The 115343-nt window shown below is 65.4% G+C and carries 103 protein-coding genes, 4 tRNA genes and 2 pseudogenes (1 of these 109 running past the window's edge); 48 read left to right on the top strand and 61 right to left on the bottom strand.

The annotated features are described in order from the left end of the window. Positions 1-168: 168 nt before the first annotated feature. From NQ038_RS15655 to NQ038_RS09950, 3 genes are all read left to right on the top strand, one after another. On the top strand, positions 169-429 hold the full coding sequence (locus NQ038_RS15655; protein WP_257062519.1) for a hypothetical protein: 261 nt from the start codon (positions 169-171) through the stop codon (positions 427-429). Between the two features lie 196 nt (positions 430-625). Then, a complete protein-coding gene (locus NQ038_RS09945) occupies positions 626-1216 on the top strand; it encodes a hypothetical protein (RefSeq protein ID WP_257062520.1) in 591 nt (196 codons plus the stop codon). Between the two features lie 100 nt (positions 1217-1316). Next, complete coding sequence (locus tag NQ038_RS09950) at positions 1317-3056, top strand: hypothetical protein (RefSeq protein WP_257062521.1); 1740 nt, start codon at positions 1317-1319, stop codon at positions 3054-3056. A gap of 4 nt (positions 3057-3060) precedes the next feature. Here the strand turns inward: NQ038_RS09950 and NQ038_RS09955 are convergent, their stop codons facing one another. The 7 genes from NQ038_RS09955 to NQ038_RS09985 form a co-directional block, all read right to left on the bottom strand. Beyond that, a complete protein-coding gene (locus NQ038_RS09955; RefSeq protein ID WP_257062522.1) occupies positions 3061-3798 on the bottom strand; it encodes an ABC transporter permease in 738 nt (245 codons plus the stop codon). A gap of 49 nt (positions 3799-3847) precedes the next feature. Next, positions 3848-5359: an ATP-binding cassette domain-containing protein gene (locus NQ038_RS09960; protein ID WP_257062523.1), complete on the bottom strand. Its 1512-nt coding sequence runs from the start codon at positions 5357-5359 to the stop codon at positions 3848-3850. Continuing rightward, positions 5352-6173, bottom strand: a complete 822-nt coding sequence (locus NQ038_RS09965; RefSeq protein WP_257062524.1) for an energy-coupling factor transporter transmembrane component T — start codon at positions 6171-6173, stop codon at positions 5352-5354. Before NQ038_RS09965 ends, NQ038_RS09960 begins: the two co-directional genes overlap by 8 nt. Beyond that, complete coding sequence (locus NQ038_RS09970; RefSeq protein ID WP_257062525.1) at positions 6170-6949, bottom strand: histidine kinase; 780 nt, start codon at positions 6947-6949, stop codon at positions 6170-6172. The genes NQ038_RS09965 and NQ038_RS09970 overlap by 4 nt, the downstream gene beginning before the upstream one ends. Before the next feature lie 98 nt (positions 6950-7047). Beyond that, a complete protein-coding gene (locus NQ038_RS09975; protein WP_257062526.1) occupies positions 7048-8085 on the bottom strand; it encodes a nucleoside hydrolase in 1038 nt (345 codons plus the stop codon). Positions 8086-8191: 106 nt separating this feature from the next. Then, positions 8192-8434 (bottom strand): YbdD/YjiX family protein, encoded by a 243-nt coding sequence (locus tag NQ038_RS09980; RefSeq protein ID WP_257062527.1) that lies wholly within the window; start codon positions 8432-8434, stop codon positions 8192-8194. Continuing rightward, complete coding sequence (locus NQ038_RS09985) at positions 8431-10680, bottom strand: carbon starvation CstA family protein (protein ID WP_257048610.1); 2250 nt, start codon at positions 10678-10680, stop codon at positions 8431-8433. Before NQ038_RS09985 ends, NQ038_RS09980 begins: the two co-directional genes overlap by 4 nt. 254 nt (positions 10681-10934) lie before the next feature. On the opposite strand from NQ038_RS09985, the gene trpS reads away from it, so the two are divergent. Next, entirely contained in the window at positions 10935-11942 is a 1008-nt protein-coding gene (gene trpS / locus NQ038_RS09990; protein WP_257048611.1) for a tryptophan--tRNA ligase, read from the top strand. A 46-nt stretch (positions 11943-11988) separates the two neighbouring features. Then, positions 11989-13140: an App1 family protein gene (locus NQ038_RS09995; protein ID WP_257048612.1), complete on the top strand. Its 1152-nt coding sequence runs from the start codon at positions 11989-11991 to the stop codon at positions 13138-13140. A 61-nt stretch (positions 13141-13201) separates the two neighbouring features. Here the strand turns inward: NQ038_RS09995 and NQ038_RS10000 are convergent, their stop codons facing one another. The 6 genes from NQ038_RS10000 to sdhC all read right to left on the bottom strand — a co-directional run bounded on the left by NQ038_RS10000 (position 13202) and on the right by sdhC (position 19326). Further along, on the bottom strand, positions 13202-14497 hold the full coding sequence (locus NQ038_RS10000) for a serine hydrolase (protein ID WP_257048613.1): 1296 nt from the start codon (positions 14495-14497) through the stop codon (positions 13202-13204). A 25-nt stretch (positions 14498-14522) separates the two neighbouring features. Beyond that, positions 14523-15701, bottom strand: a complete 1179-nt coding sequence (locus NQ038_RS10005) for a serine hydrolase (protein WP_257062528.1) — start codon at positions 15699-15701, stop codon at positions 14523-14525. 200 nt (positions 15702-15901) lie between these two features. Beyond that, positions 15902-16699 carry a succinate dehydrogenase iron-sulfur subunit gene (locus tag NQ038_RS10010; RefSeq protein WP_257048615.1) on the bottom strand — a complete coding sequence of 266 codons (798 nt, stop codon included), beginning with the start codon at positions 16697-16699 and terminating at the stop codon, positions 15902-15904. Further along, positions 16699-18459, bottom strand: a complete 1761-nt coding sequence (gene sdhA, locus NQ038_RS10015) for a succinate dehydrogenase flavoprotein subunit (RefSeq protein WP_257048617.1) — start codon at positions 18457-18459, stop codon at positions 16699-16701. Before sdhA ends, NQ038_RS10010 begins: the two co-directional genes overlap by 1 nt. A 37-nt stretch (positions 18460-18496) precedes the next feature. Continuing rightward, positions 18497-18949 carry a succinate dehydrogenase hydrophobic membrane anchor subunit gene (locus NQ038_RS10020; RefSeq protein ID WP_257048633.1) on the bottom strand — a complete coding sequence of 151 codons (453 nt, stop codon included), beginning with the start codon at positions 18947-18949 and terminating at the stop codon, positions 18497-18499. Next, positions 18949-19326 carry a succinate dehydrogenase, cytochrome b556 subunit gene (gene sdhC, locus NQ038_RS10025; protein ID WP_257048618.1) on the bottom strand — a complete coding sequence of 126 codons (378 nt, stop codon included), beginning with the start codon at positions 19324-19326 and terminating at the stop codon, positions 18949-18951. Before sdhC ends, NQ038_RS10020 begins: the two co-directional genes overlap by 1 nt. A 391-nt stretch (positions 19327-19717) precedes the next feature. Here sdhC and NQ038_RS10030 point away from each other — a divergent pair, with 391 nt between their 5' ends. The 4 genes from NQ038_RS10030 to NQ038_RS10045 all read left to right on the top strand — a co-directional run bounded on the left by NQ038_RS10030 (position 19718) and on the right by NQ038_RS10045 (position 23922). Continuing rightward, positions 19718-20833 carry a mannose-1-phosphate guanylyltransferase gene (locus tag NQ038_RS10030; protein ID WP_257062529.1) on the top strand — a complete coding sequence of 372 codons (1116 nt, stop codon included), beginning with the start codon at positions 19718-19720 and terminating at the stop codon, positions 20831-20833. A 182-nt stretch (positions 20834-21015) separates the two neighbouring features. Beyond that, positions 21016-22182 (top strand): amidohydrolase, encoded by a 1167-nt coding sequence (locus NQ038_RS10035; RefSeq protein ID WP_257057546.1) that lies wholly within the window; start codon positions 21016-21018, stop codon positions 22180-22182. Positions 22183-22210: 28 nt separating this feature from the next. Continuing rightward, positions 22211-23317: an adenosine deaminase gene (locus tag NQ038_RS10040; protein ID WP_257057544.1), complete on the top strand. Its 1107-nt coding sequence runs from the start codon at positions 22211-22213 to the stop codon at positions 23315-23317. Further along, positions 23314-23922 (top strand): hypothetical protein, encoded by a 609-nt coding sequence (locus tag NQ038_RS10045; protein WP_257057542.1) that lies wholly within the window; start codon positions 23314-23316, stop codon positions 23920-23922. The genes NQ038_RS10040 and NQ038_RS10045 overlap by 4 nt, the downstream gene beginning before the upstream one ends. A gap of 67 nt (positions 23923-23989) precedes the next feature. Here NQ038_RS10045 and NQ038_RS10050 read toward each other — a convergent pair whose 3' ends face one another. Next, the gene (locus NQ038_RS10050; RefSeq protein ID WP_257048623.1) at positions 23990-24787 is read right to left on the bottom strand and encodes a hypothetical protein; all 798 of its coding nucleotides are present in this window, start codon (positions 24785-24787) and stop codon (positions 23990-23992) included. 133 nt (positions 24788-24920) lie between these two features. Next, the gene (locus NQ038_RS10055; protein ID WP_257048624.1) at positions 24921-25430 is read right to left on the bottom strand and encodes a MarR family winged helix-turn-helix transcriptional regulator; all 510 of its coding nucleotides are present in this window, start codon (positions 25428-25430) and stop codon (positions 24921-24923) included. Between the two features lie 221 nt (positions 25431-25651). On the opposite strand from NQ038_RS10055, the gene sucC reads away from it, so the two are divergent. From sucC to NQ038_RS10070, 3 genes are all read left to right on the top strand, one after another. Beyond that, positions 25652-26818: an ADP-forming succinate--CoA ligase subunit beta gene (gene sucC / locus NQ038_RS10060; protein ID WP_257048625.1), complete on the top strand. Its 1167-nt coding sequence runs from the start codon at positions 25652-25654 to the stop codon at positions 26816-26818. A gap of 22 nt (positions 26819-26840) precedes the next feature. After that, positions 26841-27740 (top strand): succinate--CoA ligase subunit alpha, encoded by a 900-nt coding sequence (gene sucD / locus NQ038_RS10065; RefSeq protein WP_257048626.1) that lies wholly within the window; start codon positions 26841-26843, stop codon positions 27738-27740. Between the two features lie 154 nt (positions 27741-27894). Next, entirely contained in the window at positions 27895-29091 is a 1197-nt protein-coding gene (locus NQ038_RS10070) for a class I SAM-dependent methyltransferase (RefSeq protein WP_257048627.1), read from the top strand. A gap of 99 nt (positions 29092-29190) precedes the next feature. Here NQ038_RS10070 and NQ038_RS10075 read toward each other — a convergent pair whose 3' ends face one another. Further along, the gene (locus NQ038_RS10075) at positions 29191-30285 is read right to left on the bottom strand and encodes a glutathione S-transferase family protein (protein WP_257048628.1); all 1095 of its coding nucleotides are present in this window, start codon (positions 30283-30285) and stop codon (positions 29191-29193) included. A gap of 137 nt (positions 30286-30422) precedes the next feature. Between NQ038_RS10075 and NQ038_RS10080 the strand changes: the two genes are divergently transcribed. Next, positions 30423-32516 carry an alpha/beta fold hydrolase gene (locus NQ038_RS10080; protein WP_257057541.1) on the top strand — a complete coding sequence of 698 codons (2094 nt, stop codon included), beginning with the start codon at positions 30423-30425 and terminating at the stop codon, positions 32514-32516. A gap of 195 nt (positions 32517-32711) precedes the next feature. Here NQ038_RS10080 and NQ038_RS10085 read toward each other — a convergent pair. The 4 genes from NQ038_RS10085 to NQ038_RS10100 all read right to left on the bottom strand — a co-directional run bounded on the left by NQ038_RS10085 (position 32712) and on the right by NQ038_RS10100 (position 33652). Then, positions 32712-32784 (bottom strand) — tRNA-Lys (locus NQ038_RS10085). A 22-nt stretch (positions 32785-32806) separates the two neighbouring features. Next, positions 32807-32882: transfer RNA gene (locus NQ038_RS10090), tRNA-Lys, on the bottom strand. Positions 32883-33015: 133 nt separating this feature from the next. Further along, complete coding sequence (locus NQ038_RS10095; RefSeq protein ID WP_257057596.1) at positions 33016-33309, bottom strand: co-chaperone GroES; 294 nt, start codon at positions 33307-33309, stop codon at positions 33016-33018. Between the two features lie 55 nt (positions 33310-33364). Then, positions 33365-33652, bottom strand: coding sequence for a DUF3618 domain-containing protein (locus NQ038_RS10100; protein WP_257049119.1), 288 nt, complete (start codon positions 33650-33652; stop codon positions 33365-33367). A 123-nt stretch (positions 33653-33775) separates the two neighbouring features. On the opposite strand from NQ038_RS10100, the gene bcp reads away from it, so the two are divergent. Together bcp and NQ038_RS10110 are read left to right on the top strand one after the other, a co-directional pair. Beyond that, on the top strand, positions 33776-34249 hold the full coding sequence (bcp, locus tag NQ038_RS10105; protein WP_257049120.1) for a thioredoxin-dependent thiol peroxidase: 474 nt from the start codon (positions 33776-33778) through the stop codon (positions 34247-34249). 94 nt (positions 34250-34343) lie between these two features. Continuing rightward, positions 34344-34425 (top strand) — tRNA-Leu (locus NQ038_RS10110). 53 nt (positions 34426-34478) lie between these two features. On the opposite strand, the gene NQ038_RS10115 is transcribed toward NQ038_RS10110, so the two are convergent. Next, positions 34479-35993 (bottom strand): hypothetical protein, encoded by a 1515-nt coding sequence (locus tag NQ038_RS10115; RefSeq protein ID WP_257057539.1) that lies wholly within the window; start codon positions 35991-35993, stop codon positions 34479-34481. 90 nt (positions 35994-36083) lie between these two features. Further along, positions 36084-37841 carry a hypothetical protein gene (locus NQ038_RS10120; RefSeq protein WP_257057536.1) on the bottom strand — a complete coding sequence of 586 codons (1758 nt, stop codon included), beginning with the start codon at positions 37839-37841 and terminating at the stop codon, positions 36084-36086. Between the two features lie 286 nt (positions 37842-38127). On the opposite strand from NQ038_RS10120, the gene NQ038_RS10125 reads away from it, so the two are divergent. Beyond that, positions 38128-38203 (top strand) — tRNA-His (locus NQ038_RS10125). Positions 38204-38291: 88 nt separating this feature from the next. Then, positions 38292-38762 carry a hypothetical protein gene (locus NQ038_RS10130; RefSeq protein WP_232004492.1) on the top strand — a complete coding sequence of 157 codons (471 nt, stop codon included), beginning with the start codon at positions 38292-38294 and terminating at the stop codon, positions 38760-38762. A 57-nt stretch (positions 38763-38819) separates the two neighbouring features. Here NQ038_RS10130 and NQ038_RS10135 read toward each other — a convergent pair. The 7 genes and pseudogenes from NQ038_RS10135 to NQ038_RS10165 all read right to left on the bottom strand — a co-directional run. Continuing rightward, positions 38820-39914 (bottom strand): annotated as a pseudogene (locus NQ038_RS10135) (recombinase family protein); the annotation flags it as partial. Positions 39915-40305: 391 nt separating this feature from the next. After that, on the bottom strand, positions 40306-40869 hold the full coding sequence (locus NQ038_RS10140; RefSeq protein ID WP_257057535.1) for a DUF4913 domain-containing protein: 564 nt from the start codon (positions 40867-40869) through the stop codon (positions 40306-40308). Positions 40870-40880: 11 nt separating this feature from the next. Next, positions 40881-41321: a single-stranded DNA-binding protein gene (locus tag NQ038_RS10145; protein WP_119664847.1), complete on the bottom strand. Its 441-nt coding sequence runs from the start codon at positions 41319-41321 to the stop codon at positions 40881-40883. A 97-nt stretch (positions 41322-41418) separates the two neighbouring features. Next, the gene (locus tag NQ038_RS10150; RefSeq protein ID WP_257057534.1) at positions 41419-43200 is read right to left on the bottom strand and encodes a type IV secretory system conjugative DNA transfer family protein; all 1782 of its coding nucleotides are present in this window, start codon (positions 43198-43200) and stop codon (positions 41419-41421) included. Beyond that, positions 43197-43742, bottom strand: a complete 546-nt coding sequence (locus NQ038_RS10155; protein ID WP_257057533.1) for a hypothetical protein — start codon at positions 43740-43742, stop codon at positions 43197-43199. Before NQ038_RS10155 ends, NQ038_RS10150 begins: the two co-directional genes overlap by 4 nt. Positions 43743-43757: 15 nt before the next feature. Beyond that, complete coding sequence (locus NQ038_RS10160) at positions 43758-45242, bottom strand: ATP-binding protein (RefSeq protein ID WP_257057532.1); 1485 nt, start codon at positions 45240-45242, stop codon at positions 43758-43760. After that, positions 45239-46018, bottom strand: coding sequence for a hypothetical protein (locus NQ038_RS10165; protein WP_257057531.1), 780 nt, complete (start codon positions 46016-46018; stop codon positions 45239-45241). The genes NQ038_RS10160 and NQ038_RS10165 overlap by 4 nt, the downstream gene beginning before the upstream one ends. A gap of 83 nt (positions 46019-46101) precedes the next feature. Here NQ038_RS10165 and NQ038_RS10170 point away from each other — a divergent pair, with 83 nt between their 5' ends. Beyond that, complete coding sequence (locus NQ038_RS10170) at positions 46102-46626, top strand: phosphoribosylamine--glycine ligase (protein ID WP_119664842.1); 525 nt, start codon at positions 46102-46104, stop codon at positions 46624-46626. Positions 46627-46640: 14 nt separating this feature from the next. Here the strand turns inward: NQ038_RS10170 and NQ038_RS10175 are convergent, their stop codons facing one another. The 13 genes from NQ038_RS10175 to NQ038_RS10235 form a co-directional block, all read right to left on the bottom strand. Beyond that, a complete protein-coding gene (locus NQ038_RS10175; protein ID WP_257057503.1) occupies positions 46641-48101 on the bottom strand; it encodes an SCO6880 family protein in 1461 nt (486 codons plus the stop codon). A 6-nt stretch (positions 48102-48107) separates the two neighbouring features. Beyond that, positions 48108-49508 carry a conjugal transfer protein TrbL gene (locus NQ038_RS10180; protein ID WP_257057501.1) on the bottom strand — a complete coding sequence of 467 codons (1401 nt, stop codon included), beginning with the start codon at positions 49506-49508 and terminating at the stop codon, positions 48108-48110. Between the two features lie 30 nt (positions 49509-49538). After that, a complete protein-coding gene (locus tag NQ038_RS10185) occupies positions 49539-49859 on the bottom strand; it encodes a DUF6112 family protein (RefSeq protein WP_257057499.1) in 321 nt (106 codons plus the stop codon). 132 nt (positions 49860-49991) lie between these two features. Beyond that, positions 49992-50258 carry a DUF6112 family protein gene (locus tag NQ038_RS10190; protein ID WP_257057496.1) on the bottom strand — a complete coding sequence of 89 codons (267 nt, stop codon included), beginning with the start codon at positions 50256-50258 and terminating at the stop codon, positions 49992-49994. Continuing rightward, a complete protein-coding gene (locus NQ038_RS10195; RefSeq protein WP_257057493.1) occupies positions 50255-51895 on the bottom strand; it encodes a M23 family metallopeptidase in 1641 nt (546 codons plus the stop codon). Before NQ038_RS10195 ends, NQ038_RS10190 begins: the two co-directional genes overlap by 4 nt. A 14-nt stretch (positions 51896-51909) precedes the next feature. After that, on the bottom strand, positions 51910-52599 hold the full coding sequence (locus NQ038_RS10200) for a hypothetical protein (RefSeq protein WP_257057491.1): 690 nt from the start codon (positions 52597-52599) through the stop codon (positions 51910-51912). 32 nt (positions 52600-52631) lie between these two features. Further along, complete coding sequence (locus NQ038_RS10205; protein ID WP_257057490.1) at positions 52632-53642, bottom strand: ParB N-terminal domain-containing protein; 1011 nt, start codon at positions 53640-53642, stop codon at positions 52632-52634. 6 nt (positions 53643-53648) lie between these two features. Beyond that, the gene (locus NQ038_RS10210; protein WP_257057489.1) at positions 53649-54509 is read right to left on the bottom strand and encodes a hypothetical protein; all 861 of its coding nucleotides are present in this window, start codon (positions 54507-54509) and stop codon (positions 53649-53651) included. Positions 54510-54606: 97 nt separating this feature from the next. After that, entirely contained in the window at positions 54607-54981 is a 375-nt protein-coding gene (locus NQ038_RS10215; protein WP_257057488.1) for a hypothetical protein, read from the bottom strand. Next, a complete protein-coding gene (locus NQ038_RS10220; RefSeq protein WP_257057486.1) occupies positions 54978-55781 on the bottom strand; it encodes a DUF2637 domain-containing protein in 804 nt (267 codons plus the stop codon). The genes NQ038_RS10215 and NQ038_RS10220 overlap by 4 nt, the downstream gene beginning before the upstream one ends. Then, positions 55778-56710, bottom strand: coding sequence for a bifunctional DNA primase/polymerase (locus NQ038_RS10225; protein ID WP_257057484.1), 933 nt, complete (start codon positions 56708-56710; stop codon positions 55778-55780). Before NQ038_RS10225 ends, NQ038_RS10220 begins: the two co-directional genes overlap by 4 nt. Continuing rightward, positions 56710-57789, bottom strand: a complete 1080-nt coding sequence (locus NQ038_RS10230) for an ArdC-like ssDNA-binding domain-containing protein (protein WP_257057482.1) — start codon at positions 57787-57789, stop codon at positions 56710-56712. Before NQ038_RS10230 ends, NQ038_RS10225 begins: the two co-directional genes overlap by 1 nt. 202 nt (positions 57790-57991) lie before the next feature. After that, the gene (locus tag NQ038_RS10235; protein ID WP_257057480.1) at positions 57992-58960 is read right to left on the bottom strand and encodes a helix-turn-helix domain-containing protein; all 969 of its coding nucleotides are present in this window, start codon (positions 58958-58960) and stop codon (positions 57992-57994) included. Positions 58961-59094: 134 nt separating this feature from the next. Here NQ038_RS10235 and NQ038_RS10240 point away from each other — a divergent pair, with 134 nt between their 5' ends. From NQ038_RS10240 to NQ038_RS10275, 8 genes are all read left to right on the top strand, one after another. Continuing rightward, positions 59095-59295 carry a helix-turn-helix domain-containing protein gene (locus NQ038_RS10240; RefSeq protein WP_257057478.1) on the top strand — a complete coding sequence of 67 codons (201 nt, stop codon included), beginning with the start codon at positions 59095-59097 and terminating at the stop codon, positions 59293-59295. A 5-nt stretch (positions 59296-59300) separates the two neighbouring features. Beyond that, the gene (locus NQ038_RS10245) at positions 59301-62591 is read left to right on the top strand and encodes a helicase-related protein (protein WP_257062530.1); all 3291 of its coding nucleotides are present in this window, start codon (positions 59301-59303) and stop codon (positions 62589-62591) included. After that, positions 62584-63249, top strand: a complete 666-nt coding sequence (locus tag NQ038_RS10250; RefSeq protein ID WP_257057474.1) for a DUF4391 domain-containing protein — start codon at positions 62584-62586, stop codon at positions 63247-63249. The genes NQ038_RS10245 and NQ038_RS10250 overlap by 8 nt, the downstream gene beginning before the upstream one ends. Positions 63250-63253: 4 nt before the next feature. Next, entirely contained in the window at positions 63254-65200 is a 1947-nt protein-coding gene (locus NQ038_RS10255; RefSeq protein ID WP_257057471.1) for a site-specific DNA-methyltransferase, read from the top strand. 5 nt (positions 65201-65205) lie between these two features. Further along, a complete protein-coding gene (locus NQ038_RS10260; protein WP_257057466.1) occupies positions 65206-68286 on the top strand; it encodes a type III restriction-modification system endonuclease in 3081 nt (1026 codons plus the stop codon). A gap of 16 nt (positions 68287-68302) precedes the next feature. After that, positions 68303-70078 (top strand): DUF262 domain-containing protein, encoded by a 1776-nt coding sequence (locus NQ038_RS10265; protein WP_257057463.1) that lies wholly within the window; start codon positions 68303-68305, stop codon positions 70076-70078. 137 nt (positions 70079-70215) lie between these two features. Next, a complete protein-coding gene (mobF, locus tag NQ038_RS10270) occupies positions 70216-72756 on the top strand; it encodes a MobF family relaxase (RefSeq protein ID WP_257062537.1) in 2541 nt (846 codons plus the stop codon). Positions 72757-73179: 423 nt separating this feature from the next. Further along, positions 73180-73965 carry an APH(3')-II family aminoglycoside O-phosphotransferase gene (locus NQ038_RS10275; protein WP_257057461.1) on the top strand — a complete coding sequence of 262 codons (786 nt, stop codon included), beginning with the start codon at positions 73180-73182 and terminating at the stop codon, positions 73963-73965. An 81-nt stretch (positions 73966-74046) separates the two neighbouring features. On the opposite strand, the gene NQ038_RS10280 is transcribed toward NQ038_RS10275, so the two are convergent. Continuing rightward, on the bottom strand, positions 74047-74193 hold the full coding sequence (locus NQ038_RS10280) for a hypothetical protein (RefSeq protein WP_168165729.1): 147 nt from the start codon (positions 74191-74193) through the stop codon (positions 74047-74049). A gap of 98 nt (positions 74194-74291) precedes the next feature. Here NQ038_RS10280 and NQ038_RS10285 point away from each other — a divergent pair, with 98 nt between their 5' ends. Together NQ038_RS10285 and NQ038_RS10290 are read left to right on the top strand one after the other, a co-directional pair. Continuing rightward, positions 74292-75083 carry an APH(3'') family aminoglycoside O-phosphotransferase gene (locus NQ038_RS10285; protein ID WP_182784695.1) on the top strand — a complete coding sequence of 264 codons (792 nt, stop codon included), beginning with the start codon at positions 74292-74294 and terminating at the stop codon, positions 75081-75083. 139 nt (positions 75084-75222) lie between these two features. Beyond that, the gene (locus NQ038_RS10290) at positions 75223-75816 is read left to right on the top strand and encodes a GNAT family N-acetyltransferase (RefSeq protein WP_257057458.1); all 594 of its coding nucleotides are present in this window, start codon (positions 75223-75225) and stop codon (positions 75814-75816) included. A gap of 160 nt (positions 75817-75976) precedes the next feature. Here the strand turns inward: NQ038_RS10290 and NQ038_RS10295 are convergent, their stop codons facing one another. The 5 genes from NQ038_RS10295 to NQ038_RS10315 form a co-directional block, all read right to left on the bottom strand. Further along, positions 75977-76555 (bottom strand): chloramphenicol phosphotransferase CPT family protein, encoded by a 579-nt coding sequence (locus NQ038_RS10295; protein WP_257057455.1) that lies wholly within the window; start codon positions 76553-76555, stop codon positions 75977-75979. 68 nt (positions 76556-76623) lie between these two features. Then, positions 76624-77034 (bottom strand): DUF3224 domain-containing protein, encoded by a 411-nt coding sequence (locus tag NQ038_RS10300; RefSeq protein WP_257057452.1) that lies wholly within the window; start codon positions 77032-77034, stop codon positions 76624-76626. 155 nt (positions 77035-77189) lie between these two features. Further along, entirely contained in the window at positions 77190-77984 is a 795-nt protein-coding gene (locus tag NQ038_RS10305; RefSeq protein WP_083311052.1) for an ABC transporter permease, read from the bottom strand. Further along, complete coding sequence (locus NQ038_RS10310; RefSeq protein WP_257057449.1) at positions 77984-78700, bottom strand: ABC transporter ATP-binding protein; 717 nt, start codon at positions 78698-78700, stop codon at positions 77984-77986. The genes NQ038_RS10305 and NQ038_RS10310 overlap by 1 nt, the downstream gene beginning before the upstream one ends. Then, positions 78697-79056, bottom strand: a complete 360-nt coding sequence (locus NQ038_RS10315; protein WP_166232733.1) for a hypothetical protein — start codon at positions 79054-79056, stop codon at positions 78697-78699. Before NQ038_RS10315 ends, NQ038_RS10310 begins: the two co-directional genes overlap by 4 nt. Before the next feature lie 75 nt (positions 79057-79131). Here NQ038_RS10315 and NQ038_RS10320 point away from each other — a divergent pair, with 75 nt between their 5' ends. Then, positions 79132-79665: a helix-turn-helix domain-containing protein gene (locus NQ038_RS10320; RefSeq protein ID WP_166232731.1), complete on the top strand. Its 534-nt coding sequence runs from the start codon at positions 79132-79134 to the stop codon at positions 79663-79665. A gap of 190 nt (positions 79666-79855) precedes the next feature. Here the strand turns inward: NQ038_RS10320 and NQ038_RS10325 are convergent, their stop codons facing one another. From NQ038_RS10325 to NQ038_RS10335, 3 genes are all read right to left on the bottom strand, one after another. Then, positions 79856-80389, bottom strand: coding sequence for an AAA family ATPase (locus NQ038_RS10325; RefSeq protein ID WP_257057436.1), 534 nt, complete (start codon positions 80387-80389; stop codon positions 79856-79858). Positions 80390-80750: 361 nt separating this feature from the next. After that, positions 80751-81197 carry a helix-turn-helix domain-containing protein gene (locus tag NQ038_RS10330; protein WP_306427911.1) on the bottom strand — a complete coding sequence of 149 codons (447 nt, stop codon included), beginning with the start codon at positions 81195-81197 and terminating at the stop codon, positions 80751-80753. Next, the gene (locus NQ038_RS10335; protein WP_257057432.1) at positions 81112-81972 is read right to left on the bottom strand and encodes an NAD(P)H-binding protein; all 861 of its coding nucleotides are present in this window, start codon (positions 81970-81972) and stop codon (positions 81112-81114) included. Before NQ038_RS10335 ends, NQ038_RS10330 begins: the two co-directional genes overlap by 86 nt. Positions 81973-82073: 101 nt before the next feature. Between NQ038_RS10335 and NQ038_RS15660 the strand changes: the two are divergent. Both NQ038_RS15660 and NQ038_RS10340 read left to right on the top strand, forming a co-directional pair. Continuing rightward, a pseudogene (locus NQ038_RS15660) lies at positions 82074-82214 on the top strand (HTH domain-containing protein); the annotation flags it as partial. A 219-nt stretch (positions 82215-82433) separates the two neighbouring features. After that, positions 82434-83018 carry a YafY family protein gene (locus NQ038_RS10340; protein ID WP_257057429.1) on the top strand — a complete coding sequence of 195 codons (585 nt, stop codon included), beginning with the start codon at positions 82434-82436 and terminating at the stop codon, positions 83016-83018. Positions 83019-83083: 65 nt separating this feature from the next. On the opposite strand, the gene mobF (NQ038_RS10345) is transcribed toward NQ038_RS10340, so the two are convergent. The 3 genes from mobF (NQ038_RS10345) to NQ038_RS10355 all read right to left on the bottom strand — a co-directional run bounded on the left by mobF (NQ038_RS10345) (position 83084) and on the right by NQ038_RS10355 (position 88601). Beyond that, positions 83084-86539 (bottom strand): MobF family relaxase, encoded by a 3456-nt coding sequence (gene mobF, locus NQ038_RS10345; RefSeq protein WP_257062531.1) that lies wholly within the window; start codon positions 86537-86539, stop codon positions 83084-83086. Between the two features lie 132 nt (positions 86540-86671). After that, positions 86672-87334 (bottom strand): response regulator transcription factor, encoded by a 663-nt coding sequence (locus tag NQ038_RS10350; protein ID WP_257057426.1) that lies wholly within the window; start codon positions 87332-87334, stop codon positions 86672-86674. Beyond that, complete coding sequence (locus tag NQ038_RS10355; RefSeq protein ID WP_257057424.1) at positions 87315-88601, bottom strand: histidine kinase; 1287 nt, start codon at positions 88599-88601, stop codon at positions 87315-87317. The genes NQ038_RS10350 and NQ038_RS10355 overlap by 20 nt, the downstream gene beginning before the upstream one ends. Before the next feature lie 193 nt (positions 88602-88794). Between NQ038_RS10355 and NQ038_RS10360 the strand changes: the two genes are divergently transcribed. The 5 genes from NQ038_RS10360 to NQ038_RS10380 all read left to right on the top strand — a co-directional run bounded on the left by NQ038_RS10360 (position 88795) and on the right by NQ038_RS10380 (position 94277). Further along, a complete protein-coding gene (locus tag NQ038_RS10360) occupies positions 88795-89517 on the top strand; it encodes an ABC transporter ATP-binding protein (protein WP_257057422.1) in 723 nt (240 codons plus the stop codon). Then, positions 89514-91451: an FtsX-like permease family protein gene (locus tag NQ038_RS10365; RefSeq protein WP_257057420.1), complete on the top strand. Its 1938-nt coding sequence runs from the start codon at positions 89514-89516 to the stop codon at positions 91449-91451. The genes NQ038_RS10360 and NQ038_RS10365 overlap by 4 nt, the downstream gene beginning before the upstream one ends. Continuing rightward, positions 91444-92247, top strand: coding sequence for a glycosyltransferase family 2 protein (locus NQ038_RS10370; RefSeq protein WP_257057418.1), 804 nt, complete (start codon positions 91444-91446; stop codon positions 92245-92247). Before NQ038_RS10365 ends, NQ038_RS10370 begins: the two co-directional genes overlap by 8 nt. Continuing rightward, positions 92247-93329: a lysylphosphatidylglycerol synthase transmembrane domain-containing protein gene (locus tag NQ038_RS10375; RefSeq protein ID WP_257057416.1), complete on the top strand. Its 1083-nt coding sequence runs from the start codon at positions 92247-92249 to the stop codon at positions 93327-93329. Before NQ038_RS10370 ends, NQ038_RS10375 begins: the two co-directional genes overlap by 1 nt. 84 nt (positions 93330-93413) lie before the next feature. Beyond that, complete coding sequence (locus NQ038_RS10380) at positions 93414-94277, top strand: exopolyphosphatase (protein ID WP_257057415.1); 864 nt, start codon at positions 93414-93416, stop codon at positions 94275-94277. Positions 94278-94582: 305 nt separating this feature from the next. Here NQ038_RS10380 and NQ038_RS10385 read toward each other — a convergent pair whose 3' ends face one another. Beyond that, entirely contained in the window at positions 94583-96157 is a 1575-nt protein-coding gene (locus tag NQ038_RS10385) for a recombinase family protein (RefSeq protein WP_257057413.1), read from the bottom strand. Between the two features lie 35 nt (positions 96158-96192). Here NQ038_RS10385 and NQ038_RS10390 point away from each other — a divergent pair, with 35 nt between their 5' ends. From NQ038_RS10390 to NQ038_RS10405, 4 genes are all read left to right on the top strand, one after another. Continuing rightward, complete coding sequence (locus NQ038_RS10390; RefSeq protein WP_373456808.1) at positions 96193-97215, top strand: C-terminal helicase domain-containing protein; 1023 nt, start codon at positions 96193-96195, stop codon at positions 97213-97215. Between the two features lie 146 nt (positions 97216-97361). Continuing rightward, complete coding sequence (locus NQ038_RS10395) at positions 97362-97760, top strand: sulfate permease (RefSeq protein ID WP_257057412.1); 399 nt, start codon at positions 97362-97364, stop codon at positions 97758-97760. A gap of 68 nt (positions 97761-97828) precedes the next feature. Then, positions 97829-98959, top strand: a complete 1131-nt coding sequence (locus NQ038_RS10400) for an XRE family transcriptional regulator (RefSeq protein WP_257057409.1) — start codon at positions 97829-97831, stop codon at positions 98957-98959. Beyond that, positions 98956-99417 (top strand): DUF4411 family protein, encoded by a 462-nt coding sequence (locus NQ038_RS10405; protein WP_257057399.1) that lies wholly within the window; start codon positions 98956-98958, stop codon positions 99415-99417. The genes NQ038_RS10400 and NQ038_RS10405 overlap by 4 nt, the downstream gene beginning before the upstream one ends. A 19-nt stretch (positions 99418-99436) precedes the next feature. Here NQ038_RS10405 and NQ038_RS10410 read toward each other — a convergent pair whose 3' ends face one another. Continuing rightward, a complete protein-coding gene (locus tag NQ038_RS10410; RefSeq protein WP_257057396.1) occupies positions 99437-99952 on the bottom strand; it encodes a hypothetical protein in 516 nt (171 codons plus the stop codon). Positions 99953-100031: 79 nt separating this feature from the next. Here NQ038_RS10410 and NQ038_RS10415 point away from each other — a divergent pair, with 79 nt between their 5' ends. Continuing rightward, positions 100032-101567, top strand: coding sequence for a hypothetical protein (locus NQ038_RS10415; protein WP_257057394.1), 1536 nt, complete (start codon positions 100032-100034; stop codon positions 101565-101567). A 7-nt stretch (positions 101568-101574) separates the two neighbouring features. On the opposite strand, the gene NQ038_RS10420 is transcribed toward NQ038_RS10415, so the two are convergent. Continuing rightward, positions 101575-103239 (bottom strand): hypothetical protein, encoded by a 1665-nt coding sequence (locus NQ038_RS10420; protein WP_257057391.1) that lies wholly within the window; start codon positions 103237-103239, stop codon positions 101575-101577. Positions 103240-103397: 158 nt separating this feature from the next. On the opposite strand from NQ038_RS10420, the gene NQ038_RS10425 reads away from it, so the two are divergent. Next, entirely contained in the window at positions 103398-104288 is an 891-nt protein-coding gene (locus NQ038_RS10425; protein ID WP_257049126.1) for a hypothetical protein, read from the top strand. Positions 104289-104291: 3 nt separating this feature from the next. Here NQ038_RS10425 and orn read toward each other — a convergent pair whose 3' ends face one another. After that, positions 104292-104921: an oligoribonuclease gene (gene orn / locus NQ038_RS10430; protein ID WP_257057387.1), complete on the bottom strand. Its 630-nt coding sequence runs from the start codon at positions 104919-104921 to the stop codon at positions 104292-104294. Between the two features lie 107 nt (positions 104922-105028). On the opposite strand from orn, the gene NQ038_RS10435 reads away from it, so the two are divergent. The 6 genes from NQ038_RS10435 (at position 105029) to NQ038_RS10460 (ending at position 113710) form a co-directional block, all read left to right on the top strand. Then, entirely contained in the window at positions 105029-106411 is a 1383-nt protein-coding gene (locus NQ038_RS10435; protein ID WP_257057385.1) for a hypothetical protein, read from the top strand. After that, a complete protein-coding gene (locus NQ038_RS10440; RefSeq protein WP_257057383.1) occupies positions 106401-107501 on the top strand; it encodes a hypothetical protein in 1101 nt (366 codons plus the stop codon). Before NQ038_RS10435 ends, NQ038_RS10440 begins: the two co-directional genes overlap by 11 nt. Positions 107502-107578: 77 nt before the next feature. Further along, positions 107579-108538 (top strand): tetratricopeptide repeat protein, encoded by a 960-nt coding sequence (locus NQ038_RS10445; protein WP_257049200.1) that lies wholly within the window; start codon positions 107579-107581, stop codon positions 108536-108538. Positions 108539-108549: 11 nt separating this feature from the next. Continuing rightward, positions 108550-110355 carry a hypothetical protein gene (locus tag NQ038_RS10450; protein ID WP_257057381.1) on the top strand — a complete coding sequence of 602 codons (1806 nt, stop codon included), beginning with the start codon at positions 108550-108552 and terminating at the stop codon, positions 110353-110355. 50 nt (positions 110356-110405) lie between these two features. Further along, positions 110406-112493 (top strand): hypothetical protein, encoded by a 2088-nt coding sequence (locus NQ038_RS10455; protein ID WP_257057379.1) that lies wholly within the window; start codon positions 110406-110408, stop codon positions 112491-112493. Further along, entirely contained in the window at positions 112490-113710 is a 1221-nt protein-coding gene (locus NQ038_RS10460; RefSeq protein WP_257057377.1) for a hypothetical protein, read from the top strand. The genes NQ038_RS10455 and NQ038_RS10460 overlap by 4 nt, the downstream gene beginning before the upstream one ends. A 73-nt stretch (positions 113711-113783) precedes the next feature. Here the strand turns inward: NQ038_RS10460 and NQ038_RS10465 are convergent, their stop codons facing one another. The 3 genes in view from NQ038_RS10465 to NQ038_RS10475 are tightly spaced (at most 55 nt apart) and all read right to left on the bottom strand, a layout consistent with a single transcriptional unit that may run on beyond the window. Then, a complete protein-coding gene (locus tag NQ038_RS10465; protein ID WP_257049133.1) occupies positions 113784-114272 on the bottom strand; it encodes a hypothetical protein in 489 nt (162 codons plus the stop codon). Then, complete coding sequence (locus NQ038_RS10470) at positions 114263-114613, bottom strand: hypothetical protein (RefSeq protein WP_257049134.1); 351 nt, start codon at positions 114611-114613, stop codon at positions 114263-114265. Before NQ038_RS10470 ends, NQ038_RS10465 begins: the two co-directional genes overlap by 10 nt. Positions 114614-114668: 55 nt before the next feature. Further along, positions 114669-115343, bottom strand: partial view of an MFS transporter gene (locus NQ038_RS10475; protein WP_257057375.1) — the 3' portion only. Its footprint extends 672 nt past the window's final position; only the last 675 of its 1347 coding nucleotides appear in the window; its start codon lies beyond the right edge, outside the window; it ends in the stop codon at positions 114669-114671.

Raw genomic sequence — 115343 nt, forward strand, 5'->3', positions numbered from 1 at the left:
ACGGAAGACTCGAGCACCTCCGAGGCTCCGCCCTCGGCTTCCGGAACCTGACCAACTACGTTGCACGCAGCCTCCTGGAAGCAGGGGGATTCAGACCCCAACTACACTCCCAAATCGGATGAGCCGGTTAAGGGCACCGATGCGAAATCGTACTCGGGTGCTTTTGAAGTGGTAGGCGACTCGGTCGCCGGCGGTGACGACGGGGACGACAACACCTCGAATGACAATGGCGACGGCTCCGGAGCCAATGGGGATTCTGCGGGTTCCGATGACGGCTCCACCTCTGACGAGGCGAATGCCGGCGGTAACACTGGCGGCAGCCTACCCAAGACCGGTGCCGAACTGGGCGCACTGGGTGCCGGCATCGTGCTGCTGGTAGGCGGTGGAGCAGCCGTTCTGCTGACCCTGCGCCGCCGCAAGAAGAACTGACCCGCGAACGCTGGAGGGCTTCGTCTCAACCGAGGAGAAGCCCTTCCTACTATGTGTTACACATCACATGAGGCTAGTCCCATACCTGTATGAAGCGTAGGCAAACCTTGATAGAGTGCTGAATGAGCGAATCATTCGGTCAGCGCTGAGGATGAATTCGCTCAGTCAGAACCATCACCCTAGAAGGGAATCCCAAGTGAACAAGTCAAAGCTTGTCTCGCGTTTCGGGTCTGCCGCATTGGCGGTTGGACTTGCAATTGGCGGCACTGTTGCCGTTGGTGTTTCCAGTGCATCGGCACTGGGCGAAGAACTCGGAAAGAACTGCGGCTGGCCGTCAACAACTGACGGATCGCAGACGGTTGAAAACGGTTATACGGTTTCGAACTGCGAAAGCACCTTGAACGGCGTGAAGGATAGTGCCGTCGTCAAGGTTAAGACGACGGTTGCGAAGGGTGGCAAACTCCGCGTCACCGCGACCGGCCTCAAGACGTCCACTGGCGAACGGTCGTGGGTGGCTTTGAAGTGGGATGGGGGCGATACGGTTTACCCCAATAGCACGCTTTCCAATCCGGTGACGAATGACTCCTTGCCCGCTGACGTCATGTTTGTGGAGCATGCCAATCCGGATGGCACTCTGACCGCCAACTTCGATATTCCAAACGGTTCGAACAACCGCGATGGTGTTGATTGGGCGACCGGCTCGACGCACACGGTCAACTTGTTGACGGGTTCGATTGCACCGGGAGATTTCGTCCGCGGAGTGCGCGCTGAGTTCACCGTGAACTGAGTGTGAGTTTATTCCGGTGGCCGGGTATCCAGTTGGATGCCCGGCCGCTGGCTCTGTCGATCGGGATTAATCCCCGGTCTTAGTCTATGGAGGTATATATATGGGAAGATCGTGGATTTCCCGAGTCTTAGGTAAACGTCTGAGCGCGATGGGTGTTGCCGTAGCACTTGGCGTCGCTGCTCCAATGGCGGCATCTGGCGTGACGAGTCTTGCGTCGCCGGCTTATGCGGATGAGAAGGCTGCGGCGGCCAGTATCAATGTCCCGGCTACTGCGGTCGAAGGCACATCGATTACTCTAAGCGGGAAGAATTGGCTGAACCCCAAACCCAATTCCAAGGGCTGGAACGGCATCTCTGTCGCATTCAAGCTTGACGGTGGAAATGTCTGGCGGACTGGTGCAATCGATTACAATGGCGATCAGCTTGACGTGCAGCGGGGTAGTTCGGGAAAGGTCACTGATAAGGGTGGTCCTGGCGAGCTGACCCGTGGAAGTGTTTGGGGTGCGGTGAAGGCTGACGAGGAGACCGGAGACTGGTCGATCGACTTGCCCCTTCCCAATGATGAGAATGCGACAAGTTCTGATTTACAGGATGGGCGAACGGACACTCCTATATCTGAGAACTGGAAGATTGGCACGCACCATTCGGTGCAGATTCTCTCTGGAAGTATCGTGTCGGGTGATACCGCTCAGCCGGTTTCACCAAATGTATTCTCGTTCGATATAACCGGTGAAGATGGCGTGATTGTCACACCGGAGCCGACGGAAACTGAACCAGTTGAGCCATTTTCGGGCGAGTTTTCCTGGGATGTTTTAAGTGTCGACCCTGTGGACGGGGTTGATATGAAGTTGTCAGTTAAGAATTTTAAGAATGTTCCAAAAAATAATGTTGGCAAAAATCCTCCTTGGATTATTGCATATCTTGTACCTAAGGGAACGAAATACTTAGCAGGTAATCTTAAGCTGGAATATATATATCCCAAGAAGGAGGATGATAGCGATTCGAGGTGGGACTTTGAATCTGCAGTGCCGTTCACTTTGTACCCGGAAGATCTGTCTAAAGATGTTGAGTACGAAATTGTTTTTGAGTCAGCAAACGGTTTCGCTGAAAATCCGGTAATATTCTACCGCACACCGTTTGCCCTCACCGCTGAGCAGAGGGCGATTCTGTGGCCCGAGGAAGAAACGCCCGAACCCTCTGAGTCTGCAGCGACTGACGAGCCTTCGGACGAGCCGACCTCTGAACCGTCGGAGCCGGAAGAAACTGAATCGGCAGAACCCGAAGAGACCGAGTCCTCTGAGCCTGAGGAGACAGAATCTTCGGACCCCGAGGAATCCGAATCCAGCGAACCGAGCGACACGGAGTCTGCGGAGCCCGAAGAAACGGAATCCAGCCAGCCAGAGGAAACCGAGTCCTCGGAGCCCGAGGAGACCACTCCCGCTGAGTCGCCGGAGCCCACGACCGAACCCGCCGGGGAACCCTCCGACGAAGCCACGGACGAGGCTACCGATGACGGGGCAGACCCGGCAGACGAGCCGTCCAAGGGCACGGATGAGTCATCCGAAGGCGCGGATGAGCCGTCCACCGGGGCCGATGAACCGACGAACGGTGAGGACGAGCCGTCAGCCGGTGCAGGCGCGCCGGAGGATGATTCCTCCGACGTCGCCGAGGATGCCGAAGACGCCGCCTCCACTGGCGACGATGATTCGACCGGCAACGGTTCGGATAACAGCGGTAAACTGCCGCGTACCGGTATCGAACTGACAGCTGCGGGCATCGGCCTGGCCCTGCTCCTGGTGGGCGCCGTGACCGTTGTGATCAGCCGTCGCAAGCGCCAGTAGGCGATTATTCGGGGCGGCGCAGCGGACGTCGCAGCCCCGTCACCACGGTGATCGCGGTGATACTGCCCGTTGCCAGCAGGCCGGCCAGGACCAGAATCTGGAACTGGCCGGCCTGCAGTGGTGACAGGCCACCGAAGATCGCCCCTACGAAGGCGCCCGGCAGCGTCACCAGTCCCGTGGTCTTCGCCTGGTCGGTATTGGGCACCAGCGCATTCGCCACAGCCAGCCGCGCGATCCGGCGCACAGCCTGGGCCTCGGTCGCGCCCAGGGCCAGCCAGGCCTCGACCTCGGCCCAATGGTCGGCCAGCGACTGGCGGTACCCGCGGGCGGACAGGGTCGCCACCGTCATCGACCCGCCGATGATGATCCCTCCTAAGGCCAGCAGATACCGCGGGGAGAACTCCACCGCGCCACTGCCGAAGATCACCAGCAGACTGGTCAGCGCACCGCCTGCCATCGCCGTCCCCATCACCGCCGCATGACGGGCCGACCAACCGATCCGCCGGGTCGCGGTCGTCCATGCCACCGTGAACATGACCAGCAGCGCAGCTGCGATCCACACATAACTGGTGATGACCGTGCCCAAGATCAGGCTGATGAGTGCCAGCTGAACCGCCCCGCGCACCACAGCCCACAGCTGGGACCAGCGGGGCGCGCCCTGGAAGACGGACAACAGTACGGTCGTCAGGACGGCCAGGATCACCACGGCGATGATCACGTGCAGGGGACTGGTGACGCTCACGGGCGCTCCTGGGGAACGGGCATGGACCCATTCTCACAGGCCACCGGCTCTAAGCCGTGCCCAGGTCCACCCGGTGCGATGACACGGTAGCGGCCCATCGATGATCGTGGGTGGTCAGGATGACGGCCCCGCCCGCTGCGCTGAACTCCTCGACCAAAGCGGTCAGCGCGATGATCCCGGCCCGATCGCGGCCCAGGGTGGGTTCGTCGAGCAGCAGAATGCTGGCCCCCAGCATCAGCGCCGTGCCGATCACCAGGTCCTTGCGCTGCGCCGGGCCCAGATCATGGGGATGGACGTCCACCTGATCGGCCAGGCCGATCCGTTCGGCCACCTGCTCGGCCTGCTGGACGCGCCGGGCCCTGGCCTCGGCCCGCTGTTTGCGCGGCAGGCGCGGCAGCGGAGTGGCGCGGACCAGTTCGGCGCGCACACTCGCTGCGGACAGCTGGGCGGATGGATCCTGTCCCACCCAGGCCAGATGGGCCGCGCGTAGATGGGCCGGCAACTGTGCCAGGTCGAGGTGCTCCGGGCCGAAGAGGATGCGCCCGGACACCCGCGCCCCGGTATCGAGGATGCCCGCCAGCGCCCGCAGCAGGGTCGACTTGCCGATGCCGTTGGGACCCTCCAGAGCCAGCACCTGGCCCGCGCCCAGGCTGAGACCCACCTGGTCGAGGATCGTGTGTGTGCCACGTGAAACGGTCAAATCCTCAATGCGGAGAAGTGGTTCTGCCTGTGCAGCGTTCGCATCCCTGCCGCTCGGACCCAGCGGCCCCGTGGGGGAGAAGTCTGCAGCTTGGGCCGGGCCGGCTACGTCCGCCTCCAGCATGCTCCAGACCCCGTGGTCCGCCAGCAACACGTCGGTGGGTCGGCCGGAGACCTCGCCGGTGATCCGGCCGGCCTCCAGGAACAGTGTGCGGTCGGCCGCTGCGGTGACCTCGTCGTGTTGATGCCCGGTGACCAGCACGGAACCTCCGCGCACGCAGTGTTCACGCAGGATCCGCGCCAGGCGCGCCCGGCCCACCCGGTCCAGGGACAGGGACGGCTGATCGAGCACCAGGGTGACCGGCTCCAGGGTCAGCAGGCCCGCCAGCGCTGTCAGCTGGCGCTGCCCACCGGACAGGGTATCCAGCCGGCGGTCCCACAACTCCGTGATCCCCAGGCATCCGCACTGGGCCGCGGCGCGCCTGCGCGGCTCGGCCCCACCTTGCAGGCGCAGGGGCAACTGGACCTCGTCGCGGACCAGGCTGGTCATCCCGGTCAGCTGAGCCTCCGGATCGTCGCCGAGCATCGCCGCCTGGCCGGCTGGGACGCTCACCGGGAGCTCCCAGGCCGGATGCCGGGCGACCTCCTGGGCCGGGTCACCGGTGAAGCCCTGCCCGGCGGAGGGTTCATGGTGGGGCTCGGGGTCGATCCCGCAGGCGCTCATGCACACGGTGGACAGGCCGGCACCCCGCGGACCCAGCACGGCCAGGTATTCGCCGGGCCGCAACACGATTCCGATGCCGGCCGCTGTGCCCGGTGCTGCGTTCGGCACTGTGCCGGAGGGCGTGGATGGTTCAGACACCGAGGACCTCCAGAATCCGGGTGGCGGTGGGCAGGGGCAGCAGATGGGCCGAGGACGCGACGACGAGGACCAGCACCAGGACCGGCATGGCCCAGCGGCAGACGCGCTGCACGGGGGAATCGGCATGATCCTGCAATGGTCCCGGACGCCGTGCCCCCGGCCCCGACACATGCCCCAGCCCACGCTGGGCCAATGTCACCTGACGCTGATCCATCTGCACCAGTGCACCGGTGAACAGCGCGGCCAGGAGTCCCGGCAACAGAGTCAGACGCGCGCGCAGGCGGGAGGTGTCCCAGCCTCGGGCACGGTGGGCGGCCAACAGCGCGCGCGTCTGCGCGCCCAACTGCCCGGCCAGGCCCAGGGCGGAAGCGCAGACCTGCGCGATCCGCACGGGCACGCGCAGCGCCACCAGCGCGTCGAACAGCCGCGCGGAATCCGAGCCCAGGGCGAACAGTGCGCTGACCGCCACGGTGCCGGCCACCCGCAGCCACAACTGCACGGCGATGGCCAGGCCCTCGACCGTGATGTGCGCGGGCCCGGCGCTCCACAGCACCGTGACCCGCTCACCGGGATAGAACAGCCCTTGGATGATCAGCGTCATCACCAGTACGGGCAGGGACACGAACGCCAGGGTCGCAGCCCAGGTGCGCAGGCGCACGGAGCGGGACGCGGCCGCCACGCAGCCCGCCGCCACGATCACGGCGGCCGGCACCAGCGGCGATGACACGCCGAACACCAGGAACAGGGCGCACAGAGTGGCCAGGACCTGGGTGGCCGGGTGCAGGCGCGGGGTGGGCGCGGGAGCGGGTGTCACCGCCGGGAGAAGCGGGCGTAGGGCGCCTTGCGCAGGATCCGCTGGGGCAGGGAGCGCAGGACCAGGAACGCCAGCAGGAAGATAAGCGCCTTGTCGATCGTGTCCGAGGCCAGGGACTGGATGGTGGTCGCGTTGACGACCTCGAGGCCCGCGGCCTGCAGGGTCGCGACGACCCCGCCGGTGCCCACGCCCAGGCCGCCGCCGTAGATGTAGGCGGCCACGGGTGCGCCGATCGCCCCGGCCGGCACACCGACGATGAGGCCCGCGATGATGGCGGTCCAGATGCGTTTGAAGGCCCCGGTCCGGGCGGCCCAGCCGGCTGCGGCGCCGGCGAAGGCGGCACCGGCGGTGAAGGCGATGGTCGACGGGCCCAGGGTCAGGCCCCAGATGAGGTTCGACAGGATGCCGGTCAGCGCGCCGGCGGCGGGGCCGGCCATCACGCCCACCAGGACTGAGCCGATCGAATCCAGATACAGGGGGATGGGCAGCTTGCCCACGATCTCGCCGAGCACCACGTTCAGGGCGATGGCCACGGGGATCATGGCGAAGGTGGTCGCGGGGATGAAGGCCAGGGAGCCGGCGGCGATGAGGACGCCGCCCAGCAGATAGCCGCACATGACGCCCAGCGCTGCGCTGCCCAGGTCGGTGGACAGGGTGGCCGGCTGGGTGAGCAGGACGGTGATGTAGGTGCCGATGATGACGGCCGCACCCAGGCCGATGGCCACGAGCGACCAGGTCCGGCGGGCCGAGGAAGGTGTGGAGCTCGAGGTGTTCACTGAGGTGTTTTCTGTGGTTTCTCCGGGACCCGTCGGTGCGGCGGGCCCCTGCCCAGATGCGCTATCGGTGGGCCGGGGGTGGGGTGAAGTCGACATGGTTATGCCTTGGGTCCTTTGCCTAGGGTGGTCAGAAGATGGGCGATGAACGACTCGGAGTCGATCGACCGGATGATCTCCAGGTTGTCGGGCCTATCCCAACGTCCCAGCCAATCCGCGACGGTTTCGCCACGTGTGAGTGTACCGGTCAGCTCCACATCGGCGGCAGTCGTGGCGGTGCGCGACCAGGGGATGGGGGCGGGGGCCGAGGCCGCGGGGGCGGAGTGGGCCCAGGCGAGTGCCGCTGCCACCACGAAGGGATCGTGGATGTGGGCGAGATAACCGTGGCCGTCCCACTGGTGGAACTCGAAGTAGAACTTCAGCGCCTGCGCCAGCTGCTCGAGCCAGGCGTGCCAGCCGGCCCCGTGCTCGTAGCGCAGCACCATGTTCAGCCGCTGCGGAGTCATGACCACGGCCTCGGTCGCCTCGATCGGCGCGATGACCGGCAGCACGGGCGCCTTGGCGCCGAACTCGCGGATCACCCGGGCGGTGGATTCGGGATCGAAGGTGACGTTCCACTCGGTGGTCGGGTGGGTGTTGCCGCGGTAGTTGAAGGCCCCGCCCATGATGAACAGGCGGCGGACCAGACGGGGCAGTTCGGGCTCGATGTCCAGGGCCAGGGCCAGGTTGGTCGCGGGTCCGATCACCACGCCGATCAGTTCCCCCGGATGGGCGCGTGCCGCATCGACCCAGGCCTGTGCCGCGGACACCGGGCTGGGGGCCGAATGTTCCGGCAGCTGCGCATAGCCGGCGCCGGTGGGGCCGTGGGTGTCATCGGCGTAGACGGGATCGCCTGTGCGCTCGCCGGACAGATGGGCCAGGGGCAGGTCCGAGCCCGGGTGGACGGGGGTGGAGGTGTCGCCGGCCAGGGCGAGCCAGCCCAGGGCGTTCGCGGTGACCTGGGCCGTGGGCACATTGCCGCCGCTGGCGGCAACCCCCACCAGGTCGACGTCGGGCCGGCACAGGACATAGCCCAGGGCGATGGCGTCGTCGATGCCGGGGTCGCAGTCCAGGAACAGGGGAATCTTCGGTGCGTGCATGCCTCTATTGTCCCTGGGGCCTTCCAAACTGCGCCGACCCGTCAAAGAAGTGCGAATCCCCGGAGGAAGTTCGAACTTTTTTGACGGGTCGGCGGGAGGGTGGGTTCTAGCAGCAGCGGGCCTGGGGCTCGCGGTCCTGGCGGTCCGTTTTGTCCCGCCAGTATTCGCGTTCGCTCATCGCCCCGTGCGAACAGCCGTGTCTGGCCACATAGGCGTCCAGGTAGTGCTTGTAGCCGTTCTCACCGGAGACCTCGCGGGCATACCACAGGACGAACCCCGCGGCCCGGCCCACCCGGGCCCACGCCCGGGCGAGCAGGGAGCGGAAGCCGGGCGTGGCCTCGGCGCTCATGCGCCGTGCCCGTCGTGGGTCTTGATGCCGTGGGCCACGTTGTACTCGTCCCACTGGGCCTGCAGTTCCTTCTCCGCTTTGGTGTCGATGAAGCCGGCGGCGGCGAAGGTCTTGGTGGGGGTGAAGGGCTCCTCACTGGTGGGCAGGGAGCCGGCGCGGATCGCCTGGTAGCTCTTGATCAGCGTGACGATCACGACCAGCACCACGATGACCGCGAACAGCACGGACAGTGAACCCTGGATGAAGGTGTTGCGGACAACGGCCTCCATCGCCTCGACGCCCTTGGTGGTGCCCAGTTCCGTCTTGCCGTCGGCCAGCGCGTTCTTGTACGTGAAGTGCTGCGACCAGTAGCCCACCGTGGGGCGGGAGTCGAAGATCTTCTGCCAGGACGCAGCCATGGTCACGGCCAGGTCCCAGACCAGCGCGATGCCGGGGATCCACACATATTTCGCCTTGCCCATCTTGCACACGATCGCGCAGACCACGGACAGGGCGATCGCGGCCAACAGCTGATTGGACAGACCGAACAACGGGAACAGCGTGTTGATGCCGCCCAGGGGATCGGTCACGCCCATCAGCAACACGCCGCCCCAGGCCGCGATGACGATCGCGGTGGTGATCAGACCACCGGGGATCCACGAGGGGTTCTTGAACGGCTTGATGAAGTTGCCCAGGAAGTCCGAGAGCATGAAGCGGCACACGCGGGTACCGGCGTCGATCGTGGTCAGGATGAACAGCGCCTCGAACATCACGGCGAAGTGGTACCAGAAGCTCATCATGGCCGGCCCGCCCATGACATTGTGCAGGATGTGCGCCATGCCCATCGCCAGGGTGGGCGCGCCGCCGGTCCGGCTGATGATGGTGTTCTCGCCGACGTCCTTGGCCGCCTGGTCCAGTTCCTGTGCGCTGGTCGACACATGGTCCAGGCCGAGGTTGTTGTTGACGAAGTCGGCGGCCGTCTGCGGGGTGCCCCCGGTCAGCGGTTCGGCGGCGTTCATCGCGAAGTAGATGCCCTTGTCCAGGCTGACCGCGGCCACCAGGGCCATGATCGCCACGAAGGACTCGGTGAGCATGCCGCCGTAGCCGATCAGGCGGATCTGCGATTCCTTCTCCACCATCTTCGGCGTGGTACCCGAACTGATCAGCGCGTGGAAGCCGGACAGGGCGCCACAGGCGATCGTGATGAACAGGAACGGGAACAGCGCACCGGCGAAGGCCGGGCCCTTGTCGTTGAACGCGAAGTCCGTGACGGCGGGCATCTGCACGACGGGGTTGACGATGATGATGCCGATGGCCAGCAGCACGATGGTGCCGACCTTCATGAACGTCGACAGGTAGTCGCGCGGGGCCAGCAGGACCCACACGGGCAGGATCGCGGCGAAGAAGCCGTAGATCATCACGCACCACACCAGGGTGGTCTTGTCCAGCAGGAAGAAGTCGTGCCAGAACGGGCTCGCGTTGACCCAGCTGCCGCCGGCGATCGCGGCCAGCAACAGCACGATGCCGATGATCGAGGTCTCCAGCACCTTGCCGGGGCGGATGTAGCGCATGTAGACGCCCATGAACAGGGCGATCGGGATGGTCATCGCGATGGAGAAGACGCCCCAGGGGGAGTCCGCCAGGGCGTTGACCATGACCAGACCCAGTACCGCGATCAGGATGATCATGATGAGCAGGATGCCGATCGAGGCGATGATGCCGCCCACATTGCCCAGCTCGTCACGGGCCATCTGGCCCAGCGAGCGGCCATTGCGGCGGGTCGAGAAGTACAGCACCATGTAGTCCTGCACGGCACCGGCGACGATGACGCCCAGGATGATCCACAGGGTGCCGGGCAGGTAGCCCATCTGTGCGGCCATCACGGGACCCACCAGGGGGCCCGCGCCGGCGATCGCGGCGAAGTGGTGGCCGAACAGCACGCGGCGGTCGGTCGGGGTGAAGTCGCGGCCGTTGTTGTTGACCTCGGCCGGCGTCGCGCGTTTGGGGTCGGGCCGGCAGATCTTCCACTCGATGTACTTGCCATAGAAGCGGTAGGCGATCAGATAGCTGCCGACCGCGGCGGCGATGAACCACGAGGCGCTCAGGTTCTCCCCGCGGACGAAGGCGATCATCACCCAGCCGACGGCGGCGATGAGCGCGATGACGACCCACAGGACGATGCGCCCCGGGGTCCATTTGGGTTTCTCGATGACGGCGACCGGTGGGTGGTCGTCGTCGGTCTTGACGTATTCGACGTTGACGGACATGGTCTGTGCTCCTTCGTACAGCGTCCGATGTTCTTGGTTGTGTCTGCGCCCGTTCAGGCTGCGGGTCGGTCCTTGTGGGATATGTGCCCGCGCGAAGGCGGCGACGGGGCGCTGGTGGGATGGTGCGGCCCGTCGTGTGCCGTTGATTCTAATCGTTCACACAGCTGAGTCACCAGCAACACGCAGGGGTGTGAGGCGAGTCATGGTCTGGCCTCGACTCTGGGCGTGTCCGTTCCAGGTGGCAGAATGGGACCATGACGGTAAGTGAAACCTCTCAGCTCCCCCGGTCCCTGTCGGGTATCCAGGCGACCTCCGACTCCCTCCATCTGGGCAACTACATCGGCGCCCTGCAGCAGTTCGTGTCCCTCCAGGAGGACCACGACGCTTTCTACTTCATCGCGAACATGCACGCGATCACCGTCGACCAGGACCCCGCCCAGCTGCGGGAGCGCACGCTGATCACCGCCGCGCAGTTCATCGCCGCCGGCCTGGACCCGGAACGCTCCACCCTGTTCGTCCAGTCGCAGGTGCCGCAGGTCGCGCAGCTGAGTTGGATCCTCGAATGCACCGCTTCGCTGGGGGAGGCCCAGCGAATGACTCAGTTCAAGGACAAGTCGGCCAAGGGCGAACGCGTGTCCCTGGGCCTGCTGACCTATCCGGCGCTGATGGCAGCTGACATCCTGCTGTACCAGGCCGACATCGTCCCGGTGGGCGAGGACCAGCGCCAGCATCTGGAGCTGACCCGCAACCTGGCCGAACGCTTCAACACGCGCTTCGGAACGACCTTCACGATCCCCGAACCCGGGATCCCCAAGGACACCGCGAAGATCTACGATCTGCAGGACCCGACCTCGAAGATGAGCAAATCGGCCAAGAGCCCCGCGGGCCTGATCAACATCCTGGACGAACCGAAGTCCGTGGCCAAGAAGATCAAGTCGGCGGTCACCGACGATGGCACCGTCATCGCCTTCGACCGTGATGCCAAGCCCGGTGTGTCGAACCTGTTGGGCATCTACTCGGCGCTCTCGGGTGAGTCGATCGACGACATCGTCGCCCAGTTCGATGGCAAGATGTACGGTCACCTCAAGGTCGCGCTCGCGGATCTGGCGGTGGAGAAGCTGACCCCGGTGCGGGAGCGGACCACGGAACTGCTGGCCGACCGCGGCGAACTCGCCCGGATCCTGGACGCCGGTGCGGCCAAGGCCGCGGCCATCGCGGACGTCACCCTGCGCGACGCCTTCACCAAGGTCGGGTTCCTCTAAGCCGGCCCGGCGCCGGCAATAGGGGAGGACCGTGGGGAGGAATGCGATGAGTGCGCACGAACAGGATGGCACGGAAGCCGTTGGGGGAAGCGGGTCCGCGCCCGAGTCCGGAAAACAGAACCGCAGCCTGCCCCGGCTGCCCAAGCTGCCCCGGACGGCGCGCCGCGGTACGGGCCCCAGCAATCTGGCACCCGAGGTCGCCCACACCGCCGCACGCGTCGAGGACGGCTTCCACTCCTGGGCCAGGGGCCGGGCCTACAAGTCGGGTTGGCAGCGCACCGTCATCGCCTATGACTCCTATGGCTCGGAATCCTCGATGCGAGTGTTGGCCCGTATGGTGCTGACCAAGGACGGGCAGCCGGCTGCTGACCGCGAGGCCTCGATCAGGGGGTGGCGGTCCTTCGTCAACGTGCCCCTGGCAGAGGAGACCGCCTGGGTCCGCGTGAACGGGGTCGAGCACATGGTGACCTCCGACCGCGGCGGGGTGATCGACGCGGTCATCCCCGGTGACTTCCGGCCCGGCCACATCGACTTCCAGATGTGGACCGAGGGTTCCAAGATCGACACGGCCACGGCCACGATCGTCGGGTCCGAGCAGCGCTTCGGGATCGTCTCCGATGTGGACGACACTGTGATGGTCACCCACTTGCCGCGGCCCATGCTGGCGGCCTGGAACAGCTTCATCCTGTCCGAACACGCCAGGTCTGCGGTTGCCGGAATGTCGGTGCTCTACGATCGGCTCATCTACATGCGGCCCAACTCTCCCATGTTCTACCTGTCCACGGGGGCCTGGAACGTCGCACCCACGCTCAAGCGCTTCCTGTCGCGCAACCTGTATCCCGCCGGCCCCCTGCTGCTGACGGACTGGGGCCCCACGAACACCCGGATGTTCCGGTCCGGGGTGGAACACAAGCGCAACTCCCTGGAGCGCCTGGCCCGGGAATTCCCCCATATGAAGTGGCTGCTGGTGGGCGACAACGGGCAGCACGACGAGGAGATCTACGCCGAGTTCGCGGAGAACCACCCGCAGAACGTCGCCGCCGTGGCGATTCGCGAGCTCACCCCGTCGGAGGCGGTCTGGGTGGGCGGTGTGTCCAAGTTCGAGGGCCGCGGCGCGGGCGTTCCCTGGGTCTACGCCCCGGATGGCGCGGGCCTGGCCTCGAAACTGACCGAACGCGGGATCATCTCCGGGATCTAGGGGATCTCAGAGGCGGCGGCCCGGGTCATGGGTGCGGTTCGGCGGTTGGTTCGGCGCGGTCTCAGCGATGGCGGGCGCGGGAGGCGCGGCGCATCCGCTTGCCCACGATGAAGCCGATGCCAAGCACCACGATGACCAACATCAATCCGCCGCCCCACAGGGCAGCGGAGTCCCCGAAGACGCGATTGTCGGCCGGGTTCTGGGCCGCGGCACCCGCAGGATTCTGGGCCGTGGGAATGGGGCCGACTTTGGCGACCGACTGGTCGATCGCCTCGAAGTCGATGGTGTCGACCGGTTTGGGCGCGGTCTGTTTGAACGCCCAGTCGAGCATGTCGATCGCCGGCTGTCGGGGCTGGTCGGTGGCTTTGAGGATCGCTGCGACGAAGGTCTTGCCACCCCGCTTGACCACTGCGACGAATGAGCCCCTGGCCTTGATCGTGTAGCCGTTCTTCAACCCCAGGCCGCCGGGCACCACGCCCGCGATCTTCGTGTGATTGGAAACCTCCATGAACGCGGGGGTCCCCGTAAAGGTCTTGCCTGCTTTCTTCGCCTTGGCCTGTTTCTTCGCCTGGGTCTTCTTCTGTTTGTCGGACAGCCCGGTGTCGAACCTGTAATTGGTGGTGCCCGCGACCTGCATCAGGTACTTGTTCTGTGTGAAGTGCTTGGCCAGCACCACCAGGTCGTGGCAGGTCATTGCCTGGCCCTTGGCGTCGAGCCCGTTGAAGGTCTTGGCAGTGGTCCCCGTCATCCCGATGGCACGCGCCTTCTTATTCAGCAGTGCCAGACCCTTGGCCTGCCCGCCGGCCGCCTGACCCAGGGCGTAGGCCGCGTCATTGGCGCTCATCATGAGCATGGCGTGGAACAGGGAGTCGATCGTATAGCTGTGCCCGGCCTCCAGGCCCACCCTGGTGCCGTCGACGTTCTCCTCGGCGCGGGTCGCCTTGTACTTCTTCTCGCGATCGGCTGCGGTGGGGAACTGGTCGATCAGCGCCAGGCCGGTCAACAGTTTGAGCACGGAGGCCGGCCAGAGCTTCTTCTCCGGGTCCTTCTCCGATAGAACCTGCCCGGAGTCCAGGGAGGCCACCATCCAGGACTCGGCCCACAGCCGCGGTGCCGCGCTGCCATCGGCGATCTTGGGGGTGACGTACATGCCCTGCTTATCCCGTTTGCCCTCCGGCTTCGCACTGGTCGTGGCCTGCGGGTCCGGCTTGGGCACTGCCTGCGCCGGAGCGGATCCGAGCGAGCCGAGGGCCGTCAGGAGCAGGGCCAGCAGCAGGCAGAGTGCCACTCGGGCCGACCGGAGACGGGTCGGTTCCAGGGTCCGACGCCGCGAGTGGTTCAGGGAATTGCGCAACACAGGCCGATTCTACGGGGCGGACGGATTATTGGGAGACACCGCCCGTCAGATGGTTGGGTCCGGCATTGTCGTCGGTGGTCCCCGGGGAGAGCGTCGGCGCCTTGGACGGCGTGGGGGTGGGCTTCGGTTTCGGCTTCGGTTTGGGCTTCTGCTCGAGCTTCTTGAAGTCGACCTTGCCGACGCTGGCGGACCTGTGGGTGAAGGCCCAGTCCAGCATGTCGATCGCCGGGCGGCGGGGCTGGTCCGATGAATGCAGGATGACGACGACATAGCTCTTGCCACCGCGCTTGGCCACGGCCACGAAGGTGCCCAGGGCCTTGGAGGTCCAACCGTTCTTCAGGCCCTGCCCACCCTTGATGAAGCCGGCGATCTTGGTGTGAGAGTAGATCTTCTGCGAGCCCGAGCGCTTGGATACGACCTGCTTGCCGCCCTTGGTCTTGTACTTGACCCCGCCCGGGAAGGTGTACGAGGTCTTCTTCACCACGCTCATCAGGTACTTGTTCTGCGTGAAGTGCTTGGCCAGAACCATCATGTCCTTGGCGGTGACGTGCTGGCCGGGCGCGTCAAGACCGTTGGGGGTCTTCGCGACGGTGTTCTTCATGCCGATCTGCTTGGCCTTGGCGTTGACGATCGCCATGGCCTTCTTGGTGCCGCCCGCACCCTGGGCCAGGGCCTGGGAGGCGTCGTTGGCGCTCATGATGAGCATCGCGTGGAACAGCTGGTCGGCGGTGTAGGAGTAGCCCGCCTTGACGCCGATCTTCGTCGGTTCGACCCCTGCAGTGGCCTTACTGATCTTGATCCGGGTCTTCTTGTCCTTGTAGTAATCGGCCAGGCCCAGCGCGGTCAGCAGTTTCAGCGTCGAAGCCGGACGCATCTGGTCGTTGCGATTGCGCGCGGCCAGGACGTTGCCCGTGTCCAGACTGCCGATGATGTACGAACTGGCATCGACCGATGGCACACCGCGAGGTTTGGCGGCCTCGGCGGGATCGGGGGCGTGGACGGCACCGGTGACCAGCACGATCGCGGTCGCCAGGCACGCGGCCAGCCAGGCCAGGCCGCGGCGGGCCGACGTGTCACGGGCAGAGAGTCCGCCGGTGTCCGAGGCGGCGCTACTCGAGGTGCGGGTGCCGCGGGTGGCGGCAGGGGCCTCGGCGGCGGGGTCGGAGCGGACATGGCTGCGCTGTGTGTAAGGGGGAAGACTCACGTCCCCGAGTCTAGGACGGGGTGGCGTCCGGGCGTTCGAACCCGCCCCGGCGCGCCCCGAAACCCACTCGCCGGCACCCAACTCGAGAACCACCCGAGTGGCTCCACAAAGACAGATGTGGCCCGAAAACTCATGAGTTTTCGGGCCACACGTGCATTTGTGGAGCCACCCGCGCCTGTGGGCACGGGTGGATCAGGCGATCAGAAGGCGCGGGCCAGCAGGGCCTGCTTGACCTCCGAGATGGCCTTGGTCACCTGGATGCCACGGGGGCAGGCCTCGGTGCAGTTGAAGGTGGTGCGGCAGCGCCACACTCCTTCCTTGTCGTTGAGCACCTCGAGGCGCAGGTCGGTGCCCTCGTCACGCGAATCGAAGATGAAACGGTGCGCGTTGACGATGGCGGCCGGACCGAAGTACTGGCCGTCGGTCCAGAACACGGGGCACGACGAGGTGCACGATGCGCACAGGATGCACTTCGTGGTGTCGTCGAAGATCGCCCGGTCCTCGGGCGACTGCAGCCGCTCACGCGTGGGCTCGTGGCCCGAGGTGATGAGGAAGGGCATGATCTCGCGGTAGGACTGGAAGAACGGTTCCATGTCCACGATCAGGTCCTTTTCCAGCGGCAGGCCCTTGATGGCCTCGACCGTGATGGTCTTGGACGTGTCCAGGTCCTTCAGCAGGGTCTTGCAGGCCAGGCGGTTGCGGCCGTTGATGCGCATGGCATCGGAGCCGCACACGCCGTGCGCGCAGGACCGGCGGAAGGTCAGCGAACCGTCCATGTCCCACTTGATCTTGTGCAGGGCGTCCAGCACGCGGTCCGTGCCGTACATTGTGACCTTGTACTCTTCCCAGTGCGGTTCCGAATCCTGTTCGGGATCGAACCGGGCGATCTTGAAGGTGCAGTCGAACGACGGGATCTCGCCGCCCTCACCGGAGACGTGGGAGGGCAGCTCGATCTTGGAAGCCGGCTCCGCGATCGCGGATTCAGGATTTGCAGTCATCAGTACTTACGCTCCTTCGGCTGGTACCGGGTGATGACGACGGGCTTGGTGCCCAGGCGCATGCCGGGTACCCCTTCGGCCACGGAATCCTCATCCCGGTAGGTCATGGTGTGGTTGAGGAAGTTGACGTCATCACGCTTGGGGAAGTCCTCGCGGGCGTGACCGCCACGCGATTCCTTGCGGTGCAGGGCTGCAACGATGACGACCTCGGCGATCTGCAGCAGGAAGCCCAGTTCGACGCCCTCGAGCATGTCCAGGTTGTAGCGCTTGCCGCGGTCCTGGATGCCGACGCTCTTGTAGCGTTCGCGCAGGGCCTCGATGTCGGCCAGCGCGGTGCGCAGAGATTCGTCGGTGCGGAACACCTGGACGTTGGTGTCCATGGTCTCCTGCAGTTCGCGGCGGATCTGGCCGACCGATTCGGTGCCGTTGGACGTCCGCATGGATTCGACCATGTCGATGACGAAGTCGGCGGCGCCTTCGGGCAGCTCCGGCATATCGGCGGTCTTGGAGTATTCCGCTGCGGCCACGCCGGCGCGCTTGCCGAACACGTTGATGTCCAGCAGCGAGTTCGTGCCCAGGCGGTTCGAGCCGTGCACGGACACGCAGGCGCATTCGCCGGCGGCGTAGAGGCCGGGGACGATGTCGGTGGCGTTCTGCAGGACCTCGGCGCCGATGTTGGTCGGGATGCCGCCCATACCGTAGTGAGCGGTGGGGAACACGGGGACGGGCTCCGTGTAGGGCTCCACGCCCAGGTAGGTGCGGGCGAACTCCGTGATGTCCGGCAGCTTCGCGTCGATGTGCGCGGGCTCCAGGTGGGTCAGGTCCAGCAGCACATAGTCCTTGTTGGGACCACAGCCGCGGCCCTCGCGGACCTCGTTGGCGATGGACCGGGCCACGATGTCACGCGGGGCGAGGTCCTTGATGGTGGGGGCGTAGCGCTCCATGAAGCGCTCACCGTCCGAGTTGCGCAGCACGGCGCCCTCACCGCGGGCGGCCTCGGACAGCAGAATGCCCAGGCCGGCCAGGCCCGTCGGATGGAACTGGAAGAATTCCATGTCCTCCAGGGGCAGGCCCTTGCGGTAGACCACGCCCACGCCGTCACCGGTCAGGGTGTGGGCGTTCGAGGTGGTCTTGAAGATCTTGCCGAAGCCGCCGGTGGCGAAGACCACGGACTTGGCACGGAAGATCTGGACTTCGCCGGTGGCCAGTTCATAGGACACGACGCCGGCGGGGCGCTTGACGCCGTCGACCTCGGTCATGATCAGGTCGAGCACGTAGTACTCGTTGTAGAACTCCACGCCGTGCTTGACGCAGTTTTGGTACAGCGTCTGCAGAATCATGTGACCGGTGCGGTCCGCGGCGTAGCAGGCGCGGCGCACGGGCGACTTGCCGTGTTCGCGGGTGTGGCCGCCGAAGCGGCGCTGATCGATCTTGCCCTCAGGGGTGCGGTTGAAGGGCAGGCCCATCTTCTCCAGGTCGAGAACCGCGTCGATGGCCTCTTTGGCCATGACCTCGGCGGCGTCCTGGTCGACCAGGTAGTCACCGCCCTTGATGGTGTCGTAGGTGTGCCATTCCCAGTTGTCCTCTTCGACGTTGGCCAGCGCGGCGCACATGCCGCCCTGGGCCGCGCCGGTGTGCGAACGCGTGGGGTAGAGCTTCGTCAGAACCGCCGTGCGCGCCCGCTGCCCCGATTCGATGGCCGCACGCATGCCGGCGCCACCTGCACCGACGATCACGACGTCGTAGTCATGTACCTGCATAGGTGATTATTCTCCTTGCGAAACTTTGGTCCGGGCCTCAGGCCTTGCAGAAGCTGGCGACGAGGCTGGGATCGGCACCGGCGGGGCACGGATCGAACGTGAAGATCACGAGCGTGCCCAGGATGAGGATGATCGCCGCGGCGACCACCAGGATGATCTGCAGTGCATTCCGGGTGCCGGTGTGTTCCGCATAGTCGTTGATGATGGTGCGCACACCGTTGGCGCCGTGGAGCATGGCCAGCCACAGCATGGCCAGATCCCAGATCTGCCAGAACGGATTGGCCCACTTGCCGCCGACGAAGCCGAAGTCGATGGCGTGAACGCCCTCGCCCATCCAGAGGTTGACGAAGAGGTGGCCGAAGATCAGGACGATCAGCAGCACGCCGGAGACGCGCATGAACAGCCATGCGAACATCTCGAACTTGCTGCGGGTTGCCTTGTGGCGGTTGTACTCGGTCCGCGGTGCCGGAATTGTCGTCGTCACGTGGATCAGCCTCCGAACGTGTGGATGAGCTGGCGGGGAACGAAGCCGATCATGATGATCAGCCAAACGACCATCATGATCCAGAAGAGCTTCTTCTGGTTCTTGGGGCCGCCCTTCCAGAAGTCGACGATGATGACGCGCAGGCCGTTGAACGCGTGGTATGCGATGGCTGCGACAAGAACGATTTCGCCCAGACCCATCAACGGGGTCTTATAGGTGCCGATAACGGCGTTGTATGCCTCAGGCGAGACGCGAACGAGTGCAGTGTCGAGCACGTGGACCAGCAGGAAGAAGAAGATGCCGACGCCCGTGACGCGATGTGCGACCCAGGACCACATCCCCTCATGTCCTCGGTACAGGGTGCCCGTCGACGCTTTAGCCACGGGATCCTCCAGGAGAGTCAGAAAGGTTGGTTACTCCGTGAAGGTACGCCCTGGGTTTAGCGCATTCCAGTTAGCGGAGCCAAAGGAGATCTGCGTCGCCTGCCAACTGCGAAAACGCTGGGTGTTTGCTTGGTTTCTTAAGACGGATCGTCTCAAAACCATAAATAGCGCACGAACCAGTTCTCTAAATGCGCTCGGACGCCGCCCGTGTACCCGTCGGCGTGTGTTGCGAGGGCTGTGATCCGGGGCGTGCTCGGGCTGTGCCGTAATTCTACAACGCGTCGAATTCAGCTGTCCAAATCACCCTGCAGAGGTATCGGGCCGGGGCCCGGCGGACCGGGGCGCGCGGCATTCCGGGATCTTACGTATTCACGTGTGTAAGGATGGACTTATGATCGCCAATCTTCATGCCATCATCCCGGCCGGCGGGTCGGGCACGCGCCTGTGGCCGCTCTCGCGCCAGTCCTCGCCGAAGTTCCTCCACGATCTGCTGGGGACCGGCCGCAGCCTGCTGCAGGCGACCTGGGACCGGGTGGAGCCGCTGGTCGATCCCGCGCACACCTGGGTCGTCACCGGGGATGCGCATGTGGCCGCGGTGCGCGAGCAGCTGCCCGGCCTGCGCGCGGACCGGGTCGTCAGCGAGCCCTCGCCCCGGGACTCGGCGGCCGCGATCGGCCTGGCGGCGATGCTCATCCACGACCTCGACCCCGAAGCGGTGGTCGGATCCTTCTCCGCCGACCACTCGATCACCAACGCCTGCGAATTCCAGCACGTGATCGAACAGGCCGTCGCGGCGGCCGCCACCGGGGACATCGTGACGATCGGGATCACGCCCACCTTCCCCTCGACGGCCTACGGCTACATTCAGACGGGCCCCGTGCTGGACCTGCCCGGCGCCCCGACCGCACGGCGCGCCAAGGCCTTCGTGGAGAAGCCCAACGCCTCCGTGGCCCGCAAGTACACCTATTCCGGGCGGTACCGCTGGAACGCCGGAATGTTCATCGCCCGCGCCGATGCGCTGCTGCACCTGTTCGCCGAACACGCGCCGGACCTGCGCACGGCCCTGCGTCGAATCGCCGATGCCTGGGACACCCCGGAGCGCACGGCGGTACTGGCCGAGGTCTGGCCCGGGCTGGAGAAGAAGTCGATCGACTACGTGGTGGCCGAGCCGGCCGCCGCGGCCGGCCGCGTGATCGTGGTGCCGGGTGACTTCGGATGGGACGACGTCGGTGATTTCGACTCGGTGGCCAAGCTGCGCCAGCCGATCGCCGGCGAGCAGACGAAGGTCGAACTCATCTCCTCTCAGACCGGCGCGCAGGTCGTCGAGGTCGAGTCCTCGGGCATCGTGATGACCGACCAGCCCAAGGTGGTGGCCGTGGTCGGCCTCGAGGGCGTGGTCGTCGTGGACACCGGCGATGCCCTGCTGGTCGCCTCGCGCACGCACGCGCAGAGTGTTAAACGCGTCGTCGAGACGCTGCGCGAAACCGGCCGCCCGGACGTGCTGTAGCCGCCGTGGCGCTCCGACCCGCCGCCCGGCGGGTCGGTAACTCGCGGGCGCGAGCGCCCCGGGCCGAGGTTGCGCCCGGTGACAGCACCGGGGCACCCGGGCGCGGCCTCGGCGTAGGATCGGAATATCCAGCGCACCCCGTGCGCCCCGCCGCCCCCGATAGCCCCACAGGACCGAACGCATTGATTGAAGAAGAGCTGGCGCCCCTGCTCGACGAGCTGGTGGAGTTCCGCCGCAACGTCCACGCCCATCCGGAACTGTCCTTTCAGGAATTCGCCACGACGGACGCGATCGTCGCCCGGCTCGAGGCCGCCGGGCTGTCCCCGCGTCGGCTCGAGCCCACCGGCGCCGTGGTCGAGGTGGGAACCGGCGAACTCAAGGTGGCACTGCGCGCCGATATCGACGCGCTGCCGCTGGACGATCTGACCGGGACGCCCTTCGCCTCGACCACCCCCGGCGTGACCCACGCCTGCGGCCACGACGTCCATCTGACCAGTCTGCTGGGCACTGCCCTGGTGCTGGATCGCATCGAGCGGAGCCGGCCCGGCGGCCTGGGCGGGCGGGTGCGCCTGATCTTCCAGCCGGCCGAGGAGGTCACTCCCTCGGGTGCGATGCGGGTGATCGAACAGGGCGTTCTGGACGATGTGCCCTGCTGCTATGCCCTGCACTGCGACCCCAATGTCGACGTGGGCAAGGTCGGCTCGCGGATCGGCCCGATCACGGCCGCCGGTGACACCGTCAACATCCGGTTGAATGGCCGCGGGGGCCACACCTCGCGCCCGCATCTGACCGAGGACCTGGTCTACGCACTGGGCAAACTGGTCACCGACCTGCCCTCGACCCTGTCGCGGCTGATCGACCCGCGCCATGCGATCTCCCTGGTGTGGGGCCATATCGAAGCCGGCCACGCGCCGAACGCGATCCCGGACGAGGGCACCCTCAACGGCACCCTGCGGGCCCTGGACGTGGACGGCTGGAACCAGGTCGCCGAGGTCCTGCCCGAGCTGGTCGAACGGATCGCCGGGCCCTACGGCGTCACCGTCCACCTGGAGCACCGCCGCGGTTCGCCCCCCACCGTCAACACCGAGGACGAGGTGACCGTGGCCGAGGCCGCGATCCGCGCCGAACTGGGCTCGTCCAGCGTGCAGTTGACCCCGCAGTCCATGGGCGGGGAGGACTTCGCGTGGTACCTCACGCACTGCCCCGGCGCGCTGATCCGCCTGGGCACGCGCACCCCCGGCGGGCACACCTTCGACATCCACCAGGGCGACTACCTGGTCGACGAGGCGGCCCTTCCCGTGGCCGTCCGGGTCTATACGGCGATCGCCCTGGCCCACCTGGGCGGCTGAGCGGGCCGAGGCGGCTAGAGTTGGGGATGTGGATACCGAGCTATTTCCCGCGCCGTCCGGCGTAGACGCGCACGACCCGATCCTGGCCCTGCCCAAGGTGTCGCTGCACGACCACCTGGATGGGGCCCTGCGACCGCAGACCATCATCGAACTGGCCGCGGCGGTGGACCACGAACTGCCCACCGCGGATGCGCCCGCACTGGGCCAGTGGTTCCGCAAGACGGCAGACTCCGGCGACTTGGTGAAGTACCTGCAGACCTTCGAACACACGGTGGCGGTCATGCAGACGGCCGATGCGCTGACCCGGGTGGCCCGCGAATACGTCATCGACGCCGCCGCGGACGGCTGCTGCTATGCCGAGGTCCGGTGGGCACCCGAACAGCACCTGCGCGCGGGCCTGGACCTGGACGCCGCTGTGGCCGCCGTGGAACGGGGCCTGGACGAGGGAGAGGCGATCGTGGCCGAGGCCGGCCGTGTGCTCAACACCGTCCAGGTCCTCACCGCGCTGCGCCAGAACGACAATTCCCTGGCGATCGCGGAACTGGCCGTGCGCCACCGCGACACCGGGGTGGCCGGGTTCGACATAGCCGGGCCCGAGGACGGCTTCCCGCCGGCGGACCACCGGCGCGCCTTCGACTACCTCCACTCCGAGTGCATGCCGGTGACGATCCACGCCGGTGAGGCCGCGGGCCTCGACAGCCTGCACTCGGCCATCACCGCCTGCCACGCCCAGCGGATCGGCCACGGGGTGCGCATCGTCGAGGACATGGACGTCGTCGACGGCCAGGGCTCCCTGGGCCGGCTGGCCGCCTGGGTGCTCGACCAGCAGATTCCGTTGGAGGTCTGCCCGCGGTCCAATGTGCAGACCGGTGCCGCTCGGTCCATCTCGTCGCACCCGATCACGGGCCTGAAGGACCTGGGGTATGCGGTGACGATCAATCCGGACAACCGCCTGATGTCGGCCACCTCGGTCTCCCGCGAGATGCGCGGGCTGGTCGATCACGCCGGCTGGGACCTCGACGACCTCGAATGGGCCACCGCCAATGCGCTTTCGGCCGCCTTCGCCCCGTTGGACGAGAGGGAGCGGCTGCTCGAGGACGTCGTCATCCCCGGGTTCGAACGGGTGGAGCTGTGAGTTCCGATCCCGCCGGCCCGCAGGAGCCGTCCGACCCGCAGGATCCGGCCGGTCTGCCGGACCCCGATGAGCCCGGGCTGAGCCGTGCGGAGCGGATCCGCCGGCTCGAACTGCGGAAGAAGGCGACGGCTGCCACTCGAACGCCGGCCCAGGTGCACGCCGGCAAGCAGGCGAAGCGCGCCGCGGACGCCCGGGTGCGCCGCCGGCTGCCCGGCACCGCCAGGCTGGCCCTGACCGGACTGCTGCTCGAGGCCGCCGAGATGATCGTGTTCGCCATCGCGCTGATCGTCCTGGAGTTGGCCACTGGAGCGCAGAACCTGGCGAGCACGCTGGCCCTGGCCGTGATGTTCATCATCCTGGGCGCCGGTATCGCCGCGATGGCCAGGGCCTTCTCCCGCTGTGCCCGCTGGGCCCGTCCGGCCTCGACCGCCTGGCAGGTGCTACTGGTGCTCACCGGGTTCTCCGGGGTGCTGGGCAATCTTGCAGCGGGCCTGATCGTCATCGTGCCGGCGGCACTGGTGCTCGTCGGCACCTTCCTGCCGGCCACGGTGCGCTATTACGAGGCGGAACTGGCCCGCCAGGACGAAGCGGCACAGCGGGGCTAGCGGGGCCGGGCGTCGCCCGCAGCTGTGCCGCCCCTAGCCGTATCGCCTGCAGCTGTGCCGGGCGCGGCTAGTCCTCGCCCTGTTCGCCGCCCTCGTCGTCGGGCAGATAGGGTTCGCAGGCCTCGGTCAGATAGTCGCCCGCGGCATCGCCATTGGAATCCCGCAGGCTCTCGGCGGTCAGCTGGATACCCCACCAGACCTCGGGGGAGGCGGCCCACTGCAGGCGCAGTTCCTCGCGCTTGGAGGGATTGTCCGCCAGAGTGTCCGCCGCCTGCTGGATCCGGTCGATCGCATCGTCGCTGCTGCAGCGTTCGGCTGCGGCCGGCCCCGAAGGGTTGAGCCCCTTGATCTCATCGGTGCTCTTGGTCTTGAGTGAGTAGGCCGATTCCGCGGTCTTGGACACGTCGAAGGTGCCCTGCAACAGGTAGAACTGCGCGGCCTTTTGCTTGTGCACGGCGGCGGCGTCGACGGTGACGCTGACGCTGTCTGGGGTATCGGAGGTGAGTGTCACGGAACCCTTGGCCGCCGGGGGATTGCCGACGTGGACATAGACCTTGAAATAGGCCGGATTCCCGGATTCGGCGGCCTTGGCCAGGGCCTGCCACAGTGGATCGGACTTCTGCGCCCCGCCCGGGGTGGTGTCGACCAGGGCCACCTCCGGGGTGCCGGAGGGCTTGGCGACGGTCTGCGCCGGTTCGGGGCTGACCGAGATCGTGTCGTCGACGACGGGGGTCGGCTGACCCTTGGGGCGTTCGCCCGCGGCGGTCTGGCAGCCGGCCAGGGCCCAGATGGACAGGCCCAGGGTGCAGGCGGCCAGCACCCGGGTGAGGCGGCCGGTCTGTGCCGACGAGGTGGAGCGCAACATGAGAAACCTTCAACCTAGGGGAAGTGCGGAGCTGGGTCGGGGCCAAGTCTATCCGCCCGCCGACCGCGAGGTCCCGGCCCGGTTACGGGGCCCGCGGGGCGTGTGCCCGCGGAGGTGGTGGATCCCAGCGGAGTCAGTCCTCGGCCGGGCGTTCGAAGCCCAGGGCCAGGGTCTTCAGCAGGCTTGCCAGCTTGGCCTGCTGGGCGGGCGTGAGGTCGTCGAGCAGCGCGGTCTCCTGGACCAGTAGATCGGCCAGGGCGTGTTCGGCGCGTTCCAGTCCGGCCGGCGTCAGGCGCACCAGGACCCCGCGTCGATCATGGGGGGAGCGGCGGCGTTCGACCAGGCCCAGGGAGACCAGCCGGTCGATCCGGTTGGTCATGGTCCCCGACGTCACCATCATCTCGCCGATCAGAGCCGACGGCGACAGCTCATAGGGGGAACCGGAACGACGCAGGGCGGACAGCACGTCGAAGCCCCACAGCTCCAGACCGTAGGCGGCGAAGGTCGACTTGCGCGCCAGGTCCAGCTGGCGGGCCAGGCGGGACACCCGGGAGAGCACCTCCATGGGTGTGACGTCCAATCCCGGTGCCTCGCGGCGCCAGGATCCGACAATGCGATCGACCTCGTCCTGCGTGGATTCCATGGGGAAATAGTATCTTGTGATCAAGATACTTGCCAACAAAGAATCTTGATGAAATCCCTTTGCTGATCGAATGTTCGTATATGAAGCTTCAGGGAGACTCCGACTATTCTACGGGATGTAGTGGTCCGGCTCACGGGCCGGACTCCTGGCCCGCGCGCCCAAGGGCTTAGAGTATTACCCGGTAGGTGATACCCACCGACGTCTAAACGTAAGGAAGACACGTGGATCTTTTTGAGTATCAGGCCCGCGACCTCTTCGAAAAGCACGGCGTGCCCGTGCTACGCGGAAAGGTCGCCACCACCCCCGCCGAAGCGAAGTCGGCAGCCGAAGAACTGGGTGGCGGCGTTGTCGTCGTCAAGGCCCAGGTCAAGATCGGCGGCCGTGGCAAGGCCGGCGGCGTGAAGGTCGCAAAGTCCCCGGAGGAGGCCGAGGCGCGCGCCACGGACATCCTGGGCATGGACATCAAGGGCCACACGACCCACAAGGTCATGATCGCCGAAGGTGCCGACATCGCCGAGGAATACTACTTCTCGGTCCTGCTCGACCGTGCGAACCGCACGTACCTGGCCATGTGCTCCAAAGAGGGCGGCATGGAGATCGAGCAGCTGGCGGTAGAGCGCCCGGAGGCCCTGGCCCGCGTGGCGGTCGACCCGATCGACGGCATCGACGAGGCCAAGGCCCGGGAAATCGCAGAGACGGCCGGCTTCGACGCGGACACCGTCGCCAAGCTGATCCCTGTGCTGCAGAGCCTGTGGATCGTCTTCGTGGGCGAAGACGCCACCCTGGTCGAGGTCAACCCGCTGGTCAAGACCGGCGCCGGTGACATCGTTGCGCTCGACGGCAAGGTGTCGCTGGACGACAACGCAGCGTTCCGCCACCCCGACCACGAGGAATTGCGCGACATCTCCGCGGAGAACCCGCTGGAGCTCAAGGCCAAGAAGCTGGACCTCAACTACGTCAAGCTCGACGGCCAGGTCGGCATCATCGGCAACGGCGCGGGCCTGGTCATGTCCACCTTGGACGTCGTCGCCTCCGCGGGCGAGAAGCACGGCGGCGTGAAGCCGGCGAACTTCCTGGACATCGGCGGCGGCGCCAATGCCGAGGTCATGGCCAACGGGCTGGACGTCATCCTGGGCGACGAGCAGGTGCGTAGCGTGTTCGTCAACGTCTTCGGCGGCATCACCGCCTGTGACGAGGTCGCCAAGGGCATCGTCAAGGCCCTGGAGATCCTGGGCGACGCGGCCACCAAGCCGCTGGTCGTGCGCCTGGACGGCAATGCGGTCGATGAGGGCCGCAAGATCCTGGCCGACGCCAACAACCCCCTGGTCACCCTGGTCGACACGATGGACGGCGGCGCCGACAAGGCCGCCGAACTGGCCGCCAAGTAAGACCTGAGAAGAGGAAGAAAACATGTCGATTTTCCTTAACGAGGATTCCACAATCATCGTCCAGGGCATCACCGGCGGCGAGGGCTCCAAGCACACCGCGCGGATGCTGGCCGCCGGTGCCAAGGTCGTAGGCGGCGTCAACGCCCGCAAGGCCGGCACGACCGTCAGCCACAAGGACGCAACGGGCGCCGACGTCGAACTCCCGGTGTTCGCCTCCGTGGCCGAGGCCATGGCGGCCACGGGTGCCGACGTGTCGGTTGCCTTCGTGCCGCCGGCGTTCTCCAAGGACGCCGCCTTCGAGGCCATCGACGCGGGCATCGGCCTGCTGGTCATCATCACCGAGGGCATCCCGGTGCAGGACTCCGCGCAGATCTGGTCGTACGCCCAGAAGGCCGGCAACAAGACCCGCATCATCGGCCCGAACTGCCCCGGCATCATCTCGCCGGAGGCATCCCTGGCCGGCATCATCCCGGCGACCATCACCAAGAAGGGCAAGCTGGGCCTGGTCTCCAAGTCCGGCACGCTGACCTACCAGATGATGTACGAGCTCAAGGACCTGGGCTTCACCACCGCGATCGGCATCGGCGGGGACCCGGTCATCGGCACCACGCACATCGATGCGCTGCAGGCCTTCCAGGACGATCCTGAGACCGAGGCCATCGTGATGATCGGCGAAATCGGCGGCGACGCCGAGGAACGCGCCGCTGCGTACATCAAGGAGAACGTCACGAAGCCGGTCGTCGGCTACGTTGCGGGCTTCACCGCTCCGGAGGGCAAGACCATGGGCCACGCCGGCGCCATCGTCTCCGGCTCCTCGGGCACCGCCGCAGCGAAGAAGGAGGCCCTCGAGGCCGCGGGCGTCAAGGTCGGCAAGACCCCGTCCGAAACCGCGCAGCTGATGCTGCAGCTGCTGGACGCCTGAGTCCCGGCAGCCCGGCGCGCCCCGGAAGGTGCGGAACCCCTACGGGTCCCGTACCTTCCGGGGCGTTCTGTTTTATCGCAAAAGGCTTGGCAATATGCCGTAGCGGCTCCTTGCCTTGGTTTCCCCAGGTAGGGGGCCTGATTACCATGGTCGTATGCCGCAGTCTCTTCTTCCCGAACCGAAAATCCTCGGAGCCAGTAGCTTCGCCATGGGCAGGGCGTACCCGGAATGGCCGGCGGGATACCCCAAGGCGCGACTGACCCAGGAATACCTGGCCGGCCGGACCAGCGGACAGCTGGATCTGTCCGGCCGCCCCGGCTCCCGGCAGGCCGAATGGCAATCGCACCCCTTCCTGGTCATCGACGACGATGAGGACGGTGCGCTGATCCGTGTGGCCCAGGTATTGGGCAAGACCGATGTGTCGGTATTCCAGGACGAAGTCTCCGACTTCCCCCTGGTCGACGCCCATCGGATCGAAAGCGTGGAGGACCTGAAGTCCTTCGTGGCAGCCGCTGGCCCCACCCGCTACCGGGTGTTGATGACCGCACCCAAGGCCCTGCTGGCGCTGCGCGAATACCTGCAGCTGGTGGTTCCGGTGGCCCTCGAACTCATGTTGGTGGGCCGCGAGAAGCACATGAGCCGGACCCTGAACACCGAACTCGGGAAGTTCTTCGACACCGTTGACGTGGTCCCGGGCGTGGCGAAGTCGCGCATGCTGGTGGGCTCCGATCCCAAGCCCGCCGACAGACTGCCGGCGCCCACCGAGTTCCCGCAGTCGTCGGTGCGCCGCAGCCCGACCGAGGAACTGGGCGATTTCACGGTCCTGGCGCACGGCGCCACCTTCGGCGGGACCTCGGTCGATGCCGGTTCGGCTCTGCTGGTGCAGGCCCTGGCAGATCACCGCGCGGACCTGGCCGAACGCGGCAAGGACCGGATGCTGGATCTGGGCTGTGGCAATGGCTGGCTGCTGGCCTCGGCCACCCGGCTGCTGGACCCCAGGGAACCCGTGGGCGTGGATATCTCCGAATTCGCGGTGGAATCGACCAGGGCGACGCTGGCCGCCAACGGGGTTGCCGCGCGGGTCGTGCAGAGTGACGCGGGCGCGGATCTGGCCGACGGGTCCTTCGACCTGGTGCTGCTCAACCCGCCGTTCCACGACGGGGCCAAGCTCACCGTCGACCCGGCCCGGCGGATGATCGAATCCGCCCACCGCCTGCTCAAGCCCGGTGGCACCCTGGTCTGCGTGTTCAACTCGGTGCTGCGCCACCGCGCTGTGATCACGCGGGTATTCGGCCAGGCCGATCAGTGGGCCCGCGACCGGCGTTTCACGGTGGTCACCGCCCGCCGCTGAGCCGATCTGCGCTGTTCTGGAGAGTTCCACTACAACCTGAATTGTCGATTTTGGCCGAAAATGCCGATATATCGACATTTCGGGTCGTAGTGGAACTTTTTAAAGGGAGACCAGGCCGGTGGCCGGGTCGATGAACGGATTGTGTGCGGGATCGACGCGTTCGCCCTCCGGCACGGGTCCCGGAGCCGAGGCCCCCGGTGCGAAGGGCGAACCGCCCAGGGCCTGCCGGCCATGGGGCTCGCCCCAATTGGACAGATCGGGTCCGGCCGGCACGATCCCAGTGGGATTGATGTCCGTGTGGACGATGTAATAGTGCCGTTTGATCTGCACGAAGTCGATCGTGTCGCCGAAGCCCGGGGTCTGGAACAGATCGCGGGCGTAGGCCCACAGATTGTCGAATTCGCTGAGCTTCTGCCGATTGCACTTGAAGTGTCCGTGGTACACCGGGTCGAAGCGAACCAGGGTGGTGAAGAGGCGGACATCGGCCTCCGTGATGTGATGGCCCAGCAGATAGCGGCGTTCGCCCAGGAGCTCCTCCAGCCAGTCCAGGGCCGCGAACAGGCGCTGATAGGCGGACTCGTAGGCTGCCTGGGAGCCGGAGAACCCGCAGCGGTAGACCCCGTTGTTGACATCGCGGAACACCCTGTCGTTGATCTCGAGCATTTCCGCAGCGGATTCCTCCGGCAGCAGATCGGGGGCGCCGGTGCGGTGGAACTCGCGCCATTGGGTGGAGAAGTCCACGGTGATCTGCGGGAAGTCGTTGGTCACGACCTTGCCGCTTGACACCTCGACCAGGGCGGGCACGGTGATGCCGCGCGGATAGCCCTGCTGCCTGGCCTCGTAGGCGTCCTTGAGGCGGGGGATTCGCAGCACGGGGTCCAGACCGCCCGGGTCCAGATCGAAGGTCCAGGAATCCGCGTCGTGGGTGGGCCCCGGCATGCCCAGGGAGATGGCGTCCTCCAAGCCCAGTAGGCGGCGCACGATGATGGTGCGGTTGGCCCAGGGGCAGGCGCGGGCGGCCACGAGGCGGTAGCGGCCGGCCGCGACGGGCCAGAGGTGGCTGGACTCCGGGTCCGCGAAGGCTGCGGCGGGGTCGGCCTGTAGGTCCGCGGCGGTGTCGGCCGTGACGATCCGGTCGGTGATGTAGGACATATCGCGTTTGTATTCGGGTTCGACGTATGCGCCGTTTGCCATGGTTCCTCCTCGGACTTCGGACTGTCGCAAATATAGTTCAAGCCTAAATTAAAGCCGCGGTGGGTGCTCCGGGATAGGCTCGCAGTATGTCAGATGATTCGAATCACATGCCTGATAGCTCACAGAATACGTCGCCGGTGCCCGGAGCGCTCGCGAACCCGACCCGGATGCTCGATGCGGACCGGCTGGGCGGGCTCATCGCCGGCCCCGACGGCCGCCTCTATGCGACCGTCACCGGGCTCGACGCCGCCGGTTCCGCCTATGCCACCCGGCTGGTCGAGATCGACCCCGAGGCCGTGGCCGGCACCATCGAGCACCCCGCCCCGGCTCCCGCAGCCCCGTCCGGTAGGGGTGATGCCGCCGCGACGACCGGCGTGCGCGCGCTGGTCCGGCCCCCGGCCTCGGTCGGAGCCGTCGCAGCGGGCGCGGACGGACTGGTTTACTTCACCGCCAAGCGCCAGGGCGCCGATGGCACGACGCCGGACGATCCGGCCTTGTTCGTCCTGCCCGCCAGGGGCGAGGCCCGGCTCGTGGCAGTGCACCCCGGCGGGTTCACCGCACTGCAGGTGCGTGGGGACTCCGTGATCGCCGAGGTTCCGCTGCACACCGGGGCGTCCACCGAGGAGCAGCACGTGGCGCTGAGTGCCGAGCGCAAGGACGCGAAGGTCTCTGCGATCATGCACGAGGGCTTCCCGACCCGTTACTGGAACGCCGATCTGGGGCCCGCGCGCCAGGTCCTGGCCGTCATCGACCCCGCTGCGCCCGAGGTGTCGCGGCTGAGCTATCCGCAGATGCCGCACGGGCGGATGCTGAACTGGAAGGCCGCCCCGGACGGAACCCGCGCGCTCGTGACGGTGGAGCGCACGATCGGCAGCGCGGCCACCGGCGGTACCGACCTGCAGTCCTCCGAGGTCCACCTGGTCGATCTGACCGGTGCCGCACGGCCGCGGCTACTGCTGGCCGGGGACTCGACCCATGCGGTGCAGGCCGGGGAGATCTCACCCGCTGGCACCCGCGCCGTGCTCACGCTGGAATCGCGCTGGACGCCGGACCAGAGCCTGGGCGCGCAGGTGCTGCTCGCGGACCTGGAAACGGCAGCTGTGGCCCCGCTGTGGCCGGCACACGATTTCTGGTTCGATCCGGTGTGGCTCGACGAGCACACGCTGGTCGCCACAAGCGACGATCACGGGCGCGGCAGCGTGTGGATCGGCGGGGTGGACGAGGAAGCGCCGCGCCGGCTGGCAGGAGGGCTAGAGGGGCGGCACTCGTTCTCCGGGCTGGAGGTTCTGCCGGCGACCGCGGCAGGCGACGGGGCGTCCCTGGTGGCAGCGGCCTCGGCCGTGGACGAGGCGCCGCTGCCCGTGCGCATCGACCCGGCGACGGGTGCCGTGACCCGGCTGCCGAACCCCGCCACCGCCCTGCGCCTGCCCGGTGCCCTGGACGAGGTCCGGGCGACGGCGGCCGACGGGACCACGATCAGGGCCTGGCTGGCATTGCCGGAGGGCGCCGGCCCGCACCCGCTGCTGGTCTTCGTCCACGGCGGACCGTGGGGTTCGTGGAACGCCTGGTCCTTCCGCTGGAATCCGGGCCCCTTCCTGGCCGCCGGATACGCGGTGCTGCTGCCGGACCCCGCGATCTCCACCGGGTACGGCCAGGACTTCATCGACCGTGGCCAGCAGGAGATCGGCGGGAGCCCGTTCACCGACATCATGGCCCTGGCGCAGGCGGCCTGGGACCGCCCGGATGTAGACTCGGTCGCCACAGCTCTGCTGGGCGGTTCCTACGGCGGCTATATGGCCAACTGGGTGGCAGGGCAGACGGGGGACAGGTTCAAGTGCATCGTCACCCACGCCGCGCAGTGGAGCGCCAAGCACAAGTCGCGGACCTCGGACAATTCGAGTTGGGACCGAGGGATGGGTGAGCAGTACGAGACGTACTCGGCCGACCGGTACTGCGAGCGGATCGAGGTGCCGATGCTCATCACGCACGGCAACCGGGACTACCGGGTGCCGATCGCCCAGGGTCAGGAACTGTGGTTCGATCTGCTGACGAAATCGCGGACGCCGCTGGACGCCACCGGGAAGACACAGCACCGCTTCCTGTTCTTCCCCGATGAGGCGCACTGGATCATGGGCCGCGGCAATGCGCAGGTCTGGTACGAGACGGTGCTGGGTTTCGTCGACCAGCACGTGCTGGGGTACGCCTGGGACAGGCCCGCGACCCTGGGGTGAGCAATGGCGGGCTGAGCGGCTGAGCGCTGCCTGGTTGAGTGCTGGCGGCCGGCCGATGGACTGGTCCGTCGTGGTTCCGGTTCGGGATCGTTGCCTCAAAGCAACGATCCCGAACCTGAACCACGGCTGAGGGCTTCGGCGGGTGCTGAATGCAAAGAACCCGATCGCGACGGCGATCGGGTTCGGAACATCCTGTGCACCCCCCGGGACTTGAACCCGGAACCCACTGATTAAGAGTCAGTTGCTCTGCCAATTGAGCTAGAGGTGCGTGGCGGGTCCGAAGACCTGCCTGGTGCGCCCCCCGGGACTTGAACCCGGAACCCACTGATTAAGAGTCAGTTGCTCTGCCAATTGAGCTAGAGGCGCAACGGATATAAATATACACACCCGGAGGTCTGGTGCAAAATCAAAAGCGGCAAATCCTGCCGTTTGTGGTGTAATACACACGCCGGGGCTTTATCTGCCGCTTCCGAGTCCGGGCGGGCGTCCTACGGGCGTCCTACAGGTACATCCCCGTGATCGTTTCCGTCTCCGGTTCCGACACCGCGTGCACATCGCGTTCGCGCAGCAGGGTGTAGGCGGTGGCCTCGAGCTCCACCTCGGACCGGTCCTCGGGGTCGAACAGGATCTTGTCGCCCAGCTTCACCTGGTGCACATGCGGTCCGACCGCCGCCACCACGCCCCAGGCCAGGCGCTTGCCCACGGCCGCGGTGGCGGGGATGACGATGCCGGCGGAGGACTTGCGCTCGCCGAGTTCGGCATCGGGGGCCACGAGCACGCGGTCGTGGAGCATCCGGATGGGCAGGTTCGCCGGGGCCTGCGGGTCGCCCGCCGGGTTCGTGGGGTCCTCAGCCACGGCGCTTGCGCAGCAGGACGAGGCTGGTCACGGCCACCGCTGCCAAGGTCAGTCCGCCGCCCAGGGCCGCGACCTCGGTCTTGAGTGAGCCGTCGGGGTTGATGACGAGGCCCTTGGCGGTCGCCTTGGCCTGCGCGGCCAGGGTCTTCGGGTGCAGCCGGCCGACCAGCTCGTCGACATTGCCCGACAGGCGTGCCGAGCGCAGGCGGATTGATTCGGCCAGCTGGGCCTTGGAAGCGGTATCGACGGTCACATCGGAGGTGTAGACGTTCGAGCTCACGGTTGTCCTTAGGGGTTGAGTCGGATATGTCGGATTTCTGCCCCAAGCTTATCCCGTGGCCGCAGTCGTGGGACAGGTGGCCGGGTAGGGTGAAGGCAGGAGAATCCATAGAAAGGGATGCCGATGCCACGTCTGGAAGTGGGCCAGGAGGCCCCCGATTTCACCCTGACCGATGCCACGGGCGAGTCCGTGAGCCTGCACGACTACGCGGGACAGCGCGTGGTGGTCTATTTCTATCCGGCCGCGATGACGCCGGGCTGCACCACCGAGGCCTGCGATTTCCGCGATTCGCTTTCTGCTCTGCAGGCCGCGGGCGTGCAAGTGCTGGGGATCTCGCCGGACAAGCCGGAGAAGCTGCAGAAGTTCATCGATAAGGAGGGGCTGAACTTCCCCCTGCTGTCCGATCCGGACAAGTCGATGATGACCGCCTGGGGCGCGTTCGGGGAGAAGAAGAACTACGGCAAGGTGGTTCAGGGCGTCATCCGGTCCACCGTGGTGGTGGGTGCCGACGGCAAGGTCGAGATCGCCCTGTACAACGTCAAGGCCACCGGTCACGTCGCCCGGGTGCGCAAGCAGCTGGGGATCGACGCGGCCTGAGCCGGTGTGGCTCGGGCCGGTGTGGCTTCGCGCTGCCGTGCTCGGTCCACCGATTTAACGCCTTCGGTCCTCATGGACTAATCTGGGATGGTTCGCGCGAGTGGCGGAATTGGTAGACGCGCTGGATTTAGGTTCCAGTGTCTGCGGACGTAGGGGTTCAAGTCCCCTCTCGCGTACACAGCGAAATGGCCTGGCACATGCCAGGCCATTTTTGTGTGCAGGGCGGGATCTACCGGTTGCGCTGCTTGCGCAGGACCACCAGTACCAGCAGCAGGGCCAGCGCGCCCAACGCCAGTAGACCGATGACCGGCAGCACCAGGCGCGGGGCCGAGGCCGCCGAGCCGGCGTTCGGCGCCGGCGTGGACTGCGCGGTGGAATCGGGCTGAGCCGTCGAAGCGTTGGGGTCCGGAATGGCATCGGGACCCTCGTCGTCTGTGTGGGGAACGGGGTCGGAATAGTCCCTGGCCGGGTCAGCTCCCTGTTCGTCTCCGGCCTCGCCGGGCAGGGCACTGGATGCCTCGGGCGACTTATGCGAATTGCCGTTTCCCTCGTTCGGGTCGGGCACCCCACCCGTCTGTGCGGGGTCGTCCGGATTCGCCGGCGCCGGATCCTCGCCGGGATTGCTGGCGGGGTCCTCGGGGGTGCTGCTCTCACCGGGGTCGGTACCCGGTTCCGTACCCGGCTCGGTGGACGGGTCTGTCGGATGCTCGGAGGGCTCGCCGGACCCGTTGGCCGCACCGTTGTCGTCGGCGCCGGCCTGATCGGAACCACTCGCGTCCGCCGCACCGCCTGAATCGGCGTTGCCGCCGTCCTCGGCAGAGCCGTCGGAGCCTTCGTCTGCACCGGCATCCGCGTCGCCGCCGTCGGAGCCACTCCCAGCGTCGGCGCTTCCGTCGGCCCCGGTGTCGGAGGAGCCGTCCGAACCCGCGTTGGAGGAACCGTCCGAGTCGGCGTCATCGCCGCCGGAGGCATCCCCACCGGCATTCGAATCGCTATCCGAGCCACCGGAGTCGGAGGGCCTGGCGGCATAGGACAGGACGCCGCCACTGAGGCTCAACTTGAACGTGTGCGGATTGATCGCCTCGCCCACGGAAGGGCTCTGAGTCGCCGGTCCGGTGGATGGCCGGGCGGCGTAGGGGACGATCCCCGGCAGCTGAGACGGTGCCGTGGTGGGGCCGGTCGAGGGAGTCGGACGCACGGAATCAGCGGGCTGGGGGAGCGCCTTCCAGGTGGCCACGGCCTCGCCCGAACGGTCTTCGATGCCGATCACGGCGCTGGTCGCATTACCCTTCGCGTCCTTGCCGGCCGTGGGAATGGTTCGGCCGTCGAGGGCCTTGGCCGCCTGGGCGGGGGAGGGAACCTGGCCTGTGGATCCGGATGCGAACTCGAAGGAATAGGCGGAGTCGCCGGTCATCAGATCGAGCAGGGACAGGCAGGCCCGGGGCAGATCGCCGGAGCCCTGGCACTCCTGTGGCAGTGGGGCCTCGGTCGGGGTCGCGGAGGCCGAGGGGTCCGGGGACGCGGTGGGCTCCGCGCTGGGGGTCGTGGGTGCGGAAGATGCCGTGGACGGCGATTCCGCAGGGTCCGTCGGGCTGCCGGGCGCAGTTGCGGTTACAGTCGATTCCGGGGCTGAATTCGCGGTCGGCGAATCGGCCGAAGCGGGCACGGTGGCGTACAGCGCGGATCCTACGAGGAGCGCGACTGTGCCGAAGGCCAGCCGGCGCATCGCGTTCCGTACCGTCAAAGGTCGATCCGATCTGCGTGGGGACAAGGGCAGCTGCGCCCATGGTACCCGGCCGTGCCCCTCACCTCAAAGCACCCGGCGGGCAATTTTCTATTCCTTGGGGTAGGCGACGACCGAGCCGTTGCCCTGGCGCACGATTGCCAACTGCCCGTCATCGGTCACGGCCAGCAGGTTGGTCGTGGTCCGCCAGGCGGTGTCGCCGGATACCAACACGGCCTCGCCTCCGAGTATGCCAGGTGTCAGTGCACCCCTGGGGTCGGACAGGTCCACATGCTGGCCGGTCCCGTCGCGCACCAGCAGGCCGGTACGCATATCGAACAGGTAGGGGCCGATGACGGCCAGCTGGTGTCCCTGTCCGCGGATCCACTTGGCATCCTGGCCGATCGAATCGGTGCTGGTCGACACGGTGGACTTGATGGCGCCGGTCTTGGCGTTGTGGACGACCAACTGGACCGCGTGCCCCGAATTCGTGCGGCTGCCGGAATCGCCCCACAGGGTCACGACATTGCCGTAGCCGGCGGAGATCCACCGGATGATGTGTAGGTCCTTGGCCGGTTGCTCCAGTTTCACATCCGTCTTCTGACCGGTCTGGATATCGGTCAGTTGGAGGGGACCGGCGAACTTCGCGCTGATCAGCGAGCTCTCGTCCAGGGCCATGGGTGTGGATCCGATGGCCGGTCGGGGCAGCTTGTCGAGCGTGTGCTCGCCGAAGGTGTAGAGCGCGTCTCCGCTCTTGATGATGATCGAGGAGCCCGCGGAGCTGATCCGGGCCTTCTTCGGCAGAGAGTACTTCACCGGTTGATTCGAGCCGTCGAACAGGGCGAAGGCGGTGTCACCGGTGCGCCAGACCAGCGCGCTCTGCTTGCCGATGCGGGTATCGACGGCGAAGGTGACCGGGTCCTTCACGCTGGTCGAATAGCGTTGTTTGCCAGTGGCGGGGTTGAGGACTCGCAGCGACTTGCCCTCGACGATCAGTACGCCGCGCGAACTGGCGGTCGCCGAGGCCTTGCGCTGGGTTCCCGCCGACCACTTGGACGTCTTCGAGAAGCCGGGCACGGGCTCCTCGGTGGTTTCCACGTTCAAAGAGGAATACTGCCCCTGGCCGGCGCTGACGCCCTCGGTGCCGGCGGCATCCGAGCCGGGGCTGCCCACCACCTGCGGGAACAGATAGGCGATCGCGATGACGATGAGCAGGACCAGCAGGACGATGCCGGGGATGGTCAGGGCGTGGCCGCCGATTCGCTGGGCGCGCTTGCGCCGACTCCGGGTCCGTTCGAACTTGGGGCGGCTGCCGCGCGGGCGCAGGGGATCGGCCGGGCCGGAGAACTGTGTGCCCGCAAGGGCTGCGGGGGTGCCGGGTTTCTCCGTACTCGCCGAGGGCTGGGCCCGGTCGGCTGTCTGGCCATCCGCCGTTATGGCATCAGCGCTTGTCTGGGTCGGAGGGCTCGGGGCCGGAGCGGGACCGGCGGTGGGGGCAGGGGCCCCGTGTGCCGGGTCCGGGGCGATCGGCTTCCGGTCTGTTTCCGTCAGGGGAGTCGGTGGGGTGGCGGGCCTGCTTGAAGCCTGGGCTGCAGTGGGTTCCGCCGGTGCGGCCGGCGGCTGCGGTGCAGCGGCGGCCGGGGCGTCTGCTTGAGCGGATGGTGTCAGGCCGCCGGTCTGGTCGATGTCCAGACTGTGCTGGGCGCCAGAGGGCTCGACGATATCGAGTCTGATGCAGACTGCGTTGGTCCGCCCGAAACCACGCGCCGCATTGAGGGCGGAGGCGAGGTCGGGATGCTGTGTCGTCGTGCCGGCGATGGTCAGTTGCGCCGACTTATCGGCAGCAACGTGCACATTCGCGCTCAGCATCTGGTGGGACCTCGTTCGGCTGGGAAAGGCGGGCGGGCACGGGGGCCGGCCCAGGGCAACAGTATCCATGATCATACGTGAGCCCGCGGCTGTCATCCTGAAGTGGTGGTTCCCGGGTACCTGCAACACAATCGTTGCGGTTCTCAAGCTTTGACAAGGATGTCGTGACAGAAATCGTTACCTCAGGTGTGATCTGCCGCTCATTCCTGCCAGTGGTAGCAGCCCGGTTTGCAAATCTCCGATCTGTGCCCCTAAGATATCTCTTGTTGCCCGCAAGGGCACGATGGTGGCTGTAGCTCAGTTGGTAGAGCACCGCGTTGTGGTCGCGGGGGTCGCGGGTTCAAACCCCGTCAGCCACCCCAGATGGGTCAGGTTTGAACTTTCGACCAAGGGACCACCCTTGGTCGGGGTTGAAACCTGGCCCTTTTTGTGTGTCCCGACAGCTTCAGCGTGGGCTTCCACTTGGGTGCGGGCCTGCTCGGCCCAGGTCAGGGCGTCGGCCTGGAGGTCGGTGCTGGACAGTCCGTCGAATGGGGTGCGGTAGCCGACACGGATGTCGTTATCCTCGTCGATGTAGATGGCTGTGAACAGGGCTTGGTTGCACAGGCGCCGATTCGCGTCGTCGGCGTTGGCGTAGATATCAGCCATGTTGGACATCAACACGAGCGAGTCGTCGAGGTTCGCCCGAGCTTCGGCGTACTCCCCGTTGTGGGCCTGGATGCGGAACTCGATGGTTTCCAGAGAGGCGTTGATGCGGTCCTGTTCCCGTTTGAGCAGGTCCAGGGGGATGGCGCCCGCGTAGTGGGCTTGGAGGAGCTTGGTCTGCTCGCCTTCCAGTTCGGTGCGGCGGGTGGCGAGTTCGGCCAGCTCGGCGGCACCTTCGCTCATCATCTGGTCGAACTTGGCGTGGATCATCTCTGAGAGCGCCTGCCGGGTTTCGGACGGGATCTGCACGTGGGTGTAGAAGCGTTCGATGAGTTGCTCGACGTCTTCGATGAGCATGGCCTGGCGGGTGCAGTTGTTGCGTCCGGCGTGGCGGGAGGAGCACACGAAGTAGGGGTAGATGGTGCCCTGACTGGACTTCGCATTGCAGACGATGAGCCTGGAGCCGCATTGCCCGCAGAAGACACTGCCCTTGAGGTAGTGGTCGTGAATCTGGGTCGCATCGGCCGCGGACTTGTGGGTACCCAGCACGATCTGGACCTGCTCCCAGACCTCGACTGGAACGATCGGATCGTGGGCTCCGCGGTAGGTGACGCCCTGGTACACGATGGCTCCCTTATAGTACGGATTCGTGAGCATCCGATGCACTGTGGACTTCGCGATCGGCTTCGACGGACGCCGCGGCGTCGGCGACGTCGTCAGCCCGCGGGCGACCAATTCCTGGTGGAGCTGGCTGGTGGTCCAGTCCCCCGAGGCGAAGACCTGGAAGGCCCAACGCACCAGCCCCGCGCGCTCCTCATCGACCTCGACGGTGCGGATCTCGCGGCCCATGTCGTCACGGATGCCGACGTTGCGGTACCCGATCGGCGCCTTCGTGACCGTGCCACCCTGGGCGGCCTTCTGGGACAGGCCCTTGACAACTTCGGTAGCGAGGTTGCGGGAGTAGAACTCGGCGATCGAGGACATGATGCCGTGCAGAAGCATGCCCGAAGGGGTCTCATCAATGTTCTCCGTGGCGGAGACCAGAGTGACGCCTGCGTCCTTCAAGGCCAGGTGGATGGTGACGTCGTCAGCCCTGTTGCGGGCCAGGCGGTCGACCTTGTGGACGATGCAGTAGTTCGTCTTGTGGGTGGCGACGTACTTGATCATCCGCATGAGTTCGGGCCGGTGGGCCTTGCGAGCGGACTCGCCCGCGTCGACGAACTCCTCCACGATGGTGGCGCCCAGCTGATCGGCCTTGCGCTGATTGGCCTCACGCTGGGCGGGGATCGAGAATCCCTCCGCGTTGCCGCCCTTCTCTGCCTGCTCCTTGGTGGAGACACGCAGGTAGGACACGGCGATGGCGCCCGCGAATGGGGTCGGGGCGACAAGACTGTCGATGGCTGCTTCGTCAGCGTGCTCGGATGTCATGGCTCTTCTCCGCTACTACTGGTCCCGTGATCCGACGCGGCCTGTTTCGCGGTGGGTGTTGATCGTGAGAAGAGCCCGAAGGCTGTAGGACTAGGCCAAGTTGGCCATGTTTGCGTTGCCTCGCTTGCACGAGCGCTAGGACCACAACACCCGCCACCGCGGCGGATGCCCCTATTCTACGGCGTTGGCCGGGTCTGCGCACTGGCCAGTTCGGTGCGAAGTACCGTGTGGCTCGGCGAGCTTGGGGCGGGCTGCCGGAGGGACATTCGGATCAGCAACTCGCAGAGCTTGTCCAGATCGGGCGGATCGTTGAACTCCGCACGGATGCTGAGGTCACGCTCTTCCTGGGGTCGCTGCCCCGTCTTCCTCGCGTACCGGCGTCCCATGACGCTCACGCCTCGCTGGCGTCGGTATCGAGTGAGGCGTAGAACGCGTCTTCAGCATTCTGTCGTGCCTCAACCTGGTCGAGAACGTACTGAACGAAGTCCGCATCTCGATCAGTAATCACGGTCTCCTCGGCGTGTGCGGCAGACGCTTCGCCGGGCCAGGTCGTTTGCCGAGTCGGTCGGTCGCGGTCGAGGCGGGTGCCGGACGCGGTCACCCAGTCACGCAGCCTCTGGCGGGCGTCGGCAAAGTCGCGATGCCAGCCGAGCGGCGCGGAGCCGTTCTGGTCAGGGTCGTAGGCGCACAGCCAGTGCAGGTGGAGGGCGGAAAGTTCCCAGAGCAGTTCGGGGTGGCGGTGCCAGTAGGGCGGGACGACGGAGGCCGGGAGACCATAGGTGCGGCGTAGCCAGTCGACCCACCGGTTGAGTTCCAGCAGTTCCTGCTCCAGATCGTTGGCGGTCAACAGATTCCAGTTGATCGGATGCGGAGGTTCAGGGATGTCGACGTTCGGGATGGCGCCGTCATCGAGTGGTCCGTCGTCGGGTACTGGGTGGCGCAGATCGTCATTCATCGCTCGCTGCCTCACATTCCCATTGCTGGGGCGGCCGAGGACACGGTCCGCTGCTGCGGCTCAAAGGCAGTGGCGTCGCGCGAAGGACGGGACCGCTGGCTACGGTCCACCTCATAGCGAGTGCGCGCCAGGTCATGGCCGATCCGGGTGGCGATGAACTCCTCGCCCTCACGCACCTGACCGTTTCGTTCGTAGGAGTATTCGCGCACACGGCCGTCAGCGATGATGTTGTCGCCCTTCTCCAGGCGCTCAGCTCCCTGCTCGGCAGCTCCGCGGAAGGCGATGAGGTCGTGGAAGGTGGTCTCCAGCTGGGTGTAGCTGTTGTCGTCCTCCCTGCGGTAGTGCTCGATGCCGAGCTTGAGGTACAGGCGAGCATCGCCCCGCTCGGTGTGAGTGAGCTGCGGGTCGGACGCAACAAAGCCGGACACGGACTGATGGGTGCGGATAGCCATGACGGCCACCTCCTGGAGTCGTGCGGTCACCCGGTGGTGACCGCTGTGCCAGGCAGGTGCACGAGGCTTCCCAGCGTTCGGCTACTCGGAGGCTCGGCTACTCGGCGCTGGGCGGCCGTTGCAGGAGGGCTTCGATGCTCGCGCGGTCACGCGTGAGCCCGGTGGCGTCGCTACGCTTCGGCCAGGGATGCAGGTCGGTGATGATCGGCGGAGTGGAGCGCAGGAGGATGACGCCGGTGCCGAATGGGAGGGTGCGGATGCGGTCGGGTGGCAGGATCGGCACCCGGCGCACGGAGCGCTGGTTGGAGCGGGTGCCGTGATCACCGAGAGTGATGGAATCGGTGTACTCGTCGCGCTCGCCGATGAGGGTGGCGAGGTCTTGAAGGTCGCGACTGTTGGAGGCGCCGCCGAGGATGATCTTGACGATGCTGGCGTCCCAGATGGCCCCGGCCTGGTTCTCGCTCCACTTGTCCCTGGCCTGGGCCAGGGATTGGAGAACGGGCATGGTCGTGATCCCGGTGCCTCCACCTTCAGCCATCAGAGTCGGCAGCGATGGGAGCGGCGCCAAGTTGCCGATCTCGTCCAGGGCGAGCAGGAGTGGCGGGTCGAGCCGTGCGCCCGGGCTGCGGGCGGCCATACGCCGGGCGGTTTCGACGAGGTCTTCAACGAACGCGGCGACGAGCGCGGCACTGTTGCCTGCCCCGGCCCCGGTGGCGAGCAGGTAGAGGGTGCCTTTGTCGCGGATGAAGGCTTCGGGATCGAACTGCTCACCAGACCCGGGACTGACGGCGTCCAGGACACGTGGGTCGGCCAGGGCGGCCAGCGCCAGGGAGACGCCTTGCCAGATGGAATCGCGGGTGCGCGGGTCGGCGTCAATCATGGCTTCCAGGGATTCGGCCCAGCCTGTCGCAGCATGGGGCGAACCGGTGAGGATGGCGACGGCATCGGCTGCGGCGGAGGGATCGAGGGTCCAGCGGAACAGTTCGGCGGGTGTGCGGTGATCCAATGCGGCCGCATGCAGGAGGGCTTGGAGGGCGACTCGGGTCTTGCCTTCCCAGAATCCGCCTCCGTCGACCCCGCCGTCGGCGAGGCCTGTGGCGGCGGCGAGCCCGGTGGCGCGGATCATGGCGGTGAGCGGGTCGTCGCAGCCGCGGATGGGTGACCAGCGAAGACCTGCGGGAACACCCTCGGCCAAGTGCTGGGGGTCGAAGACGGCGACGGGCCCGATCCTCTGCCGGGCGCGGAGCGTGGCGGTGAGGTTGTCGGGCCGGGTACTGGTGGTGACCACGGCACCGGGTGCGTCGAGGATCGCGGGGATGACGATGTGCAGTCCCTTGCCGGAGCGGGGCGGGCCGATGAGGAGGATGGAGTCCTCAACGCTGGCCCACACCTGTTTGCCCTTCGACTGACCAAGCAGGAACCCCACATCATGAGGCTCGGGACTGTTGAGGGACGGGCGGAGTGTCCCGGCTCGGTGGACCAGTGCCTTCGCGGAGGCAGCTGTGGTGACTTCGTGGCCGGTGGCAGTCCCCGCCAACCGGTGTGGGTCCACATCGACCGCGCGGGAGTGACGTCGCCACCTGATCCACACCCAGGCTCCTGCGGCTCCGAGGAGGCCGAGTATGAGCGTCAGGGTAATCCAGTAGGCGATGGGGTTGAGTCCGTCGGCGTGGAGCGCGCCCGCGGGATCGCCGGGATTGAACAGGACAGCCAGGCCACCGGCGATTCCCGTCTGTGGCTGCTCGGCGCCGGTCACGAACGCAGCGACGGACCCTGCGCCGCGGATGGCGAGGATGAGGCCGAAGAGGGCGGCGAGCCCGACCATGAGGATGTTCGTCAGCTCGTCACCCATCGAGCCGGACTGACGCTGCGTGCTCATGGCACCCGCCGGGTCACGACCCGTGCCGAGGTGGTGCCAACCAGCACAATGTCGGCGCCTCCCGTGGGCAGTTCTCCAAGATTCAGGGTCACGCGGACGGTCCCGGCCGCGGTCGCTTCTGCGGTGCTCCGAACGAGGGCCACGGCGACGTCTTCGCCTGGCTGGAACCCGGCCCCGGTCACCTCGATGGTTTCTGGTGCGTGGCGGCGCCGGGCCCGACGCGGCGTGGGCGACTCATCGGTCGGCTCAGAGCGTGGGGTGCGGGCGGAACGGATGATGTCGGTGAAGGTGCTGCCGTCGGACTCTTGGATCTCGACTCGGATGGTTCGCGTGCGGTCCGCGGTGAGGACGTCGAGAAGCTCCCCGAACCGGCCTTTCGTCCACGGCTCGGCCGGCGAGAGCGGCGGATACTCGGCGCCATCCAAACTGACGGTAAGGACCCCGTAGGTGTCGACCGTGATGATGGCCAGCGGCAGGCTGACCGGCGTCTCGTCGGGGTAGGCGGAGTGGCTGTGATGAATACTCATGCCGATCAGGTGCACCGGGCGTCCCTGAGGTCAGCTGGTCATGCGGGTCGTGGTGTCGAAGAGCGCGAGTTCGTGGGGGTGGAGTTGGTGCTGGCAGACGAAGGAGCGGTCTTTGATGCGCCAGAGGCCTTGCCCGACGCCCAGCCCTGGCAGGAGCTTCTGCTCCGTGCCGGTCAGGCCGAGGGTGCGGGCGGTGGTGCCGAGCTGGTCGGATTCTTGCCGGTAGATGATCCGGGTCTCCGCATTGGCCAGGAGGCTGTTGGCGAGGGATCGCATGGCGGAGCCTTGGTCGCCGACGTTTTCCAGGTCGGTGAGTTTGTGGAAGATCAGCATGTTGGCGATGCCGTAGTGGCGGGCGAGCCGCCAGTGGGCATCCATCCGTTTCAAGAGGGCGGGGTGGGACATGAGGCGCCATGCCTCGTCGTAGATGCACCACCGTTGCCCACCGGCCGGGTCCAGGAGGGCGGACTCCATCCATGCGCTGGAACAGGTCATCAGCACTGAGATCAACGTGGAGTTCTCGGCGACCCGGGACAGGTCGAGGGAGATCATCGGTAGCGTGGGGTCGAAGGTGACGGTTGAGGGGCCGTCGAAGAGCCCGGCCAGGTCGCCTGCGACCAGGCGGCGCAGGGCATGGCCCACCAGGCGCCCGTCCTCGGCAAGTCGCCCGTCCGGGTCTGCTGACGTGCTGGGTTTGAGGATGTGGTCGACGACCATGGGCAGGATCGGCACATCATTGCCGCGCACCGTCTGGGTCAGGGCGGTGTCGATGGCGGTGTGCTCCAACGGCGACAGGGGCCTGGTGAGCACGGTTTCCGCGAGGGCCCCGATGAGGTCGCGGCGGCGGGAGGCGATGGTGGACGCCCACTCGGCATCGTCCATCCCGGAGGGCCGGTATCCCTCATCCAGCGGGTTGAGCCGAGTCGACAGGCCGTGGCCGAGGACGATCGACCGGCCGCCAACTGCTTCGGCGACGGCGGTATGTTCACCTTTCGGGTCTCCGGGCACATACACTCGCCGTCCGAACGGGAGTGAGCGGGTGTAGAGGCTCTTGGCCAGTGAGGATTTCCCGGAGCCGACGATGCCTGCGAGGACGAGGTTGGGTGCGGTGATGACGCCGCGGGCGTAGAGCACCCACGGGTCGTAGACGAAGCTGCCGCCCGAGTAGAGGTCCTGCCCGACGAAGACCCCATCAGAACCGAGTCCGCCCTCTGCGAGGAAGGGGTAGGCCCCGGCCAGGGTGGCGGAGGTGTCCTGATGGCGCTGGAGCCGAAACCGTCCGGGTGAACGAAGCTGAGCAGGCCCGGGTCCTCCGGCGGCGGGCAGGTACGTGGTCGCTTTCCGCTCGGCGCGCTCTGCGTCGGCTTTCGTGCGTGCCGCTTCGCGTTCGGTGGCTCGCTGTTCGGCCTGGAGCCGGGCTGCGGCCTTGCGGCGCTGCTTGCGCAGATGCCGTCGTTCCTTCGCGGGTGCGACGAGGACGGCGGTGTGCAGGGTCTCAGGTTCCCGGGCGGTCACAGTCCCAGCCCCCGCGACTGCTTGACCGCGGTGACGCCCGGGTGCTCGAACCACGACTCGTCGTGCACCGCCCTCATCGCTTCAGCATGAGCCATGGCCGGACGGGTGGGTTCGTCGTCGAGAACGTCGCCCGGTTCGATGGTGTGGAGGCGGTAGAGGCCGACGTGGCCGAAGGAGTGGTTGTAGGTCATCTGGTAGTCCCCGTCTCGGACTTCCCGATCCAGCATGTCTGCGGGTGGGAGGTCGTAGACATGGCCGTTCTCCATTGCCGCGTCGGTCGTCTCGTCCCCGTAGTCCCAGTTCTTCAAGTGCTCCATGGCGGTGTCGGGGCCGTCGCGGTCGATCATGTTGAGCACCTCATCGGCCTCCGGCCCTTGGAGGAACACCACGGAGATCCAGCGACGCACCGGCACTTGTTTGGTAGCGGGTTCGCTGTGCCAGGCGATCCGCCCGGCTGCCGACATCGCGACGTTGAGCCGATCCTCTGCTTGGTCGATCAAAGTCGCGGTCTGGTGGAGTTCGTCCGCGGCGGCCAGAGCGTCGGCAGAGCCGGATGCGTGGTCGCCGTAGTCGTCGAACGCCAGCTCGCGGCTGCTGGCGTGAGCCGATGCGAGTTGGTCGAGGACCTGCCGCAGCGACCTCACTCCCGACAGCAGGTCACCGAGCACCGAGTACATGTCCTGCTGGTGGTCGATGGTGCGGGTGGCGTGCGCCAGTCCCCGTAGCGCCTCGGATGCTTCCCCGGCGTCCGCGCCGGGATCGTAGAACGTGGGCATGACAGCCTCCCTCATGGTCGTGTGGGAGACAGGTGCGCCGGACGTTCCGGCGGAATGTCGGTGCCCGTCCGTACGCTTGAGGCATGGACTCGGACTTCATTGCGCTCGTCATTGCGAGCATCTCGCTTCTCGTCGCAGGGCTCTCGCTTGGTTGGCAGATTGCGCAGTGGCTCCTATCCGCTGGACGGCCGAAAGCAAAACTGCTTCACGGAGTACAAGGGCGTGGTGGCCTCGCTACCGGTCCCGTTGAGAAATCCGGAGAACCTCGCAATTTTGAGAGCCTCCGGGAACAGGGATTCAATGGCCCTGAGATCATCGGAGTACAAGTCACCAACCATGGTCGCGCACCAGTCACGGTGGATCGGATTGCGCTCTGCACGAGAGGTGGGAACATGAGTGTCGTTCCGCAGAACGAACTGCTGGGTCCTGCGCTTCCCCATCGACTTGAGGCTGGCACCAACGAGAGCTGGTACATGGAGGCCGACTTCGGCTACCGGCTTGTTGCCGCGTCGAGGGCTGCGCTTCACGAGCAGATCCGCGGTGTCTACATGTCGGCAGCGCTCGGCAGTGGGAAATCAATCAGTACTCCAACAACGTTGCGGATGTAGAGCTAGGCCTGGCCCTACACGAGCCGACACAACGGCAATGCCGCCGCAGTGAAAGCCTGGGCTTGCTGGCCGACGAGGAGCCGGGTTTCGCAGGAGGCTTGGATGGCGGCTTGTTCGATGGCGGCGACGGCGGCGTCGAGGTCGTCGCTGGTGGTGGCTGAGACGCTGATGAGGCCGGTGTAGCGCAGGACGCCGTGGCCTGCGGTGAGGTCGGCTTCTTGTTTGAGGACGTCGTGGTATTCGGCGGTCTGGCTCGCGTCTTCGATCTGCCCGATCCTCTGGCGTTGCGCGGCGTCGGAGATGTATTCGGTCTTCTTCTTGCGAATGTCGCGGGCGGCCTGGTCCGATCGCATCGGGGTGCACAGCAATGAGAAGGATCGTTGGATGCCGGTGGACAGCAGGATGGGTGCGAGGAATCCTGGGTAGACCATGGAGCGGGGCCACTCACTGATCCAGAGGACGGCGTGGTGGGCGGAGTCGGTGCGGAGCCGGTTCCAGGATTCGTTGACTGCGACGGGTCCTGCGGTGGCGAGGTTCTGGCCGAGTTCCCCGTGGCGTTCCAGGGTGGCTGCAACGGCGGGGTCGTAGGCGGAGCGCAGGATGACGGCGATCTGCCCGCAGGTCAGCCACGTCGACGGCGCCAGGTCGGCGGAGCGCAGCGCCGCTGTGAGGATGTTCATTTCTTGGCGGAGGACGGCGGCACCGCCGCGGATGCCGCCGCCTGCGGTGCGGATCTGCCGGGCGGCAGCCTTCATATCCAGGGACAGGGACAAGGTGGTCGCGTGGCGTTCGCCTGCGGGCCCGGCCCTGTCGATCAGCTCACTGTAGGTGGTGGAGGCCCACGATGAGTCGTGGGTGCCGTGGGTGGACCACCATTCGGCGAGGCCCGTGCCTGAATCGGGCAGGGTGCGTTCGAGGACTTGGAGCATGGCTACTCGCCCGGAGCGGCATACGGTGGCCAGGACCCGGCTCCAGGAGGTGACGCGTCGTTCTTGTTCGCCGGGGTCCAGGAGGACGAATGCCGGGTGGGTGACGGAGATGACGGCGGTGAGTGTGGCAGCTGTCGGGTCGTGGATCATACCGGCCCCGGTGATGGGGTCGCGGTATTCGCGCAGCCGCGCGGTGTCCCCAGGTAGGGCGAGGGTGCCCGCGGGGCGCGGTGTGACGATGCGGCGGCGGTAGAGCAGCTGGCCGCCGGTGGTTTTCCACGTCCACCAGAAGCCGACGGGGACCCATTCGACGATGGGCCGTCCTGCGAGGGGTATCCAGGTGAAGGCTGCGGACAGGAGCCAGATGGGTGCGGTCAGCGCGATGAGGATGCCGCCGCCTGCGTAGAACGCCCACACCAAGGAGACCACCCCGACACCCAGCGTCACGAGCTGTGAGGCGGACAGGCCAAGGAGGATGCCGCGGCGGGCCAGCCGGGAGAACTTCACCGGCACCAGCTCCGTGCCGGGAGCATTACTTGACGTCATGACGGGTCACTCCTTGGGTGGCTGGGGTGCTGGCGGATCGGAGGGCGGCTTCGGCTCAGCTGGTGGCGGACTTGGTGGCGGTGCGGGATCGCTGGACGGCGGGTTCGGCTGCGGCGCCGACGGCGGCGGCGCGCCTGGGTTGCCATGTTCGGGTGGCGTGGGGCTGCCCGTTTGGTCGGCGGCGTCAGCGGCGGACTCGGCCTGACCTGCGACCTCGTGACCGAGTTTGGGCCCGGCTTCGGCTGCGTCTTTGACGACCTCGGCGGCGACAATAACTGCGGCGGCGGGTCCTGCCGCGGCCGCGGCGCCACCTCCGGCCCCGGCGGTCTCGGTGGTGGCCGCGGTCGACCCTGTTGCGGGCGCCGAGGTCGTGGGCGGGGGACCACCGGTGTGCGACGGAGAACCACTGCCACCCGAGCCTTCGCCGTCGCCGTCGCCGCCGTCGAGGATCTTCTTCACTCCGTCAGATTGCGGTTTGGAGGGGACGGGGATGGGCTGGTTGAGGGCGTTCTTGGCTTCCTGCTCGGTGCCCATCGCGTGGTAGAGGTCGAAGCCGAGGAAGGAGATGAACCGGTAGACCATGTAGGGGGCGAACGCGGCGATGAACAGCAGCACGATCCCCGAGATCGGTTCGGTCACCGCCGACAGGTCCGCCTCGATCGGAGTGGCGACCTGGGTGATGGCGATGAGGAACACGACGACGAGGACGAGCTTGGAGACGATCAACGCCACCACGAACGCCGCCCATTTGCCGATCCAGGAGCGGGTGACATCCCAGGCGGCTCCGGCGAACGCGACGGGTGCCAGGACGATCGCCACCAGCAGGAGGGCCTTGCGGATCAGGAGGCTGAACCAGACGATGGCGACGGCGCAGATCATGAGCCCGGCGAGGAAGATCGTCACGATCGCGCCCACCCCGGGGGCGGCAATGTTGATCCCGGTGAGGCCCGCGGTGAGCAGGGCGATCTTGTCCCCCATGGTCCCGGTGGTCTCTCCGCCGGCTTGGACGATGCCGATGCACAGTTGGTCGACGATCTCCAGGGCGGTTGCGGTCAGCGTGATGACGAGGAAGGAGCCGAGGATGGCTTTGCCCGCGCCGAGGGCTGCCCGGGCGAGGGCGGAGGGTTCTCGGCGGATGAGGCCGAGGATGAGTTGGAAGCAGAAGAACAGCAGGACGATGAGTACGCCGATGCCGAAGAGCAGGTTGTACACGTCCAGGTAGCCCTTGGCGGTGACGTCGACGAGGGTGGTGGAGTCGAAGACTTTCCACATGGCCTCGATGAGCCACCCGGCGGCTTGCCCCATGGTGGAGGCCAGCCAGTCGAAGGGTGCTGAGACGAGGGTGGCGGCGGCTTCTCCGGCGGCGTCGCACACCGATGAGATGACGGGAACATCGCAGACACCCATCACAAACCTCCCAGGAGTAGGTGGATGGGGCTAGACCTGTTGGCCGACGTTCCAGAAGAAGTTGATGAGCGTGACGGCAGCGCCGCAGATCACCGCCGCACCGCAGGAGACGAGGACGCCGATCTTGCCGCGCCCGGCCAGGTGCGGGTTGGAGGAGTTGGCGCCGAAGCCCCACACGATCGCCGAGATGATGAGCGCGAGGACCGACAGGATGAGCCCGATGGTCATGACGGCGCCGACGATGGTGCGCAGCTGGGAGATGCCGGGCAGGCCGGAATCGTTCGGGCTGATGTTGATGTCCAGCGGCACCAATGCGGGCAGTGCAGCGAAGACAGTTGCGAGGTCGATCATGAGGAACTCCCGGATGGTCGGCCACCCACGCGGGGCGGCAGATGAAATGCGGTCGACCAGCAGGTGCGCCACCGCCCCCGGCAGCAGAAGGCCCGCCCCGGACGTGGTCTGGGGCGGGCGGTGGCGTGGCGGTCAGAGTTGCTGGCCGAGGTGGATGAGCCAGTTGATCCAGGCGACTGCGGCCCCGGCGAGGACTGCTGCGCCCAGGGCGACGAGGACTCCTGCGCGGGCTTTGGCGGCGACGCTGGTGTTGCCGGTTCCTGTCGCGATGGCCCAGATGATGGCGGAGATGATGATCATGAGGACTGCGATGACCAGGACGATGGTGAGGGCGGCGCCGATGACGGTTTTGAGGTCGCCGATGCCGCTCAGGCCGTCGAAGTTGGGGAACACGTTCATGGCAGGGCTCCTTCTTTGACGGTGATGTGGAGGTGGTCGTAGTGGCCGCCGGTGATGTCGGTGGGGTCGTGCATGCCGCCGCCGTTGTAGGGGCGCCAGCCCTCGGCGTCGCGGTCGATGTTCCAGATGGTTCCCTGCCAGATGAGGTATTGGACGCCGAGCGTCTTGGCATGGTCTTTGACCCAGTTGGTGACCTCCCACCCAGCCGCGAGCTGCGCCGGGGTGGGGCGCTTCCCGATGGGGTTGCCGAAGGTGATGTCGCAGGCCCGACCGAGGGGGTGCTCGGACTTGGTGCCGGTGCGCGGTGAGTAGCAGGACCACGAGGTGTCGGGGAAGGCCTGCTTCGTCTGGGCCATGACGTAGGCCATGCGCGCGGTGATCTGCCCTCCGATGGTCGGATCGTCCACGAGTGTGTCGGGGTTGCCTCCAGGGAAGGCGGCGGGGTCGCCCGCCGTGGTGGAGGTCGAGCAGCCGCGGCTGTCGGTGCCGCCGGTGGCTTCGGGCAGGTCCGCAGTGTGGTGCTGGTTCAGCCAGGGCGCGGGGTCGATGGCCTCACTATCGGAGCCGCCGGGGCGCACCTCGAAATGCAGGTGCGGCCCGGTGGAGTGCCCGGACGATCCGACGTCGCCGATGTGCTGGCCCGCGGTCACCTTCTGCCCCGGGGTGACGTGGATGCCGGTCTGCCACATGTGGATGTAGGCGGTGGCGAGGGTGGCGCCGTCGATGCGGTGTTCGATGACGATGATCCCTCCGCCCGCCTCGGTGTAGCGGGCGACGGTGACGGTCCCGTCGGCCGCGGCCATGATGGGCGTGCCCTGCGGTGCGGCGAGGTCGATGCCGGAGTGAATGCGGGATTCCCCGTTGATCGGGTCGACCCGCGGGCCGAACTGCGAGGTCTGCACCCAGGTGCCCTCCGGAAGTGGAAAGACGACCCGCGAAGCCTCAGCCGTGACCACCGGTTTCGCGCCAGGTCCGCTGCCGGTGCCGCTGGCGGTGAGGGTGGTGAGGATCTTCTCGGCGACGGGCGCGTAGTTGTCGTACCGGTCGGGGTAGGCGGAGACTTCCACGGCCTGGGCGGCCTCGCCTGTGCCCATCTGCTCCCAGCCGGGGATGTCGAGCAGGCCGCGGGGTGAGGGGTAGTTGGGGCCTGTGGGTCCGCCGAAGAACGCCTTGACCTGGTAGGTGGGGTCCATGAGCTGCTTGACGGTGCCCCAGCCGGATTGGGGACGCATCTGGAACAGGCCGAGACTGTCGTGGTCGGAGCCGTTCCCATCGTTCGGGTAGTCCCCGGAATCGGGGTAGGTTCCGGTGTTGGCGAGCATCCGCAGCGTGGACTCGGTGAGCGCGGCCATGAGCGCGATCGTGAGCCCATCCCGCGTGACGCCGTCGATTGCGGAGCCTTCAGTGATGATGATCGCGGCGTGGGTGAGCTGCTGGTGGTTGAGCGTGAACGTCTCCCCGGCCGCGGTCGTCACCTCCAGCGATTCCGGGACGTTCCCGACACTGACGCCCGGGCTGCCGGTGGTGGTGCAGGCGGCGTTGGCGGCCGGGTTCATGACCAGGGCGACGCCGACGAGTCCGAGGGCGGGCCCGAGGAACATGAGGGCGGCGGCGAGAATGGCGAGCTTCTTCAACATGACGTGGCCCCTTTTCAGTTCAGGGGGTTGTCGAGCCCGGACAGGCGCAGCAGGTAGCAGTCCTTACCGGGAGGGCAGGCGATGAACACGGTGAACGCGACGTCCCGTTCGGCCGAGGTCGGTTTCCCGTTCCAGGTGCCGTCGCGGTGCCGGGTGCCGTGGATCGTGTAGGCGGTGGCGCCTTCGGGGAGCTGGCCGGGGTGCGCCTGCTGGATGGCCTGCGCCCACGAGTCCGGGACCCGGATCGAGTCGATGGTGAGGGTCTGGGTGGTGGCGTAGGGGCGCAGCGTGGCCCAGGCCTCTCGGGTGGGCAGGTAGGTGGCAATGTCGGCTGCGAGTCCTGCCTGCTCGGTCCCGGTGGGATCGCCGACGTTCAGGAGGGCGGCGGTGTAGTCCAGGGGCATGAGCCCGGTGGTGGTGTCCCACGTGAACAGGGCGTGGGCGACATTGCCCGCGAAGGTCTCCGGGTCCCGGCTGGCGTGCACTGGCGGCACCACCGGCCGTGCGGGGGTCGGTGAGAAGCCAGGCGATGGCACCGGGGAGGCCGGTGCTGCTGGTGTCGGGGCCGTGTTCTCCGTCGGGGTCTGGGTGGGGCCGGTGAGGAGTCCGTAGGCGCCGAACGCCACCAGCACCACGAGTGCTGTGCCGGTGGCGATGAGGGCGATGAGTCGGCGGCGGGCTCGCGCGTCAGCAGGAGTCTTCATGACCGGCAGGTGCGCCGGGCGCCCCCGAGCCGTCAGATGGCCGTGAGCCTGGGCCGCTGTTCGGCATCTGCGGGGCCGGTGAGGGCGGTGCGGATCTGGTCGGCGAAGGCCGTTGCCTGATCGACGAAGGTGAAGAACTCGTCGATTTCGGTGCGGGTGAGCTTGTCGGCAAGGACGGCGACGTCGAAGTGGTCCCACCAGCCGGGAGTGAAGGACTGCCAGGTGTGGACGAAGGTGCGAGGCGGCCACGCCTCCTGATCCTCAACGACGGGTGCCTTCGGCCGCGACGAGGCTGGACGGTGTTTGCCCGCGGCGCGCTGTTCGGCCCGGATCTTGGCGAGTGCTTCTTCGGCCAGGCGCGCGGCGTTCTCTGAGCGGGAGGTGGAGGTGGTGGTGAGGTCGCGGACGCGCTGCCATGCCGGATGCACGGGCGCGCCCTGCTCGATCTTCTCCAGCTCCAGTTCGGCCTGGCGGCGGACATGCTCGGGCTGGTCGGGATCGTTGGCTGCGTCTTGGAGCCAGGTGACCTTGTCCAGCGTGGCGTAGGAGGCGCCGCCGGGGATCAGGTCGGCGGCCTGCTTCCTGCGCTCCCCAGAAGACTGTGACGGTCCCGCAAATCTTGCGGGACCGTCGTCTCCGGGCTGATGCTCACTGGAGAACCGGGTCGCTTCTTGGCGTCGTTCGGCGTCCTCGCGCAGCAGGTCGGTGATCTCCCGGTAGAGGGCGGCCTGCTCCAGTTGGGTGAGCGGCTTGTGGAGCACGTTGTCGTCCTGCTCGGCCAACAGGTGTGCGAGCGGGTCCGAGATGCCTGAGCGCACCCAGACTCGGACGGTCTCCCACCCGAGCTTCCTGATCGCGGCGAGCCTGCGTGCGCCGCAGACGAGGATGCCGTCGGGGGTGATGGTGATCGGCTGGAGCAGCCCGTACCTGTGGATCGAGGCCGCGAGGGCGTCGAGGTCTCCGAGGTCGTGGCGGTGGCGTGCCCCGATCTGGATCGAACTCACGGTCCGTTCCAGTTCGATGTGCCCGTCGGTGGCGGCCATGGCATGTCACCTGGCCCTGCCCGGGGCCGCCAGGGCGATGGAGAGGATGAGGTCCTCGTCGTGGAGGATCGAGCAGACGGGTTCCCCGATGACCAGGCGCATGAGAATCCCGCGCCCGGCGGGCGTGGCCTGCAAGGCGGGGTGCGGGTTCCCGAGCAGGGCGTGGAGCAGGACCGCCCAGGTGTTGCGCGTCAGGTCGAGGAACGCCAGGGCGTACTTGTCGTGGCGCAGCGCCTCGTAGGCCGACATCCGCGAGCGAGTCCTGGACAGGGTGGTGGTCACGTAGTGGATCGCGGTGCGGGCCGTGTCGGGTGGCCAGCCGAACCCGGTGAACAAGGCGACGCACTCATCGACCGCACTCAGGGCCGACAACTCCCGGGCATGCGGCTCCGTGCCGTCACGGGCATCCTCGGTGTCGGTGTCGTCGATGTGGTCGTAGACGTGGAAGGACGGGTGGTAGTCCGACAGTGGGGTCTCCCGGTCGGACATTCTCTCGGGGTCGTGGACATCCTCGTACTTGCGGCGGCGGGCCTGATGGGTCGAGCACAGCAGGCCCTGGCCGCGTTCCTCGGCGACGCAGGTGATCTGGACGGCGCGGGTGACCACGGCCCAGGGGTCTCGCGCTGTGCGGGTGGATTCGTTGCGCATCGCTTCGAAGGCGGCGCTGGCGGCCTCCCATGGGTCGAGGCCGTGTTTGCGGGCCAGCCCCGCGTACTTGTCGGCCGCATACGAGACGAGAGCACCAGCGGTGGGGTCGTGTTCCCAGCTGGCCGGGCCCGCTGCGTGGAGCCGGACGAGGATGTGGCGCAGGCCCTCACTGGTCGTGAAGTCCTCGCCGTGCTCCGGGTGTTTGATCGTGGTGGTCATGGTTGGTGGCACCTCCTTGACCCGTAGGTGCGCACCGGCTCCCACACCGCCAAGCGAGCGGGGCAACGGGCGCCCTTGCGGGTCGGGCCGCTGGGGGTCAGGGGATGCCGACCACATCGCGGGTGGTCGCGCGGTCCGCGTGCCCGCGGCCGAACGCGGAGACCGGCGGGAGCCTGCGGGCCCGCACTGCCAGGGCGCGAGCGCTCGTGGTGGCGGCGTGGCGGGATCGGCGGGCCATGTCGGCCTGGAAGTCGATCCCCGCGCGCGCCATGCGCGAGCCGGTTCGGGCCATCAGGTCGGTGGGACGCACCCACTCCACCCCGCGCCCCACTCGGTGCTCTCGGCTCAGCGCCGGGTCGATGACGGGGTCGGCCCGGCGGGTGGTGTGGCGGGCTTCGATGGCGTCCGGTGCGCCCGTGGCGCCTGCGATGTCCCCGGCCATTGGGTCGGGGGTCTGCTCGTCGGTATTCATGACTTCTCCTCGTGGTTGGTGGCCTGATTACTCAGGCCTTCGGATGTGCTGTTCGTGTCCGTCTCGTCGGCGGACTCGTCATCTACTGGCGCGTCTGCGACGGTGTGGGCGGTGAGCCAGCGGCCGACGGTGGAGGGGTGGACGCCGAGCTGGCGGGCGATCTGCTTGTTCGACCACCCCGCTTCGTGCAGGCCCGCGGCGCGCTCTCGTCGATCCGCTGGGGCCTCCGGGCCGAAGTCGTCGCCGATCGGTGCGGGTTCACGGCCGGGCTCGTCGGAAGCTGGCGCAGGTGACGGCAGAACGTCGGCCGGAAGCATCAGATCCGCCGCCGACGCTTCGTCGATGTCCGGCCTCATCCGGACCACAGCATCGAGAGGCTCCGCTCCGGCGTGAGGTTCGGGTGGTCGGGTGAGGATGACGGTCAGGTGGGTGATGGCCAGGAGCACGACGGGCGGGACAGCGGCAACGGCACCCGCGAGGACGCTGGGGACGTCGGCATCGGCGGCGATGACGGCGTGGATCGCGTTCGCCGTCACCGACACGCTGGCCCCGCCGATGAGTAGCGCCCAGGGATACCAGGAGGTGCGGGTTCCGGCCAGGGCGACGACCGCGACCGTGGCGACGACGATGATGCCGTCCACGATGAGCGGCCACGCCCACGCCTGCCCCGCACCGATCCCTGAGCGCCGCGCCAGGTCGGCGAGCGAGGTGAAGGAGAGCCAGAAGGCGCCCGCGGCGATGAACACGGTTCCCGCGACCGCGGTCATCACCGCCGAGCGGTGCCCTGCGGTGGCGTTCATGACAGGCTCCGAAGAGGAGCACGCAGCGGTGGTGAGCGGTCCAACGAAGGCACTGGCGCTGGTGAGCTGCCCATGGGACTGCTGGTGGGTGCGGTGGTGACGGTGCGGTAGGCCGAGCGCACCGTCACTGTCACTTCGCGCACGGAGAGTCCCGCCTGGCCACCGGCAGTGGTGAGCACGTCGAGAGTTTGCCCCGGTGGGACGTGGTGTTCGGCCATGGTGCAGGCGGCCCAGAACAACCCGTAGTTGCGTTCGCCCTCTTGAAGACGCCCCACCCAGGCGGCGAGACGTTCAACATTCACCCCACGATCCATCGCCTGCGACTGCGAGCCGTGCGCCCGTGGCGGTGGTGGATCGAGGAACCGGTGCAGCCGCCCCGCATCCAGGGGCTGCGTCTGGTCGCGGGTCACCTGCTCCAGCCGATATACGCAGCGCTGGCCGTCGATGACTCGGCTGGAGGGTGGGACGATGATGTATCCGCCGTCCCCGCGGAAGTCGATGCCAGCCCGTGCGACCTGCCACGATCGTTGTTCGGTGCCCGGGGTGGCTGGGTAGTACGCGTGGAGCCCGTTGGTGGGCGTCTGGACGAGGGCTTCCCATCCCGTCAAGAGTCCGGCATGATCGGCGCGGTCCAGGGCGACGTAGCCGTCGGCGGGCCCGTGGACATCTACGTCGACGACAACGACACCCGACGCGGCGCCGGTCGGCATCCCGACGTTCGCCCCGGGAGCTGACGCCCACCAGTGGCGGATCTGAGCGAGGTTCGTGGTGGCGTCGTGGAAGCCATGCCGGGTCAGCGGCTCCTTCCCACTGACGGCGACCGGGAACACGGGGATACCAGCAGATGCCAGCGCCATCGCCGCCTCGGCCAATGAGGCTCCAGGCGGCAGGCGCATCAACGTCTGTGTGAACGCGGACAGGCCGGGCATCACAGGCTCCTGGCTTCAGCGAGTACTGGCTCACGCCGCGCCGGTGCCGCCCGATCCGCAGCAGCGGGCTGTCTCGGGTTGTCGCGGGTGGGGTTGTCGCGTTCGAGTCCGGGCGGGGTGCCGTTGCCGACCTGGGCGGTGTCGAGCTGGTCGAGGATCTTCAACGCGACCGACCGGACCCGCTCGCCGGTGGCTTTGACGACGTCGGCAGGCTCGCGTCCCTCCACTTGGGCGGCCCAGGTGGAGACGTACGGGATCGTGTAGCTCGTCGTGTCCATGCCGTGCGCGGCGCCGATCATGAGGGCGACGGATTCGGCTTCGACCTCGCCGATCCCGCGATGCTGGCGAGCCTCCTGATTGTCCGGCCCATGCATGAGCACGTGCCCCAGCTCGTGGGCCAGAGTCTTGACCTGTGCCGCGGCATCCATGTCGCTGCGGACGGTGACGGTGTGGGCGAGGTAGTCGGTGACCCCGTTCGCCCCATGAATCTGCGACGCCGACGCGGCATCAGCCAGGGTGAACCCGGCGGCCTTCACCTGTGCGGCGAGCCCGTCCCACAAGCATTCTGGGGCTTCGCCTTCCAGCAGGTGCGGGCGGGGCGGTTCGGGGATGTCGTCGCCTGCGGTCTGGGAGGCGTCCCACACGTAGGCCGGGCGCACCCCGACCATCTTCGAGCGCACCGTCTCACCGGGCCGGGGCTTCTCGAGCTTCCCGAGCCTGCGCCACGACTCGGCATCCTGCGGGTTCGCCGAGGCAAACCGGCCCGTGACCGGCGCGATGATCTGATAGCCCGGCTGGCCCTTCTGGACCTGGCGGCCCAACCCCTGCCACTGCTTGTACCCCGCCACATACGACGGCGTCGGGTCGGGCACCAGGCCGCGCTCAAAGGCGGCGGCGTGCTGGGCCCAGATCAGCAGCGTGTTGTTGAAACTGCGCGAGCGGAAGTTCGCGGCGAACGCCAGCGCACGCTTCCAGTCCTCACCGGACACGAGCTGGTCGACGGCCGCGGTGAGTTTGTCGTGCAGCTCGTCGAGGCGGGCCTCACGGGCCTCCTGCTGGACCTCTCCTCGTGGTGTCATCTCACGCTCCTCCCGCCTCACGGCCTGCGCCCCAGGGTGGGGCTGTGGCCATGAGGTGCGCCGAGGAGTCCTGCGAGAAGGTGACGGTCAGTACAGTTGTGAAACGGGTGCCCAGCGGTCGGGGTCGCTGGCGGGGTTGGCCGTCAGGGACCCGGCGTGACACCTGACGCATCCTTCACTCATAGCAACGCGACAGTGGGTTCTACGAGGGGTCGGGGGTGTTCTCGTCCGTTTCCGGTCCAGGTATGGCCAGATCCAGACCATGAGCCCGCCGACGGTACTCATCGGGCGACAGCCCGAGTTCGCGGACGAACTGGTGGCGGGCATGCGAACGGCCCTCCCAGCCGACCTGGCGGCCCACCGCCTCCACCGACCATCCTGGCTTCTCACGCAGGAGGCGCGCCATCTCCTTGGCCCGAAGCGCCGCCAGGAACTGCACCGGCGGCAGCCCGTAGGACTCGTTGAACACGCGAGCCAGGTGCCGCCCGGAAATGTGAGCGACCTGCGCCATGTCCTCCAGCGACCACTTGCGGGACAAGTTGGCTTGGATGGCGTCCCCCACGGCGATGATCTCAGGGCGCATCGGCGGGAACCTCCCGCCCACGCCGTCCCCGGCCAAGGACACGACGGGTTCGCCGGGCAGCTCCCGATACGGCATCAACGGCACCAGCTCGGCCAGGAATCCGGCGAACACCGCCTCGATGTCGTAGAAGCCGCCCCCAGCGTTCTGGATGGCCTCGGTGCGGTCCAGCAGGTCCAGCATGTCGGACGTCGCCTGCGCGGGCGGGGTGGTGGCCCACATGTTGTGGCGGAACGCCTTGGCGGCGATCAGCTCGGCCTCGTGACGATCCCGCAGCAGCCCGTTCAGCCGCCACGTGAGCTGGTCCAGCAGGTAGTCCAGGTTCACGAACGCGGTCGTCACCGTGGCGCTGGGCTCGGGGATCGCCCCACACAGGGTCCCGGCGCACACGATCACCAGCATCCCCGGCCGGGCATGGGCGGTCCCGTGGCGAGAGTGCACCAACAGGCGGCCCTCCCGCACCAGCATGAACCTCAGGCACGTGTACGCCACCGGCTCCACCACCCGGGCAGAGGACTCCGTCTCGACATGGATCGGCCCCGGTGCCCGCTGCCTGACAGCGCCCGCGCTGCCCGGGAAAATCCTCTCCATACCTCATTTTCGCCAATCCACGCTCGAAGTGCACCCAGCTTCGGTGGCACATCTCCGCACAAACGGGGTCTGATTCGGTAGAATCAGCACGGTGTCCCAGCCGGTGGGGCCGGCACCGTCGAGGGAGGACCAACGTGACCGAGCCGTGGCTGTCAGCAGACGACATCGCCGCCCACCTCGGCGTCACCAAGGACACCATCTATACGTGGATCGCCGACAAGGGCATGCCTGCCCACAAGATCGGCCGCCTCTGGAAGTTCCAAGCCACCGAGGTCGACGACTGGGTCCGCAACGACGGCGCCGCCGACTCGGACTCCACCCAGGCGGGTGACTGACTCACGTGCGCATCATCAACAACGTCAACGACCGTCTGGGCGATGACCTCAAGACGGTTCTGGCCAGTGGGTCGAAGGTCAGGATCGCTGCCTCCACGTTCTCCATCTTCGCTTTCGAGGCACTGAAGAAGGAATTGGAACGGGTTGACGAGCTGGAGTTCATCTTCACGTCCCCGTCGTTCGTGGCCGAGGACGTAACTGACAAGGTTCGCAAGGAGCGCCGTCAATTCTTCATCCCCGCCGGGCATGCCGAGTCGGCGATTGCTGGGTCAGAGTTCGAGATTCGACTGCGCAACAAGCTCACGCAGAAGGCCATCGCGCGGGAGTGCGCGGACTGGGTGCGCAGCAAGGTCACCTTCCGCTCCAACGCAACGGGCAGCCCCATGCAGCCGTTAGCCGCAGTCGACGACCGCGCCGCCTATTTCCCGATCCAAGGGTTCACCACCACTGACCTGGGCTATGAGAAGGGCCCGGCCGTCTCCAACGTCGTCACCAAGTTCGAGGGTGCGGCTGAAACCCAATCGTTCCTCGCCTTGTTCGACCAGATCTGGAACAACCCGGAGCAGCTCGACGACGTTACCCAGGCGGTCTGCGACCACATCGCCACGGTGTACGCGGAGAACTCCCCAGAGCGCATCTACTTCCTCATCCTCTACAACCTGTTCGCTGACTTCCTTGACGACATCAACGATGACGTCCTCCCCAACGACCGCACCGGCTACCAGGAGACCAAGGTCTGGAAGAGCCTGTACAACTTCCAGCATGACGCCGCCACGGGCATCATCAACAAGCTGGAAACCTACAATGGCTGCATCCTCGCGGACTCCGTCGGTTTGGGCAAGACCTTCACTGCCCTGGCGGTCATCAAGTACTACGAGCTGCGCAACAAGTCCGTGCTGGTCCTGTGCCCTAAGAAGCTGGCGGAGAACTGGACGAACTACAACTCCAACTACACCACCAACCTCTTCCGCGAGGATCGCTTCGCCTACGACGTCCTCGCGCATACCGACCTGTCGCGGACGAAGGGCGAGTCCCTTGGCCTGGATCTGGCCCGCATCAACTGGGGCAACTACGACCTGGTGGTGATCGATGAGTCCCACAACTTCCGCAACGCCGACTACGCGGAAGAGAAGGAGTCGCGTTACCAGCGCCTCATGCGCCAGGTCATCAAGGAGGGCGTGAAGACCAAGGTCCTCATGCTGTCCGCTACCCCGGTGAATAACCGGTTTAACGACCTGAAGAACCAGCTCCAGCTCGCCTACGAGGGCGAGTCGGAGAACCTCGCCAAGCATTTGAACATCTCCACCAGCGTGGAGAAAGTGTTCTCTGACGCCCAACGGGTCTTCAACGAATGGTCCAAGCTCGACGCCGAGCAGCGAACCACGGACCAGATTCTGAAGATGCTGGACTTCGACTTCTTCGAACTTCTGGACTCGGTGACGATCGCCCGGTCGCGCAAGCACATCCAGGCCTTCTACGACACCACCGAGATCGGTGCCTTCCCCGAACGCCTCACGCCCATCTCCGTGCGTGAACCGCTCACCGACCTCCCAGAGGTGCCCGGATTCAACGACATCTTCGAACAGCTCCAGGCCCTCACCCTGGCCGTCTACACCCCGCTGGCCTACGTGTTCCCATCCCGTCGCAGCAAGTACGAGGACCTCTACGACGTCACCGCAGGCAACGCCCGGTCGAATCTGGGTCAGGCAGGCCGCGAGCAAGGCCTCAAGCAGCTCATGACCGTCAACCTCCTCAAGCGCCTGGAAAGCTCAGTTGAGGCCTTCCGCCTGACGCTGGGTAAGGTCCAAGGCTCTGTCACGCACACCCTGTCCAGGATCAGCAACCACGCTGGAAACCTTGCCGATCTTGTCCCGGACATGGCAGGCCAAGACTTCGACATCGACGACGAGGACGATGCCAACATCGAGGCTCTCTCCGTCGGTGAGAAAATCCGCATCGACCTGGACGACCTCGACATCGAGTCCTGGCAGCGCGACCTGTGGAACGATCGCGAGACCCTGCGCGAACTCCTCGACGAGATGAACAAGGTCACCCCCGACCACGACCTCAAGCTCCGCAAGCTCAAGGACATCATCCACTCGAAAGAGCAGCATCCGATCAACCCCGGCAACCGCAAGGTGCTGGTGTTCTCCGCCTTCGCGGACACCACCGACTACCTCTACAAGAACCTCGCGCCTGCACTCGCCACCGCAGGGTTAGAGACGGCGGTCATCACCGGCGGCAACCGTGCGCACGCCACCCTGGGGAAGGGCTACGACTTCCAGCAGATCATGTCCCTGTTCTCCCCTCGCTCCAAACAGCGCGAGTTGACCATGCCTGGAGAGACCCGTGAGTTGGACGTGTTGATCGGCACCGACGTCATCAGCGAGGGCCAGAACCTCCAGGACTGCGACTACCTGATCAACTACGACATCCACTGGAACCCGGTGCGCATCATCCAACGGTTTGGACGCATCGACCGCATCGGGTCCACCAACCAGGTCATCCAGTTGGTGAACTTCTGGCCCGACATCTCCCTCGATGAGTACATCAACCTTAAGGAACGCGTCGAGAACCGGATGGTCATCGCCGACATCGCGGGCACTGCCGACGACAACGTCCTCACACAGGAAGACCCTGACGCGGCCTTCCGTAAGGAACAGCTCCGCAAGCTCCAAGACGAAGTCATTGAGCTGGAAGATGTCCGCACCGGGGTCTCCATCACTGACCTCGGGCTCAACGACTTCCGCATGGACTTGCTCGGATACATCAAGCAGTACGGTGACCTGGCCACCGTCCCGAAGGGCCTGCATGCCGTAGTTCCCGCCGACCCTGCCAAGGGGCTGGTCCCTGGGGTGATCTTCGCGTTGCGCAACGTCAATGCGGACGAGACTCAGCTCACTGGGAAGAACGGGAACCGTGGCAACCGACTCCACCCGCACTACCTCGTCTATCTCGACGAGGACGGCCAGGTGATCGCCGACCACACCGAGGCCAAGCATCTGCTAGATCTGCTGCGCACCGGATGCCGACCCTATGACGAGCCGGTCCCCATTGCGGTTCGTGCGTTCAACGAGGCGACCCGCGACGGCGCGGATATGAGCACATACTCTCAGCTGCTGACGGATGCAATTCACTCGATGATCGACGTCACCGAGGAACGTGACATCGACAGCCTGTTCACTCCAGGGCCCACCACTGCTCTCACCCAGACCATCGCCGGGCTCGACGACTTCGAACTCACCGCGTTCATTGCCGTCGTCACCTCCACAGACGAGGTGAGTCCTGGTGACTGACTTGCTGTACCAGTGGCCCAGCGCAGCCCACTTTGGGCGGCGGGTGCCCAAGGAGAAGTTCTACGAACACGCCAGCGTCAACACTGCGTTGCGGGAGAAATTTATCTCCGAGGTCGACCGCGTGATCTGGACCTATGACTTGGCCCAGGCAAGCATCAACCTGGAGAGTACTGCCGAGGTCCCCGATGTCGCGGTCTTCCAGGTTGACGTCAAGGACACAGACGTCTCCGAGCAGGTACTGAGCGCAATCGACAAGTCGATACCTCGTCCGATTATCTTCGAGGTCAACCGCGACGTCGCCGGTGTGTGCGAGACCCGCATGATCGCCGCCCACAAGCAGCTCGGTGCGGGTGCCCCGAAGATCAGTCAGTACTTCACCACCGGATGGCAGCCCGCCGACACTGAGCGCCAACCGCTACCGACCGCCATCACCTTGCCTGCCCTCTACGCAGCCCTGCTCGAACCCCTCTCCAACGTTGAGGTCCGGCCTGGCGAAGGAATGTCGGAGGTCGCTGACAGACTGAAGACCGTCAGCAAGCTCGAACGCGAGATCAAGACTCTGGAGCGCAAGCTCCGAACCGAGAAGCAGTTCAACCGGAAGGTTGAACTGCGCCGCACCCTCAAGACCAAACAAGCACAGCTGGAACAGCAGAGGTAAGACCATGGAGAAACTGCGCATGACGTCGCCCGACCTGACCGAGGCGAACATCGACAAGCTCGCCGAGCTGTTCCCAACCGTTGTCACCGAGACTCTCGATGACGAGGGCAACCCGCAACGTGCCATCGACTTCGACCTCCTCCACCAAGAACTCTCCGACCACATCGTTGAAGGCCCCCAGGAGCGGTACCGCCTCGACTGGCCTGGCAAACGGGCCGCCGCTTTCGCCGCGAACGCACCGATCGCCAAGACCCTCCGCCCAGTCCGTGAGGAGTCCGTCGACTTCGACACGACCAAGAACCTCTTCATCGAGGGCGACAACCTCGACGCTCTCAAGCTCCTCCAGGAGTCCTACCTCGGCAAGGTCAAGCTGATCTACATCGACCCTCCTTACAACACGGGGAGCGACTCGCTTGTCTATGAGGATGATAGAACCACCACGGTGGCCGAGCACCTTCTACGCTCGGGTCAGGTCAGTGACGCGGGAGAACGTTTCGTCACAAATACAGAATCGAATGGTCGATTCCACTCTGACTGGTTGACCATGATGTACCCGCGTCTCAAGTTGGCGCGCAACTTGTTGACGTCTGACGGTCTAATCGTCATCTCTATTGACGAGAATGAAGTGGCGAATCTCGTTCGGCTCTGCGAGGAGATATTTGGCCACGACAACGTCCTTGGGGCCTTGCCAGTTGTGATGAATCTTAAGGGAAACCAAGATGCATTTGGCTTTGCAGAAACTCACGAGTTCATCGTCGTGTGCCTTCGTGACAAGGCATCCGCGACTCTTGGAGAGTTCCCCGTCGACGAAGAAGCGTTGATCGCCGAGTGGGCAGAAGATGAATATGGCCTCTACAAGGAAGCCGACAACTTGCGGGCGACAGGCGTAAATGCGCCGCGCTCGAAGCGGCCCAACCTCTGGTATCCAATTTTCATTAACACCAATACGCTTCAGCCTTACGTAACGGAAGACGATTTGCCACTCGATTCACAAGACGTGGTTGTCTGGCCAGTAAACCCGGCCGGTGAGGAACTCAGCTGGTACTGGAAGAAATCAAAGTTTGCCGCGGAGACTCACAACCTTGTACTTAAGCACACCAAGAATGGATATCAGTTCTACAAGAAGCAGCGGCCCGAACTGGGAGCGCTACCTTCAAAGAAGCCGAAGTCATTCTGGTTCAAACCGTCCTACAGCACCAGTACTGCAACCAAACAGTTGAAAGAACTTATGGGCGGAAGGTACTTCTCAGCTCCAAAGCCCGTTCCGTTCCTTGAGGACATCCTGCGTATCGGGAGCGAACGCGACTCTATTGTTTTGGATTTCTTTGCCGGATCAGGTTCTTTTGGGCACGCCATCATGAAATTAAACGCAGAAGACGGCGGGAATCGTCGGTACATTCTGGTGCAAGTGGAAGAACCTCTCCCCGATGGATCAGATGCGGTTCGTGCAGGGTTTCCGACGATTCCCGCACTCGCCCGCGAGCGGCTTCGTCGGGCTGCTGATCAGACGCGCACCCTAGCTGGCCTTTCCGGTACCGCGGTTGACGGTGGATTCCGCACGCTCAAGATTGACACGACCAACATGATCGACGTCATCCGAGAGCCAGATGCGACAGACCAACTGGCACTTACCGAACTTGAACCCAGCATTAAGAGTGATCGAACTGCTGAGGACCTGTTGTTCCAGGTTCTGATCGACTGGGGATTGGAGCTCACGATGCCTGTCGAAAAAGAGACGATTGCTGAGCACCGAGTCTTCGACGTTGAAGAGGGAGCCCTGATTGCCTGTTTCGACAACTCCATAGGCCTAGATGTAATCCGGGAGATCGCCAGTCGCAAACCGGTTCGTGCTGTGTTCCGCGACGATGGATTTGAGTCTGACGCTCAACGAATCAATGTCGAGCAGATTTTCCGTGAAGTCTCCCCGTCTACTGAAGTGAAGGCGATCTGATCGGGATGAAGCTTCAGTTCAAGGTTCAGCAGTATCAGACAGATGCCGTTGATTCGGTGGTCGAGGTGTTTGAAGGCCAACCCAAGCATGACGGCGTCTCGTATCGTGTCGACCCCGGAAAGCCTCAAGCGGGCATGGCTCCGCTGTACTCGGATTCGGGCCTGCGCAACGCGGAGATTGCGCTGACCGATGCACAGCTCTTGGGCAACGTGCATAAGGTTCAGCAGACTAGGAATCTGCCACTTTCATCCTCACTGAAGGACAGTAAGGCTGCTCCCCATGCTCCGAACCTCGACGTTGAGATGGAGACTGGTACAGGCAAGACGTACGTCTACATCAAGACGATCATGGAGCTTCACAAGCGGTATGGCTGGTCGAAGTACATCATCGTTGTGCCGTCTATCGCGATCCGCGAGGGTGTAAAGAAGTCCTTCGATGTCACCGCTGAGCACTTCCAGCAGATGTACGGGACCAAGCCGCGATCCTTCGTATACAACTCCTCTCAACTTCACGAATTGGAGCGGTTCAGCTCGGATGCTGGCGTTCAAGTGATGATTATCAACATCCAGGCGTTCAACGCCACGGGTAAAGACAACCGGCGGATCTACGATGTCTTGGATGACTTCCAGTCTCGCAAACCGATTGATGTGATCGCAGCGAACCGTCCGATCGTGATCATCGATGAGCCGCAGAAGATTGGTGCGGAGAAGTCGCTCAAAGCGCTGTCGAACTTCCACGCGTTGATGATGCTGCGTTACTCCGCAACCCACAAGGTGGAGCACACCAAAGTACACCGGCTCGATGCACTGGATGCTTACAACCAGAAGCTGGTCAAGCAGATCGCAGTCCGCGGCATCACCGTGAAGGGCCTGGCCGGGTCCACGGCTTACCTGTACCTGGAAGCGGTCGAGATCGCGAAGGGTGCGCTACCTCGCGCTCGGGTCGAGATTGAGGTTCAGACCAAGACGGGGATCAAGCGTCAGGTTAAGCGTGTGGAGAAGGGTACGAACCTCCACGATTTGTCCAACGGGTTGGAGGCCTACCGCCCCAACGGTAAGTCCCTCGTTGTCGTCGACATCGATGCGAACCGTGACGTGATCGAGCTGAACAACGGTGACATCGTGTTCGCCGGTCAGCTCGCCGATCGCGACGTCACAGAGGAGACCAAGCGCCGCATCCAGATCCGGGAGGTCATCCGGGCCCATCTGGACAAGGAACGTGAACTCTTCAGCCAGGGCATCAAGGTGCTGTCATTGTTCTTCATCGACGAGGTCGCGAAGTACCGTGATTACTCCCGCGAAGACACTCTCGGCGAGTACGCGCGGATATTCGAGGAGGAGTACGCGCTGATCCGCGACGAGGTCCTTGGTGAGCTGGCCCTCGACGACGCGACCGCCGTCTACCAGGCCTATCTGCGCCGCGACGAGATTCGAGAGGTCCATCAGGGCTATTTCTCCATCGACAAGAAGTCCAAGCACCAGGTCGACGGCAAGGTCTCCGGCCGAGGCGATGACAAAGGCCAGTCCACAGACACCGACGCCTACGACCTGATCCTCAAGGACAAGGAACGACTGCTCTCCTTTGCCGAGCCCGTACGGTTCGTCTTCTCCCACTCCGCACTGCGCGAGGGATGGGACAACCCGAACGTGTTCGTCATGGGCATGCTGAAGAAGAGCGACAACACCGTCTCCCGACGTCAGGAGATCGGCCGTGGCCTCCGCCTGGCTGTTGACCAGCGTGGCGAGCGCATGGACGAGGCAACCGTCGGCGCGCGTGTCCACGACATCAACGAGCTGACGGTCGTCACCGACGAGTCCTACACCGACTTTGTTGACGGGCTCCAGAAGGAGATCTCGGAGTCCCTGGCTGCCCGTCCGCGCAAGGCGAGCGTCAACTTCTTCAAGGGCAAGACAATCCAAACCACCGCGGGCGAGTCGGTCGTGGAGGAGCAATTGGCCCGGTCCCTCTACAACTACCTGGCGCGCAACGACTACATCGACGACGACGGCCACATCACGCCCACCTACAAGGAGGCCAAGGCTGAAGGGACGCTTGCTGTTCCGACTTCGGAGGTCTTGTTGCCGGTGGTGGACTTCATCTGGCCGCTGGTCGACTCGCTGTACATCGACGTACCCAAGCCTGCCGATGACCGTAAGCCGAAGAAGGTTCCCCTCAACGAGGCCAACTTCGCGCGCAAGGAGTTCCAGAACCTGTGGGGTCGGATCAACCACAAGGCGGTCTACCAGGTCGAGTTCGACTCAGACGAACTGATCCGCAAGGCTGTCGAGCACATGGACAAGCATCTCAACGTTGCGTCCATGCAGTACGTCATCCAGTCTGGCAAGCAGCGTGATGAGCTGGAGGCGGACGACCTGTCGAAGGGTTCGGGGTTCGCGGTGTCGAGCACGGAGACCGTGACCGAGACGGTGACGGCTGGCTCGCAGGTGAAGTACGACCTCTTGGGTGAGATCGCGGAGAAGACGAAGCTGACTCGCCGTACGGTCGCTGCGATCCTCAGGGGCGTCCGACCGGATACGTTCGGGAAGTTCAGGCTGAACCCGGAACAGTTCATCACCGAAGCTGCGCGGCTGATCAACGAGCAGAAGGCCACCGTCATCGTGGAGCACCTCGCATACGACGCCCTGGACGAGACGTTCGACTCAGCCATCTTCACAGAGAACCAGACCAAGCAAGACCTCACCCACGCTGGTGACAAGCTCACGAAGCACATCTACGACTACGTCGTGACCGACTCGAAGATCGAGCGTGCTTTCGTCAACGAGCTGGACACCAGCATCGAGGTTGCCGTCTACGCGAAGCTCCCGCGCGGGTTCTTCATCCCGACTCCGGTCGGCGACTACAACCCGGACTGGGCAATCGCATTCAAGGAAGGCAGCGTCAAGCACGTCTACTTCGTCGCGGAGACCAAGGGTTCACTTTCAACTCTCCAGCTGAAGGGCGTTGAGGACGCAAAGATCGAGTGCGCCCGTAAGTTCTTCGCCTCCCTTAACAAGAAGAACGACGGCGACGTCACCTACGACGTCGTCACCGACTACACCGAGCTGATGCAGCTGGTCACCGCCTGAGAAAGGTCCCACCTCCATGTCATTCCAGACACCCCGCAGTATCGAGGAGATGCTCACTGCGATCCACAAGCGCGAGTATCTGTTGCCTGCGATCCAGCGGGAGTTCGTCTGGAACTCCGATCAGATAGCGAAGCTGGTCGACAGCCTAATGCGCGGCTACCCGGTCGGTTCCTTCCTGCTGTGGAATGTGGAACCGGAGACCGCCCAGTCCTACACCTTCTACGAGTTCCTCACCAACTATCACGAGCGCGATAACCCGTACGCGGACAAGGCCACCGTGCCCGCTGGCAGCGGGACAACCGCCGTGCTTGATGGTCAGCAGCGGCTCACCGCGCTGAACATTGCCCTGTACGGCAGCTATGCGGAGAAGAAGAAGTACGCGTGGTGGAACAGCGCCGACGCATTCCCCACCAAACGGCTCTACCTCAACCTCATCGACGACCCGGATGACGAGGAACTGGGACTCAAATACGACCTGCGCTTTCTCACCGACAAGGAAGCCGCAGCAGAAGACGGAGGCGAGGACAAGTGGTACCGGGTCGGAGCGGTACTTGGGCTCGCCAACGCTGGGCCTGCCATCATGCAGGAGCTTGCCTGCCGCAACATCGCGGGGTCCGCAGATGCGTTCCAGCGCCTTTACGACTTGTACGAGGCCGTCCGGGTGCTCAAACCGATGAACTACTTCCTGGTAACCGACCAGGACGCAGACAAGGTGCTGGAGATCTTCGTCCGCGTCAACAGCGGCGGCACGACGCTGTCCTACTCGGATCTGCTGTTGTCGATGGCGACCAATCAGTGGCAGGAACTCGACGCACGCGAGGAAGTCCGATCCTTGGTGTCCGAACTGAACTCCAGCGTAGGACGCCAGTTCTCCTTCTCCAAGGACGTCGTACTCAAGACCGCGCTGACAGTTGCAGGCGTGGACGTCCAGTTCAAGGTCAAGAACTTCACCCAGTCGAACATGGCAAGAGTCGAGGCGGCGTGGCCCGAGACCAAAGGGGCCCTGCTCCGCGCGGCAACGCTGCTCCAGCAGTTCGGTTTTAACGAGCGCAACCTCACCGCGAACAGCGTCATCATCCCGATCGCCTACTACCTCTACCTGCGGGGAGCCGGTGACTCCTACCTGGACTCCACGGCGGACGCCGTCGACCGGCTCACGTTGCAACGCTGGGTCACACGCTCGCTCATCAAGCGCGGTATCTGGGGGTCGGGGCTCGACACACTCCTCACACGCCTCCGAGACGTCCTCCGCGCGAACTCCAGCAGCAAGTTCCCGATCGAAGCAGTCGAGACTGCAATGTCCGCCGTTGGCAAGGGACTCGTTTTTGACGACGCTGAGATCGATGAGCTACTCAACCTCAAGTACGGCGGGCAGCGAACCTTCGCAGTGCTCTCGGTGCTCTACCCAGGACTGGACCTGGGGAAGAAGTTCCACGAGGATCACATCTTCCCGAAGTCACGGTTCACACGAAAGCGTCTCGCAGCGGCCGGTGTCCCATTGAACCAGATCGACGACTACCTGGACTCGGTCAATCTCATGCCCAACCTCCAGCTCCTTGCGGGCACCGCCAACATCGAGAAGCAGGATGGGCTCCCAGCGCAGTGGATCGAGGCAGCGTTCCCGACAAGCGAGAAGCGAGCGACCTACATCGCCGAGAATGATCTGGACAACCTCCCCTTGGACCTGGAGGGATTCCCTGTGTTCTTCGCCCAGCGCAAGCAGCGCATCCGAACCCGGCTCATCACAGCGCTCGGAACGACGAGCCAAACAGACACCGCACGTCAGAGCTGAGCCTGCCTGACGCTGCCCGGCACCGTCAACCGACCCTCCAATTCGAGCCGCCACGCCTCTTGCAGATCGAGGTCCGGTGGTCCCGGTAGTTCACCTCCTTCCTGACGGAGGGAAGGTGAGCGGGCGTGACAGTGTCGATGCGGGTGATGTCGGCCGGGGACGGCTACAAGTACCTCCTGCGCACCGTGGCCGCTGGGGACGGGAATCGGTCACTGTCGACGCCCCTGACCCGCTACTACAACGCCGAGGGCACACCACCGGGCCGGTGGATGGGCAGCGGGCTCCCAGCTCTCGGGACCGGCCAGATCACGTCGGGCGACGAAGTCAGCGAAGCTCAGCTCCAGCTGCTGGTCGGTATGGGCCGCGACCCCGTGACGGGTGCACCCCTGGGTCGCGCGTATCCGGTCTACAAGACCATCGCGCAACGCATCGAAGAGCGGACCGCAACCCTTGACTCGCACCTTGATCCGGCAGCACGTGCCCGTGCAATCACTGCAATCGAGGCCGAGGAAGCCAAACGCGGGACGCGACGGGCGGTTGCAGGATTCGACTTCACGTTCTCGATCCCGAAATCCGCCAGCGTGCTCTGGGCGGTTGCGGATGCAGGCACGCAATCCCTGATCGCCCAAGCGCATCACGACGCGGTTGCGGACATGATCGCGTACATGGAGAGTGAGGTTGCAGCCACTCGCACCGGTGCAAACGCTGCCGACGGTGCTGTCGCCCAGGTCGACGTTCGCGGTGTCATCGCCACCGCCTATGACCACTACGACTCCCGTGCTGGTGACCCACACCTTCACACGCACGTGGTGATCAGCAACAAGGTCCAGACCGTTCTGGACGGGAAGTGGAGATCCTTGGACGGACGGCCGATGCACGCAGCTACCGTGGCTCTCTCAGAGCTGCACGAGGCCGTCTTTGCCGATCACCTGACACGGATGCTCGGGGTCGAGTGGGAGGCACGCGCCCGTGGCCGGGACCGCAACCCAGCATGGGCGATTGCCAACGTTCCCGAAGAGCTGATCGCGGAGTTCTCGACACGTGCACGCCACATCGACGAGGCAACCGACCGGCTCATCGACAAGTACGTGGCCGAGCACGGGCGGCGCCCATCGGCAACGACGATCATGAAGCTACGGGCACAAGCAACGCTCTCCACACGCCCCGAGAAGACCGTGCACTCCCTGGCCGACCTGACCGCAACATGGCGCAACCGCGCCGCCACTGTGCTGGGTGAGGATGCAACCGGGTGGGCCCGCCGGGTTGCAGCCAACGAGGCACCGCTGTTGCTGCGGGCCGACGACATTCCCCTCGACATTGTCCGCAACCTCGGCGAGAGCGTCGTCGCTGCGGTCGGCGAGAAGCGCTCAACGTGGCGGCGCTGGAACCTCACCGCCGAAGCAGCCCGCCAGACCATGGACTATCGGTTCGCCACCGCCCAGGACCGCGAAGCCATCGTCGGCCTGGTCGTGGATGCCGCCGAGACGGTCTCGCTGCGATTGACACCGTTCGAACTGGCCTCCAGCCCCGCCGCATTTCGTCGCGTGGACGCCACCTCGGTTTTCCGGCCGAAGAACTCCACCGTCTATTCTTCCCGCCAGATTCTTGATGCTGAGGATCGGCTCCTGGAGCGCAGCCATGACACGACCGGGCTGACGGTCAGCCTGGGGACAATGGAACGCATCGCACGGCGTCCAGACGCCGAAGGACGGGAGCTGAGTGGGGACCAGGCGGAGGCCCTCGTACAGATCGCGGTTTCCGGCCGGGTCCTGGACGTGCTGGTCGGTCCCGCAGGTGCTGGAAAGACCACTGCCATGAACGCCCTGCGCCGAGCATGGGAAACCGAACACGGCACAGGCTCGGTGGTCGGGCTGGCGCCGTCCGCGGGTGCGGCCCAGGTTCTGGCGGAGGACCTGGGTATCGCGACGGAGAACACGGCGAAATGGTGGCAGACCCACCAGACCACCGGCGCCACCTTCCAAGCCGGTCAACTCGTCATCGTGGACGAAGCCTCCCTTGCGGGCACACTCTCCCTTTACCGAATCGCCGGTTTCGCAGCAGAGGCAGGCACGAAGGTGCTGCTGGTTGGTGACTACGCGCAGCTCCAGTCCGTTGATGCGGGTGGTGCCTTCGGGCTGCTGGTCCATGACCGAGGAGATGCCCCCGAACTGATAGACGTCCACCGTTTCACCCATGCATGGGAGAAGACAGCCTCCCTGGACCTGCGGCACGGACACACCGACGTCATCGACACCTACGAGACCCACGGCCGTATCCACGACGGTGAGACCGAGGAAATGATCAACTCCGCCTACATTGCCTGGCGCGCAGATCTGCTGGCAGGCAAAGCCACCGTTTTGGTGTCGGACTCCAACGAGTCGGTCACCGCCTTGAACACCCGAGCCCGCACCGACTTGATTCTTGACGGCGTTGTCCGAGGGCCCCGCGAAGTAGATCTCCATGATGGCACTCGCGCCGCCACCGGGGATGTCGTCATCACGCGACGCAACGACAGGCGCTTGAGGGCCGGGCGCGGATGGGTGCGCAACGGCGACCGCTGGAACGTGATGGATGTCCGTGACGATGGCTCCATCGTCCTCCAACGCGCCGGAGCAAAGTGGGGTGCGACGGTCATCGTTCCCGCGGACTACGTCGCCGAGCACGTTGAACTCGGGTAGCCGAGGTTCGGTAAACGCACTCACCTGTGAATGTTGGCCTGTGCGCAGTTCCAGCCTACTGATGTCACCGGATACGCGGGGCGTAGATTGTGGGCGAGACCAGCGGCGGGGGGCGGCGTCCCCGCCTCCGCGTAGCAGCACGCCAGAGCAGTCGACAACGACCTGTCATCGTCGACGGCCGCGACGATGGGCAGTAGGTACTTGTACCCGTCGCGTGCGCTCAAGATCCGCATCGACACCATAGTGCCAAGTCAGGTGCACTCCCGGGATGCGTTCCATTGGTGAAACCGAGCTGCTGCGAGACAACCTACGTCGATGATTTGTACAGCCGCAGCTGACCCGATGCCGCTCGTGGTCGAGCACGTCGGATCGATTCAGAACGACTTATACTTGGCCAGAACCCGCAGTCTTGTTAGGAGCCGGATGTCCCCAGTCCGCCCTGCGTTCCCAATCACGTGGGAACAGGAACTGACCGGCTACTCATGGGAGTTGCAGACAACCGGTGGATCGGACGCAGCCGTTTTTCGGTTGACGTCTCCAGACGGAGACGTCCTCTTTGTTAAGACGGAACCAGTCAGATGTTTGGGCGAACTCCCGGGTGAGGCGGCGCGCCTGAGATGGCTGACGACAACGGGAGTGCCCTGTGCCCGCGTGCTCGACGAAATCACTTCTACAGGGCGGCATTGGTTGTTGCTCGACGACGTTCCCGGCAACGACCTGTCCTCCGCTCCGATTGAACCTGCGGCAAAGGCCCGGATCGCGGCTAAGGCGTTGCGCCGGCTGCACACTCTGATGACGGACAGCTGCCCTTTCGACCACCGTGTCTCTCACCGCATCGAGCAGGCCCGTGCCCGTTGGGAGGCGGGCCTAGTCGACACTAATGATTTCGACGATGAACACCGTGACCGCGACCCAAGCGAACTGCTCGCGATGCTTCAAGGGCTTCGTCCCGTTCATGAAGATCTCGTTGTTACGCATGGGGATGCATGCCTGTCCAACTTGATTGTGGACGAGGACCGCTTCTCTGGCTTCATCGACTGCGGGCGGTTGGGAGTTGCCGACCGTCACCAGGACCTCGCGCTAGCAACGCGGGACATAGCCGAGCAACTCGGCCAATCATGGGTGCCCTTATTCCTCGACCAGTATGGGATCGAGGACCTCGACCCGGCACGGACACGGTTCTACCGGCTCATGGACGAGTTCTTCTGAGGGTTCGCTGCAAAAACAAGCCGATCCAGACGCGGCTACTTCTGCTCGCGCACGGGGCACCTTACTTCGCGTAGTAGTGGATCAGCGGCGTCGAGAGCCAGCGCGGTCGGCGTCTGCGGCCGCGAACGAGTACAGAAGGTACTTGTAGCCGTCGCCGGCGCTCATCATCCGCATCGAGACCGTCATGCGCAGTAGGTGAGCGAACATCGCGCGCTGCTTTGCCGTCATTGCGGACATGCTGTGTTTGGTCAGTATTGGTCGTGAGGTCGCGTAGGGCACGTGAAGGACGGTCGACGCGAGATGATAGAGGCATGTCGTCTCCCTCGATGCCACTGACCGGATTGCTTTCCGATTGCTCGGTGTGGGCGCGCGTCACCGACGGCGAGTCAGGCGCGATTGTGCTGCGTCACGTGTCCGGGGAACGGTTCGCCAAGGTCGTCTCCGTTGCTGATGCGCACACGTTAGAAGGCGAGCGCGATCGGATCGAGTGGCTGTCGACCACCGGGATTCCCGGCCCCAGCGTGCTCGACTGGCGCATCACCGAGCACGGCGCCTGCCTCATCACCAGCGCCGTCGCGGGCGTCCCGGCTGACCGGCTCGACCCGGCCCATCTCGCTCAGGCATGGCCGTCGATCACCGACACCCTGGTCCGGCTGCATAGCATCCCCGCCAGCACGTGCCCGTACGGCAGAACGCTGGACGAGATGATCACGCTGGCCCGCGCGACCGTCGTCGAGAACCGGGTCCACCCCGAGTTCCTGCCCCAGCACCTCATCGAGACCCCGCCCGCGGTGATCCTCGAAAGCTTGGAACGCGACCTCCCTTCCCGCCAGGAACAAGAGGACGCCGACAGGGTAGTCTGCCACGGAGACTTCTGCCTCCCCAACATCCTTATTGACCCTGATACCTCGCTCGTGGCCGGGCTCATCGACCTCGGCCGACTCGGACAGGCAGATCCCTACGCCGACATCGCGCTCCTGCTGGCGAACGCTCGCGAGACCTGGCCCAACGAAGACACGGCCCAATGGGCGGATCACGACTTCGCCTCCCGGTACGGCATCGCCCTTGACCCCGACCGCCTGGACTTCTACCTTCGACTCGACCCGCTGACCTGGTAGACCATGCCCGGCGTACGCAGAATCCGCAGAAGGAAGCCGTCCGGCTCCAAAGGCAATAAGGAGATTGTCCGAAGCGCCAGGGTCACGGCCAACGAGTCGACCGCGGTTGCATCTCTGGGTGCCTTGCTACGATTGCCAGGTGAGTGAACGGCAGAAAGACGTTTTCCTTGACTCTGGCAGGTTCCTTGACTCTGGCAGGGTGACATTTCGTCGGGGCCTGCCGAGTGATGACTTGGTGCTCGGTGACATTGATGGTTCCTTCGTCACCGACACCATTTTCGAGGTGCGGCCTTCTGCCAACGGGTTTACTCTCAACGAGAAGAGTGTCTCCTCTCCGATCGTCAAGAGGTTTCCTCTTGGCGAAGACACCGACGTTGAGGATGTCGAGGAGTCAGCGCGATTTGTTGCCGTTAACGCGCACGGGACCCCCTGCGGGTTTATTGACGTGGTTTTCGAGGTGTGGAATCGACGAGTCGTGATAGCGGATTTGGAACTCTCCCCTCAGTATCGTCGGAGAGGGCTGGGACGGGAACTGGTTGGCCTCGCTGCTAACTACGGGCGTGAACTGAACGCACGAACCTTGTGGTTGGAAGTCACTAACATCAACGCACCGGCCATCCGCGCGTATCTCCGCATGGGGTTTAAGTTTTGCGGTTTGGATACCTCTCTGTATCGCGGAACTGCATCAGAAGGCGAGGTTGCAGTATTCATGAGCCGAAACCTACCAGGTTAGTGATTCTTGCGGGCCGAAAGGCCATCACGCAGATCACGTTTCCTCTGAGGGTGCGGCGCTGCTGAAATACGTCCTCGTGCTCTGACTTGACGCTCCGTTTGGTTTCTTTCCCACAGGAATCAGGGATGCATTGCTGTTCGAAACAAGATGGCAAGTCCGATCACTCTGTCTCGACGGGTGAGTAACGTTTCGAGGTCACGAAATCGGCCAGTAGCTGTGCGCAGGCTTCGGGATATCGTGCAGTGGTATCGATCTCAATGTCGTACACGACCCAGTCATGAACACGCGAGGCTTGTAAGCGTGCCATGCCCGGTACGCGGTCGCCGCGAGAACATTCACGGGCCGCGGCAACTTCTGGATCGCAGCGCACTCCTACCCACAGCATCGGCACCCCATCAAATGCTGACTGTAGACGCCGTTGCCCCTCACCTCCGGAAAGCAGCACCTCGTCAAGAATGATGTTGGCACCCGAGTGCGCCAGCGTATGCAGTGCTGAGTACCAAGCGCGTTCCAGCCGTTTGTACTGCTCCGTCACCACGACAGTGCCATCAGGGCCGTAGCTGATTCCGGACTTCAGGCTGTCGCCCCGGCCGGGTAACGCTTCGATGAACGTATCCACCCCAAAGGTCAGCCAGGTTCCGGGAAGGGATTCCTGCAGTGCTCGTGCGATAGACGTCTTTCCCGAACTTGATCCGCCGTTGAGCACGATCACTTGCGCCTCCGGTTCCCGTGCGTTCACCCGTCGAGGCCTGCTACCTCCCTCGGCCGAGCGGTCTCGCCGCTCAGTGCGGCGAGCAGGGTTGGCGTTCATTTGGGAAGGTGGTAATCGAACCAGAGCCGGTGGGTTCCGTCGGGGTCGACGGCGATCCCCCCGTCGCCTGAGATTCCACTCAGTTCGCCGGTGCCGCTGGAGGGGATGATGGCGAAGGATTCTGCGCTCCGATCTTCACCTGCTGTCGTCGCTGAGTGCGTGAAGTTGAAAGTTCCCCACCGGTGGTGAAGCGATCCCTCGAAAGATTCCATTGCAGTGTATCCGCCGATATTGCTCGCTGGGTCGAGTGCGTAGGTGAACAGCGTCGTCGAACGTCCAGTGATGTCTCCGGCGAAGCGCTTCTCCATTGTCGCGACGGCTACCGGTGTGCCAGTTTCGGGTCCGGCGTTCAAGGGTGGCTCGATGGGAGTGAATGCTTCCACTGTGAAGGTTCCTGTTGCTCGCATGATTCTCCTTTGATGGGTTATGGGCGCTTAGAAGTGCTCCACTGACGGAGTGGCGAATTGAGCTCGCCGACTTGCACCTCGTTTGGCTTCGGAGGATACCGACATTTCAGAGGTTCGTGACGTTAAGAGCGTTGAGAGTTCGATCGGTGTTTTCGTCATTTCAGGTCGCGTTTCAACGTCACAAATATTGCGAGGAGCCCGGCGATTCCCGCGTAAGCAAGCAGTATCACGGCTCCCATGAGAGGAGACGCCAGCGAGGCCGGGCTGAGTGAGGTCTGCTCGGCGAGAGTGTCGGTGAGGAAGGAGAAGCTCGTCAGCGAGGCTGTGGCTCCGCCTGGCATGAAGGGGTATAGCTTGTTCACGCCGGGGAGCATCATGAGTACGAACTCGATGAAGTAGAAGTATCCGAGCACGATGCCGATGGCGATGAGTTGGTTGCGGGCGAGCGCTCCGATACTTACCCCTAACACCATGTACACGGCCGCTGCGAGGGCGAGTTGGAGTAGCGGCAGGATGATCTCGCCAACAGGCACCGGAATCGTCACTCCTCGTGCTGCTGCTCCTGCGAAGAGTGCTGCACCGGATGCGATCGAGGAGGCGAGCCCGTATGTTAGGCCGAGCAGGGTGTAGACGACGAGTTTCGCACCAAGCACCTGCCCCCGCCTTGGCACTGCGAGGAACGTGGTGCCAATAGTTCGGTGCCGGTACTCGGAGGTGATGGCGATGGTGCCGATGAGCGCGGGGATGAACAACAGCACCGTGGGAAGCCCGAGAACGATCGCGACGCCATCCGGGGTATCGAGCCCGGGCATTGGCGGGGTCGCGTTCTCCGGCCCAATGAATGCGAGTGTGCCTGTCAGGAGTGCGCCGCAGGCTGCTGCGAGGAGGATCGTCCAGAGCGCGAGACGAAGAGTGAGCAGTTTGATGAGCTCGCCGCGGATCACACTCATCATTGGTCTCCTCCCTGTGTCGCGCGAAGGAACACGTCCTCAAGGGATGCGCCTGACGAGCGAATATCGGCGAGAGAGGCGGCTCGCCTCACCCGCCCCTTATCGATGAGTACGACATCGTCCACGGTGTGCTCGACCTCACCGAGCACGTGGCTGGACAACAAGACGGTGCGCCCTGATCTCGCGAACTCTTGGAGGAACGTTCTCAGCCAAACGATACCCCCCGGGTCTAAGCCATTGGAGGGTTCATCGAGCACGAGGATCTCTGGGTCGCCCAGAAGCGCCGTCGCAAGCGAGAGCCGCTGGCGCATTCCGGTCGAGAACGTGCCGATGCGACGGTCAGCGAAAGCGGTCGCGCCCACCTGTTCGAGCACCGCTTCGATTCGTGTCCGAGAAAGCCCGGACAGCGCACTGTAAGTGAGCAAGTGCTGCCTGGCGGTCATCCTCGGATGCGCGCCCGCAATATCCACCACCGCCCCGACAATGCGTGCCGGGTGGGGGTGATCTCGATAGCGCTTTCCCTGCACAAGTGCCGTTCCTCTGGACGGTCGGGTCAGCCCTAGCAGTATGCGTAGCGTCGTCGTTTTCCCTGCACCGTTCGGGCCCAGGAAGCCCGTGACCCGGCCTGACGCCGCTATGAACGTGGCCTCCGATACTGCGTCAACAGCACCGAAGCTCTTACGAAGACCCTGGATCTCAATCGGCGCACGGCTCATCGTGCGACGCCTGCCTGAATGTTGTGCGCGATGCTCTCCGCGTCATCGGTGCTGAGGAGGATCTCGTCGAACCCGGTCTCGTCACGAACCGTGTGAAGGCGAAGGAGGGGCATGCCCCGTTTCATCGACACCAGTCGCCGGACACCCGAGGGGTGAGTGAAGGTGCCGAGCTTGCGATAGCCGGACACGACGAAACCAGAACGAATGCCGAGTACTTCTGAAGACCAGCCAGGCTCAACGCGAGCCGACCGAACCGCAGCTAACGGAACGTGCAGGAAGCTTCGCCCGACCATCAGGGACTCCCAGCCAGGGAAGCGCACGTCAACGCCAGCCATTCCATAGGTCGCCTGCGTCATCGCGCTCTCCTCTGCTTCAATGGGTGGTACATCAATGAGAACATTATCACAGTGATAACGGTTAGGGGTAGAGCCATGGTTGCAGAGCGTCCGGTCGCCGACCTCGTGCTCCACCCTGTTCGCATGAAGATCATTCAACAAATCGGCCGCCGCAATATGACCACCGCTCAGCTCCGCAAAGCACTGCCGGAAGTGAAGCAGGCCACGCTGTACCGGCACGTCGCGGCCCTGCTTGATGCCGAAATCTTGGCGGTCGTCGACGAACGACAGGTGCGTGGTGCCATCGAGCGTACGCTCGCACTCGGGGAGCGCATGGCCCACGTCGGCCATGAGGAGATGCAGGCGATGGACACTCTGCAGTTGCGGTCGGCATTCGCAATGTTCGTCAGCGACCTTTCAAATGATTTCGAAGAGGTTCTCGAAGACGGACGCACAGACTTGCGCGGATTCCTCGGGTTCGCAAGTGCACCGCTCTACCTCGACACGCAAGACCTTGAGAAACTTCAAACAGAGTTCATGGAAGTACTCACGCCATACCTCCAACGACGCGATGACGCACAACGTCGCATCAGCCTCGCCACCATCCTCATTCCCGACGCCGACGACTAAATTCTCAGCCCGGTTGCATTACGCCGACGTGAACACTCGCCGGACAAACGACCCACATGGCGCGTGCGCACCGTGAGAGTTATGCCACAGGTGCCGGATCCGGCAGCGTCCGTGAGCAAGCCCTCCGGTGCGCACCAGACGATGGGCGGCTGGAGTGCCTCCCATTCGTCTAACCGGTCGTCGGCTTCGCTCATTCGACAATAGTAGTGAGGATCTCGCGCCCAACCTCTATGGCTTGCTTTTCAGTTGTGTCGATACGCAACTCATCAGTGAAGCCAGCTCGGTCGAGAATACCTGCCAGCCCCGCGTGACGCTGTAGATGCCAGTGCAGGATCACTTTATCGTCCGCGTGCCGCCTGGTCAGACGCGAGATCGCCGCATCGGGTGTCGTTGTCAGCCGCACATGCAACAGCCTTCTCGAGGCCAACGCCCCAGAAGCGCGGCTCAACTCTTCCAGTGACTCGACAACTGTTGCGGCCACAATCACGCGGGCACCCGCGCGCCGGAAGTTCGAGGCGATTGCCTGCATGTTCTCCAGCGCCAGTGCGGTCCCGAAAGGGTCACCAGGCGGCGCAGGCCACGATCGGCGCAACCAGTCCACATCGATGACTGCGCCAGGAATACCGCACCGCTCCAACTCGCCGCCGAGCCTCTCGGCAGTGGTTGTCTTCCCCGTGCCAACGCTGCCATTGATCAAGACAGTGTCGAACGTTACGTTAAGCACTTTCCAACGGTATCAGTCGTCAGTGCGCGAGCTGACTCCAGGCGGATCGGGGGACAGCATAGCGCAGCCGGCAGCAGCGGTGTCCAGCCGACATGGTGACCGCTCACTCAGACTGGCCTCCCACTACGTCGAGGAAGATACCCGTAGGGGAGCAAACATAGCTACGTCTTAACCTTTTGGTTTGCCGTGCACCAGCCTAGCTTGAGCGCAGTCAACGGCGTGGGAGTTGAACTGAGCTCGACCCCCTCGCGCTACGAATCTCAACCTAGCGTTCTGCCGCATGAAATCAACGATCTACAGCATCTGGCCTATGGATAACTCCACCGCGATACCCCGACCTACAGGTTGCTTAGCACTTCCGTTAGCACTTTTCGCGTCGCGGGCGACGCCTTCGCCCGGCCCGAGATCTGAGGCGAATGATGGACCGCTGCGACGACAGACGCACGGTGACTCCGTAATGGCAGGCAAACGCAGTTACGGATGACTCTGGGCTGTTCCATCCGAGGCGTCTGGTGATGACCGCGATAGTGAGGTCGGTCTCGCGTAGTAGACGCGCCATTTCGATGATGCGGAACTTCGTCAGGTAAGCCAACGGCGTCATCTTGCAGGCGTCCCTGAAGACGCGGCTCGCCTGAGCGATCGACGGGTGATGTCGCCGCGGAGCAGCGTGAGGCGCCGCCATCTGCGCTACGGCCAGTCCGCACGACGATCCGTGAATCGGTTCAAGAGAGGTATTCCGCTGCCCAACTGGAAAGAGTGGTGGGCGTCGTCGTCGCGTAGGTACGTGGATTCTCGGGAGTGAAGTCATCCCTGATCCCGGCGGCCATCATCACGATTGCCTCGATCTGGGCCTCGGGCAGGCCGAATTCGCCGAGCGCGGATCGGACGTTATCGTCGCTGAGCTGAAGCGCTAACACGGGCGCGTCTAGCGTGGTCGAAAGGATCGCCGCGGCTTGTGTGAACGACAGGTCTTCGGGGCCGTGGACTGCCTGAACCTCGCGACCACTCCACGTTCGGGAGAGCAGGCGCCCTACTGCGACCGTAGCGATGTCGGCGGGAGCGACCCAAGCGATCGGGCGCTCGATGTCCATCGCTGTGCTCAGGACACCTCCGCGGATCGAGTCGATGTCCATGAGTAGGTTCGTGAAGAAATACCCGCATCGCAAATGCGCGACCGAAGCGCCGCTGGCTTCCAACTCCAACTCGGTTGCGGCGAGGCCGTCAATTTCTCCGACACCGTGCCGCTTCTCGGCTCCTACGCTGGACTGGAACACCACTCGCTCGATTCGATTGGTCTCGATTGCGGTGCGGATGTTGCGTGCGGCGAGGGAGTGCGCTGCGAGCGGGTCGCTGTCCGTCGCGGTCGGGCTGACCCAGTACACCGCTTCGAGCCCTCGGGTCGCCTCGACAACAGTAGGTTCGTTCCAGGCGTCCAACATAGCAATATCGACGTAGTCCGCGATGCTCTGATCCAGCTTGTTCGGGTTGCGAACCAACGCCCGCGGGCGTTCTCCCGCCTGCACGAGCAGACGGAGGACATGCGCCCCAACGTGTCCGTTCGGCGTCATTACCCCTATCGTCATGTCTCCACTCCTTACGTCGGTTCACTTCGACGCTAACAGGAGATGTGGTCTGATTCTGACCGCATCTTTAGGATGATGTCATGGCCGATGTCACTGAGAGAATGCTGCGCCTGCTCGCCACATTGCAGAGCGGGCAGGCGTTCACCGGGGAGGAACTATCGGCACGCCTGGAGGTGAGCCCGAGGACGCTACGGCGAGACGTCGAGCGGCTACGAGGATATGGGTACCCAGTGACTACGCGGCCAGGTCCAGGAGGTCACTACCAACTCGCCGCAGGGCAGCGGGTGCCTCCGCTCGTGCTCGATGACGAGGAGACTATTGCTGCAGTAATCAGCTTGGCCACCCTCGCCACGAACGCTCCTGCGCAGCCAGGAACTCTCGGCGACGCCGCCAGTCGTGCGTATGGAAAGATCGATGCACTCTTACCGGCACGACTACGACGCAGAGCCTTGACCCTGCGCATGAGTGTCGAAGCGGAACGGCGCATCGCGCCGAGCGTTCACGCGGTGGCACTCGGAAGTATCGGGGATGCCGTCGCCGCTCAAGAGATCGTCACGTTCGGCTATGTGGATGCGCGCGAGAACGTCAGCAGGCGCCGAGTGGAACCGCACCGCCAGGTCTATATCGAACTGCGCTGGTACCTGCTGGGGTGGGATCTTGATCGCGAGGACTGGCGTATCTTCCGCACCGACCGTATCAGCGAGTTCCACAGCACGGGAACGCGGTACGAGCCAAGGCCGCTACCTGCCGACAGTGCTGTGGCATACCTGCGATCCGGGCTCGGCGAGACCTTCCACAGGATGCGCATCACCATCGACGCCCCAATAGCCGCCGTCGCTGACGCCCTCCGGCACGAAGATGCCCGACTGAGCTCGGTGAACCACACCCGCACCGAGGCCTTACTCGCACTCGACTCGTGGCAACGAGTCCTTCCAGCACTGAGCTACCTCGACTCGAACTTCCGAATCGAAGCCCCACCCGACATGGCAACCGACATCACCCAGTTCGCCCGCCGACTCACCGCAGCCGTCCAAGCTCACGACTAGTTAGCCATCCACCCCTGTTCTTCTGAATGGACGCAGGCTACGTCCAAGTCTTAGGAGGTGAAGGGTCAGAACCCGATTCCGCGCTCACGCGGCGAATCTGGGCCTTGACGCGAGGATGGTTCGGGCGAAGAGATCCGCCGTTGACGCTGTTCGGCTTGTTGCTGCGCGCGCGCTCGCTCGACGCGTTTGCTCTCGATGAGTTTGGCGGCATCGTTCACCGGGAGGCTGCGGAGTTTCTCACTCTCGGTACGAAGCATGGCTGCGCGTGCGCGGGCGTCGCGGGCGTTACGGTGTGGGTTGAGGGCGTGCATCCCGTACTGGTGTGCGCGAGCGTTCTCAGGCCCGTACTCGTGGGCCAAGAGCGCCAGGCGCTCGTTGCGGTGACGTTCACCGGTCGCGGTTCGTTCGGTGCGCGCAGCCTTTACAGCTTGGGCGGCTTCGCTTACGCGGGGATCGGCTTCTGCTCGCCGTTCTGCGACCTGTGCAGCCCAATCGGGTAGTGCGCTGGGGGTTCGTGGCGGTTCAGCCTCCCACGCATCGCGAAGATGTGTTCGGATGGTTGCTGCTTGGTCGCTCACAGCACGGTGCTCGTCGCGAGCCTTGCGTCGCCCGAACCGCCCAACAGTGGCGAGGCGCGCGCTCGCCGTCCTCTCTTCCTCGACGCTGGCAAGGTATGCCTCGCCGTCGCGTTCGGCTTGCTCCGCGAGAGGCGCGGTGACCTCGGCACGCACCCGCGCCGCTTCTTCCTCGGCCTGACGAAGCACAGCGGCGTCCTTCTCCTTCTCGACCGTGTGTGCGGCTAGTTGGGCGTCGAGCCTGTTCGCGGTCTGCTCCCACCGCTCAGCCGCTCGTTCGGCACGCTGGGCCTCCCTGTCGAGTCGGACGAGTTCTTCGGTGACGCGCCGGATCGGGCCGTTTTTGACGATGCCGCGTACTGCTTCGACGGACTGTGCGGTGGCATGGTCGAGGCCGCGGTCGGCGGGGTCACGCTTCACCGCATCAACGAACTGCGCCCGCGCATCCGCCATATCCTCGGCAATGACATGCAACCGGTTGTGCTCGCGGCCTCGTGTCATACCGACGTAGACGCCTGCTGCGCTCGACGCCGCTGTGAGCATCGTGTGTGAGACGTTGACGGTTGCGCCTTGGACGCCATACGCAGTCGCGGCATAGGACAGGTGCGCGTATTCGCTCACGTACTCAGGCGGGAGGACGACGGTGCGCGGGTTTCTGCGCCCGCTGCCGGTTTCGCGGGCGTACACGGTACCGTCGTCGGTGACGTGCTGGACGATCCACTGTTGCCGGTTCGCCACGCCAAGCGCGGTGTCGTTCTTCCGCGTCTGGATCAGATCCCCCCGACCGATAGGCAGTTCATCGCTGCCAGTCACTGTGATCGTGTCATCGACCTCACCACGCTCGACCCGTCCTGTGCGGATGCGCTCGTTCAGGGCAGCGGCTTCGTCGTTCGAGGCGACCGTAATCACGTCACCTTGGGTAGCGTGCTCCGTGATGTGGTCGCGGGCCTGCTCCTCGTCCAGGTGCAGCGTCACCAGCCCCATCGCGGTGAGCCGGTCGAACACGTCGCCGGGGTTCTCACGGTCGCGCATCGTCAACGTGAGGGCCGCGTATGCAGCGTTAGCGAACCGGTGCAGTTCAGTCATATCGTAGGTGCGGCCTCTGATCTGGGCGGCCATGTCGAGCACACCACCCCGGCCGACGGCGGGCAACTGGGCGCGGTCGCCGACGAGCGCGATAGTTGCGCCTGCCTCGGCGGTCACAGTGAGGAGGGCGTGGGCGGTGTCTTGGTCGAGCATCCCGGCCTCGTCCACAATCACCCGCTCACCTCGCAACAGCCGCGCCTCTTTCGGCGGGCCGGTGTAGGTTCGCCCGGTGTCGGGGTCGGTGTCGCCGCGAGTGAGGCGTGTCCATACGCCGTCGCGGTTCCATCTCCATCCGTGCGCGTGCACGAGTGCTGCAACGCTCGTGGCGGGTATGCCGAGTTCGTCGTGCGCGACCTGCGCCGCGCGCAGCGTCGGCGCAACCACCCGCGATGCACGCCCGTGCTCGGCGGAGACGTCGATGGCGGTGTGCAGCATCGTCGTCTTCCCGCTCCCCGCAGCACCCTCCACGATCACCAACGGGTCAGACGATGCGACCGCAGCAGCAGCGACCGTCTGCCCGTCGTCCAGCCCCGCCGCGCGTGCAGCCTCGGTCACCTCCGGGTGGGCGGGCTCTTGCTTCGGTGTGCTGGCAGTGAGTTGGTCGCGGAGCGCGGTTTCGGCGGCGATCACGGTGAGGCTGGTCAGGTGCGCGACATGCTCCGGCATCGCCGCATCCGGTGGGAGGACGGAGAAGCAATCTGAGGCCGCAAGGTCGGTCGCCATCGTGATGAACTCGCGCAACTCTTCCGGTGTTGCTTGCACGCCGTGTTCGGTGGTGATGCGGGTGACGTGCTCCTGCACGCTGTGCCTCGTCCAAGCCGATGATGCAGCGGCGCAGCGATCCAACGCACGCGATGCAACCTCCTGCACCGCAAGATCATCAAGCAACACCGGACGCTGCACGGTGCGGCGTTGACGCGCAGTGGGGTCGTATCCGGCGTCGCGGAGTTCTTGCACCCACCACTGCTCATTCTTCAAGTCAGCGGGTTTCTTCCCTGGCCGCTGGTGCGTCCAGGCGATGCTTTGCAACCTTGCTGTCATGACCGGGCCGAGCCCCTCTCCGGGATGCTGCTGCTCCCATTCGGTTTCGAGACGGTCAAGGTTGCGTCTGATCTGCGCTGACCGCTTCGACATCACCCCGTTGAATGGCTGCAACTCCGTCACTTCACCGGACACTGGGTCGAGCGTCAGGCCGTGCTTTGCGAGGGTCTGTGCGAGGTGCGGGTGCGCGGCGATGACCGCGGTGCCGAGAGCGCGGATCGCGCCCTGCTGCTTGAACAACGCCGCAGTATCGAGCGCCCGCCACTTCCCAGCCGCAAACACCCGAGTACCGATCTGCATATGGATATGCCGGTGCGGATCACCAGCCCGCGATGTCTTGTGAGTGATGCCGACGACCTGCATCCGCTCGATAGACAGCACTTCCCGTTGGTCGCGCGGCCCGACCCTTGTCACCGAGTGCTGGCCAAGCCAGCGTCGAATCTCTCCCAACGCGTCCTGCTGCGCCGCGTCCAGCGCCGCCGAGACTTCCGGATGAAGAGCAGCGGCAACCGACAAGGACTTGGAAGCGTTGATCGTCATCTCCGCGAACAACGGCGACCCCTTCGACCCCTCACCCGGCTTACGCGGGGTACCCATCGACTCACCCGTGATCGGTTCCGTCCAGTCCACCCACCCCTCATACTCCTCGGCAGTCAGCGAGCGGGCGTCCGTGACCTCGCCGCTGGCGTCGAGCACCGCGTACTCGGCCACGGCGTTATCTGCGCCGAGGTAGTACTCGTCGGCGCGGGAGCGGTCGGCCTCGACATAGCGGCGCGCAGCGGCACCGATGCCGCGGAACAGGATCACCCCGCCCTTCATTCCGGCCTCCCTCATGAGTCGTCTCATAAGGAAGGTGCGCACGCCCCACCCACGGTGGCATACGTGCATGACTGTGATGAAGTCGATTGTGAGAGGTGTGAGTGTGCCGATCGGAGCTTGTGGGGAGGTCTATCAGGAGCGTGATGCGTTGAGGTAGGTGAGGACTGCTTTGACGCGTCGGTTTTCGTCGACGGGGTCGAGATTGAGTTTCTGGAAGATGTTGCCGATGTGTTTGCTGACGGCAGGGTCGCTGAGCACCAGCTTGCTGGCGATCACGCTATTGGAGTGGCCGTCGGCCATGAGCCCGAGGACTTCATGTTCTCGTGGTGTCAGGGAGTCGAGGGGGCCGTTACCTGCGGTGGAGAGGAGGTGCTGGACGACTTCCGGGTCGATGACGGTGCCTCCGTTTGCGACGCTGTCGAGTGAGCGTGCGAAGTCTCGGACGCGATTGACGCGGTCTTTGAGGAGATAGCCGACGGCTCCCTTGGGGAGGGTGAGGAGCCGTCTGGCGTTGGTGTCGGCGAGGTATTGAGAGAGCACCATGATGGGCTGTCGGGGATGCTCGGCGCGGATGCTTAGCGCGGCGAGGAGTCCGTCGCTGGTGTTGGTCGGTGGCATTCGCACGTCGGTGATGATGAGGTCGGGCGGGGTGTCGGCATCGTTCAGGCGTGCGTACTCGGTTTCGAGCTCGGTTGCTGTTTGTGCAGTGGCGACGACCACGTGGTCCAGTCTTTCCACGAGAGCGGTGAGCGCTTCTCGGAGGAGCGTGGAGTCTTCAGCGATGAGGATGCGCATGATCCGCGGCTCCTTCAAGGGTGAGCGGGAGGGTGATCTGGATCTGCGTGGGTCCGCCCTTCGGGCTGGTGAGCGTGAGGGAACCGTTCAGAGTTTCCGCGCGGTCTCGGAGCCCCGCGATCCCGAGCCCGTTGTTTTCGTGTGCTCCGCCGCGACCGTTGTCGATGACGGTGACGGTGAGTACGCCGTGATTGACCTGGTGTCGAATCTCAACGTTGGTGGCGTCTGCGTGTTTGACGGTGTTGTTGAGGGCTTCGCTGACGAAGTAGTAGGCGTTGGTCTCGAACACCGCCGGGTAGCGCGTGCCGCCCTCGTCCCCATGCAGGTTCACCGTCAGTGGCGCGCGTTCTGCGAGTTCTTGGAGCGCGGTGCTCAGGCCGTGATCGGTGAGGACAGACGGGTGGATGCCTCGGACGGTGTTGCGCAGTGTCGCCATCGCTTGTTCGGCTTGGCCTTGCGCGGCGTCAACAGATGCGAGAAGGGGGCGCAGGCGTGTATCGGTGGAGGCGAGTTCTTCGATCTCGTAGCTGATCATGCCGAGGCGAGCACCCAGGGCGATGAGGTCTTGCTGGACTCCGTCATGGAGGTCGCGTTCAATGCGACGACGCTCGACCTCGAACGATTCCACGAGAGCGGCGCGCGAGCGCGTGAGCCGGGCGACACGTCGATCGATGTCACGCTGCCATGGCCCGCAGAGCACGTTGTTCAGAGAGGCCTGGGTGGCCGCGAGGATGGTGTTCAGATATCCGAGCACGAAGAGCAGCAGCAATGCGAGGGGAATGACCGGCCACCAGTTCCCCGGCGTCATCGTCCCTTCTGCTTCCCCGAAGAACTGAGTGCGAGTCGGCCCGGTGATGCCCGCGTATGCGATCATTCCCAAGGCAACGAGGGCCACACCTTCGAAGAACAACACGACCAGTGCGGTGATCCCGAGTGCGAGGTCCACGAAGAGTGCTGCGGTCTCTCGCCAGGTTGCGGCTTCGGTGAGGCGGATGCTCAGCCAGTGGGGGCGCTCCTCCTCGCTCACGGCAGCATGTGGCGATGCCTGCGGGGCGAAACCGAGTAGCCGGTTTCGTCGCCGTTCGATAGCTCCGACGAGGAGGCCGCTGAGCGGCAGGATCAGAAAACCGAGCACGACCACCGGGATCAGCAGCAACCCGAGGAGCGCGCTGAACGCGAGGTAGAGCAAGGACAGCCACGGCCACCGGCTGCTGAGGAAACGCCAGGGCGAGCGCGTCAGCGCTGCCCAGATTCTCGCGTTCTCCATGGCTCAAGCCTACGGACGGCACCTCCGAAAGTGACCCTGAACGGGAAAAGGTATAGCCAGCTACACCTCAAAGAGGCATGCTCGCTCCCTCGCCCGGGGAACGTGCTGATCGTTGGATTGAAGCAGCGCATCCCCACCCATGCTCGCAATCTGTTGTCGCAGGGGCGTGCGTTTCTTTCTGGAAAGGGACAGCATGCTCGTAGCTCAGGGTCTTGGACACGTCTTCTCAAACGGTCATGTCGAGACGGTCGCGCTGGACGGTATCGACCATTCCTTTGAGACTGGTTCGTTCACCGCGATCATGGGGCCGTCGGGCTCCGGAAAGTCAACGCTTCTTTACTGTCTTGCGGGTCTGATCCGTGCAAGCCAAGGTTCTGCACTGTTTGACGGGATCGATGTGACCTCCGCGAAGCCGAAGGAACTGGATCGTCTTCGCCGGGATGAGTTCGGTTTCGTGTTTCAGCACTTCAACCTTCTCGAAGCTCTCACCGCAATCCAGAACGTCACTCTGCCCTCGCTGTTCGGTGGGCAGAGCATTTCCGTAGATGCGGCGATGGAAGCTCTGGGCAACGTCGGTCTCCGGGAGAAGGCGAAGTCATACCCATCGGAGCTATCCGGTGGGCAGCAGCAACGGGTATCTATCGCTCGCGCTCTCGCACAGACGAGACGGGTGATTTTCGCGGACGAGCCGACGGGCGCGCTGGATCGCAAGAGCGGGTTCCAGGTCATGGACCAGTTCCGTCAGTTCCGTGGGATCGGCTCCACGGTCGTCATGGTCACACACGATCCCCAGGTCGCCGCGTACGCGGACAGAGTGCTGTTCCTCGTGGACGGGCGTCTCATCGACACGATGGAGACGCCAACAGCTCGCACCGTCAGCGACCGGATGACCACTCTCGAAAGCTCGACACGATGAGCAGCCCTATCCGGCAGTTCCCGGTGTCAGCTGCGTTCGTCAAGCATCACCTCTCCGCGTACGTCGGTGCGGCGGTACTCCTGGGTGTTGCGACGGTGATCGCAACGGCAGAGATGGTGCTCTACACCGGCCTGGCGTCGGGGCAGGCGGTCGATTGGACCCAGTTCTCGGAGTTCGATGAGAGAGTCGTGCGGTCCAGTCTGACTGCCTCGCGCGGCATCCTCCAGGTGATGTGCTTCACTACCGTTGCTGTCGCCCTGGTGCTGGTGTTCCTCGGCTTCCGCAACATGCTCGCCCTGCGGCGTCGTGAACTCGGTCAGATGCGGCTCGCAGGGGCGAGTGTGCTCCGCATCAGAGGAATGATCGCGCTCGAAGCACTGATCTTCGCCACCGTCATCGTGGTCCCTGCGGTCTTGCTCGGGCAGCTTCTGGCCCATCCGTTCTACCTCTTGCTGCAATCAATCGGTGTCTTCGGCAGGTCCCTGCATGTGAATCTCGGTTTCCCCGTGGGAACGCTCCTCGCGGTCGCGGCCGGGATGGTCCTGTGCTCGATCATCGCGGCATGGTTCAGTCTTCGTGGTCGTCAGAAGGCCAATGTGCTCGACGCTCTCGAAGGGAATCAGACCGGAAAGACGGCACGACGCATGGGCGCAGTGCGTATCGTCATCGCGGCGTTGTCGGTGGCAGGACTCGTCGGGTTCCTCATCTTCATGCCGGATACAGGCAGCGAGAACCCGGTGGCATCTCTCCTGGTCCCACTTCTCATCGTCTTTCCTCTAGGAGCGCTCGCACCGCTCATCGTTCCTGCCGTCGCGGGGATCGTCTCGTGGGCGCTCCGGCCGATCATTCGTGGCTCTGGCGTGCTCGTGGCTCAGCGAGCGTACCGAGACGCCCGAAGATTCGCATCAAACGTTCTGCCGGTGCTGATTCTCGTAGGGGTGATGGGTGGCTTCTCCATCGGGTCCGGACCGGACCAGGCAACCATGCAAGCCGACTACGACACTCAGATCACCGCAGACCTGGTCTCTCTTCCCGAGACCTCCGAACAAGCCGATGCCGTCGCCGATGCCGCCGAGGAACAAGGCGGAGTCACAGGCGTCATGCGCTCCGCGTCCACCACCCGTCTCATCGAGGTAGGACGACCGGACGGCACGTTCCTGACGGTCTTCAACTTCGTCGACCTCGCAAACTACACCGACATGTTCGTGAGCGAACCCACCTCCGGGTCCTTCGCCGACGTGGGCGGCAAGCGAATCGTCTCAACTCGGGAAACGGACGAAGTCGGCGACATCATCGACGTGGAAGCACCCGGCGGGCAGACCGTGCAGCTCGAGGTGGGGGCGGTGGTCTCCTCTCGCATCTACACCGATCTTCTCGTGGACTGGAGCGTGCTCGAAGAACTCGACCCTCAGGTCTGGGACACCCGCGTGTTTCTCACCACTGACGCCGGGCAGACCGACGCTGTCGCCGAGGCACTGTCCGACACCGCGCCGATCCTCACGAAAGCACAGTTCGTCCAGACCCGTGTAGAACAGCGACAAGAGAGCGCTAGTTCCGGGAACATCGCTCTCTTCGGCACTGTCTATGCGCTCGCGATCGTGGCCATGATCCAGGGTCTTGCCGCATCGACCCTCAACCGTCGCTCCGAGTATCGGATGCTCAACCTGCTCGGCATATCCCGGCCTCGAATCATCACCACACTGCTGTCCGAAGCCATCGTTCTCCTCGCGACAAGCGCCGTGCTCCTCACCGCAGCATTCGCGTTCATCGCCTGGCGATATCTCTCCCAAGCAGGAGACGCCGTCGCCACAGCCATCGCCGCCATCCCATGGGGCGAAATCGCTCTTACCTTCGGAGCTATGTCGGTGCTCTTCATCAGCACCGTATTCGTGAGCGCCTTGATTGCCACCAGAAAGCTCACCAGCAATGGCTAAACCTGACGATACGCAGGCCACCGCAACGGACGCAGCGGTTCCGACAATCTCAGTGGTCATTCCGGCCTACAACGAAGAACGGATCATCACCCGCTGTTTACAGGCGCTCGCTGACCAGACTGATCTCCCTGACGAGATCGTCGTCGTAGACAACTGCAGCACCGACAACACTGTCCACCTGGCGAAGCAGTTCCCGACGGTCCGCATCATCTCCGAACCCAGGCAAGGCATCACCTATGCTCGCCAGGCCGGCTTCGACGGGGCGAACGGTGATGTCATCGCGAGAATCGACGCCGACACGATCGTGCATCCCGGGTGGATCGCTCGTATTCGGCAAGACTTCACCGATCCCGAGCTTCACGGGCAAAGTGGCAGAGCCGCAATCGCGGAAATCTCGCCCGGCAACCTCTTCTGGGGCTCTTGGTGGTACCGCGGGTTCAGGTTCTGGCACGAGCGCAGCATAGGCGTCGCTCCTATGCTGTACGGCTTCAATAGCGCTGTCCGCCGCCAAGCCTGGCTGTCAGCGCGGCACCTCGTCACGATGGGAGATGAACGAGTCAGCGAGGACGTGGACGTGACAATCGCTCTCCTCCGATCCGGTCACCACCTCCGCTACTCCTCCCGAATGCTCGTAAAAGCACGACTGTTCCGGTCAATAGATCGCAAGAAACTCGCCCGCTATTACGCGACAGACAGCATGACCCTCGCCCGACACCAGTTCGGGAACACGAGACGTTGGCATCGCCACAGCCGCTCCGATTCGGAGGCTCCCTCGGGAAGGACGCGGACCTTCTGATGGGTGAGTCGACAGATATCTCTATGATCGGTGAAGGCGACCGCCCCGAGCATTCGCCCTGGCACAAGTCTCTACGTTTCTGGGTCAGCACGATCACAGCTCTCGTCGTGGGCGGAATCGTCTGGGCGGCATGGCCCTCGATGATCGATGCGTTCCAGAGCATTCGTGACGCGAACCCTTGGGTGCTGATGCTCCTTGTCCCTGCGCAGCTCATGAGCTTTGCGGTGACCGGCGAAGTGCTCTTCGCTTATCTCCGGGCACGTGGAGAACTCCGCGGGATGCATCCACTCGCGGCGATGCGTATGTCATTGGAGTTCAACTTCGCTAACCATATGCTGCCCTCCGGTGGAGCAGCGGGAATCACCTACACGAGTTGGAAACTCAGCACACTTGGTGTTTCACCCAGCAAAGGAACCCTGGCGCAGTTCGCTCGCTTCGCGGTCACCTTTATCTCCTTCGCTTTGGTCGTAGGTGCGGCCACCCTCTGGCTCACACTCAGCGGACAGAGCAACGCCACGATCATTTGGACCGCGGCCGGGATCGGCGCTCTCGCAGTGCTGTCGGTGATCGGTGCCGTGTTCTTGATTCGTAGACGCAGAGCGCTGCATCGCTTTGCGGGGCTTGTTGCACGCCTCACCAACTCACTCGGGCAACTGGTGCGGAGACCGCGACTTGTTGAACCTGCCGCTCTCATACGCTTCTTCGACGGGCTGCACATCGAACTACGGGAACTCCTCGCTCAGCCGCGCGCCCTCCGTGCGCCTTTCCTGTGGTCATTTCTTGTCCACGCAGCGGACGCTGGGCTCTTCTGGATCGCTCTCGACGCATTCGACCTCTACGCTGACCCGGCGCTGCTCCTGGTCGCATACGGCGCAGCAACCGTCGCCAGCATCATTGTCGTCACACCCAATGGCCTTGGAGCATATGAACTCGTTCTGATCGGCCTCCTCGTCGCGGGCGGGCTACCGAACGCAACAGTGATCGCGGCAATCGTCGTCGCCCGCGCCATTCTTCTCGCCGGAACCATCATGTTCGGCTGGACCTTCTATCAGCACAGCATCGCCACGTCAGCGCGGGGCTGAGGAATCGACGCCCGACGGTAGATCTTCTGATGGTCGCGCTGGATTGGGTTCCGGTGGCGCACCTCCCTTCTGGGAGGCGTCACCGTGGACGAACACACCTCACCCGCTATCAACGTCGCTGCGGGAATAGCTGGTTCGACCAGCAGCAGTTTCGAGAGCCCAGAAGGCCTACGCTCCCTGCTCACCCGGTTGCACGACGCCGGGCCGGGCGCGTGGCGGGGTGACCGTGAAGCAGCCGAACTCATGCGCTACACCGCGACCAAGTACCGGCCACTCGCGCGTAAGCACGGGGTGGATGCCTGGGCGGTTGCGTCCGCGGCGTTCGAGGTGATGCTCGCTCCCTCTACGCGCAACGCGGGGAACCCGTGGGCCGTGGTGACGCGTGCTGTGCAGATCAGCTGTCACGCTGAGACTCGTGCCGCAGGGATGCTGACATCTGCGAGCAAGGTGCGCCATACTTCCCGGATCGTCGGGTTCCATGATGCTGTGCGGTTCGCCGAGCGAGAGCGCTTGGCCGAGTACCACCCCGCGTTCACGCACCACGATGACGGCGACGCGGACGAGAACGAGCATGAGACGCGGGTGGTCGCTCTGCTGTCTGACACGGTCGCGCTATTCGCATCTGCGGGATGGGATGCTGCGCTGGTCGCCGCGTGCGTTGAGCACGTCGCCTATCGGCTCGCCGATCTCTCCTCCCGGCATCGTGGGGTCGAGGTGCTGCGCCGTGACCGCGCCGTACCGATGCTGCTCGGGCTGCCGCCCCGGTCATGGTCTGCGCTGTTGCGGATCGTCCTGGGGCATCCCGACCCAAAGTACGTGGGCACGCCGAAAGGTGATGGTGTGCTGCTGCGGCTACTGAACGGCGAATCATTGAATGCTCTGCGTGGTGATGATGCACTGGTAGCGATGATCTGTGCCGCGCACCCTGATCGGCCTACGAGGCCATAGTTGGGGTGGGGCTTCCGCACCTAACGGTATGAGTATCCGTACCGTTACCCCCGCTTCTACGTCCACTGCACAGGTTCGACCCGTGGCCTCGTCCGCTGGGACCCTCGGCGCTCGGCTCGCCGCGGACTCGCGCCGCGCGCAGGGCTTCACCAACGTCGTAGACGACCCTGCTGTGCTGACTGAGTTGCACAGCCTCTGCGCCGCTCCCCGACCGGTCAAGGCTCCCGTCTCTGAGAAACGCGAAGGCCCCGCACCCTGACCCCGCTGTACAGCTTCAAGTGCGGGGCAGGTCACACCCCAGCGGGTTATGCACGCCAGATGAACTCAACCCGATGCGCCAGAATCTCCGCACGGTACGCGGCGCGGCGGACATGGAACGCTTCGACGCCCTCGTTGCGGCGACGGGCCGGGGTCGCACCGTTCACACCGTCGGGCAGTGCGTGTACCAGTACCGCTTGCAGGATCAGGCTCGTGGCCTGGTACTGCCACATCGGGGTACGTCCCTCCCACTCTGCGGCGACGGTGGTCACGTCGATGCTCGGCCCCGCGTGATGTTCCGGCAGGGTTGCGGTGTATTCGCGGCGGGTGCGCTCGATCCGCTCCGCGATCCTCGCTCGTTGCCGCACCCACATGGCTTTGTCGATCAGTCCGTCATAGTGATCGTCATCGAGCTGCGCCAAGCGATCCCTGTCTGCGTCGAGTGTCGCCGCCAGCCCGACCCTCGCTGTCAGGTCACCGCGAGATGATTGGCGTGTGGTGGGGCCGAGGGTGATCTGCTCGAACGTCGCCAGCACCGCCTCCTCGATGAGCTTGGAGATTTCAGTGGAGCGGATCGACCGGTGACACCCGCCCCGGGTCGCTTGCACGCATTGGTAGACGGGGCCGCGGTGGATCATTGTTGTCCCGCACCCAGAGCAGCGGATCAGGCCGGAGAACGGGTAGAGCCGAACTGCGTTGCCGGTGCCGGGTTGGTGGAAGTTCCGCGCCTTCTTTCGCGCGTCGAGCACATCGGAGACCTGCTGCCAGGTGTCCTCATCCACGAGGGCGGGCCACGCCGCCTCCACCTGTATCTTCGACGTTCTCGCGCGGCTCCCATCCGGCATCACCGGGCGGTACTCACGGACGCCCTTGTTGGAGGGGTTTCTGAGCACCATCTTGAGTGTCCGATCCGACCATGCACACCCGTGAGTGGTGAGGATGCAGCGCTCGTTCCAGTCTTTGCGAATCCGGTACAGCGATTCACCGGCCAGCACTCGCTGGAACGCCTCAACCACCAGCGGGCCGGTTACCGGGTCGATCACGAGGACGCCGTTCTCTGCTCGGTATCCGAATGGCACCCTTCCGCCGTGCCAGGCTCCCTCGACGGCCTGTTGTTTCGCTGCCCGTGCGACGCGGCGGGCGGTGTCGGCTGAGGACTTGTTTGCCATTGCCACCAGCACCCTCGCCATTGCCACATCTGAGTCGGTGTCGAGGCGTAGGGAGCCGGTGACAGAGCGGACGGTGAACCCGCCGAGTACTTTCGCGTCGATAAGGTCTTCCAAGTCCCTGGGGTCACGCACTGCCCGATCCAGGTCGTACGCGATCATCACCTTCGCCTGCTTATCAGCGAGGTGTGTCAGCATCGCGCGGAACTGCGGGCGGACCACCCGCCGCACCCGCTCACCAGACGGCAACGTAATCGTGCGCTGCTTGAACGCCGACGTGTCATTCTCGCGGAACACCGCGCTGACCTCCCACCCGTGAGCGGCAGCGTAAGCGCGACAGTCCGCCTCTTGCCGATCCACACCCCGCTCCGTACCCTCGGGGTCGTCACTGATCCTCACGTACACCACCGCCCGCAACGGCTCCGTGGCCTGTCTCTGCTGCTCGTTGTGACCCATGTTCCGGCCCACCTTCCTACTCGTGTGAGAGGTAGGTGCGTTTACAGAACCTCGGCTACGCCGTCACCTCATACCGGGCGCAAGGCATCACCACCGACACCGCCCACGTCCTCGTCGACTCGGCCATGACTCGCGAGAACCTGTACGTAGCCATGACCCGCGGACGCGACGCGAACACCGTCTACGTCGCCGTCGACCAACCCGATACCGCCCACGACGTTCCACACCCCGGCGATAACCAGGCCGCCACCGGCCGAAGCGTCCTCTACGGCGTCCTGCAACACGCAGGCGCAGAACTATCGGCTCACGAGACGATCACGGCCGAGCAGGAAACCTGGGGCTCGATTGCGCAGCTCGCTGCCGAATACGAGACCATCGCAGCCGCCGCCCAACACGACCGCTGGGCCACACTCATCCAGAACTCCGGCCTCACCGATACCCAGGCCGCCGACGTGCTCGCGTCCGACGCTTTCGGGCCACTCACCGCAGAACTCCGCCGGGCGGAAGCGAACCATCACGACGTCGACGTCCTCCTACCGAAGTTGGTGTGTGCGCGACGGCTCGACGACGCCGAGGACGTCGCAGCCGTCCTTCACCACCGCGTCACCATGGCCACCGCACGCCCAGCCGGATCAGGTCGCACCCGCAAGACTCCACGGCTGATTGCTGGTCTTATCCCGGAAGCCACCGGGGCCATGGACAGCGACATGCATCAGGCGCTCAACGAACGCCGTGACCTCATCGAGGCCCGCGCTGAGGCCGCCCTCGACCGTGCACTCGACGAGGCAGTGCTTTGGACTGCGGAGCTAGGACCGCAGCCCACGAACGCGAGGAAACTGGCCACCTGGCGACTTTCCGCACGAGTTGTAGCGGCCTACCGAGACCGGTACCAAGTCACCACAGACACGGCACTTGGCACCCCACCCGAGAGCGTCGCCCAGAAGGTCGACGCGGCGCGCGCCCGGGCAGCGCTCGACGTCGCTCGCACGCTCACGAAGAAAACCCCTGAAGTTGACGAGAGCCGCCGGGCCGCACCGTCGATGGGCAGGAGCCTGTGAACGCTCAAGCTCTATCGCTGGGGAGGCTCCGCGCGTAGAGTTGAGGAAGACGGATTTCTCCTTCACTTTGGGCCGCTTGCGGCAGGCTTCCGAGCCCCTCTCCACGCACCGTCACCGCCGAAGCACGTGCGTGAGAGGAGAACACCATGTTCCGTCTACTTTGGATCGCCAGTATCCACACCCGGACCTTCATGCGCCGGTACATGCCCAGCAACATCATCCTCGACCGTGTCCGCACGCGTCGGGGCCTGAAGTGGGGACCGCTCACCATGCTGCTCGCCGTCCCCTACATCGCCGTGGCGTACTGGCTCACCGTGCTCATCGAGGCGGGTAGCCCCGGATGGCTCTACCTCTTCGTCTTCATCTGCCTCTGGAGCTCGTTCAAGATGATCTGGATCGGGCCAGTGAGCTTGGCGGTGCTCGCGCGGGCACGCCATGCCGAGTCTCGCTGCCGAGGAGGGGCGCCAACTCCGGGCGCGGGGAACCTCCGGCTGGTGCGATCTGCCGTCGTGCGTCGCTCCCAACCTGACGGTGCCACAAGATAAACTGAGACTAGGATGTCAGTCCCTGCACGCCAGCGGAACGGGTTCCCACCAGAAAGGAGGTTGAAGCCATGGCAAGAGCGCCAATCAATGGTTCCACCCTCCAATGGGCTCGTGAGGCAATGCTTGTCGAACGAGACGAACTCGCCAGAGCTGCGGGCACCAGCGAGGACCGCATTGTCGCGTTTGAAACTGGTGAGACGCGTCCAACCCTCCGTCAGCTTGAGAGCATCGCAAAGAAACTGGATCGGACGCTCGCTTTCTTCTTTACTCCCACGCCTAGCGCATCCGATGTGCCGGAGACTGCCGACTTCCGAGCAAGCAATGGGGAGCCTATTCCGTCTTTGCTTGCTAGAGAGATGCGTCGGGCTGAGCAACATCGCGAGACAATCTTGGAGCTTGAAGGAACCCCGGCTCCGCCCGCAATCGTAGAGCCGATCAACCGGCGGAATGTCTCTGCGAGAGCGCGCGAGATGCGAGCGCTCTTTGGCCTGACCGAAGCATTCACCCCTCCTGAGAGTCAGGAAAATCAGGTTCTTAACTTCTGGCGAGGTCTCCTTGAGCATCACGGGTATCTCGTGTTTCAAACGACTCGGGTTGATCTTGCGATTTTCCGAGGACTTTCCATCTACCATGAGAAGCTTCCTATAATCCTTCTCAATGGAGCAGACTCCAATAATGGTAAAGTCTTCACCCTGTTCCACGAAGTCGCACACTTAGCTAACCGCACGAGTGGAATGTGCGGTTTGGAGGATCGCGTAAATGTGGAGGCGACCGCCAACGCATTTGCCGCCAATTTCTTAATGCCGGAAAGTCAGGTAGGTCGAGTAGCTGCCAAGATTGCGGGGACCGCCTTCGAACGCGCGGAGGCGGCGGCTGGGGCTTTCAAGGTGAGCGTACTTGCTGCTGGCGTGCGGTTGCGCACCCTTGAGTTAATCACCGATGAGGAATTGGAGTCCATTCGTCGCGAGAGTGACGATAGATGGCAAGGCGTTCGAGAGTCCCGCAAGAAGCGCGAGGGCGGGCCTGCACCTTGGCGTACGCGCTATCGGGACCTGGGGCCGGGATACGTTGGGGCCGTTGCCCGAGCACTTGAAGATGAGCGTGTAGATATGCTCGATGCGAGCCACTTACTCAATGCCCGTGTCCCGATGGTTCGGCAGATGATCGATGAGTACTACCGAACCGAGGGTATCGAGTGACCTACACCTTGGACACCAACATACTCATCAACATGGAACGGCGGTATCCGCGAGAGTTCTTCAACTCTCTCTGGGATTCAATGGAAGCAGCCGTCGTCAGCGGTGACATCTGCATGTGTGAAGTAGCTCAGAAGGAACTAGACCTTGGCGACGATGACCTGTCCGCCTGGGTAAAGGGGATTCCGGGATTTGTCTGCAAGTCGACAGATGAAGAGCTTGCAACAGTAGCCGATATCTCCGGGACGCATCCGGATTGGGTACAGGGGCAGAAGAACTATGCTGACCCGTTTGTCATCGCACATGCCAAAGCAGATAACGAAGTCATTGTGACTGAAGAGGGTCGCAAAGGTCCAAACACTGAAGACAAGAACCAAAAGATTCCGAACATTGCTGATGAACATGGAGTTGCCTGCATCAAGTTCTTCGATCTTCTCCGTGCGCAGGGATGGAAGTTCTGAGCGAACGACGCCAAAGCAGCTACACGGCTTCAAGCTGGACGTCAGTGATCACCCCGGCGGCGACAAGAGCCACGCGTACGGCCTTACGATCCACGCCCATCCGGCGTCCGATGGCTCGCATCGACATGCCTTCCCGTGACAGGCGCACCGCCTCGGTTTGTTCCTGCTCGTTGAGCCCAGGACGCCGCCGAGGAACCTCCCGCCGCTGGAGGTGCGAGAAGACCGTGGCGCGGTGGATACCGTACTTGAAAGCCAGCTCCTGGACCCCAGACCCAGCCTCGTAGTCGGCGACCAAGTGGTCGATCTCGGAGGGGGTGAGAAAAGTTTGAGTCATCCCAACAGTCCTCACAACAGGGCCTCGATGGTCCATCGGGGCGGTGTTGCGGGGCCGGTTGCCGACCCGGTAGACCCCACGGTTCAGGCGCCTGACCAGCGTGTTCGCCTTCGGGGAAAAGTTGCCGAACGTGCTACGCAGGCACCCGGATAGAAGATCCTGTTCCTTCAGATCGCACTGGAGGGACGGGATCTTCGTCATTCACAGCCGCAGGCAGATCCCAGCGGATGGCCACTGGAATGTGCAGGACCATCACCGCCGCAGGTGAGATCTTAGGGCTATGAGACGAACCCTCGGTATAGTGCGCCTGATCCTGCGGGATCGCGCTTGGACCGCACTCATTCCCGTGCTGGCAGCGCTCGCCGTGGGCCTGCTCATCGCGCTGCTGCTGGTCCCGGCTGCCGCGGCCCGTGGCGATGCGCAGTTCGCGGCCCACGATGCCGAACTCGAACAGCGGGAGCGGGATCGTGCGGGTGGGCAGGCCCCGGCCGACCATCCGGACTTCACGATCGCCGTGGGCATCGACGATGAGCCGATGGAGATGCCCGCCCTGCAAAGTGCCATGACCGATCATCTGAGCTTCGCCGAGGAATTCGCCGAGCGCCTCAAGACCGGCGCGGTGGCCGCGGACTTCGCAACGCACGAGCGCGTGATGAGTCCTGCCAGTGCCCGCGCCCAGGTGGCCGACGGCACCAGTGCGCTGGCCATCGTCTTCCCGAAGGACTTCACCCGCACGCTGCTCGCGGAGATGAACGAGCGGGGTCTGGCCGGTGCCCATCCGAAGAAGTACCGGGCGAAGGTCGAGGTGCTGGCCGGCCCACAGGCCAGGACCCAGAATGATTTCGTCCTGAACGAATACCGCACCCAGGTGATGAACCAGGCCCTCGAGTTCAGCCGGGACCAGATCCACACGGAGGCCCAGCGCTGGACGTGCCAGGACAGCAGAACGGCGCAGACGTGCAAGGCGAGCCCGGCTGCACTGGCCACGGCCTTCGACCAGGCCTTCGCCTTCACCGTGGTCGAGGCCAAGGGCCCAGCGCCACAGGACTATCGGTACGCCTCGCTGGTAGCGGCCGAATCCACCGGGACCGAGGCCGCGCCCGGCTCTGCTGCAGCGGCCCCGGCGTCCGCAGACCTGCGCGCCTCCCGGCACGTGTACTCCCTGCACAGTGCCTCCCTGACGGCCATGCCGGTGGCCCTGGCCGCCGCGGCTCTGGTGCTGGGCATTGCGACCTCGATCGTGGTGGACCGGAACGTTGGAATCGGCATGTGGGGATTCGGGCCCTGGCGCCGCTGGGGCAGACAGCGCCCCCTGTCTCGCACCGCGGTCCTGAGCGCCAAGATGTGGCTGTGCACCGCGGGAGCTGTGGTGCTCGCTCTCGCCGGTGCACTGTGGGCCGCCGGGGCGGGTGCGGCCGGGGGATTCGGCCCGTTCTTCCCACACGGGGCCACCGAACTCATCGCCTGGGCCGCCCGCCTGGCGGTGTTCTGCGCAGCCGGACTGCTCATCGCCTGGTTGGTCGTCGGGCTGATCGACGTGCTCGGCGGTCTGGCCGGGGGAGTCGCTACGGCCCTGCTGTCAGTGTGGGTCCTGCTCTCATCCGGCGTCGTCCCGGCCGTGGGCGGGGGCGTCACCGGATCAGGGTGGGTCGGGTCCCTGGTGGGATCGGTCGCACTGGGATTCTCACCCACGTCCTATCGCGCGGTGGGCATCCCGGGATTCGCGCTGGTCTGCATCGCGCTGATCATGGTGGGCGCCGTGGCCCAGACGATTGTGCGGCTCTACGACAGGAAGGTGAGCATCCGGATCGGTTAAAGCGCCGCTAGACCCGGTCGAAGGGCGAATTGCCCGGCCGCAGCACATTGTCGCGCTGCGGCTCGGAGACGACCGCCTTCTCCGTGACATCGAACTTCTCCCGGTACTTGCCCAACAGCAGGCGGCCCTGGGAGTAGATATAGGTCGAGGAATTGTAGATCAGCATGGTGGCCGGGTAGAAGAACCACTGACCCAGCATCATGAACGAACGGAACCTGCCGTACTTGGCGGGCCTGGGCGGGATCAGGTTGAGCACCACGACCAGGGAGGTCAGCAGGGAGACCATCGCGACCTGCTGGATCACGCCCATCAGGAACGGGGTGTTGCGCACGAATGCGTCGGCCTCGCCGGAGCGCAGCATCATGATCACGGGCACCCAGCCGCCGAAGGCGATGATGGGCGACACGCAGGCCACGGTGACGTGGCCCTCCAGCAGGCTGAGGAAGCGGATCAACGAGGGCCAGAACGGTGCGCGCTTATCGGCCATCTGCTGGGCCACATACGGCACGTCCGACGCACCGTAGGACCAGCGGCTGAGCTGTTTGAACTGCGCAATGGCGGTCTTCTTCAGATTTCCGGCCAGGACGGCGTCCTGGTAGATCGGCACGTGGATCGGGCGGACCTTGTAGTTGCCCCCGAAGTGGAAGTAGGAGCGCCAGTACTGGTGGCCGTCCTCGACGATGGACCGCTTGGTCCAGAAGTCCATCTCCACCAGGGCGTCCAGCGGCTGGGCGTGGGAGGCGAAGTTGCGCAGCGTGTACGGGCGGACCGTGGAGGTGAGGTTCCAGACACAGTTGGCGCTGGCCACCACTCGGGTGATGACGGGCGCGTCCCAGATATTGCTCAGATACAGGGCGATCGGCTGGAACGAGCGGCGCTTGCGGTCCGGATCCTTGATGTATTCGTAGGCGACGTAGTCGAAGTAGCTCTCATAGGGCTTGTTGTCGCAGTCGAGGGTGGTGACGATGACATCGGAGTACGCATGACCGTTCTCATCGGCCCAGTTCTGCACCCGGTAGCCGGCGTAGGTGATGTTCGCGCCCTTACCCGCCAGTTCCTCCGGCAGGTCCTTGGGGTGCTTGACCAGTTCGAAGTGGCCGAACCGGTGGCCGTATTCGGACTTGAGCCGCTGAGCGGTCTCCTCTATGCCGTCCCCGCCGCGCTCCTCATAGGCGAAGAAGATGCACAACTGATCGCCCGGGGTGGTTGAATAGCACAGCCCGCGGATCGTCGGGGCGATGACCTCGTAGCTTTCGTTGTACGCGGCCACGACGACGGCGTGGCGCAGGTTCGACGGGTGCGGGTAGATATCCGGATTCGTCTTGACCCGATCCAGCAGTTCGCGGTGCTTGTGGACCTTGAACGAGCCGGGCGGGCTGGGCGGAACGCGTTTGCCGTCGAGCGTTAGCCCGATGTCCATCAGCCGGGCCGACCAGTCCACCCGGGCCGCGCGCTTGTACCGGCTGTAGCCGTGGGCCAGGTCGAAGGCGCCGCGGATCGCGCGGTAGAACATGATGGCGACGATCGCCAGGACGTAGTAGGCGCCGACGCGCGGGGAGATGATCGGCAGGATGATCGTCAGCAGTAGAGCGGTGTAGCTGATCAGGGCCGGCAGCATCTCGAACGCCCGATAGAGCGGGCGTCGCTTACCCAGGGGTATCTCGGTTTCCACCGTCTGCCTTTCGTGATGCCAATCGGACCTGAACTTCCAGTCTATGGTTCAAGGCCTTGAAAACCGCTGGGAGTACCCGGTTTATACCGGAATCCGTGACATATCTCTCACGCCGGACGCGCATTGCCCGCGGGTTCGTCTGCCTCTAGGGTGAGCCTATGACCGACTCACGAAGAAGTGAAGACATCCGCTTGCTCACCTGGCGCCTCGACGCCTTCCACTCCGCGTCCTATTTCGCCCCGGAACTGCGCACCGAACTGGCCGCGGCCGGACTGGTGCACGGTTCCGATCAGTACCTGGCCTCGCGCGCGGCCCCGCTGGGGGCCGTTGGCGGAGAGGCCGTGACCTCGGTGTTCTACGCATTCGGTCACGACTACGTGTGCCGGTCCCTGCCGAAGGTCTGGGAGACGACCAGCCCGCAGCAGGCGCACGCGGCCCGGTTGCGCGGGGTCGCGGCCCTCGTCGAGCGGGCGCGGTCCGGCGCGGCGGAAGACGGATTGCCCGGCGGCGCGGCGCAGATCGATGCGGACGCGGCCCGGCTGTGTGAGGAACTGGCCCCGGTCGTGGCGGCCATGGACGACACCTACCGGCCCCTGTCGGCGGCCACACGGGCCGCCCTGGCCCAGGTCCCGGGCGCCTCGGACCCGGTGCTGGCGCTGTGGATCACCGCCACGCACCTACGGGAGTACCGCGGCGACAGCCATGGGGCGGTGCTTGCCACCAGCGGTGTCACGGGTGCTGTGGCCAGCATTCTGCACAGTCTGGACGGTGGGCCCTTCCCGCCGGCTGCGGCTCGACGCGCACACGGCTGGACGGCCGAGGTCTGGGCCGAGACCGTCGACCACCTGCGCTCGGCGGGCCTGGTCGCGGGTGCGGACGACGACACCGCTGTGCCGACAGCGGCGGGCAAGGGCCTGCGCGCGGAACTGGAGGCCGCGACGGACGCTGCCGTGGCGGCCTCCTGGGATTCGCTCGACGATGCGCGGCTGCACGACCTGGCGCAGCTCGCGCGCGTTGGCGGGCGCCTGGCCAGGGCCGCCAAGGGCTGAAGCCTAGAGCGACATGCCCTGGGTCTTGGCCGCCAGCTCCGCGGCGATCGACTGGGCCTGGGCCGAGGTCGGGCCTTCGGAGACGAACACGGCCTTGCGGTAGTAGGCCAATTCGTCGATCGAATCGCGGATGTCGCCCAGCGCCCGGTGGCCGCCGGTCTTGGCGGGGGCGTGGTTGTAGGCGCGCGGGTACCAGCGCTTGGCCAGTTCCTTGATCGAGGAGACGTCGATGATGCGGTAGTGCAGGTGCTCGACCAGTTCGGGCATCTGCACCTGCAGGAAGCCCTTGTCCGTGCCCACCGAGTTCCCGCCCAGCGGCGCCTTGCCGGCCACCGGGGCGTGCTGCTTGATATAGGCCAGGACCTGTTCCTGGGCCTGCTCGATCGTCAGCCCCCCGTCCAATTCCTCGATCAGGCCGGAAGTGGTGTGCATATTGGTGACGAAGTCGTTCATATGCGCCCGCGCCGCGTCGCTGGGCCTGATGATGACGTCGATGCCGTCGTCCAGCGGCCGCAGTTCGAAGTCGGTTACGATCGCGGCGACCTCGATCAGTTCGTCGACGCCCAGCTCGAGGCCGGTCATCTCGCAGTCGATCCAGACGATCCTGTCGTTTTCAGAGTTGTTCTTAGACACCCTGTCATTGTACGTGTGTGGCGATTGCCGCAACGGTTTTCGGCAAGTTCTCACGCGGGACCAATAGAATGGTGCTCTGACCTCAGTCCCTACCCGAAGGAACCAGCGTGCGATTCATCGCGTCGGCAATCTTCCTTGTGCTCGGCCTCGTGCTGGGCGTCATCGGTGTTGGCCAGAAGACGTTCTGGGCCCCCTCCGACACCATCACGGCCAGCGCCGACATCGACGCTGACGCCCCTGTGGCGGTGATCGAACCGGGCGTCCTCAACCTCTACGACGTGCCGACCACGGTGAAGGTCAAGGGCACAGGACCCCTGACCGTGTCGCAGGCGTCCAAGGAGAACATCGACGCCTGGGTGGGTGAGGACACGCGCGTCACGCGGATCACCGGCCTGCAGTCGAGCACCGAACTCGCCACCACGACCGGCGACGGCAAGGACACCTCCGTCCCGGACCCCGCCGGTGGTGAGCTGTTCACCAAGCAGGATTCCGGGGATGACGAGATCACCCTGACCTGGAAGGACGACGCCGGACGTACCGCCTTCCTGCTGGCGGGCGACGGCAAGGCCGGAGAGGTCACCTCCGTGAGCATCAGCTGGCTCAGCCACGCCAGCACTCCCTGGGCCACGACGCTGATCGTCCTGGGCATCCTGGCCCTGGCCGCCGCAGTGGTGCTGGGCATTCTGGCCATCCGCAGTTCGCGCCAGGAACGGGCACGCCGGACCCGCAGGCAGGAACGCCGCCGCAGGTTGGCCGAGACCGGTTCCACCGTCACCGCCGAGGTCCCCCTGGTCGGGGCGGCCGCTGCCGCGGGGACGGTGGATGGTGCGGCCGGGACGGCAGCCGATTCGGCGGCCACAGGCACGGCTGCGGAGGACGCGACCACAGTCCTGCCGAAGACGGATACCGGGGAATCGACTCCGACCGCCGTGGACGCGAAGTGGGCGGGGGCGAAGTCGAAGCCCGACACGGTGGAGCCGGAGACCGGCAAACCCGCGGTCGCTGATGCGGAGACCTCCGCGGCCGAGAAGACCGGTGAGTCCGAGCCCGCGAAGCCCGCGGCCAAACCGGGGAAAGAGCAGAAGCCGGAGACCGGACAGGCCAAATCCGCGAAGCCCCAGCGCGCGATTCCGAAGACCTTCGCCGAGGACGAGGACGAGGAACCGGCGAGCCCGATCGCAGATGCCAAGGCTCAGCCTGCGCCGAAGGCCAAGCCTGCAACAACGAGCGCGTCGGCACCCAAGGCCAAGCCGGCGCCCAAGGCCTCGTCGGAACCCAAGGCCAAGCCGGCACCCAAGGCCGAGGATGCGAAGCGACCGGTGCCCCGGCAGGCGCCGGGAACCTCGGCCCCGGCACCGCGCAAGGCCCCTGAGCCCCCGAAGAAGGCCCCCGAACCTCCACAGAAGGCACCCGAACCTCCGAAGAAGGCACCCGAGACCGTGACGAAACCCGACAGCTCCACGTCCGGAGGCGACGACAGTGAACGCTGATACGACAGTGAACTCCGCAACGGCCGTGGCACCACACCGGAACACGGCACATCACGCAGCACCGGCCCGCGGTGTGGGCAGACGGCTGGCGCGCGGCCTGGCGGCGGCCTGCATTCCGGTGTTGGCTCTGACCGGCTGTGGCGGCGATGAGGAACTGCCCAAGGCGCAGCCCGCGCCACTGCCCTCGAGCGCGCCCGCCGTGGTGACCGACGAACAGGTCGACTCGATCCTCGGCGCGATCGGCGACCAGGTGGCGAAGGCGGACAAGGCCCGCGACAAGAAGGCGCTGGCCCAGCGGGCCGCCGGACCCGCCCTGGCCCAGCGGGAACGCGCGTACAAGAACGCCAAGAAGGCGAAGAAGGGCTATGCGATGCCCGCGGCGGTGGCCAGTGAGCAGATCCTGCGCAATGCGTCCTCGGCCACGCAGAGCTGGCCGCGGGTGACCACCGTGATCGCCTCCGGCGGCGGGCAGACCCAGGCCCTGGTGCTCAGCCAGGAGTCCCCGCGCGATGACTACAAGCTGTGGTCGCAGACCACTCTGCTGGCCGGCGCGCAGATCCCGGAGCTCAACGACGCAAGGCAGGGCTCGGCGCTACTGGATCCGAATCAGTCCGGTCTGGCGCTGACGCCGAAGAAGGCGCTGTCGGACTACGCGGCCATGCTGCAGGACGGCCAGGGGGCCAAGGGCAAGAAGGCGAAGGCCCGCGCGGCCGAATTCGGTTCGGACGATTTCACCAAGGGCCAGGTGAAGGCCGATGCCGATCAGGCCAAGAGCCTGAAGAAGAACAACGCAGAGGTCGAGTACACGTACAAGGCCGGAAAGACCCTGGCCGCTCAGGCGACCGCCGACGGCTCGGCACTGGTCTTCGGAACCGTGACGAAGACCGTGACGACCAAGCCCGAATCCAAGGACGGTGAAACCGGTGAGCTCCAGCTCAGTCCGCCGTATGACAAACTGGCGGGCGCTTCGAAGACCGAGAAGGGCTTCGAGGTGGAGATCGCGAGCAATGTCGTCATGGTCATCCCGAAGTCGGGCAAGGCCACTGTGATCGGCGCCGACCAGCTGGTCTCCGGCGCCAAGCTGAAATAACCGCGCGGGGAACGACCGCGCCTGCCGAAGCAACCCTGCCGAAGCAACTACGCACAGAGGAGAAACACGTGACTCAGATGCCGCAGAATGCGGGTAGCGCACCTGCCGGCCAGGAGGGCCTGGACCTCTCCGCCGTCCGCCACCCGGGACGCGCGGGAGCCGATGCGCCCGCGGGCGGTGCCGCGGCCTCCGGCACACCGCGACAGGCCGGGCCCGGCGAGGTCCTCGTCCCCGACCTGGTCTTCGACGTCACCGAGGAGACCTTCAACGACGTCGTGCAGCTCTCCGCCCAGGTCCCCGTGGTCATCGACCTGTGGGCCGAATGGTGCGGCCCGTGTAAGCAGCTTTCCCCGGTGATCGAACGGGCGGTGCGCGATCTGCACGGCCGCGCGGTCCTGGGCAAGGTCGACGTTGACGCGAATCCCCGCCTGCAGCAGGCATTCCAGGTCCAGTCGATCCCCACGATCATCGCGCTGATCCAGGGGCAGCCGGTCCCACTGTTCCAGGGCGCCCAGCCCGAGGCCCAGGTCAAGGCCGTGCTGGATCAGCTGGTGCAGCTGGCCGGCCAGCAGGGGATGACGAAGACCGCGGTTCCGGCGAACGCACCGGTGGACGAACAGCCCGTCGGCCCCGCCCACCCCGAGGCCATTGCGGCCCTGGAAGCCGGGGATCTGGACCGGGCCAAGGAGATCTACCGGGCCGCCCTTGCGGAAGCCCCCGCAGACGATGAGGCCAAGCTGGGCCTGACCCGTGTGGAACTGCTCGAACGCACGAAGGACCAGGACCCGGCACGGGTGCGCGCCGCTGCCGCGAACGATTCGAAGAACGTGTCAGCCGCCCTCGAATGCGCGGATCTGGACGTGGTCGGCGGCCACGTCGACGATGCCTTCAACCGGCTCCTGGGCCTGTTGCCCGGTCTGACGGGAGAGGACAAGGAGACGGTGCGCCTGCGCCTGCTTGATCTGTTCGAGGTCGTCGGCGCCACCGATGCCCGTGTCGTCAAGGCCCGCGCCCGCCTGATGCGCGCGCTGTTCTAGGAGCGGGCCCGGTGTCACGACTGACCGTCATCAGGCCCGTGCTGGGCGTGCTGTGCCTTGTCATCGCCGCGGCGATCCTGGTGCCGGTGATCTCCGCCCTATTGGCGGTGGGAACCGACGACAAGCTCGAGGCCAAGGAAATCACAGTGGCCCCCGGCACCTATGCGGTGTCCCTGGACGAACAGGTCGTGCCCTTCACCCATACCTCGGCCACCCTGACGGCGACATCCGGCGGGGGCTCGCGCGAACTGTTCCTGGGCACCGCCAACGGCGTCGATTCGGAAAGCTATCTGACGGGAATCGCCCACCAGGAGATCACGGGTTGGACCATGCCGGGCACCTTGGAGAGCCGGCGACTCGACGGGGACACAGCGCCGGTGGTGCCCCCCGCCGGCCGTGACTGGTGGATTCAGCAGCAGACCGGGAGCCAGGTGTCCCAGACCTTCGATCTGGACGCCGCTCCGAACGTCATCGTCATCGCCCCCGCCGATGGAAAGGGCGATCTCCAAGGAGCCACGGTGACCATGCAGATAGCCGTCCACGGTGTCCTGGCATTCTGTATCATCGGCCTCGCCGGGGTCGTCCTGGCACTGGGCGGTGCCCTGTTCTTCTTCCTGCGCGCCCGCCGTACCGTTGGCCGGCGCGGGAGGACGGGCCGGGGCTCCGGTCGTGGTCGGTCCGATTCGGATCGCGCCGGTCGCTCCGGTTCCGGCCGTTCTGATTCGGGCCGCCGAGGCGCCGGCCGGGAGCGTGCGACCCCTACCGGCCGTGGGCGCCACGGCGCCACCTCGCGGCGTGGAGTGGCCGCCGGAGCCGTGGTGCTGGGCACCGTGGTCGGCGTCTCCGGTTGCGCGCCCCTGCCCGTGGCCCAGCCCGCCGACCCCACCATCAAGAGCTACAGCCGCGTTCCCCTGGCCACCGGCCAGGCGGGGGACTTCATGACCGGCTATGTGAAGGGCCTGGACAAGGCGCTGCAGAACGGTGGGAAGAACCTCGACGCGCTCCAGGCCGAACCGCTGCGCAGCCGCACGGAGGCCGAAATCCTCATCGCCAAGGCGGAGAAGAAGAAACTGAGCGCCGGCGCCTTCGAATCGGTGGTGGCCGGTGGCCGTTCCTTCGACGCCTACCCCATGTGGTTCATGGCCTTCGCCAAGGTCGCGGGCAGTGACGATACCGTGGAGGCCCTGGTGGCCCGGCGCGATACCGCTGCCAGTGACTGGTCGGTTGTGCAATCGCTCTTCCTCCCGGCAGCGTCTGCGCCCCAGCTGGCCGCGGACGCCGCAGGAGCAGTGGCGCCGGCCCCCGGCGAGTTCACCGACCTGGACCGCGGGGCCACGGAGGCCCTGTTGAAGTACCTGCGGGCGGAGCCGGGCAAAACGCAGAAGGAAGCGGCGGGAATCCAGCTCGAGGGCAGGGCCTTCAGTGACTTCCGCGCCTATGTCGACAAACTCGCATCCAAATCGGGCGGCTTCAAGGACGTGGGGGTCACCTGCAAGTCCGTAGAGGAAGCTGCCGATCTGTCCGCCATGTCGCTGAGCACCAGGGAGGGTGCTGTGTCCCTGGGCGAGATCCGCTGCACCGTCGAGGCCACAGCCTCGACGAATGCCAGCGTCGACATGGGCAATGACGTCGAGGCGCTCATCACCGGGGACAAGAACCGCTCCACCGTCGTCATCGACGTGGCCCTGCCGTACATGCTGCAGGCCAAGGGGCAGGGCTCCCGGCCCTCGGACCTCGACGATGCGGAACTCAGCGCGGCTGGTGACGGCTGGTTCATGGTCGGTGCCAAGACCCGGGGCAAGCGCACCCAGGGGTAGGGACCGCGCGCGTCCGGGCGGAGGCGCTGCCCTCCGGTAGGCTGGAGCCCATGGCCTCGACCGACCTGAACGATCAAGCGGCCACCGACACCGCGATCGGAGCTGCCCTCGCACGGGCGCTGGACGCGCTCTATGGAGACGAGCTGCGTGCCGGTACCGCCGTCCTGACCGATCCGGAGGTCCGCCCCGGGTTGCCCGATGGGCTGGAGGCGACACTGCGCCGCTTGGCCACGGCCGATGACGTCGACATCCGCATCATCCTCGGTCCCGAACTGGGCCGGCCCCGCAATGCCACGCTCAACAGCTGCGATGTGGCAGTCGGCCGGCTGCTGAGTGCTGCCGAACTGGACGACGGCGGACCTCGGATTCTGATCTACCAGCAGATCGCCCGGGTCCGGGGCCGGCCACTGGTCTACGCCTCCGGTCCGAAGGGGATGAGCGGGCGCCTGGTGGGGGTGAGCGACTACACGGATATGCGCGGGGACTTCCTGGCCGATCCGGAGCGTTTCATGTCCTACAACATCGCCGCCGGCCGCGCCTGGCTGGGACTGGGCCCAAAGCCGGACCTGGCGGATTACACGGACCGGGGCTTCACCCGCGAAACCGTGTCCACCCTGGAAGTCGCCGAGGAAGCGGGAACGAACCTGGTGGCGCTGGGCGCGACGACGGCCACGGTCGCCGCCGCGCTGAGCTGGGTGATCCTGCGCCGCAACAAGGGGATGGCGGGCGTGCTTGAACCCACCGAGCTGCCCCGTCGGGTGCGCTCCAGGGCCTCCGCTGCTATCCGCCGGACTTATGACGAAGTACCGGCGGACCGCGTGTTGGCGCTGGCGGCCGAGGACCCCGGTGGACGCGCGGCACGTACCGTTGGCGCGCTGCACGGGCTCGCGGAGGCGATCGGCGCGCTGCAGGCCCGCCACGCCGCCGGCGGGTTGAGTCCCGTGGATATGGTGGCCCTATGGCTGATGGACCAGCGCTGGGACGAACTGCTCCGCCATCCGGAGGCCGAACCGACCGGGCACTGCTTCTTCAACCCCCTGCACGGCCGGGCGGATTCGACCGTGCAGTTCCGCAGCCGGCACGGGGCGCTGAGCGTGCCGACCTGTTCCGACTGCGAAACCGCAGTGGAGTCGGGTACGCGTCCCGCTAGTCTCTTGGTCGCACCGGCGCCCGGCGCCACGGCGGTCCCGTACTTCGAATGCGATGACGGCTATGCGCACACCGGATTGGGATCTTTGGCCCCGATCGAATCCGATGTCCCCGGCACACACGGCCCGGCTGTTGACCCGCAGCCCCGTGCGAAGGCGTCGAGTCCGCGTGCGAAGGAGCGGAGCCGGCAGGGCAGGAGCCGGGTTGGGCGGATCTTAGCCGGATCCGCGCTGGTGCTCGGAGCGGTCCTGGCCGGCGGGGGACTGGGCATAGGGGGCAGTCAATACGTCCTGACCCATGCGCTGCCGGTGTCCCAGGCGGATGCAGGGCGCTACGCGGACGACTACGACCGGGCCCGGATCGGCGCCATTCTCGATCACTGGCAGGACGATCCCGTCTACGTCTCGCCGGTCAATGCCGCACTACTCGATCCCGCCCAGCGCGCGTCCTTGGCCGGCACCGCCAGGGACGTGCGGCTGCCGATCTACGTCGCACTGCCGAGCCTGGCCGCCTCGGATGAATCCGGCGGCAGCGTCACGTTGCTGGCCAACCGGTTGGCGGCGGGGCTGGCCGAACGAGGGCAGGACGGGATCGTCTTCGTGGCCACGGGGTATTCGGCCACCATCGCCTCCGCCGGCCGAACTCCCGACGACGAGGCCGCGCGCTTCGAGGTGCTGCATCCCCGGCTTTCCTATACCCGGGCTGGGGCCGCGAGCGAACCGGGGACGCCCGTTGATTTCGCCGGCGCGCTCCACGAAGAAGTCTCCAAGGCCGGCGATATCGAGTGGAACGAAGACGATTCGCAGCCGTATCGGAGTCTGCCCGTCAAGCACGACCGGGAGTCCTTCGGCATCAGCCCATCGGCCTCACAGTCCAGCCTGCTGCGCGGGACCCTGTCCGGCGGAGTGATCGGCGGACTTGCCGGTGGTGCGCTGGGCGGCGTGCTGATCGCCATCGGCAAGCATCGACGGAAGGACACGGAGACATGAGTTCGCTGAGCTATTCCGGTGATATCGCGAAATCCCTGGCCGAGGATCCCCTCTACATTGATCCCGCGGCGCGTCCCGATATCAGGGAGACGACCGTGAACTCCCTGCAGCAGGCGTTGGAGGACGGCGGCGGGGTGCCGGTCTACGTGGTGATCGTGCCGGCGGATCGCTCGGACGTGTCAGATCTGGGCACGCTGGTCGCGGCAGCGCGCGAGGGCCAGGGCGTGTACCTGGTGATGAAGCCGCAGACCGGCACCGTGTGGAGCAAGGTCGACGTGGATGCGGCGGACCGGTTCGATGTGCTGGCCAGAATGAATGCGGCCGGGCAGGACACCGAAAGCCAGGACCCACCGCCGGTGCAGGCCGTGACCTATGTCGAGACCCTGCGCGATCCGAATTTCACCAAGCCCGAGCGCAAGACCGGCACCGGCTCACACCACTCGTCCGCGTCATCGCCACTGGAGATCTTCGATTCCGGAGCGGGGGTGATCTTCACAGTGGTCCTCGTCCCGGTGCTGATCCTGGCGGCCGGGGCAGTTGTCTGGCAGATGCGCCGGTCGCCCAGGCGGAAGGCGCCCGCTCCGTATCGCCTGCCGCGGCGGATCCTCGACCAGGCGGGGGAACTGCAGCGCCGTGATCTGGCGCGGGAGCTCTCCGCCGACAGCCTGCACATCGCCGGACGGCTGCGCGACTTCGACGTCAGCGGTCTGGACGCCCAGCGGGCCGAGCTCGTCGAACACGGGCTGGACGCCTACACTCTGGCCGCCGGGATCGTCGACGATCCACAGGCCGGCCGGGTGGATCTAGCCGGGGCCCTGGTCCTACTGAACCTGGCCGGCAGGGACCTCGATGAGCTCGAGCGCGGTGGCCGTACCGGCGCCACGCGGTCGGGGCCGGACAAGGCCGGGCGGAAGGGCAGAGCAGTGGGGAGCAGGGCTCGACGCGCTGCGATCAGGCGCGGGGAGACGCTGTGCGTCTTCGATCCGGGACACGGCGCGGCGCAGACCACCGTGCGCGGCGAGCGGGCCACCACTTCGGCCACTGGCCAGAAGCTGCCGGCCTGTGCGGCCTGTGCCAAGGACTTGGCGGCCGGGCGGCAGCCCGACTGGCTCTACGACGGCAGCCGGCCCTACGCCGAGGGGGATTCGATCTGGGCGCGGACGCTGTTCGGCTCCGTGGGCGAGGACCTGGTCGCCCAACTGCAGCGGCGCGGCTGAACCGGTGTCCGGGTGCAGGCGCGCCTGTGACCCGGGCCGGGTGGCAGCGCCCGGGGACGAGGGGGCGGAAGCCTCAGGCGGCCTCGGTCCCGGTGTCCTGGGCGCCGTCCTCCTGCGCCGCGACCCGCTTGCCGATGCCGAAGAGCCACCACAGGCCCAGCACGGGCAGGAACAGCGGCACACAGCCGTATCCCACGCCGAAGCCCGACCAGACGCTGGCCTTGGGGAACAGCTGGGGCTCCATGAAGCTGAGGATGCCCACCGCGATGACGCCCACCAGTTCGATCGCGCAGCACGCGATCGCTGCGTGATGGCTGCGCTTGCTGCCGCGCACGAAGCACACGGTGGCGACGATGTAGATGATCGCGGCGATGAGCGAGAGGATGAAGGACACCGGGGCCACGGAGAACTCGCGGATGATCTGGGAGAGCGCGCGCATGGTCGCGGCCAGGGCGAAGATCCCGTAGACGGCGGTCAGGGCGCGGCCCAGGCCGGTGTGCATCGCGGAGTAGGGGCTTGTCTGCGCCGGATCCTTGGGAGCGCGCCCGCGCTTCAGAGCCATATCTGGTCCATCCTCACAATCATTACGATGACGGTCAGCCCGGTCAGGGCCAACACAAGGGGCCCCCACCTGGTCAGTTCGATGAATGCCCAGCCGCCCGCCAGCGGCACCAGTACGATCGCGGTGAGCACATAGCCGAAGAACAGCAGGGCGTCGGTGCCGCCGGCCTGCGGCCACAGCACGATGCCCAGGACCAGTTGCACCAGCAGCCCCAGCAGGAGCACGCCGGTGAAGACGATGAGCGCCATATTCGCCGGTTTGTCACGGATCGCCTGCACCCCCGCCCAAACGGTGAGCACGCCGCAAAGGGCATAGAGCGTGTAGGTCAGCAGGGTAAGCACGACGTTCAGCTTATCAACCGGAGTGGGCCCTCCGCCGCGTGGTCAGGCCGTCCGGTCACGCCGCTTGGCGCACATGTCCGCGGGCCATGCACAGACCGAGGACCGCAAACACCGCACCCAGGCACAGGTACAGGCTGATGGGCCAGGACTGGCCGCCGAAGGAGCTCAGCAGCCAGGTGGCGATCGTCGGGGACAGGCCGCCGCCGAGCACGGCGCCGATGTTGTAGGACACCGCCACCCCGGAATAGCGCAGTTCGGGGGCGAACAGGGTGGTGAACCAGTGGGCCATCGGGCCGAACAGCACACCGCCCATCGCATAGCCCCCGGCGATCGCGATGGTCGCCGCGACCGGGGTGCGCAGATCGAACAGCCAGAAGAACGGGAAGGCCCACAGCAGCATGAGCACCGCGCCGGTTGCCATCACCCGGGTCAGCCCCAGCTTGTCGGCCAGCCAGGCGGAGCCGACCACCGTGACAAGGTGGGCCACTGAGCCGATCAGGCCCGCGGTCAGGATGTCCTGGCGGTCCATGTGCAGGGCCTCGGTGCCGTAGGCCATGGAGAAGGAGTTGACGATGAAGATCGTGAGGTTGAAGCCCAGATTGACCAGGATCCCGGCCACCAGCATGAAGGATGCGGTGCGCAGCACCCGGCCCAGGGGCAACCGGGCGACGTGGCCGGTGGCCTTGACGCGCTTGAACTCCGGGGATTCGTCGATGCCCAGGCGGATGTA

It is taken from the genome of Brevibacterium sp. 50QC2O2, from assembly GCF_024580675.1.
Taxonomy (GTDB): domain Bacteria; phylum Actinomycetota; class Actinomycetes; order Actinomycetales; family Brevibacteriaceae; genus Brevibacterium; species Brevibacterium moorei.

What these genes read in the sequence shown, in the direction of transcription:
- NQ038_RS09950 (WP_257062521.1), top strand. Translation starts at nt 1,317, where the DNA reads ATGGGAAGATCGTGGATTTCCCGAGTCTTAGGTAAACGTCTGAGCGCG.
- NQ038_RS10050 (WP_257048623.1), bottom strand. Translation starts at nt 24,787, where the DNA reads ATGTTGCGCTCCACCTCGTCGGCACAGACCGGCCGCCTCACCCGGGTG.
- NQ038_RS09980 (WP_257062527.1), bottom strand. Translation starts at nt 8,434, where the DNA reads ATGAGCGCCGAGGCCACGCCCGGCTTCCGCTCCCTGCTCGCCCGGGCG.
- NQ038_RS10120 (WP_257057536.1), bottom strand. Translation starts at nt 37,841, where the DNA reads ATGCTGAGCGCGAATGTGCACGTTGCTGCCGATAAGTCGGCGCAACTG.
- NQ038_RS10275 (WP_257057461.1), top strand. Translation starts at nt 73,180, where the DNA reads ATGTCCCCAGTCCGCCCTGCGTTCCCAATCACGTGGGAACAGGAACTG.
- NQ038_RS10170 (WP_119664842.1), top strand. Translation starts at nt 46,102, where the DNA reads ATGGACTCGGACTTCATTGCGCTCGTCATTGCGAGCATCTCGCTTCTC.
- NQ038_RS10365 (WP_257057420.1), top strand. Translation starts at nt 89,514, where the DNA reads ATGAGCAGCCCTATCCGGCAGTTCCCGGTGTCAGCTGCGTTCGTCAAG.
- NQ038_RS10010 (WP_257048615.1), bottom strand. Translation starts at nt 16,699, where the DNA reads ATGACTGCAAATCCTGAATCCGCGATCGCGGAGCCGGCTTCCAAGATC.
- NQ038_RS10395 (WP_257057412.1), top strand. Translation starts at nt 97,362, where the DNA reads ATGTTCCGTCTACTTTGGATCGCCAGTATCCACACCCGGACCTTCATG.
- NQ038_RS10145 (WP_119664847.1), bottom strand. Translation starts at nt 41,321, where the DNA reads ATGGCTATCCGCACCCATCAGTCCGTGTCCGGCTTTGTTGCGTCCGAC.
- NQ038_RS10425 (WP_257049126.1), top strand. Translation starts at nt 103,398, where the DNA reads ATGACCGACTCACGAAGAAGTGAAGACATCCGCTTGCTCACCTGGCGC.
- NQ038_RS10350 (WP_257057426.1), bottom strand. Translation starts at nt 87,334, where the DNA reads ATGCGCATCCTCATCGCTGAAGACTCCACGCTCCTCCGAGAAGCGCTC.
- NQ038_RS10070 (WP_257048627.1), top strand. Translation starts at nt 27,895, where the DNA reads ATGCCGCAGTCTCTTCTTCCCGAACCGAAAATCCTCGGAGCCAGTAGC.
- NQ038_RS09995 (WP_257048612.1), top strand. Translation starts at nt 11,989, where the DNA reads ATGAGTGCGCACGAACAGGATGGCACGGAAGCCGTTGGGGGAAGCGGG.
- NQ038_RS10335 (WP_257057432.1), bottom strand. Translation starts at nt 81,972, where the DNA reads ATGACGATAGGGGTAATGACGCCGAACGGACACGTTGGGGCGCATGTC.
- mobF (WP_257062537.1), top strand. Translation starts at nt 70,216, where the DNA reads ATGCGGGTGATGTCGGCCGGGGACGGCTACAAGTACCTCCTGCGCACC.
- NQ038_RS10385 (WP_257057413.1), bottom strand. Translation starts at nt 96,157, where the DNA reads ATGGGTCACAACGAGCAGCAGAGACAGGCCACGGAGCCGTTGCGGGCG.
- NQ038_RS10215 (WP_257057488.1), bottom strand. Translation starts at nt 54,981, where the DNA reads ATGAATACCGACGAGCAGACCCCCGACCCAATGGCCGGGGACATCGCA.
- NQ038_RS10280 (WP_168165729.1), bottom strand. Translation starts at nt 74,193, where the DNA reads ATGACGGCAAAGCAGCGCGCGATGTTCGCTCACCTACTGCGCATGACG.
- NQ038_RS10205 (WP_257057490.1), bottom strand. Translation starts at nt 53,642, where the DNA reads ATGGCCGCCACCGACGGGCACATCGAACTGGAACGGACCGTGAGTTCG.
- NQ038_RS10400 (WP_257057409.1), top strand. Translation starts at nt 97,829, where the DNA reads ATGGCAAGAGCGCCAATCAATGGTTCCACCCTCCAATGGGCTCGTGAG.
- NQ038_RS10095 (WP_257057596.1), bottom strand. Translation starts at nt 33,309, where the DNA reads ATGCTCCACGACCGCGTGCTCGTGGCCCCCGATGCCGAACTCGGCGAG.
- NQ038_RS10195 (WP_257057493.1), bottom strand. Translation starts at nt 51,895, where the DNA reads ATGTTGAAGAAGCTCGCCATTCTCGCCGCCGCCCTCATGTTCCTCGGG.
- NQ038_RS10265 (WP_257057463.1), top strand. Translation starts at nt 68,303, where the DNA reads ATGTCATTCCAGACACCCCGCAGTATCGAGGAGATGCTCACTGCGATC.
- NQ038_RS10220 (WP_257057486.1), bottom strand. Translation starts at nt 55,781, where the DNA reads ATGAACGCCACCGCAGGGCACCGCTCGGCGGTGATGACCGCGGTCGCG.
- NQ038_RS10180 (WP_257057501.1), bottom strand. Translation starts at nt 49,508, where the DNA reads ATGGGTGTCTGCGATGTTCCCGTCATCTCATCGGTGTGCGACGCCGCC.
- NQ038_RS10175 (WP_257057503.1), bottom strand. Translation starts at nt 48,101, where the DNA reads ATGACGTCAAGTAATGCTCCCGGCACGGAGCTGGTGCCGGTGAAGTTC.
- NQ038_RS10165 (WP_257057531.1), bottom strand. Translation starts at nt 46,018, where the DNA reads ATGCCCACGTTCTACGATCCCGGCGCGGACGCCGGGGAAGCATCCGAG.
- NQ038_RS10340 (WP_257057429.1), top strand. Translation starts at nt 82,434, where the DNA reads ATGAGTGTCGAAGCGGAACGGCGCATCGCGCCGAGCGTTCACGCGGTG.
- NQ038_RS10150 (WP_257057534.1), bottom strand. Translation starts at nt 43,200, where the DNA reads ATGAGCACGCAGCGTCAGTCCGGCTCGATGGGTGACGAGCTGACGAAC.
- NQ038_RS10075 (WP_257048628.1), bottom strand. Translation starts at nt 30,285, where the DNA reads ATGGCAAACGGCGCATACGTCGAACCCGAATACAAACGCGATATGTCC.
- NQ038_RS10315 (WP_166232733.1), bottom strand. Translation starts at nt 79,056, where the DNA reads ATGACGCAGGCGACCTATGGAATGGCTGGCGTTGACGTGCGCTTCCCT.
- NQ038_RS09985 (WP_257048610.1), bottom strand. Translation starts at nt 10,680, where the DNA reads ATGTCCGTCAACGTCGAATACGTCAAGACCGACGACGACCACCCACCG.
- sdhA (WP_257048617.1), bottom strand. Translation starts at nt 18,459, where the DNA reads ATGCAGGTACATGACTACGACGTCGTGATCGTCGGTGCAGGTGGCGCC.
- NQ038_RS10330 (WP_306427911.1), bottom strand. Translation starts at nt 81,197, where the DNA reads ATGACTTCACTCCCGAGAATCCACGTACCTACGCGACGACGACGCCCA.
- NQ038_RS10200 (WP_257057491.1), bottom strand. Translation starts at nt 52,599, where the DNA reads ATGAAGACTCCTGCTGACGCGCGAGCCCGCCGCCGACTCATCGCCCTC.
- NQ038_RS10305 (WP_083311052.1), bottom strand. Translation starts at nt 77,984, where the DNA reads ATGAGTGTGATCCGCGGCGAGCTCATCAAACTGCTCACTCTTCGTCTC.
- NQ038_RS10210 (WP_257057489.1), bottom strand. Translation starts at nt 54,509, where the DNA reads ATGACCACCACGATCAAACACCCGGAGCACGGCGAGGACTTCACGACC.
- NQ038_RS10355 (WP_257057424.1), bottom strand. Translation starts at nt 88,601, where the DNA reads ATGGAGAACGCGAGAATCTGGGCAGCGCTGACGCGCTCGCCCTGGCGT.
- NQ038_RS10255 (WP_257057471.1), top strand. Translation starts at nt 63,254, where the DNA reads ATGGAGAAACTGCGCATGACGTCGCCCGACCTGACCGAGGCGAACATC.
- NQ038_RS10375 (WP_257057416.1), top strand. Translation starts at nt 92,247, where the DNA reads ATGGGTGAGTCGACAGATATCTCTATGATCGGTGAAGGCGACCGCCCC.
- NQ038_RS10285 (WP_182784695.1), top strand. Translation starts at nt 74,292, where the DNA reads ATGCCACTGACCGGATTGCTTTCCGATTGCTCGGTGTGGGCGCGCGTC.
- NQ038_RS10140 (WP_257057535.1), bottom strand. Translation starts at nt 40,869, where the DNA reads ATGAATGACGATCTGCGCCACCCAGTACCCGACGACGGACCACTCGAT.
- NQ038_RS10225 (WP_257057484.1), bottom strand. Translation starts at nt 56,710, where the DNA reads ATGCCCGGCCTGTCCGCGTTCACACAGACGTTGATGCGCCTGCCGCCT.
- NQ038_RS10460 (WP_257057377.1), top strand. Translation starts at nt 112,490, where the DNA reads ATGAGTTCGCTGAGCTATTCCGGTGATATCGCGAAATCCCTGGCCGAG.
- NQ038_RS10320 (WP_166232731.1), top strand. Translation starts at nt 79,132, where the DNA reads ATGGTTGCAGAGCGTCCGGTCGCCGACCTCGTGCTCCACCCTGTTCGC.
- NQ038_RS10260 (WP_257057466.1), top strand. Translation starts at nt 65,206, where the DNA reads ATGAAGCTTCAGTTCAAGGTTCAGCAGTATCAGACAGATGCCGTTGAT.
- NQ038_RS10465 (WP_257049133.1), bottom strand. Translation starts at nt 114,272, where the DNA reads ATGGCTCTGAAGCGCGGGCGCGCTCCCAAGGATCCGGCGCAGACAAGC.
- NQ038_RS10310 (WP_257057449.1), bottom strand. Translation starts at nt 78,700, where the DNA reads ATGAGCCGTGCGCCGATTGAGATCCAGGGTCTTCGTAAGAGCTTCGGT.
- NQ038_RS10055 (WP_257048624.1), bottom strand. Translation starts at nt 25,430, where the DNA reads ATGGAATCCACGCAGGACGAGGTCGATCGCATTGTCGGATCCTGGCGC.
- NQ038_RS10030 (WP_257062529.1), top strand. Translation starts at nt 19,718, where the DNA reads ATGATCGCCAATCTTCATGCCATCATCCCGGCCGGCGGGTCGGGCACG.
- NQ038_RS10415 (WP_257057394.1), top strand. Translation starts at nt 100,032, where the DNA reads ATGAGACGAACCCTCGGTATAGTGCGCCTGATCCTGCGGGATCGCGCT.
- NQ038_RS10185 (WP_257057499.1), bottom strand. Translation starts at nt 49,859, where the DNA reads ATGATCGACCTCGCAACTGTCTTCGCTGCACTGCCCGCATTGGTGCCG.
- NQ038_RS10455 (WP_257057379.1), top strand. Translation starts at nt 110,406, where the DNA reads ATGGCCTCGACCGACCTGAACGATCAAGCGGCCACCGACACCGCGATC.
- NQ038_RS10300 (WP_257057452.1), bottom strand. Translation starts at nt 77,034, where the DNA reads ATGCGAGCAACAGGAACCTTCACAGTGGAAGCATTCACTCCCATCGAG.
- NQ038_RS10445 (WP_257049200.1), top strand. Translation starts at nt 107,579, where the DNA reads ATGCCGCAGAATGCGGGTAGCGCACCTGCCGGCCAGGAGGGCCTGGAC.
- NQ038_RS10235 (WP_257057480.1), bottom strand. Translation starts at nt 58,960, where the DNA reads ATGGAGAGGATTTTCCCGGGCAGCGCGGGCGCTGTCAGGCAGCGGGCA.
- NQ038_RS10410 (WP_257057396.1), bottom strand. Translation starts at nt 99,952, where the DNA reads ATGACGAAGATCCCGTCCCTCCAGTGCGATCTGAAGGAACAGGATCTT.
- NQ038_RS10190 (WP_257057496.1), bottom strand. Translation starts at nt 50,258, where the DNA reads ATGAACGTGTTCCCCAACTTCGACGGCCTGAGCGGCATCGGCGACCTC.
- mobF (WP_257062531.1), bottom strand. Translation starts at nt 86,539, where the DNA reads ATGAAGGGCGGGGTGATCCTGTTCCGCGGCATCGGTGCCGCTGCGCGC.
- NQ038_RS09975 (WP_257062526.1), bottom strand. Translation starts at nt 8,085, where the DNA reads ATGCACGCACCGAAGATTCCCCTGTTCCTGGACTGCGACCCCGGCATC.
- trpS (WP_257048611.1), top strand. Translation starts at nt 10,935, where the DNA reads ATGACGGTAAGTGAAACCTCTCAGCTCCCCCGGTCCCTGTCGGGTATC.
- sucD (WP_257048626.1), top strand. Translation starts at nt 26,841, where the DNA reads ATGTCGATTTTCCTTAACGAGGATTCCACAATCATCGTCCAGGGCATC.
- NQ038_RS10370 (WP_257057418.1), top strand. Translation starts at nt 91,444, where the DNA reads ATGGCTAAACCTGACGATACGCAGGCCACCGCAACGGACGCAGCGGTT.
- NQ038_RS10230 (WP_257057482.1), bottom strand. Translation starts at nt 57,789, where the DNA reads ATGACACCACGAGGAGAGGTCCAGCAGGAGGCCCGTGAGGCCCGCCTC.
- NQ038_RS10360 (WP_257057422.1), top strand. Translation starts at nt 88,795, where the DNA reads ATGCTCGTAGCTCAGGGTCTTGGACACGTCTTCTCAAACGGTCATGTC.
- bcp (WP_257049120.1), top strand. Translation starts at nt 33,776, where the DNA reads ATGCCACGTCTGGAAGTGGGCCAGGAGGCCCCCGATTTCACCCTGACC.